At 73.2% G+C, this 108,579-nt stretch carries 109 protein-coding genes, 2 tRNA genes, 1 other RNA gene and 1 riboswitch (2 of these 113 only partly in view); of the genes, 37 read left to right on the forward strand and 75 right to left on the reverse strand.

Going from position 1 to position 108,579, the window contains the following annotated elements; all coding sequences use genetic code 11:
* Positions 1-811, reverse strand: the 5' portion of a protein-coding gene (locus tag ACZ5GH_RS13520; protein WP_464334371.1) for a zinc-binding dehydrogenase. The gene continues 122 nt to the left of window position 1, outside the view; 811 of the gene's 933 nt are visible here — the first part of the coding sequence; the start codon lies at positions 809-811; its stop codon lies beyond the left edge, outside the window.
* Positions 812-891: 80 nt separating this feature from the next.
* On the opposite strand from ACZ5GH_RS13520, the gene ACZ5GH_RS13525 reads away from it, so the two are divergent.
* Positions 892-1,599, forward strand: a complete 708-nt coding sequence (locus ACZ5GH_RS13525; protein WP_464334372.1) for a TetR/AcrR family transcriptional regulator — start codon at positions 892-894, stop codon at positions 1,597-1,599.
* Positions 1,600-1,696: 97 nt separating this feature from the next.
* On the opposite strand, the gene ACZ5GH_RS13530 is transcribed toward ACZ5GH_RS13525, so the two are convergent.
* Together ACZ5GH_RS13530 and ACZ5GH_RS13535 are read right to left on the reverse strand one after the other, a co-directional pair.
* On the reverse strand, positions 1,697-2,017 hold the full coding sequence (locus ACZ5GH_RS13530; protein WP_387756960.1) for a DMT family transporter: 321 nt from the start codon (positions 2,015-2,017) through the stop codon (positions 1,697-1,699).
* A 7-nt stretch (positions 2,018-2,024) separates the two neighbouring features.
* The gene (locus ACZ5GH_RS13535) at positions 2,025-2,756 is read right to left on the reverse strand and encodes an FMN-dependent NADH-azoreductase (RefSeq protein WP_464334373.1); all 732 of its coding nucleotides are present in this window, start codon (positions 2,754-2,756) and stop codon (positions 2,025-2,027) included.
* Positions 2,757-2,859: 103 nt separating this feature from the next.
* On the opposite strand from ACZ5GH_RS13535, the gene ACZ5GH_RS13540 reads away from it, so the two are divergent.
* Complete coding sequence (locus tag ACZ5GH_RS13540) at positions 2,860-3,426, forward strand: TetR/AcrR family transcriptional regulator (protein WP_464334374.1); 567 nt, start codon at positions 2,860-2,862, stop codon at positions 3,424-3,426.
* Between the two features lie 79 nt (positions 3,427-3,505).
* Here ACZ5GH_RS13540 and ACZ5GH_RS13545 read toward each other — a convergent pair whose 3' ends face one another.
* Positions 3,506-4,096 carry a TetR/AcrR family transcriptional regulator gene (locus ACZ5GH_RS13545; RefSeq protein WP_464334375.1) on the reverse strand — a complete coding sequence of 197 codons (591 nt, stop codon included), beginning with the start codon at positions 4,094-4,096 and terminating at the stop codon, positions 3,506-3,508.
* Positions 4,097-4,181: 85 nt separating this feature from the next.
* On the opposite strand from ACZ5GH_RS13545, the gene ACZ5GH_RS13550 reads away from it, so the two are divergent.
* The gene (locus ACZ5GH_RS13550) at positions 4,182-5,027 is read left to right on the forward strand and encodes an SDR family oxidoreductase (protein ID WP_464334376.1); all 846 of its coding nucleotides are present in this window, start codon (positions 4,182-4,184) and stop codon (positions 5,025-5,027) included.
* 73 nt (positions 5,028-5,100) lie between these two features.
* Here ACZ5GH_RS13550 and ACZ5GH_RS13555 read toward each other — a convergent pair whose 3' ends face one another.
* Positions 5,101-6,594 (reverse strand): MFS transporter, encoded by a 1,494-nt coding sequence (locus tag ACZ5GH_RS13555; RefSeq protein WP_464336824.1) that lies wholly within the window; start codon positions 6,592-6,594, stop codon positions 5,101-5,103.
* Positions 6,595-6,783: 189 nt separating this feature from the next.
* On the opposite strand from ACZ5GH_RS13555, the gene ACZ5GH_RS13560 reads away from it, so the two are divergent.
* Both ACZ5GH_RS13560 and ACZ5GH_RS13565 read left to right on the forward strand, forming a co-directional pair.
* Complete coding sequence (locus tag ACZ5GH_RS13560; protein ID WP_464334377.1) at positions 6,784-7,242, forward strand: MarR family winged helix-turn-helix transcriptional regulator; 459 nt, start codon at positions 6,784-6,786, stop codon at positions 7,240-7,242.
* Positions 7,243-7,316: 74 nt separating this feature from the next.
* Entirely contained in the window at positions 7,317-7,838 is a 522-nt protein-coding gene (locus ACZ5GH_RS13565) for an SMI1/KNR4 family protein (protein WP_464334378.1), read from the forward strand.
* A gap of 228 nt (positions 7,839-8,066) precedes the next feature.
* Here the strand turns inward: ACZ5GH_RS13565 and ACZ5GH_RS13570 are convergent, their stop codons facing one another.
* A complete protein-coding gene (locus ACZ5GH_RS13570) occupies positions 8,067-9,101 on the reverse strand; it encodes a 2-dehydropantoate 2-reductase (RefSeq protein WP_464334379.1) in 1,035 nt (344 codons plus the stop codon).
* A gap of 82 nt (positions 9,102-9,183) precedes the next feature.
* Positions 9,184-10,005 (reverse strand): class II aldolase/adducin family protein, encoded by an 822-nt coding sequence (locus ACZ5GH_RS13575; RefSeq protein ID WP_464334380.1) that lies wholly within the window; start codon positions 10,003-10,005, stop codon positions 9,184-9,186.
* A 133-nt stretch (positions 10,006-10,138) separates the two neighbouring features.
* On the opposite strand from ACZ5GH_RS13575, the gene ACZ5GH_RS13580 reads away from it, so the two are divergent.
* The 3 genes from ACZ5GH_RS13580 to ACZ5GH_RS13590 all read left to right on the forward strand — a co-directional run bounded on the left by ACZ5GH_RS13580 (position 10,139) and on the right by ACZ5GH_RS13590 (position 12,758).
* On the forward strand, positions 10,139-10,423 hold the full coding sequence (locus ACZ5GH_RS13580; protein WP_464334381.1) for a hypothetical protein: 285 nt from the start codon (positions 10,139-10,141) through the stop codon (positions 10,421-10,423).
* Positions 10,420-11,559: a tryptophan dimethylallyltransferase family protein gene (locus ACZ5GH_RS13585; RefSeq protein WP_464334382.1), complete on the forward strand. Its 1,140-nt coding sequence runs from the start codon at positions 10,420-10,422 to the stop codon at positions 11,557-11,559. The genes ACZ5GH_RS13580 and ACZ5GH_RS13585 overlap by 4 nt, the downstream gene beginning before the upstream one ends.
* A gap of 188 nt (positions 11,560-11,747) precedes the next feature.
* Complete coding sequence (locus ACZ5GH_RS13590) at positions 11,748-12,758, forward strand: quinone oxidoreductase family protein (protein WP_464334383.1); 1,011 nt, start codon at positions 11,748-11,750, stop codon at positions 12,756-12,758.
* 156 nt (positions 12,759-12,914) lie between these two features.
* Here the strand turns inward: ACZ5GH_RS13590 and ACZ5GH_RS13595 are convergent, their stop codons facing one another.
* From ACZ5GH_RS13595 to ACZ5GH_RS13605, 3 genes are all read right to left on the reverse strand, one after another.
* Positions 12,915-13,679 carry a hypothetical protein gene (locus tag ACZ5GH_RS13595; protein WP_464334384.1) on the reverse strand — a complete coding sequence of 255 codons (765 nt, stop codon included), beginning with the start codon at positions 13,677-13,679 and terminating at the stop codon, positions 12,915-12,917.
* Between the two features lie 66 nt (positions 13,680-13,745).
* Complete coding sequence (locus ACZ5GH_RS13600) at positions 13,746-14,018, reverse strand: hypothetical protein (protein ID WP_401114780.1); 273 nt, start codon at positions 14,016-14,018, stop codon at positions 13,746-13,748.
* A complete protein-coding gene (locus ACZ5GH_RS13605) occupies positions 14,015-14,377 on the reverse strand; it encodes an ATP-binding protein (RefSeq protein ID WP_464334385.1) in 363 nt (120 codons plus the stop codon). Before ACZ5GH_RS13605 ends, ACZ5GH_RS13600 begins: the two co-directional genes overlap by 4 nt.
* Positions 14,378-14,602: 225 nt before the next feature.
* On the opposite strand from ACZ5GH_RS13605, the gene ACZ5GH_RS13610 reads away from it, so the two are divergent.
* From ACZ5GH_RS13610 to ACZ5GH_RS13620, 3 genes are all read left to right on the forward strand, one after another.
* Positions 14,603-15,448, forward strand: a complete 846-nt coding sequence (locus ACZ5GH_RS13610; RefSeq protein WP_464334386.1) for a helix-turn-helix domain-containing protein — start codon at positions 14,603-14,605, stop codon at positions 15,446-15,448.
* 7 nt (positions 15,449-15,455) lie between these two features.
* Positions 15,456-15,641, forward strand: coding sequence for a DUF397 domain-containing protein (locus ACZ5GH_RS13615; RefSeq protein ID WP_387756946.1), 186 nt, complete (start codon positions 15,456-15,458; stop codon positions 15,639-15,641).
* A gap of 421 nt (positions 15,642-16,062) precedes the next feature.
* Positions 16,063-16,545: a GNAT family N-acetyltransferase gene (locus ACZ5GH_RS13620; RefSeq protein ID WP_387756945.1), complete on the forward strand. Its 483-nt coding sequence runs from the start codon at positions 16,063-16,065 to the stop codon at positions 16,543-16,545.
* Between the two features lie 228 nt (positions 16,546-16,773).
* Here the strand turns inward: ACZ5GH_RS13620 and ACZ5GH_RS13625 are convergent, their stop codons facing one another.
* On the reverse strand, positions 16,774-17,373 hold the full coding sequence (locus ACZ5GH_RS13625) for a TetR/AcrR family transcriptional regulator (protein WP_464334387.1): 600 nt from the start codon (positions 17,371-17,373) through the stop codon (positions 16,774-16,776).
* A 100-nt stretch (positions 17,374-17,473) separates the two neighbouring features.
* On the opposite strand from ACZ5GH_RS13625, the gene ACZ5GH_RS13630 reads away from it, so the two are divergent.
* Positions 17,474-17,917 carry a nuclear transport factor 2 family protein gene (locus ACZ5GH_RS13630; protein ID WP_464334388.1) on the forward strand — a complete coding sequence of 148 codons (444 nt, stop codon included), beginning with the start codon at positions 17,474-17,476 and terminating at the stop codon, positions 17,915-17,917.
* Between the two features lie 70 nt (positions 17,918-17,987).
* Here ACZ5GH_RS13630 and ACZ5GH_RS13635 read toward each other — a convergent pair whose 3' ends face one another.
* Positions 17,988-18,287 carry a hypothetical protein gene (locus tag ACZ5GH_RS13635; protein ID WP_464334389.1) on the reverse strand — a complete coding sequence of 100 codons (300 nt, stop codon included), beginning with the start codon at positions 18,285-18,287 and terminating at the stop codon, positions 17,988-17,990.
* Positions 18,288-18,480: 193 nt separating this feature from the next.
* On the opposite strand from ACZ5GH_RS13635, the gene ACZ5GH_RS13640 reads away from it, so the two are divergent.
* A complete protein-coding gene (locus tag ACZ5GH_RS13640; RefSeq protein ID WP_387756941.1) occupies positions 18,481-18,873 on the forward strand; it encodes a hypothetical protein in 393 nt (130 codons plus the stop codon).
* A gap of 71 nt (positions 18,874-18,944) precedes the next feature.
* Here the strand turns inward: ACZ5GH_RS13640 and ACZ5GH_RS13645 are convergent, their stop codons facing one another.
* From ACZ5GH_RS13645 to ACZ5GH_RS13705, 13 genes are all read right to left on the reverse strand, one after another.
* A complete protein-coding gene (locus tag ACZ5GH_RS13645) occupies positions 18,945-19,508 on the reverse strand; it encodes a hypothetical protein (RefSeq protein ID WP_464334390.1) in 564 nt (187 codons plus the stop codon).
* Positions 19,509-19,599: 91 nt separating this feature from the next.
* Complete coding sequence (locus tag ACZ5GH_RS13650; RefSeq protein WP_387756939.1) at positions 19,600-20,199, reverse strand: hypothetical protein; 600 nt, start codon at positions 20,197-20,199, stop codon at positions 19,600-19,602.
* 111 nt (positions 20,200-20,310) lie between these two features.
* Entirely contained in the window at positions 20,311-21,090 is a 780-nt protein-coding gene (locus ACZ5GH_RS13655; protein WP_464334391.1) for an ABC transporter permease, read from the reverse strand.
* Positions 21,087-22,058, reverse strand: a complete 972-nt coding sequence (locus ACZ5GH_RS13660) for an ATP-binding cassette domain-containing protein (protein WP_387756937.1) — start codon at positions 22,056-22,058, stop codon at positions 21,087-21,089. The genes ACZ5GH_RS13655 and ACZ5GH_RS13660 overlap by 4 nt, the downstream gene beginning before the upstream one ends.
* The gene (locus ACZ5GH_RS13665; protein WP_387756936.1) at positions 22,058-22,897 is read right to left on the reverse strand and encodes a DUF4097 family beta strand repeat-containing protein; all 840 of its coding nucleotides are present in this window, start codon (positions 22,895-22,897) and stop codon (positions 22,058-22,060) included. The genes ACZ5GH_RS13660 and ACZ5GH_RS13665 overlap by 1 nt, the downstream gene beginning before the upstream one ends.
* 105 nt (positions 22,898-23,002) lie before the next feature.
* The gene (locus ACZ5GH_RS13670) at positions 23,003-23,584 is read right to left on the reverse strand and encodes a toxin-antitoxin system HicB family antitoxin (protein ID WP_387756935.1); all 582 of its coding nucleotides are present in this window, start codon (positions 23,582-23,584) and stop codon (positions 23,003-23,005) included.
* 195 nt (positions 23,585-23,779) lie between these two features.
* Entirely contained in the window at positions 23,780-24,847 is a 1,068-nt protein-coding gene (locus tag ACZ5GH_RS13675) for an adenosine deaminase (RefSeq protein WP_387756934.1), read from the reverse strand.
* A 140-nt stretch (positions 24,848-24,987) separates the two neighbouring features.
* Positions 24,988-26,283, reverse strand: coding sequence for a DUF445 domain-containing protein (locus tag ACZ5GH_RS13680; RefSeq protein ID WP_464334392.1), 1,296 nt, complete (start codon positions 26,281-26,283; stop codon positions 24,988-24,990).
* Between the two features lie 115 nt (positions 26,284-26,398).
* Positions 26,399-27,700, reverse strand: coding sequence for a nucleotide sugar dehydrogenase (locus ACZ5GH_RS13685; protein WP_464334393.1), 1,302 nt, complete (start codon positions 27,698-27,700; stop codon positions 26,399-26,401).
* Positions 27,697-28,995, reverse strand: coding sequence for a glycosyltransferase family 2 protein (locus tag ACZ5GH_RS13690; protein ID WP_464334394.1), 1,299 nt, complete (start codon positions 28,993-28,995; stop codon positions 27,697-27,699). Before ACZ5GH_RS13690 ends, ACZ5GH_RS13685 begins: the two co-directional genes overlap by 4 nt.
* A 170-nt stretch (positions 28,996-29,165) precedes the next feature.
* Complete coding sequence (locus ACZ5GH_RS13695) at positions 29,166-30,128, reverse strand: ABC transporter ATP-binding protein (RefSeq protein ID WP_464334395.1); 963 nt, start codon at positions 30,126-30,128, stop codon at positions 29,166-29,168.
* Between the two features lie 24 nt (positions 30,129-30,152).
* Positions 30,153-30,917: an ABC transporter permease gene (locus ACZ5GH_RS13700; protein WP_464336825.1), complete on the reverse strand. Its 765-nt coding sequence runs from the start codon at positions 30,915-30,917 to the stop codon at positions 30,153-30,155.
* A 133-nt stretch (positions 30,918-31,050) separates the two neighbouring features.
* Positions 31,051-31,950, reverse strand: a complete 900-nt coding sequence (locus tag ACZ5GH_RS13705; protein ID WP_464334396.1) for an ABC transporter permease — start codon at positions 31,948-31,950, stop codon at positions 31,051-31,053.
* 226 nt (positions 31,951-32,176) lie between these two features.
* Between ACZ5GH_RS13705 and ACZ5GH_RS13710 the strand changes: the two genes are divergently transcribed.
* Positions 32,177-34,519 (forward strand): transglycosylase domain-containing protein, encoded by a 2,343-nt coding sequence (locus ACZ5GH_RS13710; RefSeq protein ID WP_464334397.1) that lies wholly within the window; start codon positions 32,177-32,179, stop codon positions 34,517-34,519.
* 177 nt (positions 34,520-34,696) lie between these two features.
* Here ACZ5GH_RS13710 and ACZ5GH_RS13715 read toward each other — a convergent pair whose 3' ends face one another.
* From ACZ5GH_RS13715 to ACZ5GH_RS13725, 3 genes are all read right to left on the reverse strand, one after another.
* Positions 34,697-35,866: a winged helix DNA-binding domain-containing protein gene (locus ACZ5GH_RS13715; RefSeq protein WP_464334398.1), complete on the reverse strand. Its 1,170-nt coding sequence runs from the start codon at positions 35,864-35,866 to the stop codon at positions 34,697-34,699.
* A gap of 173 nt (positions 35,867-36,039) precedes the next feature.
* A complete protein-coding gene (locus ACZ5GH_RS13720) occupies positions 36,040-36,342 on the reverse strand; it encodes a GroES family chaperonin (protein WP_196952357.1) in 303 nt (100 codons plus the stop codon).
* Between the two features lie 186 nt (positions 36,343-36,528).
* Positions 36,529-36,870: a DUF3618 domain-containing protein gene (locus ACZ5GH_RS13725; protein ID WP_387756925.1), complete on the reverse strand. Its 342-nt coding sequence runs from the start codon at positions 36,868-36,870 to the stop codon at positions 36,529-36,531.
* Between the two features lie 165 nt (positions 36,871-37,035).
* Between ACZ5GH_RS13725 and bcp the strand changes: the two genes are divergently transcribed.
* Entirely contained in the window at positions 37,036-37,509 is a 474-nt protein-coding gene (bcp, locus tag ACZ5GH_RS13730; RefSeq protein WP_387756924.1) for a thioredoxin-dependent thiol peroxidase, read from the forward strand.
* A 129-nt stretch (positions 37,510-37,638) separates the two neighbouring features.
* Here the strand turns inward: bcp and ACZ5GH_RS13735 are convergent, their stop codons facing one another.
* A complete protein-coding gene (locus tag ACZ5GH_RS13735) occupies positions 37,639-39,972 on the reverse strand; it encodes a chitinase C-terminal domain-containing protein (protein WP_464336826.1) in 2,334 nt (777 codons plus the stop codon).
* 627 nt (positions 39,973-40,599) lie between these two features.
* Here ACZ5GH_RS13735 and ACZ5GH_RS13740 point away from each other — a divergent pair.
* Positions 40,600-40,683 (forward strand) — tRNA-Leu (locus tag ACZ5GH_RS13740).
* 67 nt (positions 40,684-40,750) lie between these two features.
* Here the strand turns inward: ACZ5GH_RS13740 and rdgB are convergent.
* From rdgB to ACZ5GH_RS13760, 4 genes are all read right to left on the reverse strand, one after another.
* On the reverse strand, positions 40,751-41,356 hold the full coding sequence (rdgB, locus tag ACZ5GH_RS13745; protein ID WP_387756923.1) for an RdgB/HAM1 family non-canonical purine NTP pyrophosphatase: 606 nt from the start codon (positions 41,354-41,356) through the stop codon (positions 40,751-40,753).
* Between the two features lie 31 nt (positions 41,357-41,387).
* Positions 41,388-41,777: a hypothetical protein gene (locus ACZ5GH_RS13750; protein ID WP_387756922.1), complete on the reverse strand. Its 390-nt coding sequence runs from the start codon at positions 41,775-41,777 to the stop codon at positions 41,388-41,390.
* Positions 41,778-42,099: 322 nt separating this feature from the next.
* Positions 42,100-42,825 (reverse strand): ribonuclease PH, encoded by a 726-nt coding sequence (gene rph / locus ACZ5GH_RS13755; protein WP_387756921.1) that lies wholly within the window; start codon positions 42,823-42,825, stop codon positions 42,100-42,102.
* A gap of 189 nt (positions 42,826-43,014) precedes the next feature.
* Entirely contained in the window at positions 43,015-43,248 is a 234-nt protein-coding gene (locus ACZ5GH_RS13760; protein ID WP_238862766.1) for a glucose PTS transporter subunit EIIB, read from the reverse strand.
* Between the two features lie 401 nt (positions 43,249-43,649).
* On the opposite strand from ACZ5GH_RS13760, the gene ACZ5GH_RS13765 reads away from it, so the two are divergent.
* The 4 genes from ACZ5GH_RS13765 (at position 43,650) to ACZ5GH_RS13780 (ending at position 49,379) form a co-directional block, all read left to right on the forward strand.
* The gene (locus ACZ5GH_RS13765; protein ID WP_387756920.1) at positions 43,650-44,951 is read left to right on the forward strand and encodes a PTS transporter subunit EIIC; all 1,302 of its coding nucleotides are present in this window, start codon (positions 43,650-43,652) and stop codon (positions 44,949-44,951) included.
* A 388-nt stretch (positions 44,952-45,339) separates the two neighbouring features.
* Complete coding sequence (locus ACZ5GH_RS13770; protein WP_387756919.1) at positions 45,340-46,617, forward strand: PTS transporter subunit EIIC; 1,278 nt, start codon at positions 45,340-45,342, stop codon at positions 46,615-46,617.
* A 423-nt stretch (positions 46,618-47,040) separates the two neighbouring features.
* Positions 47,041-48,096 carry an LLM class flavin-dependent oxidoreductase gene (locus ACZ5GH_RS13775; protein ID WP_387756918.1) on the forward strand — a complete coding sequence of 352 codons (1,056 nt, stop codon included), beginning with the start codon at positions 47,041-47,043 and terminating at the stop codon, positions 48,094-48,096.
* Entirely contained in the window at positions 48,093-49,379 is a 1,287-nt protein-coding gene (locus tag ACZ5GH_RS13780) for an LLM class flavin-dependent oxidoreductase (protein ID WP_387756917.1), read from the forward strand. Before ACZ5GH_RS13775 ends, ACZ5GH_RS13780 begins: the two co-directional genes overlap by 4 nt.
* 11 nt (positions 49,380-49,390) lie before the next feature.
* On the opposite strand, the gene ACZ5GH_RS13785 is transcribed toward ACZ5GH_RS13780, so the two are convergent.
* Positions 49,391-50,395 (reverse strand): helix-turn-helix transcriptional regulator, encoded by a 1,005-nt coding sequence (locus tag ACZ5GH_RS13785; RefSeq protein ID WP_464334399.1) that lies wholly within the window; start codon positions 50,393-50,395, stop codon positions 49,391-49,393.
* 187 nt (positions 50,396-50,582) lie between these two features.
* Here ACZ5GH_RS13785 and ACZ5GH_RS13790 point away from each other — a divergent pair, with 187 nt between their 5' ends.
* Positions 50,583-51,497: a branched-chain amino acid transaminase gene (locus ACZ5GH_RS13790; protein WP_464334400.1), complete on the forward strand. Its 915-nt coding sequence runs from the start codon at positions 50,583-50,585 to the stop codon at positions 51,495-51,497.
* Positions 51,498-51,548: 51 nt separating this feature from the next.
* On the opposite strand, the gene ACZ5GH_RS13795 is transcribed toward ACZ5GH_RS13790, so the two are convergent.
* The gene (locus ACZ5GH_RS13795; protein WP_464334401.1) at positions 51,549-52,295 is read right to left on the reverse strand and encodes an MBL fold metallo-hydrolase; all 747 of its coding nucleotides are present in this window, start codon (positions 52,293-52,295) and stop codon (positions 51,549-51,551) included.
* A 244-nt stretch (positions 52,296-52,539) separates the two neighbouring features.
* Complete coding sequence (locus ACZ5GH_RS13800; protein ID WP_387756913.1) at positions 52,540-52,731, reverse strand: MarR family transcriptional regulator; 192 nt, start codon at positions 52,729-52,731, stop codon at positions 52,540-52,542.
* Between the two features lie 97 nt (positions 52,732-52,828).
* Between ACZ5GH_RS13800 and ACZ5GH_RS13805 the strand changes: the two genes are divergently transcribed.
* Together ACZ5GH_RS13805 and ACZ5GH_RS13810 are read left to right on the forward strand one after the other, a co-directional pair.
* Positions 52,829-52,957 carry a hypothetical protein gene (locus tag ACZ5GH_RS13805; RefSeq protein WP_387756912.1) on the forward strand — a complete coding sequence of 43 codons (129 nt, stop codon included), beginning with the start codon at positions 52,829-52,831 and terminating at the stop codon, positions 52,955-52,957.
* A complete protein-coding gene (locus ACZ5GH_RS13810) occupies positions 52,954-53,415 on the forward strand; it encodes a type II toxin-antitoxin system PemK/MazF family toxin (protein WP_387756911.1) in 462 nt (153 codons plus the stop codon). The genes ACZ5GH_RS13805 and ACZ5GH_RS13810 overlap by 4 nt, the downstream gene beginning before the upstream one ends.
* Positions 53,416-53,456: 41 nt before the next feature.
* On the opposite strand, the gene ACZ5GH_RS13815 is transcribed toward ACZ5GH_RS13810, so the two are convergent.
* The 7 genes from ACZ5GH_RS13815 to clpS form a co-directional block, all read right to left on the reverse strand.
* Positions 53,457-54,425: a PLP-dependent cysteine synthase family protein gene (locus ACZ5GH_RS13815; RefSeq protein ID WP_387756910.1), complete on the reverse strand. Its 969-nt coding sequence runs from the start codon at positions 54,423-54,425 to the stop codon at positions 53,457-53,459.
* 77 nt (positions 54,426-54,502) lie between these two features.
* Positions 54,503-54,781 (reverse strand): MoaD/ThiS family protein, encoded by a 279-nt coding sequence (locus ACZ5GH_RS13820; RefSeq protein ID WP_464334402.1) that lies wholly within the window; start codon positions 54,779-54,781, stop codon positions 54,503-54,505.
* A 118-nt stretch (positions 54,782-54,899) separates the two neighbouring features.
* The gene (locus ACZ5GH_RS13825; protein ID WP_317621128.1) at positions 54,900-55,019 is read right to left on the reverse strand and encodes a putative leader peptide; all 120 of its coding nucleotides are present in this window, start codon (positions 55,017-55,019) and stop codon (positions 54,900-54,902) included.
* 139 nt (positions 55,020-55,158) lie between these two features.
* Positions 55,159-55,590 (reverse strand): M67 family metallopeptidase, encoded by a 432-nt coding sequence (locus ACZ5GH_RS13830; protein ID WP_464334403.1) that lies wholly within the window; start codon positions 55,588-55,590, stop codon positions 55,159-55,161.
* 55 nt (positions 55,591-55,645) lie between these two features.
* Positions 55,646-57,076 (reverse strand): amino acid permease, encoded by a 1,431-nt coding sequence (locus tag ACZ5GH_RS13835; RefSeq protein ID WP_464336827.1) that lies wholly within the window; start codon positions 57,074-57,076, stop codon positions 55,646-55,648.
* A 224-nt stretch (positions 57,077-57,300) separates the two neighbouring features.
* Positions 57,301-57,873, reverse strand: a complete 573-nt coding sequence (locus tag ACZ5GH_RS13840; RefSeq protein ID WP_387756907.1) for a DUF2017 domain-containing protein — start codon at positions 57,871-57,873, stop codon at positions 57,301-57,303.
* Positions 57,874-58,003: 130 nt separating this feature from the next.
* Positions 58,004-58,297 (reverse strand): ATP-dependent Clp protease adapter ClpS, encoded by a 294-nt coding sequence (clpS, locus tag ACZ5GH_RS13845; RefSeq protein WP_049654313.1) that lies wholly within the window; start codon positions 58,295-58,297, stop codon positions 58,004-58,006.
* A 139-nt stretch (positions 58,298-58,436) separates the two neighbouring features.
* Between clpS and ACZ5GH_RS13850 the strand changes: the two genes are divergently transcribed.
* Complete coding sequence (locus ACZ5GH_RS13850) at positions 58,437-59,771, forward strand: nicotinate phosphoribosyltransferase (protein WP_464334404.1); 1,335 nt, start codon at positions 58,437-58,439, stop codon at positions 59,769-59,771.
* A 265-nt stretch (positions 59,772-60,036) separates the two neighbouring features.
* On the forward strand, positions 60,037-60,627 hold the full coding sequence (locus tag ACZ5GH_RS13855; RefSeq protein WP_387756905.1) for an isochorismatase family protein: 591 nt from the start codon (positions 60,037-60,039) through the stop codon (positions 60,625-60,627).
* A gap of 45 nt (positions 60,628-60,672) precedes the next feature.
* Here the strand turns inward: ACZ5GH_RS13855 and ACZ5GH_RS13860 are convergent, their stop codons facing one another.
* Positions 60,673-61,677 (reverse strand): hypothetical protein, encoded by a 1,005-nt coding sequence (locus tag ACZ5GH_RS13860; RefSeq protein WP_387756904.1) that lies wholly within the window; start codon positions 61,675-61,677, stop codon positions 60,673-60,675.
* Between the two features lie 256 nt (positions 61,678-61,933).
* On the opposite strand from ACZ5GH_RS13860, the gene ACZ5GH_RS13865 reads away from it, so the two are divergent.
* A complete protein-coding gene (locus tag ACZ5GH_RS13865) occupies positions 61,934-62,614 on the forward strand; it encodes a hypothetical protein (RefSeq protein WP_387756903.1) in 681 nt (226 codons plus the stop codon).
* A 608-nt stretch (positions 62,615-63,222) separates the two neighbouring features.
* Positions 63,223-63,663, forward strand: coding sequence for an RNA polymerase sigma factor (locus tag ACZ5GH_RS13870; protein WP_387756902.1), 441 nt, complete (start codon positions 63,223-63,225; stop codon positions 63,661-63,663).
* 60 nt (positions 63,664-63,723) lie between these two features.
* On the opposite strand, the gene ACZ5GH_RS13875 is transcribed toward ACZ5GH_RS13870, so the two are convergent.
* Positions 63,724-64,302 (reverse strand): DinB family protein, encoded by a 579-nt coding sequence (locus tag ACZ5GH_RS13875; protein ID WP_464334405.1) that lies wholly within the window; start codon positions 64,300-64,302, stop codon positions 63,724-63,726.
* Between the two features lie 204 nt (positions 64,303-64,506).
* Between ACZ5GH_RS13875 and ACZ5GH_RS13880 the strand changes: the two genes are divergently transcribed.
* Positions 64,507-65,088, forward strand: a complete 582-nt coding sequence (locus ACZ5GH_RS13880; RefSeq protein WP_464334406.1) for a GNAT family N-acetyltransferase — start codon at positions 64,507-64,509, stop codon at positions 65,086-65,088.
* Here ACZ5GH_RS13880 and mycP read toward each other — a convergent pair.
* The 4 genes from mycP to ACZ5GH_RS13900 form a co-directional block, all read right to left on the reverse strand.
* Positions 65,082-66,203: a type VII secretion-associated serine protease mycosin gene (gene mycP / locus ACZ5GH_RS13885; protein ID WP_387756899.1), complete on the reverse strand. Its 1,122-nt coding sequence runs from the start codon at positions 66,201-66,203 to the stop codon at positions 65,082-65,084. The genes ACZ5GH_RS13880 and mycP overlap by 7 nt on opposite strands.
* Positions 66,204-66,407: 204 nt before the next feature.
* Positions 66,408-67,847 carry a WXG100 family type VII secretion target gene (locus ACZ5GH_RS13890; protein ID WP_464334407.1) on the reverse strand — a complete coding sequence of 480 codons (1,440 nt, stop codon included), beginning with the start codon at positions 67,845-67,847 and terminating at the stop codon, positions 66,408-66,410.
* A 37-nt stretch (positions 67,848-67,884) separates the two neighbouring features.
* Entirely contained in the window at positions 67,885-68,334 is a 450-nt protein-coding gene (locus tag ACZ5GH_RS13895) for a hypothetical protein (RefSeq protein WP_387756897.1), read from the reverse strand.
* Between the two features lie 98 nt (positions 68,335-68,432).
* On the reverse strand, positions 68,433-69,161 hold the full coding sequence (locus ACZ5GH_RS13900) for an endonuclease V (RefSeq protein ID WP_464334408.1): 729 nt from the start codon (positions 69,159-69,161) through the stop codon (positions 68,433-68,435).
* A 254-nt stretch (positions 69,162-69,415) separates the two neighbouring features.
* Here ACZ5GH_RS13900 and ACZ5GH_RS13905 point away from each other — a divergent pair, with 254 nt between their 5' ends.
* Entirely contained in the window at positions 69,416-69,697 is a 282-nt protein-coding gene (locus ACZ5GH_RS13905) for a hypothetical protein (RefSeq protein WP_387756895.1), read from the forward strand.
* A 36-nt stretch (positions 69,698-69,733) separates the two neighbouring features.
* Here the strand turns inward: ACZ5GH_RS13905 and ACZ5GH_RS13910 are convergent, their stop codons facing one another.
* Positions 69,734-70,480, reverse strand: a complete 747-nt coding sequence (locus ACZ5GH_RS13910) for an RDD family protein (RefSeq protein ID WP_387756894.1) — start codon at positions 70,478-70,480, stop codon at positions 69,734-69,736.
* Between the two features lie 74 nt (positions 70,481-70,554).
* Positions 70,555-72,183, reverse strand: coding sequence for an RDD family protein (locus ACZ5GH_RS13915; RefSeq protein ID WP_464334409.1), 1,629 nt, complete (start codon positions 72,181-72,183; stop codon positions 70,555-70,557).
* Between the two features lie 405 nt (positions 72,184-72,588).
* Between ACZ5GH_RS13915 and ACZ5GH_RS13920 the strand changes: the two genes are divergently transcribed.
* The gene (locus ACZ5GH_RS13920; RefSeq protein WP_097237712.1) at positions 72,589-73,005 is read left to right on the forward strand and encodes an SsgA family sporulation/cell division regulator; all 417 of its coding nucleotides are present in this window, start codon (positions 72,589-72,591) and stop codon (positions 73,003-73,005) included.
* A 212-nt stretch (positions 73,006-73,217) separates the two neighbouring features.
* On the opposite strand, the gene ACZ5GH_RS13925 is transcribed toward ACZ5GH_RS13920, so the two are convergent.
* The 3 genes from ACZ5GH_RS13925 to ACZ5GH_RS13935 form a co-directional block, all read right to left on the reverse strand.
* Positions 73,218-74,618 carry a glycosyltransferase 87 family protein gene (locus ACZ5GH_RS13925; RefSeq protein ID WP_464334410.1) on the reverse strand — a complete coding sequence of 467 codons (1,401 nt, stop codon included), beginning with the start codon at positions 74,616-74,618 and terminating at the stop codon, positions 73,218-73,220.
* Between the two features lie 195 nt (positions 74,619-74,813).
* Complete coding sequence (locus ACZ5GH_RS13930) at positions 74,814-76,301, reverse strand: sensor histidine kinase (RefSeq protein ID WP_464336828.1); 1,488 nt, start codon at positions 76,299-76,301, stop codon at positions 74,814-74,816.
* A gap of 17 nt (positions 76,302-76,318) precedes the next feature.
* A complete protein-coding gene (locus ACZ5GH_RS13935) occupies positions 76,319-77,023 on the reverse strand; it encodes a response regulator transcription factor (RefSeq protein WP_401114633.1) in 705 nt (234 codons plus the stop codon).
* Positions 77,024-77,157: 134 nt separating this feature from the next.
* Between ACZ5GH_RS13935 and ACZ5GH_RS13940 the strand changes: the two genes are divergently transcribed.
* The gene (locus ACZ5GH_RS13940) at positions 77,158-77,727 is read left to right on the forward strand and encodes a hypothetical protein (protein WP_464334411.1); all 570 of its coding nucleotides are present in this window, start codon (positions 77,158-77,160) and stop codon (positions 77,725-77,727) included.
* A 32-nt stretch (positions 77,728-77,759) separates the two neighbouring features.
* Here ACZ5GH_RS13940 and ACZ5GH_RS13945 read toward each other — a convergent pair whose 3' ends face one another.
* A complete protein-coding gene (locus ACZ5GH_RS13945) occupies positions 77,760-78,302 on the reverse strand; it encodes a VOC family protein (protein ID WP_464334412.1) in 543 nt (180 codons plus the stop codon).
* A 204-nt stretch (positions 78,303-78,506) separates the two neighbouring features.
* Between ACZ5GH_RS13945 and ACZ5GH_RS13950 the strand changes: the two genes are divergently transcribed.
* On the forward strand, positions 78,507-79,064 hold the full coding sequence (locus tag ACZ5GH_RS13950; RefSeq protein WP_464334413.1) for an Lrp/AsnC family transcriptional regulator: 558 nt from the start codon (positions 78,507-78,509) through the stop codon (positions 79,062-79,064).
* Positions 79,065-79,216: 152 nt separating this feature from the next.
* Positions 79,217-79,987, forward strand: a complete 771-nt coding sequence (locus ACZ5GH_RS13955; protein WP_464334414.1) for an IclR family transcriptional regulator — start codon at positions 79,217-79,219, stop codon at positions 79,985-79,987.
* 95 nt (positions 79,988-80,082) lie between these two features.
* On the opposite strand, the gene ACZ5GH_RS13960 is transcribed toward ACZ5GH_RS13955, so the two are convergent.
* From ACZ5GH_RS13960 to ACZ5GH_RS13970, 3 genes are all read right to left on the reverse strand, one after another.
* Positions 80,083-80,889, reverse strand: coding sequence for a S16 family serine protease (locus ACZ5GH_RS13960; protein WP_464334415.1), 807 nt, complete (start codon positions 80,887-80,889; stop codon positions 80,083-80,085).
* A gap of 38 nt (positions 80,890-80,927) precedes the next feature.
* Positions 80,928-81,578 carry an IclR family transcriptional regulator gene (locus tag ACZ5GH_RS13965; protein WP_387756885.1) on the reverse strand — a complete coding sequence of 217 codons (651 nt, stop codon included), beginning with the start codon at positions 81,576-81,578 and terminating at the stop codon, positions 80,928-80,930.
* Between the two features lie 413 nt (positions 81,579-81,991).
* On the reverse strand, positions 81,992-83,824 hold the full coding sequence (locus tag ACZ5GH_RS13970) for a DEAD/DEAH box helicase (RefSeq protein ID WP_387757054.1): 1,833 nt from the start codon (positions 83,822-83,824) through the stop codon (positions 81,992-81,994).
* Positions 83,825-84,133: 309 nt separating this feature from the next.
* Here ACZ5GH_RS13970 and ACZ5GH_RS13975 point away from each other — a divergent pair, with 309 nt between their 5' ends.
* Positions 84,134-84,559, forward strand: a complete 426-nt coding sequence (locus ACZ5GH_RS13975) for an SsgA family sporulation/cell division regulator (RefSeq protein WP_464334416.1) — start codon at positions 84,134-84,136, stop codon at positions 84,557-84,559.
* Positions 84,560-84,650: 91 nt separating this feature from the next.
* Here the strand turns inward: ACZ5GH_RS13975 and ACZ5GH_RS13980 are convergent, their stop codons facing one another.
* Genes ACZ5GH_RS13980 through ACZ5GH_RS13990 form a run of 3 tightly spaced genes read right to left on the reverse strand, consistent with a single transcriptional unit; the run spans position 84,651 to position 89,184 of the window.
* Positions 84,651-87,254: a rhomboid family intramembrane serine protease gene (locus ACZ5GH_RS13980; protein WP_387756883.1), complete on the reverse strand. Its 2,604-nt coding sequence runs from the start codon at positions 87,252-87,254 to the stop codon at positions 84,651-84,653.
* Positions 87,221-88,546, reverse strand: a complete 1,326-nt coding sequence (locus ACZ5GH_RS13985) for an alpha/beta hydrolase (protein ID WP_387756882.1) — start codon at positions 88,544-88,546, stop codon at positions 87,221-87,223. Before ACZ5GH_RS13985 ends, ACZ5GH_RS13980 begins: the two co-directional genes overlap by 34 nt.
* On the reverse strand, positions 88,543-89,184 hold the full coding sequence (locus ACZ5GH_RS13990) for a class F sortase (RefSeq protein ID WP_387756881.1): 642 nt from the start codon (positions 89,182-89,184) through the stop codon (positions 88,543-88,545). Before ACZ5GH_RS13990 ends, ACZ5GH_RS13985 begins: the two co-directional genes overlap by 4 nt.
* A gap of 402 nt (positions 89,185-89,586) precedes the next feature.
* Between ACZ5GH_RS13990 and ACZ5GH_RS13995 the strand changes: the two genes are divergently transcribed.
* Complete coding sequence (locus tag ACZ5GH_RS13995) at positions 89,587-90,882, forward strand: polysaccharide deacetylase family protein (RefSeq protein ID WP_387756880.1); 1,296 nt, start codon at positions 89,587-89,589, stop codon at positions 90,880-90,882.
* A gap of 3 nt (positions 90,883-90,885) precedes the next feature.
* Here ACZ5GH_RS13995 and ACZ5GH_RS14000 read toward each other — a convergent pair whose 3' ends face one another.
* Positions 90,886-92,328 carry an MFS transporter gene (locus tag ACZ5GH_RS14000; RefSeq protein WP_387756879.1) on the reverse strand — a complete coding sequence of 481 codons (1,443 nt, stop codon included), beginning with the start codon at positions 92,326-92,328 and terminating at the stop codon, positions 90,886-90,888.
* 104 nt (positions 92,329-92,432) lie between these two features.
* Entirely contained in the window at positions 92,433-92,747 is a 315-nt protein-coding gene (locus ACZ5GH_RS14005; RefSeq protein WP_387756878.1) for a DMT family transporter, read from the reverse strand.
* Between the two features lie 44 nt (positions 92,748-92,791).
* A riboswitch (guanidine-III (ykkC-III) riboswitch) is annotated at positions 92,792-92,858 on the reverse strand.
* 83 nt (positions 92,859-92,941) lie between these two features.
* Between ACZ5GH_RS14005 and ACZ5GH_RS14010 the strand changes: the two genes are divergently transcribed.
* Positions 92,942-93,013: transfer RNA gene (locus tag ACZ5GH_RS14010), tRNA-Cys, on the forward strand.
* Between the two features lie 87 nt (positions 93,014-93,100).
* Here ACZ5GH_RS14010 and ACZ5GH_RS14015 read toward each other — a convergent pair.
* The 6 genes from ACZ5GH_RS14015 to ACZ5GH_RS14040 form a co-directional block, all read right to left on the reverse strand.
* Positions 93,101-95,428, reverse strand: a complete 2,328-nt coding sequence (locus tag ACZ5GH_RS14015; RefSeq protein WP_387756877.1) for a xanthine dehydrogenase family protein molybdopterin-binding subunit — start codon at positions 95,426-95,428, stop codon at positions 93,101-93,103.
* Entirely contained in the window at positions 95,425-96,711 is a 1,287-nt protein-coding gene (locus ACZ5GH_RS14020) for a (2Fe-2S)-binding protein (protein ID WP_464334417.1), read from the reverse strand. The genes ACZ5GH_RS14015 and ACZ5GH_RS14020 overlap by 4 nt, the downstream gene beginning before the upstream one ends.
* Complete coding sequence (locus ACZ5GH_RS14025; RefSeq protein ID WP_387757053.1) at positions 96,708-97,574, reverse strand: FAD binding domain-containing protein; 867 nt, start codon at positions 97,572-97,574, stop codon at positions 96,708-96,710. The genes ACZ5GH_RS14020 and ACZ5GH_RS14025 overlap by 4 nt, the downstream gene beginning before the upstream one ends.
* 313 nt (positions 97,575-97,887) lie before the next feature.
* On the reverse strand, positions 97,888-99,498 hold the full coding sequence (locus tag ACZ5GH_RS14030) for a beta-N-acetylhexosaminidase (protein ID WP_464334418.1): 1,611 nt from the start codon (positions 99,496-99,498) through the stop codon (positions 97,888-97,890).
* Positions 99,499-99,607: 109 nt separating this feature from the next.
* Positions 99,608-99,886, reverse strand: a complete 279-nt coding sequence (locus ACZ5GH_RS14035; protein WP_224282582.1) for a DUF3039 domain-containing protein — start codon at positions 99,884-99,886, stop codon at positions 99,608-99,610.
* A gap of 63 nt (positions 99,887-99,949) precedes the next feature.
* A complete protein-coding gene (locus tag ACZ5GH_RS14040; protein ID WP_387756874.1) occupies positions 99,950-100,534 on the reverse strand; it encodes a YqgE/AlgH family protein in 585 nt (194 codons plus the stop codon).
* A gap of 307 nt (positions 100,535-100,841) precedes the next feature.
* Between ACZ5GH_RS14040 and murA the strand changes: the two genes are divergently transcribed.
* Positions 100,842-102,182 carry a UDP-N-acetylglucosamine 1-carboxyvinyltransferase gene (murA, locus tag ACZ5GH_RS14045; RefSeq protein ID WP_464334419.1) on the forward strand — a complete coding sequence of 447 codons (1,341 nt, stop codon included), beginning with the start codon at positions 100,842-100,844 and terminating at the stop codon, positions 102,180-102,182.
* Positions 102,183-102,254: 72 nt separating this feature from the next.
* Here the strand turns inward: murA and ACZ5GH_RS14050 are convergent, their stop codons facing one another.
* From ACZ5GH_RS14050 to ACZ5GH_RS14075, 6 genes are all read right to left on the reverse strand, one after another.
* On the reverse strand, positions 102,255-102,539 hold the full coding sequence (locus ACZ5GH_RS14050) for an HU family DNA-binding protein (protein ID WP_030242980.1): 285 nt from the start codon (positions 102,537-102,539) through the stop codon (positions 102,255-102,257).
* A gap of 508 nt (positions 102,540-103,047) precedes the next feature.
* Positions 103,048-104,520, reverse strand: coding sequence for an NAD-dependent malic enzyme (locus ACZ5GH_RS14055; RefSeq protein ID WP_387756872.1), 1,473 nt, complete (start codon positions 104,518-104,520; stop codon positions 103,048-103,050).
* Positions 104,521-104,869: 349 nt separating this feature from the next.
* Positions 104,870-107,173, reverse strand: coding sequence for a HelD family protein (locus tag ACZ5GH_RS14060; protein ID WP_464334420.1), 2,304 nt, complete (start codon positions 107,171-107,173; stop codon positions 104,870-104,872).
* A 150-nt stretch (positions 107,174-107,323) separates the two neighbouring features.
* Positions 107,324-107,705, reverse strand: a transfer-messenger RNA (tmRNA) gene (gene ssrA / locus ACZ5GH_RS14065).
* A gap of 86 nt (positions 107,706-107,791) precedes the next feature.
* Entirely contained in the window at positions 107,792-108,268 is a 477-nt protein-coding gene (gene smpB, locus ACZ5GH_RS14070) for an SsrA-binding protein SmpB (protein ID WP_045695776.1), read from the reverse strand.
* A gap of 44 nt (positions 108,269-108,312) precedes the next feature.
* Positions 108,313-108,579, reverse strand: the 3' end of a protein-coding gene (locus ACZ5GH_RS14075) for a S41 family peptidase (protein ID WP_387756870.1). The gene runs 870 nt beyond the window's last position; 267 of the gene's 1,137 nt are visible here — the last part of the coding sequence; the start codon falls outside the window, past its right edge; its stop codon occupies positions 108,313-108,315.

Genomic DNA, 108,579 nt, shown 5'->3' on the forward strand with positions numbered 1-108,579 from the left:
CCACCCGGTGGGCGAGCCAGCCGAGGTCGCGGCCGAGGCCGGTGCAGCCGAGGAGGTAGAAGGAGACCACCGAGCGGTCGTGCCGGTCCGCGTCGCCGAAGAGGGTGCCGAACGCGAAGTCCTCCCCCTGCCCGGAGCTGTGACCGGTGGCGACCAGGGTGCCGCCCGGCCCCAACGCCTGGTAGGCCTCGACCAGTTGGGGGCCGCCGACGACGTCGACCACGCCGTCGACCGGCCCGGCGGTCTCCTTCGGCGAGGCGACCACCTCGTGGGCGCCGAGCCGGTGCAGCAGCTCGCCGTTCCGGTCGGGCGAGCCGGTGGACGCCACGACGTGGGCGCCCGCCGCCCGGGCGAGCTGGACGGCGTAGCGACCGACGCCGCCGGTGGCGCCGGTGACCAGGACGCTGCGGCCGAGCAGCGGGCCGATACGGTGCAGCGCGCGCAGGGCGCTGGCGGCGGCGACCGGAATGGTGGCGAGGGCGGCCAGGTCGGCCCCGGCGGGCGCGGCGCCGATCAACCCGGTGTCCACCGCCCGCAGTTCGGCCCAGCCACCGGCGGGCATCAGGGTGACCACCGGGGTCCCCGCGGCGGGGCCCGAGCCGTCGGCGGCGGCGCGTTCCACGATTCCGGCGGCGTCCCAGCCGAGGACGGTGCCCTCGGGGGCCATGTCGAGGCCGAAGGCGACCTCGCCGTAGTTGAGCGAGGTCGCGGTGACCCGCACCAACGCCTGGTGGGGCGCCGGTTCGGGGTCCGGGGCCGTGCCGAGGCGCAGGCCGCCGGGGGCCGAGCGGTCTACCAGGAGTGCGCGCATGGAGGATCCTCCCCATAGATTCTGCCACTGAGTGGCATAAGCCTACAGGTGGCATGCCGAATCCCACTAGACTGACCGCGATGACTCCCGAGAAGGCCACCGCCACGGCACCGCAGCGGGGCGCCGAACAGGCCCCCGAGTCCGCGGACGCCAAGCTCCCGCTGCGCGAGCGCAAGAAGCTGCGCACCCGTCAGGCGCTGATCGACACCGCCCTGGAGCTGTTCGGCGAGCACGGCTTCGACGGGGTGACGCTGGACCGGCTCTGCGAGGCCGTCGAGGTCTCCAAGCGGACCTTCTTCCGCGCGTTCACCAGCAAGGAAGACGTCGCGATGGCGCCCACCCAGGACCTGTGGACGACGTTCCTGGAGGTGCTGGAGAGCCGCCCGCCGGACGACGGCCGGCTGATGACCGTCCTGGAGCGGACCCTCGCCGAGGCGATCGACCGGATGCCGGCCGACGGCTGGGCCGAACGTGCCCTGGCGAGCCGCCGGCTGGCCGCCCGGACGCCCTCGATGGACGCCCACGGGCTGGCCTTCTGCGAACGGACGACCCGGGAGGCGGTGTCGGCGGTCGACCGCCGGTTCGCCCTCGACGGCCCCGGATCGGGCGCCGCGCTGCGCACCCGGCTGGCGGTGGACATGCTGGTCGCCGCGTTCCACCAGGCGATGGACGGCTGGGTGGCGCAGCCGTCCGGGCACACCCGCGCGGACCTGGTACGGCGGCTCCGGGCGGCCTGCGCCGAACTGCCGGGCGCGCTCGCGGCGACGGTCGAACCGCGGCGGGGCTGAGCGCGACCCGGCAGGGCGGCGGGGGTTGAGCCCGGCCCGGCCGCAGGGCGGCGGGGTGAGCGGCCCGGCAGGGCAGCGGCGGGGCTCGGCGCGGTTCTCAGTCCGCGGCGGTGAGCCGGGCGAGGACGAGCCCGGCGACGATCAGCGCCAGCGCGGCCGCCCGGCCCGCGCCGAGCGACTCGTGCCGCAGCACGGTCCCGAGCGTGATCGCCCCGACCGTACCGATGCCGGTGAACATCGCGTAGGCGAGCCCGGCCGGGAGGTCGCGCATGGCCCGCGAGAGCAGGTAGACGGAGAGCGCGCCGAGCAGGACGCACAGTGCGGTGGGGCCGGGGCGGGTGAAGCCGTCGGTCGGCTTGATGCTCTGCGACCAGACGACCTCGACCAGCCCGGCGGCGAGCAGGACGAGCCAGGACACGGCCGCCTCACCCCCGCCCGCCGGCGCGCACCCCGCCCGCCCCGGACGCCTCCCGGGCCCCGGACGCCTCGCCCGCTCCGGATGCCTCGCGCGCCAGCCGCCGCCCGGCCTCGGCGGCCCCGGCCAGGGCGGTGGCCAGCGACTCCTCGTGCAGCGGCAGCCGTTCGGCCAGCGCCGGGTCCACCGTCGCGTTCGCCAGTTCGGCGCCGATGACCAGGGTGTCCTCGACCGCGTAGTGCCCCTGGAAGAAGTCCACCAGGTAGCGCGTCTGGTGGTCGAAGGGCGCGCGCGGCATGCCCGGCCGGTAGGAGCCGCCCTGGGCGGAGGCGACCACGAAGCGCCGCGGCCGCAGGTTCATCTTCGGGAAGGTGACCTGGTCGATCCAGAGCTTGAGCTGGGCCGGGACGCCGAAGTTGTACATCGGCGAGCCGATCAGGACGACGTCGGCGGCGAGCAGTTCGGCGAGCAGCGGTTCGAGGACGGCCCAGGCCGCGCGCTCGGCGTCGGTGCGGACCGCCTCGTGGTAGCGGTCGGGTTCGACGATGCCCTCGCGGAGCATGGTGTCGCAGATCGTCGTCCAGGCCTCGCCGATCGGCGGCACCGGCTGGGCCGCGAGGTCGCGGTAGGTGTAGCCGCCCTGCGGCGCTTCGGCGCGCCAGGCCTCGGCGAAGGCCGCGCCGATCCGGCGGGAGAACGAGCCTCGGCGGGCGCTGGCGTCGAGGTGGAGGAGCTGTGGCATGACGGTACCCCCGGGAAAGCCATAAGCGGACACGGCGTCCACTTGACTGATGCCGATGCTAGCCGCAAAGTGGACGCAGCGTCCACTTGTTAGGATGGGGCCCATGCCACCCACCGAACGCGCCGATGCCGCCCGCAACCGCCTCAAGGTGCTCCGGGCGGCCGAGCAGCTGTTCACGACCCGCGACCCGTCCACGGTGACCATGGAGGACATCGCCCGGGCGGCGGGCGTCGGCCGCGGCACGCTCTACCGCCGCTATCCGGACCGCGCCTCGATCGCCCGTGCCCTGCTGGACGCCCACGAGCACGAGATCCAGGAGCAACTCCTGCGCGGGGAGGGCCCGTTGGGCCCGGAGTCGGCGGCCACCCCGGCCGAGCGGCTGAGCGCCTTCTACTCGGCGATGGTCCACCTGCTGGAGCGCCACTCCCACCTGCTACTCGGCGCCGAGACCGGCCCGGCCCGACTGGCCACCGGCGCCTACGGCTTCTGGCGCGCACACGTCCGGATGCTGGCCGCGGCGGCCCGGGCCGAGGACCCGGACGTGCTCGCCGACCAGCTGCTGGCACCGCTCGCCCCGGAGCTGTACCGCCACCACCGCGACCGGGGCGTCTCGCCCGAACGCATCGAGGCGGGGCTCCGCCTGCTCGCCCACCGGATGCTCGGCGACTGAGGCCCGGGCCCGCCCGTCAGCCCGCCGGCCAGCCCGCCGCGCCGCCGCCCCGCCAGCCCGCCGCCTCCGGACGAGACGCCTACGCGGCCCGCAGGGAGTCGAGCCAGCGCAGCAGCCGGGCCCCTTCGCGGGTCACGACCTCCGGGTCGCGCAGCGCGTTGGCCAGGAGGGACATGCCCTGGTAGCCGGACACCAGGGTGAGGGCCATTCCGTCCGGATCGGGCTGCCCCAGCTCGCGGAACTGGCCCGCGACCCAGTCGAGCAGCCGCCGCACCACCACACCGACCTCCACGTCGAGGTCCCCGTCGGCCCGCTTGTCGAGCTCGACGGCCAGGGTGCCGGTCGGGCAGCCGTACCGGGCGGCGTCGTCGCGCAGGTCGATCCAGGCCTCGACCAGCGCCCTGAGCCGGTCGACCGGGTCGGGCAACCGCTCCAGCCGGTCGGTGAGTTCGCCCAGGCGCGCGCTGTGCTCGGAGAGCGCGGCGCGGACCAGGTCGTCCTTGGTCTTGAAGTAGTAGTAGACGTTCCCGACCGGGACGTCCGCCTCGCGCGCGATGTCGGCGAGGGTGGTGCGCTCGACGCCCTGCACGTACAGGACCCGGACCGCCGCCGCGGTGAGCCGCCGGCGCTTCTGCGACGCCGCCGCGCGCCGGTTCACTGAGTCAGCCACCCGACTGACTATAGACAGCCGCCCGCCCGGACGGCTACGGTCCTTCTCAGTCAGCCAACTAACTCACTCAACCTCAGGGGCGGAAATGATCACGGTGACGGGCGCGACCGGAAACATCGGGCGGACGCTGGTGGACCTGCTGGCCGGGGCGGGCGAGCAGGTGGTGGCCGTGTCCCGGCAGCCGCAGCCCGCCCACCCGGCGGCCGGGGTCCGCTGGGCCCGGGGCGGGCTCGACGACGTCGCGAGCCTGCGCCCCGCACTCGAAGGGGCCCGCGCGCTGTTCGTCGTCCTGGGCGGCGAGCTCAACAGCCACGGCGAGGGCCCGGACGCCCTGCTCTCGGCGGTCGCGGAGGCCGGGGTGGGCCGGATCGTGCTGGTCTCCTCGCAGGCCAACACCACCCGGCCGGACCTGCCCTCGCACGTCCGGCTGCGCGAGTTCGACGCCGCCGTCCGAGCCTCCGGACGGGAGTTCACCGTCCTGCGCCCCGGCGCCTTCGCCTCCAACGCCTTCGCCTGGGCCGGGACGGTCCGCACGGAGCGGACGGTCTACGCGCCGTTCGGCGGCGTGGGGCTGCCCGTCGTCGACCCGGCGGACATCGCGGCGGTGGCCGCGGCCGCCCTGCTCGAGGACGGGCACGGCGGCCGCACGTACGACCTGACCGGGCCCGAGGCGATCGGGCCGCGCCGGCAGGCCGAGGTCATCGCCGAGGCCCTGGGCGAGGAGGTGGCCTTCGTGGAGCTGTCCCGCGAGCAGGCCCACGCGCACCTGGCGCGGTTCATGCCCGAGCAGGTGATCCCCGGGACGCTGGACGTCCTCGGCGCCCCGCTCCCGGCCGAGCAGGCGGTCAGCCCCGACGTGGCGACCGTGCTGCGCCGCCCGGCCGCGCCCTTCCGGGCCTGGGTCGAGCGCAACCTGCCGGCGTTCCGGTAGTGCCGGCCGGCACCCCGGGCGCGCGCCAGGCGCACGCAGCGCGGCGCACGCCCGGGGCGGGGCTCGGCAGGACTCAGCCGGTGGTGGGCTTCGCCACCTCCGCGCCCGCCGTCCCGGTTTCCGCCGCCTCCGCGCCCGCCGGGGCGGGGACGGCCCGCAGCCGGGGAGCCGGCGGCACGGGGATGACGGCGGCGACGGCGGCCGCGATCAGCGCGACGACGCAGCCGATCACCAGGCCGACCCGGAAGCCGCCCTCCGACGGCAGGGCGTGCCCGCCCAGGGAGATGGTCATCTGCGACAGCACCACACCCATCACGGCGGCGGACACCGAGGTGCCCAGCGAGCGCATCAGGGTGTTGAAGCTGTTCGCCGAGGCCGTGGCGGACAGCGGCACCGCGCTCATGATCAGTGCGGGCATCGCGCCGTAGGCCAGGCCCACACCGCTGTTGCAGACGATCGTCACGATCAGCACGCCCCAGGTGGAGCCCATCAGCGGCAGCGCCAGCCCGTACCCGACGGCGATCGTCAGCGCCCCGGCGACCAGGGTGAACTTCGGTCCCCGCGCGGTCGACAGCTTGCCGCCCAGCGGGGAGACCACCATCATCATCAGCCCGCCGGGCGCCATCCACAGGCCCATCGCCAGCATGGACTGCCCCAGCCCGTAGCCGGTGGCCTCCGGCAGCTGGAGCAGCTGCGGCACGATCAGGGCCTGGGCGTACATGCCGAAGCCGACCAGGACGGAGGCGGCGTTGGTCAGCAGCACCCGCGGGCGCGCGGTGACCCGCAGGTCCACCAGCGGGTCGCCGACCCGCAGCTCCCAGCGGGCCCAGAGCATCAGGATCGCGGCGGAGGCGGTGAACAGGCCGAGGGTCCGGGTGCTGCCCCAGCCCCAGTCGCCGCCCTTGGAGACGGGCAGCAGCAGGCAGACCAGCCCGACGCTCAGACCGAGCGCGCCGACGAAGTCGAACCGGCCGCCGGTGGGGCGGTGGCCGGTGGCGGCGGGAGCCGGGACGACGCTCCAGAGCATGCCGATGATGACGACGGCCAGCACGGCGGTACCCCAGAACAGCACCCGCCAGCTGGCGTAGTCGGCGACGCCGGCCGCGATCGGCAGGCCGAGGCCGCCGCCGATTCCCATGGAGGCGCTGACCAGCGCGATCGCCGAGCCGAGCCGCTCGGGCGGCAGCACGTCGCGCAGCAGGCTGATGCCGATCGGCACCAGGCCCATGCCCATCCCCTGCAGCGCCCGGCCGGCGATCATCGGCACCACCGAGTCGGCCACCGCGCACAGCACCGAGCCGAGCAGCAGCGGGACGCAGGAGGCGATGAGCATCGTCCGCTTGCCCAGGAGGTCGCCGAGGCGGCCGCTGATCGGAACGAAGACGGCGGCGGAGAGCAGGGTCGCGGTGATGACCCAGGAGGCGTTGGACGCGGTGGTGTGCAGGAGTTGCGGGAGTTCGCTGATCAGCGGGGTGACCAGGGTCTGCATGATCGCGGCGACGGTGCCGGTGAAGGCGAGCGTCGCCACGATCGGACCGGTGCGGGCGGTGGGGGCGGGGCCGTTGATGACGGGCCTCCTCGGGCGGTCGGGGGGAGCAGGAGTGTGCACTTCGCACATCATGTGCAGACAGCACAGGCTTATCAGGCTACACATGATGTGCGTCATGCACATCGTGTGGGTTGCGCACATGTCTGGCATACTGGACGTGATCGACGAAGAACCCGCAGGTCAACGCGGTGATGAAGGGACTTCGACATGGCCAGCCCCACGCACGAGGTCGCCCTCGAATTCCTGGTGTTCGCCCGGCACCGCGACCTCAACCAGGTCGACGACCGCCGCCCCGAGGGCAGCCAGCTCGAACGCGGCGCCTACATCCTGCTCAGCCGGGTCGAGGCCCAGGGGCCCATGTCGATCGGCCAGCTCAGCGACGCCTTCGGCCTGGACGTCTCCACCCTCAACCGCCAGACGGCGGCGCTGAAGAGCGCGGGCCTCCTCGAACGCATCCCGGACCCGGACGGCGGCATCGCCCGCAAGTTCCGCCTGACCGAGGAGGGCCGGCGCCGTCTGGACAGCGAACGGGAGGCGCACGTCCGGGCGTTGAACCTGGTGATGGCCGACTGGCCGGTGGAGGACATCGCCGGCTTCGCGGAGTACCTGCGCCGCTTCAACACCGGCATCGAACGCCTCGACGGCCGTCCCTGGCCCCGGAGTTGAGAGGGGCGACCGGCCCCGGGGATGTAGGAGACGGCCCGTACCCTTCGCTCGGACCCACAGAGAGGGAGAGCGGAATGGCGACACTCGACGAGATCAGGGCGCTGCTGGGAGAGCCCGGCTTCCACTGGTCCGACCCGGCCCCATGGGCGCGGCTGGAGCGGGAGCTCGGGGTCTCCCTGCCCGCCGACTTCCGGGAGTTCACCGACGCCTACGGCCCGGTGGAGATCAACGAGCAGCTGTACCTGGACCACCCCGGCCACCCGGTCCGGGACCTGGGCGAGAAGATCGCGGGCTGGATCGAGCACTGGAGCGACGAGGACGACGCGGAGTTCCTCCCCGCCCCGGCCGGCTCGGGCCCCGGCGAGCTGCTGCCGGTCGCCACCGCCACCACCGGGGAGTTCGTCTTCCTGCGGGTGCCGGACGAACCGTCGGCGCCGTGGAGCGTGGGCGTGCTGGAGACGGACACCCTGGAGTACGTCCCCTACGACGAACTGGCCTTCGGCGACTGGCTGCTGGCGTACCTCCGGGGCGAGGACGTCACTGTGCACTCCCACAACTTCGCCCCGGACGGCCCCTTCTACCGCCCGCTGACCTGATGTGACCTGAGGTGAACCGGCCTGGTCGTGGCCTGGCGGGGCCTCCGGTACGGGCAGGCCCGACATGCCCCGCACGACGCGGCCGGGCACCCGCCTGACAAGCGGCTGCCGATCCGCGCGAAGGAAGTCGGCCGGGCCGACTTCCTTCGCAGCGGGTGGGAGCGCGGCTCTGCCGAACTCCCCCGGCCGAGCACGATCGGCCACCCTGCGAGCGGCGCCGGCGCCGCGCTAGCCGGCCGGGGCGAGTTCGGCGAGGAGGGCGGGGCCGGACCACTGCGGGGCGGTGCCCGGGGCGGCGGCCTCGGCCTCGCGGACGAGGGCGATCAGCCGGGAGTTGGCGGGGGCGGTGAGGCCATGGCGCTCCGCCAGGGCGACGATCTCGCCCTGGAGCGAGTCGATCTCGGTGGGGCGGCCCCGCTGGAAGTCCTCCCACATCGAGGAGCGGGCGGTGGCGTCGATCTGCAGGCTGGCCCCGGCCAGCTCGTGGAACCGCGCGTCCGGCAGTTCGAGCACCTGCGGCATCACCTCCGGCGGCACCGGCCCGAGCTGGGCCGGCACCACCCCGGCGGCCCGGAACACCGCAAGCGCCTCCAGCTGGCAGCGCGCCACGCACTGCCGGTACGCCAGCTGCCCGACCTGGTCGCGCAGCGGCAGGCCGGAGAGCGCGTTGACCGCGTTGTTCAGGTTCATCAGCAGCTTCGCCGCCTGGACGGCCGGCATGTCCGCCCGCAGCTCCAGCTGCAGACCGCTCGCCCGGGCCGCCTCGGCGAGCGCGTTCGCCCCGTCCTCGTCGGCCAGCATCAGCGACCCGGCACTGCCCTGGTGGAAGGCGGCGGCGCCGGTCCGCACCACGTTGTACGGCACCATGCCGGCCAGCACCCGATGGGACGGCAGCGCGGCCGCGAGCGCGTCCGCGTTGCGCAGGCCGTTCTGGAAGCTCACCACCACCGTGTCGGGGCCGAGGTGCGGGGCCAGCTCCCGGGCGGCGGTCGCGGTGTCGGCCGACTTCACCGTCACCAGGACGTAGTCGGCGCCGGACGCGGCCCGGGGGTCGGTGGCGACGGTCAGCTCCCGCACCTCGCGTCGGGCCTCGCCCGGGCCGGTGAGGGTCAGCCCCTCCGCGTCGATCGCCGCCATCGCCGCCGGGCGGCCGATCAGGGCGACCTCGGCGGTCGAGGCGAGCATGCCGCCGAGGTGGCAGCCGATGGAACCGGCACCGAACACGGCGATCCGGAGCCTGCGCTGGGCGGGGGCGGTGGACACGGGGCTGCTCCAGGGCTGGGCGAGGACGGCGGCGTGGTCGGGGCGGGGCTCGGAAGGGCGGGGACGGGACCGGGGAAGCCGGTCAGTCGAAGAGGTCGGGGTCGGAGAGGGTGATCTGGTCCCACAGCGGCCGGGCCTGGAACCAGCCGGCCAGCGAGGTCCCGATCTGGTCGCGGGTGATCAGCGCGGTCTCGCGGTCGATCAGCTTGGGGGTGCCGGCCGCCATCGCGAGCAGCTGCGCCTGGCAGGAGCGCTCCATGGTGACGAACCACCAGACCGCCTCGGCCACCGACTGCCCGACCGTGAGCAGGCCGTGGTTCTGCAGGATCACCGCCTTGTGGCTCGCCAGCGCGGCGGCCACCCGCTTGCCCTCCTCGGTCTCGGTGACGACGCCCCGGTAGTCGCTGTACAGGCCGTGGTCCTCGAAGAAGACGCAGGCGTCCTGGGTGATCGGGTCGAGCGGGATGCCGAGGCTGGAGAAGGCCTTGCCGTAGAGGGAGTGCGAGTGCGCGGCGGCGACGGCGTCCGGGCGGGCGGCGTGCACCTGGGAGTGGATCGCGAACGCGGCCCGGTTCACCGGCCGGTTGCCGTGCAGCAGGGTGCCCTCGTGGTCGACCAGGATCAGGTCGGAGGCCTTGATCTGGTTGAAGCTCATGCCGAACGGGTTCACCCAGAACCAGCTCGGGTTCTCCGGGTCGCGGACGGTGATGTGCCCGGCGACGCCCTCCGAGAAGCCGAACCGGCCGAACAGCCGGAACCCGGCCGCCAGTTGCTCCTTGCGGTACTGGCGCTCCTCCTCCACCGAGTCGAAGACCGGCGGCAGCGGCAGGGTCACCCCCTCCGGGGCCGGGCCGACGACGCCGGTCGCCGCGTACGGGTCGGTGGACTGCTGTGGTGCGGACATGGCGACTCCCGGGGCTGCGGCGACGAGTGGGCAGAGGCGGACTGAACCAGAGATGCGTTCGAAAGATTCATACCTTTGGAACCAGCCCTATGGCTATGATCAATCTGATCATCGATCAGGGGGAGGAGCAACGATGCGCAAGGTATTGGCAACGCTGGCAGTTGGAGTCGTGACGGGTGCCGCCGTGCTCGGCGGCATGTCGGCCACCGCCGTCGCCGGCCAGCTCAACGAACCGAACCAGGGCGACGTGGTGCAGCTCAACGAGCCCAACCAGACAGTCATCGGCCAGCGCAACGAGCCCAACCAGACAGTCATCGGCCAGCGCAACGAGCCCAACCAGACAGTCATCGGCCAGCGCAACGAGCCCAACCAGGGTGTGGCCCCGCAGCTGAACGAGCCTGTCCCGTCGGGCCGGTGACCGCCCCGCAGCTGCGCTACGCCCCACCCGCCCTGGCCCCCTTCCAGGCCCCGGACAAGAGCTTCGGGCAGTTCCTGGAAGAGCAGTGGACAGCCGTCTGCCGGGGCCTGGGGACGGGCGAGCCGGAGACCACCCGCGTACTGCGGGACCTGCGGGACGTGCTCAGCCCGTGGGGCGCCCAGCCCATCGGGACGCAGTGCACTCCGCCCTCGTTCGTGTCCTCCGACGGCTTCCCCGCCGAGCTCTCCGTCAGCTGGAAGGCGGGCCGGCCGGAGGTCCGCATCCTGTTCGAGTCGCTGAGCGCCGACCGCACGCCGCTCGGATGCCAGGAGGCCGGGCGGCAGTTGACGCGCCGGCTCGCCGATCGGCCGGGAGCGAGCATCGCGCGGTACCTCGACGTCGAGGACCTGTTCGTCACGCCCGATCCCGACCGCAACCGGCCCACCGTCTGGCACTCCCTGGCCTGGCAGCCCGGCGAACGTCCGCACTACAAGGTCTACCTCAACCCGCAGGCGCACGGCCTGGCCCGCACCCACGAGGTGATGGCGGAGGCCATGCACCGACTGGGACTGGCTGCGGCCTGGGAACCGGTGGGACGGCGCTGCGACGAACTCGCCCGGCGGGGGCACGAGGTGGAGTTCTTCGCCCTCGACCTGGACGGCGGAAGCGCCTCGCGGGTGAAGGTCTACTTCCGCCATCTCCCCATGTCGATGGACGAGTTGGACACGGTGGCCGCCCTGGCGCACCGCCACGACTCGGTGCGGGCGGCCCGCGCACGGGCCGTGATCTACGGGCGGGACGGCGGGATCGACGGCGGGATCGTGGACAACGAGCCGATGACCTGCCTGGCGTTCCGCGAGGGCGCGGTCGGCCCCGAGGAGGCCAACGTCTACCTGCGGCTGCCCGGCAACGCCCGCAGCGACGCCGAGGCCGCCGCGCGCGTCGCGGAGCTGATGCGGATCGAGGGAGTCGACCCGCGCCCGCACGCCGAGGTCCTCAGCCGCCTGACGGCCGGGCTGCCGGAGGGCGACACCGGCGTGCAGGAGCTGTGCAGCTACCGGACCATCGCACCGGGTGTTCCGGCACACATCGGGCTGTACCTGCGCTTCAACGCCTACACGCAGGCCGAGGGCTGACCCGACATCGGCGCATGACCACAGTGGGCCTCGCGTCCCCCGGCCCCGCGCCAGCGCCGGTGACCACGCCTGCCTGACGGATGGCGCACATCATCGCCTCCCGCCCCGGCCCGGGTGTATTGCCCCTTGTCGGGAATCGGATCGCCGTCAACGGGGTTGGTGGGGCACGAGCCGTTATTGGAGGGGTCATGCGAGCGATTCAGGTGTACGAAGTGGGCGGTCCCGAGGTGCTGCAGGAGGCCGAGGTGGACCAGCCGCGGCCCGGTCCGGGCGAGGCGGTCGTGGAGGTCGCCGCATCCGGGGTCAACTTCCTCGATGTCTACCACCGCGAGGGCAGGTACAGCCTCCCGCTGCCCTTCACCCCGGGCGCCGAGGGCGCCGGCACGGTCGTCGAAGTCGGCCCCGGCGTCGCGGACGTCGCAGTGGGGGACCGGGTCGGTTGGGTGGAGACTCCCGGCACGTATGCCGAGCGGGCCGTCGTGGACTCCTCCCGGCTGGTGCCGCTGCCCGACGACATCGGCTTCGAGACAGCCGCCGCCGTGCTCCTCCAAGGCATGACCGCGCACTATCTCGTCAAGGACGCCTACCCGGTCCAGGAAGGCGACACGGTGCTCGTGCATGCGGCTGCCGGTGGCATGGGGCTGCTTCTGACCCAGCTCATCACCCATCTCGGCGGCAGGGTGATCGGCACGACGTCGACTGCGGCGAAGGCCGGCCTGGCGAAGCGCGCCGGGGCCGCCGAGGTGATCCTCTCGTCCGCGGTCGACGACCTCGCAGCCGAGGTGAGGCGGCTCAACGGCGGCCAGGGACTGCCGGTGGTCTTCGACGGCGTCGGCGCGCACACCTTCGATGCGAGCCTCGCCAGCCTGCGAACCCGTGGTCATCTCGTGCTCTTCGGCGCGGCAAGTGGTGCCGTGCCGCCGTTCGACCCGATTCGGCTCGCCCACGGCGGTTCGCTGACCCTGATCCGGCCCAGCCTCGGGGACTACATCGCCGATCGGTCCGAACTGCTCCGACGGGCCGCCGATGTGTTCGAGTGGGTGCGCTCCAAGGCACTTGAGGTCACCGTGACGGGCCGCTACGCATTGTCCGAGGCCGCCCAGGCCCACAGTGATCTGGAGGCTCGGCGTACCACCGGCAAGCTGCTCGTCATACCCGATGCGGCCGCTCTGGGACGCCGCGAGGAGACGCAGAGCTGATCGCGGGTGACGAAGTCGGGGATCTCGGGGGGCTCGGATGCCGAGGGCATGGCCGACCGTCATCGCCGAGATCCCCGACCGCGTCGGGCGCTCAGCAGGTCACCTGACTCGCCAGTCCACAAGCTCCCGGGACGGGACAGCCAGGGAGCTGATCCATCACGGCGCCGGGATCTCCCGGTCGGACTTCCCGTCCTCCTCGGTAGCCCACTCCGGCGGCGTGGAGGGAGCGTCGCGCTCCGGCCACGAGGTCGGAGCTGGGCCGAAAGCGCGGCGGCAGGCCCGCACCGTCAGAGCGGCGAGGCCCGCGTTGGCGCCGCCGCCGATCACGGCGCCGATGCCGAACGGCGCCACCCGGCCGAGAACGATGATGCCCTGCTTGGTCCCGTACTTCGTGACGAAGTGCCTCCCGAGGATCTTGTTGATCCGACGCAGTGTCTCCATGGGCACTTTGGCGACGACCTGGCGGCCCCAGTGCTGCCCGGTACGCTCGGCGACCTTCGTGATGGTGCCGGCGCCGCTCCCGCCGAGCATGACGCCCATGACGATCGTCCGGCGGCGTTCGAGTTCGTCGATGGGGACGCCGTGGACCTCGGCCACCGAGAGCGCGAAGAGGGCGCTCAGCTCGAAGGAGGAGAGGAACTCGCCCGCTGACAGGGCCAGCGCCACTCCCGTGCCGACACGGGGAGCGGCGGCGACTCCGCCGACCGCGGCTCCCGTCCCGGCCAGGGCACTGACGTACATGCGTTCCAGGTTGCGGATCACCTGCTCCGGGGTCGCCTCCGGGTTCCGCTGCCGGGCGCGGGCGATGTTCTTGCGCACCAGCGGGGTCTGGAGCTCGATGGCCTTGTCCAGGAGATCGAGAATTCGTCGGCCGGGTATGGACGTTGCCGACTCCGGCTCGTCGGTGGCACCGGTTGCCATGCCGTGGGGCTCCTTGGGTCGTCGTGACCCAGGGAGTCTCCCACCCGACCGGGCGGCGGAGCATCCCTAAGGACCCTCGAAGCGGCAGTGGCACACGTCCCGGCTACGCCTGAACTCGCGGATGAGCGCGAGGAGGTTGATCAGGGTGCTGGCCGGGATGTTGCCGACGTCGACCAGGCGATGACCCCGGAGGTTGATGTCACCGGGGATCGCGGACGGCCAGAGGAGGCCGAACTCGCGGCCTTCGGTGCGGAGTTCGACGATCAGCTCGGCGACCTGGCGCGAGGTGAGGTGGAGCAGGGCCGGGTCGGCGGGGTGGATGGGGTGGTGGGCGCTCACGCGACACCGTCCAGCTCGAACCAGACGGTCTTGCCGAGGTGTTGGGGGTCGACACCCCAGCGGTGGGTGAGGCCGGCGACGAGCTGGAGGCCCCGGCCGGTCTCGGAGAGGAGGGCGAGGGGGCCCACCTCCGGGGGGAGCGGACTGCGGTCGGAGACCGCGACGCGCAGGGTGTTGGCGCGGTGGTGGATCAGGATGACGGGCGAGGCCGTCTCGCCGTGGCGCCAGGCGTTGACGATGAGTTCGACCATGGCGAGTTCGGCGTCCGCGATGAGGGAGGGCGGCCAACCGGCACTGGTCATACCGTCGCGCAGGGCGCCGCGGGAGAGGGTGAGGGAGGGGGAGTTGAGGTCACGCACAGCGTCTCCCGGAGGGGAAGGGTGAGACCGGCGGATGCGTCGCCGTGAACGAACCCACTGGACATGGGTGTTCTTCGGTGCCCGAGCAGCGTTACTGACGCTCCGCTCGGTGATCGGTGCATCACAGACTGTAGAGCATCGGATAGCAAATTTGCTAGCGTGCTCAGGAAGTTGTGCCTATCTGCTCGCTGGACTCATCCCGCACGCGCGGTGGATGCTGGGCAGATGCCACCTACCCCAACCGCCCGTCGGAAGCGCGTCGGCATCGAGCTGCGGAAGATGCGAGAGGCCGCCGGACGCACGGCCGGAGATGCTGCTTCCGTCCTTGGGCTGGACCGCAGCAAGGTCACGCTGATCGAGCAGGGCACCTACCCGATCAGCGCCGAGCGGGTCCTCGCGCTCGCCGCCGAGTACGAGGAAGCCGACTCCGAGTACGTCGACGCCGTCGCCGCGATGGCCGCCGACCGCGTCAAGGGGTGGTGGGAGGAGCACAGAGGCTTGGTCCCTGCCGGGATCCTTGAGATTTCCGAGGTCGAGCACTACGCCAGCGCACTGGTGACCTACCAGATCTGTCACACGCCTGGGCTCATGCAGACCGAGGAGACAGCGCGGGCGATCTTTCGCGAGGTCTACCCTCCGCTGCGGCCACTGAACATCGAAGCACGAGTCGAGAACCGGATGCGCCGAGCCGAGTTGCTAACGCGAAGTGACCCCCTCAACTACGAAGCGATCGTGCACGAGGCCGCGCTTCGCATGGAGTTCGGAGGAACAGCTGTCGCCAGATCACAGCTGAAGCACTTGCTTGCACTCTCCGAGGCTCCCAACGTGACCTTGCGACTGCTTGAGTTCAAGGCCGGCGGTTTCAAGGGAGCGGGTCAAGCCGTGCTGTACGCGAGTGGGCCCGTACCTCGCCTCGATACGGTGCAACTGGACTCCGTAGGATCGCCAGCGTTTCTGACCGAGATGAACCAGCTGGAGAACTACCGGAGCATCCTCGGGGCGATGCGTGACCGTGCGCTCAATCCATCGGCCTCCCGCGACGCGATCTCCAGCATCATGAATAGCCTGTGAGGCCCTTATGGAAGAACTCGCTTGGCACAGGCCCCGTGCCTGCGGCGATGGCAACAATTGTCCTGAGGTTGCCATAGGCCCCGATGCCGTCTATGTCCGCAGCAGCCTTCGGCCGGACGCCATCGCCCAACTTGATGTCAGCGAGTGGCGCGACCTCGTCTCTGCCATCCGCGCCGGCGAGTTCGACGCCTGACTCCACCGATTCGGCACACGGGCTCTGACCTGCTACTGTTCCTGACGTCGCGAGAGAGATGATCTCTCGTCAGGCGTCAGCGGTACTACCAGAGCACGTCCTACTTTCAGTAGGAAGAGTCCGTGCAACCCGGGCCTGGCGCTCCACAGTCGGAAGGGTCCGGCATCCACCAGGGTGCCGGACCCTTCCGCGTTCGTGACCCCCGGGCCGCGATTCGAAGCACGCGCGCTGAACTGCTAATATTCCTGACGTCGCGAGGGAGACGATCCCTCGTCAGGCGTCAGCGGTGCTACCAGAGCACGTCCTACTTTCAGTAGGAAGAGTCCGTGCAACCCGGGCCTGGCGCTCCACAGTCGGAAGGGTCCGGCATCCACCAGGGTGCCGGACCCTTCCGCGTTCACGGCTCGGGACAGGAGCAACCATGCAGATCGCGGCGGACGACCTCTCCGGTCCCGAGATCGCCGACTTCCTCGCCGACCACGTCCGGCAGATGCGGGCCACCTCCCCGCCGGAGAGCACCCACGCCCTCGATCTCGACGCCCTCCGCGGGCCCGGGATCACGTTCTGGTCGGTGCGGGACGGCGGCGTCCTGGTCGGCTGCGGCGCGATCAAGCGCCTGGACGCCCACCACGCCGAACTCAAGTCGATGCGCACCGCGCCCCTGCGCAAGCGGAGCGGCGTCGCCTCCCTGCTGCTGGAGCACATCATCACCGAGGCCACCCGCATGGGCTTCACCAGGCTGAGCCTGGAGACCGGCTCGACCGACTTCTTCCTGCCGGCCAGGAAGCTGTACGAAAAGTTCGGGTTCGTCCCCTGCGAACCCTTCGCGGACTACCGACCCGACCCGAACAGCACCTTCATGACGAGAGCGCTCCACGGCCCCGATTCGTCGCACCGGCGCTGAGCTGCTAATATTCCTGATGTCGCGAGGGAGATGATTCCTCGTCAGGCGTCAGCGGTGCTACCAGAGCACGTCCTACTTTCAGTAGGAAGAGTCCGTGCAACCCGGGCCTGGCGCTCCACAGTCGGAAGGGTCCGGCATCCACCAGGATGCCGGACCCTTCCGCGTTCCCCGCCCCCAGCGCGTCCTCACCGGGAGTGGAAAGTCGGGGAGTCCGACTTTCCACTCCACTCACGCCCCCGCCCCCGCCTTCAGGCCGTCGCGGACGACCGCGCGGGCGCGTCCGGCGGCCTCCGGGTGGCCATCCAGGTGCTCCAGCATGCGGCAGGTGCCGACCAGGATCGCCGTCAGCTCCGGCACCTCCAGGTCCCGCCGCACCGCGCCGGCCCGCTGGGCGTCGTCGAGCAGTGCGGTGAGCACCTCGCGCAGGGCGCGACCGGCCTCCGACGTCGCCGCCCTGACGTCGACCCCGGCATCCGCGAGGGCCGCGGCGAAGGCGTTCTTGGCCGGCGACTGGTCCAGCACCAGGTCGAAGAAGGCGAAGAGGGCATCCCCCGGCCCGGCCTCCTCCGCCAGGCGCCGCCCCTCCTCCCCCAGCCGCTCCAGCCGCCGGACGAGCACCGCCTCCAGCAGCGCTTCCTTCGTCGGGAAGTGCCGGAACACGGTGGCGATGCCGACCTTCGCCTCGCGGGCGATCTCCTCCGTGGACGCGCCGGTGCCCCGCTCGGTGAAGACCGCCTCGGCGACCTCCAGCAGTCGCGCACGGTTGCGCCTCGCGTCGGCGCGCAGGGGCTTCGCGTCGCCACTGGACGGAGTCTGATCGGACGTCATGAGGACCTCACCATCCCTGGACAAACGGAGTGGCGTATCCGTATCGTCGGAAACGGAGTCGCCTATCCGATTGTAGGCGGCGAGATCCCGGAGGTCAGCCATGTCCGCACCAGCCACGCCCCGCGAGGTCCACGCACAGCTGTTGGACCTCATCTCGGCGGGCAGGTGGAGTGAACTCCCCGCCCTCTACGCCGAGGACGCCGTGGTGGAGATCGTCTTCTCGCCCACTCCCCCGCGCCGTATCCAGGGCCGGGACGAACTCCGTCAGCGCTTCGCCGCCCTGGCGGCCGCCGACGCCATCCGGCTGCGCGCGGAGAACATCCACGTCCACGGGACCGACGACCCCGAGGTGGTGATCGCCGAGTTCGACTACGAGGCCCTGCACCCCGCCACCGGCCGCACCTTCCGAACCCCCAACATCCAGGTCCTGCGCGTCCGGGACGGCCTGATCGTCGAGACCCGCGACTACCACGACCACCTCGCCTTCGCCGTGGCGGACGGACGCGCGGGTCAGCTGCTCGCCGCGCTGGACCAGTCGGCCTGACCCGCACCCGACGGCGCAGCCCCGCCCCGCCGCTCTCCCGCCCCGCCGCCCCCTCGCCCCGCCGGGCACCTCACCCGCCGAGCCGAGTCGGGCCGCCACCGGACTCGTGGACGCCGCGACGGCGCCTCAACTCGGCGAGCCACTCCCGCACCTGCCCCTCGTCGTGCAGGTACGGGCCGCCGGGGCCGGCCCGCAGATCGATGCCGTGCAGCAGATCCAGGGCCCACAGCGACACCTCGTCCCACCGCAGGTCGTCGTCGAGGAACCACCGCGCCGCCCAGCGGTCGGCCTCGTCCCGGCTCGCCCGGCCGTCCGCGACGGCCTCGAACCACCGCTCGATGTCGCCGGGACCGGGCTGATCGGTCTCCATCTCGTCACTCCATCAGTGCTATGGAAGAAAAATCGTGAAAAGGCCTGATCTCATCGTCGGCGAACTTCCCGAGCGGAAGCCGGTTTTCCGACACCGGAGCCCCGGGTAGGGCCGAGACGTTCGCATCCCGACTGTTCCGGTGCTCACGGACGGGGGCGAATCCCCGACGACTTCCCATCGGAAGGACACCCTCATGCACAGGACCCTTCGGAACGCCCTCGCGACCGTCCTCGTGACGGGTGCGCTCACCGCCGCTCCCGCCGCCGTGGCCGCCGAGCAGGCACCGTCGACGGCCGAGGCCCAGGCGGAAGTCCGCAACCCGAAGACGATCAAGGTCGCCGACTACAACCAGGCGCGCGGCACCCTGATCAACGCCGGCAGCAAGACGGCCGCCAAGTCGCACCCGGCGCACGGCACCAAGGACGTCCCGGTCTCCCACGGCACCAGCCTGCTCGCGGAGGCCCGCGACGAGTTCCGCGCCGCCGACCGCAACCTGCCGGTCAACCAGAAGAAGTCCGACATGTCGATCCCGCACTACAACGCCGTCCACAGCGCGGCCGCCACCATGGGCATCGACCGCTGGTGACGCCTTACCGCCGGGGCCGGCGGCCGGGCCCTCCCCCCGGCAACGCGAGGAGGGCCGGCCCCGGCGAAGCCTCAACGAGGCATGAACGGGCCTTGGGGTCGGGGTGCTTCCCGAGGAGCGCTCAGGCTCCCGTCCGGGCGGACGTCGAAGACCGTGACCTTCGCGTCCCTGGTGATCGTGATCCGGTCCGGCCCGGACCAGTCGACGCGGACGAAGTCGGTCCGCTCGGTGTCCCAGATACCCATGCTCCAGTGGCGGGCGGACCATCCGGTGCCGGACACCAGCTCCACCCGGTAGACCGGGTCGATCGAGAACGCGATGTCGGTGACGGTGAGTACCCGGTCAGGGTGGCCCGGGGCGGCCGTCCGCTCGGTCCAGCCGTCACGGCTCAGGACGATGGCCAGGAACGCGATCGGCACCCCGCCGAAGATCAGCGCCACCAGGCCGACGGCACAGCCGACCTGCGACAGCCAGGTGCGGAACTCCAACTCGATGACCAGCGAGACCACGATCAGCAGGACCGCCGACCCGACCAGCAGGACCGAACGGTTCAGCCAGCGCTCGACCACCACCAGCCCGCCCGACCGGGACGCGTGCCGACCCGCCGCGTACGCCAGCAGCGCCGCGACCACCACGCCTCTGAGCCCCCATGCGATCCGTCTGCGGCGTGCCGCTGTCATCCCCGCCCCCCCGGCGTTGCTCGACCGACCTTCGGCGCGGACCCTACTACAGGGACCGCCGGGGCCTGGGCGTCACCGAAGGCTCGCCCAGCGTCCCGCCCTTGGCGACGGTGAAGACCCTGGTCTCGTGCTCCAGCGTCACCGTGATCTCGCCCGGGCCGGACCAGTCGGCCCGGAGGAAGCCCTCCTCCTCGCCCCAGGTGCCGAGGCTCCAGTGGCGGGCCGACCAGCCGGTGCCGGACACCAGCTCCACCCGGTAGACCGGGTCGATCGAGAAGGCGATGTCGGTGATGCTCAGCACGTGGTCGGAGCGGTCCGGGGCGGGCTTGCGGTCGACCAGTCGGCCGTCGCCCCCGAAGAAGTACGCCAGGGCCCCGACCGCCGCGCCGACGACGAGGAGCGGTGACAGGACGGCCGCGCAGCCGATCTGCGCCCATCGGGTGCGGAACTCGAACTGGGCCACCGCCGAGGCCATGGCCAGCGCGACCGCCGTCCCGAGCAGCAGCACGGGGTGGTTCAGCCAGCGCTCGACCTCGACCAACCCGCCCTGACGGGAGGAGAAGTAGCCCGGCAGGTACACCAGGAAGGCCACCAGCGCCGCGCCTCTGAGCCACCACACGACCTGCGTGCGGCGCGTGCCTGTCATTTGCTCCCCCCGGAGTCGTCCTTTGCCGGGACTTTACTACGGGGACACCTGACGGCCCGGACGACGGGTGCTCCGTCGTCCGGGCCGCTCCGGCTACCGGCCGTACCCCCGTCACCGCCGGTAGAAGACGCTCCTCGACCAGAAGAAGCCGATCAGCGTCAGCACGGTGCACCAGGCCAGGGCGCTCCAGCCGCTGGTGCCGATCCCGGTGCCGAGCAGCAGCCCGCGCAGGGTCTCGATCATGGGCGTGAAGGGCTGGTACTCGGCGAACCAGCGCAGTGCCGTCGGCATGGAGTCGGTCGGCACGATGGCACTGCCGATGAAGGGCAGGAACTGCAGCGGCATCGGCATGTTGCTGGCGCTCTCAACCGTCTTGGCCACCAGGCCGATGCCGGCCGATATCCAGGTCAGGGCGACGGTGAGGAAGAGCAGCAGGCCCGTCGCGGCCAGCCACTCCACCGGCCCGGCGTTCGGCCGGAAGCCCATCGCCAGGGCCGCGCCGATCACCAGCACCAGCCCGATCATGGTCTGGATGACGCTGCCGACGACGTGCCCCGCCAGGAAGGCGGACCGCGATATGGCCATCGTGCGGAAGCGGTTGACGATGCCCTCGGTCATGTCGGTGCAGATGCCGATCGCGGTGACCAGCGACCCGGAGGTGGCCGCCATCAGCACGATGCCGGGCGTCACGTAGTCGATGTAGTCGCCGCCGCCGATGCCGGCGCCCAGCGTGCTGCCGTAGGCGTAGTTGAAGAGCAGCAGCATCATGACCGGCATCACCACGACCGCGAAGGTCAGGGACGGGTACCGCAGCGCGTGCTTGAGGTTGCGGCGCAGCATGGTCAGCGAGTCGCTGAGCACGTAGCCGGCCGTCCCCGTGGCCGTACTCATCGCACACCCTCCCCGGTGAGCTGCAGGAACACGTCGTCCAGGTCGGCCGTCTCCACGACCAGCGACTCGGCCGGTACGGACGCGTTGTCGAGCGCGTCCAGCACGGCCTTCACGGTGAGGACGGAGTTGTCCCCCGGGATCTCCAGCCGCAGCGCCTCGGCGTCGGCCCTGGCGTACTCGAACAGCGCGGCCGCGGCGGTCAGTCGGGCGGCGTCCGCGAACTGGAGCCGGATCCGCCCGCCGGGGGCGAGCCGCTTCAGCTCCTCGGCCGTGCCCTCGGCGACGATCCGGCCGCCGTCCAGGACGGCTATCCGGTCGGCGAGTTGGTCGGCCTCGTCCAGGTACTGGGTGGTGAGGAAGATCGTCACCCCGTGGTCGGCGACCAGGCCCCGGATGATCTCCCACATGGTGCGCCGGCTGCGCGGGTCGAGCCCGGTGGTCGGCTCGTCCAGGAAGATCACCTTCGGGTCCCCGACCAGGGTCATCGCCAGGTCGAGCTTGCGCCGCATGCCGCCGGAGAAGGTGGCGACGGGTTTGCGGGAGGCCTCGGTGAGGTCGAAGCGCCGCAGCAGGTCCTCCGTCCGCCTCCGCCCCTCCCGACGGCGGAGGTGGTTGAGGTCGGCCATCAGCATGAGGTTCTCCTCGGCGGTGAGCAGGTTGTCCACCGCCGAGAACTGGCCCGTCACCCCGATCGCCCGGCGCACCCCGTCGGCCCCGTGCTCCACGTCGTGCCCGGCCACCCGGGCCGAGCCGCCGTCGGCGGGGATCAGGGTGGAGAGGATCTCCACGGTGGTGGTCTTGCCCGCGCCGTTGGGCCCGAGCAGCGCGAACACGCTGCCCGCCGGGATCTCCAGGTCGACGCCCTTCAGGACCGCCTTGTCCCCGTAGGACTTGGTGAGCCCGACGGCCGAGATCGCCGGGCCGGCCGGGACCACCGGCCTCACCGGGACTGCCGAGACGGCCGCCATCAGGCCCTCCGGACGACGACGTTGCCGACCTGGGTGCGGCCGCGGACCTCGACCGTCTCCATCGCGTCGCCCGGGCCCTGGGTGGGGCCGAGGTCGTTGCGGACGCCGCCGACCTTGCTGTGCACGTCCAGCCAGGCCGCGGTGCCCTCCGCGATGCCGACCTCCACGTCCCCCAGGCTGGTCTGCAGGGTGACCTGGCCGCGGACCACCCGGCCGACCCGGATGTGGCCGTGCGCCGACTTGGCGTCCACGTTCCCCTCGGCCACGCCGATGTGGATGCGGCCGTTGGAGGCGTTGGCGTGCAGCTCGCCGTGCACCTCGTCGATCTCGGTGTCGCCGATGCTGTTCTTGACCGTCAGCCGGCCCCCGACGGAGCCGATCTCGATCCGGCCGGCGCCGGACACCTCGGCGTCCCCGGTCGTCGCCCCGAGCCGGACGTCCCCGAAGCCGCTGTCCAGCCGGGCGTTCTCGGCGCTCTCGACCTGGATCCGGCCGAGCGAGGTCTTCAGGCGGCAGTCGCCGAGCGGCCCCTCGGTGACGAACTCGGCCATCGGCGACTCGCTGTGGACGTCGGAGCCGGCCGGCAGCTCGACCAGGATCTCGATCCCGCCCTTCTTGCTGGTGAACACGGAGCGCTGCTTGGGGGCCTTGATCCCGAGCCGGCCGCCGGAGAAGTCGACCTGGGTCTGCTCGGCGGCCTTGACGTCCGCCTCCTTGGCCGGGTTGGCCGGCCGGACCTCGACCACGGCGTCGGTGCGCTTGCCCGCCTTGATCCAGACCGAGCCGATGTCGAACTCGAGGATGGCGGAAATCGGACCGTCGATCTCGTACGTAGGCATGGTTGTCCCGTCCTCTTGACTCGTGTGGGTGTTCCCGCTGGTGGGAGCGGGGGTGACGTCGAAGGTGCAGAAGGTGGTGCAGACGTTCCTGGTACTACGGAGGTACTAGTGGACCCAGCCGGTGAAGCCCTGGCCGCCGACGCTGCGAGCGACCCGGCCGGGCGGGTCGACCACCGGACGGCGGGCCGGCTCGCCGCCTTCCAGCGCGCCGGCCAGGGCCCGGACCAGCCAGGCGTTGAGCGAGAGGCCGGCCTCGGCGGCGGCCTCCTCCGCCCGGGCCTTCAGGTGGGCGGGCAGGCGGAGGTTGATCCGGGCGGTGCCCGTCTCGTCCGGCTCCGCCGCCCCCGAGGGCACCACCGGCGGCGCCACCGGCACGACGGGTGGCACCACCGGTGCCACCGGCGGCACCACCGGCGGCAGATCGCCGTGGAAGGCGTCCGACCCGGGCGGCGCCGTCACCACGAACTCCGGGTCGAGGCCACGCAGACGCACGTCCACCGAGCCGGGGGCGAGGTCACGGGTGACTTCGCCCATGGCGGCCGAGAGCGCGTTGAGCAGGGTGAGCCGCACGGCCGACTCCAGCGGGAGCGTCAGCCGCTCGGCCAGCGCGCGGGCTTCGTCCCCGCCGGTGGCGGCGGCCACCGCGAGCTCGTTCCGGAGGTTTTCCACATACGGCGTGAGGTCCATGTCCGATAGCTTGGCACAGCCGTGGCGCCATGTCGAGTCATTGGTGGCACCACTTTGGCACCATCACCCGAACGGCCCTGGCGCCGACAACGGAACCGCCTCGCCGACCGGGGTCGACGGGGCGGTTCACCAGGGGAAACGCGAGGGAACGCAGGGGAACGCGGTGCACCGTGGTGCAACGCGGGGAGCCGGGGGCTACGGCTGCAGCCAGCCCGCCAGGTAGGCGTCGATCTCCCCGGCCAGCCGGGTCTTGCCCGCCCGGTCCAGGAAGGAGGCCTCGACGGCGTTGCGGGCCAGCCCCGCCACCCCGGCCTCGTCCAGGTCCAGCAGCCGCGCCGCCACCGCGTACTCGGTGTTGAGGTCGGTGCCGAACATCGGCGGGTCGTCGCTGTTGACCGTCACCAGCAGCCCGGCGTCCACCATCCGCTTGATCGGGTGGTCCTCGATCCGCTCCACGGCCCGGGTCGCGATGTTGGAGGTCGGGCAGACCTCCAGCGGGATCCGGTGCTCGCCCAGGTGGTCGATCAGCGCGGGGTCCTTCACCGCCTGGGTGCCGTGCCCGATGCGCTCGGCGCCGAGCACCCGGATCGCGTCCCAGACCGTCTCCGGCCCGGTGGTCTCGCCCGCGTGCGGGACGCTGCGCAGGCCGGCCGCCCGGGCCCGGTCGAAGTACGGCTTGAACTGGGGGCGCGGCACGCCGATCTCCGGGCCGCCCAGGCCGAAGCTGACCAGGCCCTCGGGGGCCCGCTCGGTGGCCAGCCGGGCGGTCACCTCGGCCGACTCCAGCCCCGCCTCGCCCGGGATGTCGAAGCACCAGCGCAGCACCACGCCGAGTTCCTTCTCGGCGCGCAGCCGGGCGTCCTCGATCGCCTCCATGAAGGCGACCTCGGGGATGCCCCGGCGGACCGAGGAGTACGGGGTGATGGTCAGCTCGGCGTACCGGATGTTCTGCCGGGCCATGTCCTCGGCCACGCCGTAGGTGAGCGCGCGGACGTCCTCGGCGTCCCGGACCAGGTCCACGACGCTCAGGTAGACCTCGACGAAGTGCGCGAAGTCGGTGAAGGTGAAGTACTCGGCGAGCGCCGCCGGGTCGGTCGGCACCTTGGAGTTGCCGGCGTGGCGCGCGGCCAGCTCGGCGACGACGCGCGGCGAGGCCGAGCCGACGTGGTGGACGTGCAGCTCCGCCTTGGGCATCCCGGCGATGAACGCCTCGATGCTCCGCTCTGTGGGGTTCCCGATCCGACTTCCGTCCGGCTGGACCACGGTCGTTCCCTTCTTCCTTCTTCACGTTTCTTCACGCGCGACGTCACGCGTCACGCGCACCGACGACAGTGCCGCCAAGGATAGGCCGTGCCCGGAACCGCCAACGGGTGATCATCCCGATCGCGACCGCCGCCGGGCGATCACCCCCCGAGCGCGACCGCCACGGTGTGGATCAGCAGCCCGGCCAGGGCGCCGACCACGGTGCCGTTGATCCGGATGAACTGGAGGTCGCGGCCGACGTTGGCCTCGATCTTGCGGGAGGCGTCGTCGGCGTCCCAGCCCGCCACCGTCTCGGAGATCAGCGAGGTGATCTCGGTGCGGTAGGTGTCGACCAGGTACTGGGCGGCGTCCTGGAGCCAGCCGTCCGCCTTGGCCTGGAGCTTGGAGTCGGTGGCCAGGCGCTCGCCGAAGCGGCGCACGCCGTCGCGGATGCGCCGGCGCAGTTCGCTGTCCTCGTCCTCGGCGGCGCCCATCACCAGGGTGCGCACGGCCGCCCAGGTGGAATTGATCAGGTCCTGCACCTCGGGGCGAGTCAGCAGCTCGCCCTTGGCCCGCTCGACCCGGGCGATGGTCTCCGGGTCGGTCTGCAGCTCGGTCGCGAAGTCGGCGAGGAACTTGTCGACCGCGCCGCGGGCCGGGTGGTCGGGGTCGTCCCGGATGTCGGTGACGAAGCGCAGCAGCTCCTTGTAGACCCGCTCGCCAACCTGGTGGTCGATGAACCGGGGCGTCCAGCCCGGAGTCTTCTGGGTGACCTTCTGGACCACCTCCTCGTGGTTGGCGGTCAGCCAGCCGTGAGCCCGGACCGCGACCAGGTCCACCACTCCGTGGTGCCCGCCGTCGGCGACCACCTTGCCGAGCATCCGGCCCATCGGCTCGGCCACCGAGGTGGCGGCGGCCCGCCTGGTCACCGCCTCGGCGACCACCGCCCGCACGTCGTCGTCGCGGAGCACCGCGAGCAGGCCGCGCAGCGCCGCCGAGGCCTCCTTGGTGACCCGCTCGGCGCTGCCCGGCGCGGCCAGCCACTCCCCCAGCCGGCGGCCGATGCCGAGCGCCGCCAGGCGGCCGCGCACCACGTGCCCGGAGAGGAAGTTCTCGCCGACGAAGTCGCCGAGCGAACGGCCGAAGGCGTCCTTCTTGGTCGGGATGATCGCGGTGTGCGGGATCGGCAGGCCGAACGGCCTGCGGAACAGCGCGGTCACCGCGAACCAGTCGGCCAGCGCGCCGACCATGCCCGCCTCGGCGGCGGCCGCCACGTACCCCGCCCAGGGTCCGGCGCCGGCCGCCTCTGCCCAGGTGGCCAGGGCGAAGACCAGGGTCGCGAAGGCCAGCAGGCCGGTCGCGATGGTCTTCATCCGGCGGACGCCGCGTCTCTTCTCCTCGTCGGCCGCGGTGAACCGGACTCCGGGGCCGGTCCCGCTGAAGGCATCGTCACTCACCCCGCCAGTCTGCCCGGTGCCCGGCGCGGACGGGGGCGCGCCTCGCGATCACGCGCCCCGGGCAGGCACCGCGCACCGGACCGACGGGGGTTCAGGCCCGGCACCGGACGGGGACTCACCCCCCGCCCAGCACCATCCGCCGCACGTCCGTGCCCGCCCAGCGCTTCGGGTCCGTGCACCGCCGCCCGTCCAGCAGCACCCGCACCCCCGGCAGGTCCACCGGCGTCAAGTCCCGGTACTCCGGGTGGTCCGCCTGCAGCACCGCCGCCACCACCGGCTCCCCGACGTGCGGCGGCAGCCCCAGCGCCGCCAACTCCTCCGCCTCGTACAGCGGATCGCTGACGTACGGCCGCGCGCCCGCCGAGCGCACCGCCTCGACCAGCGGGAACACCCCGGAGTACGCCGTCTCCTTGACCCCGCCCCGGTAGGAGGCGCCGAGCACCAGCACGCCCTGCCCGGCGATCCCGCCCGGCACCGCCCCCGCGAGCATGCCCACCGCGTACTCCGGCACCGCCAGGTTGGCCTCGCGCGCCGCCCGGACCACCGTCGCGCCCGGGTCGTTCCACAGGTACAGCCGCGGGTAGACCGGGATGCAGCGCCCGCCGACCGCGATGCCCGGCCGGTGCAGGTGGCTGTACGGCTGGGAGTTGCAGGCGTCGACGACCTCCGCGAAGTCCACCCCGACCTCGTCCGCGTACCGGGCGAACTGGTTGGCCAGCGCGATGTTGACGTCCCGGTACGTGGTCTCCGCGAGCTTGCTGAACTCGGCCGCCTCCACCGAGGCCAGCTCCCAGACGCCGTTGGGCCGGGGCAGGTCCGGGCGCGGGTCGAAGTCCAGCACCGCCCGGTAGAACTCGCCGCCGCGCCGGGTGGAGGACGCGTCCAGGCCGCCGACCAGCTTGGGGTAGCGCCGCAGGTCGGCGAGGACCCGTCCGATGCGGACCCGTTCCGGGCTGAACACCAGCGCGAAGTCCGTCCCGGCCGCGAGCCCCGACCCGGCCGCCAGCCGGGGCGCCCAGCGCTCCCGGGTGGTGCCGACCGGCAGGGTGGTCTCGTAGCTGACCAGGGCGCCCCGGCGCAGCCCGGCCGCGACGGCGTCGGTGGCCGCGTCGAGCGGGGCGAAGTCCGGGGTGCCGTCGGCGGCGGTGACCAGCGGGACGACCAGCACCACGACCTCGGCCCCGGCCGCCGCGGCCGTGGTGTCGGTGGTGGCCCGCAGCCGGCCCTCGGCGACGACCCGCTTGAGCGCCTGGTCCAGGCCCGCCTCCCGGGGGAACGGCGGCACGCCCCGGTTGACGCCGTCCACCACGCCGGGCGCGATGTCCGCGCCGGTCACCCGGTGGCCCTTCAGCGCGAACTGCACCGCCAGCGGCAGGCCCAGCCGGCCCAGCCCGACCACGCAGACGTCCTGGCTCATCCCCGTCCTCCGTTCACCGAGTCGGCCGGCCGGCGCCACGCCGGGTGGCGCCGCAGCCCGCGCCGCACCTGCGCCGGGACGAGCCCGCGCCACAGCCGGCGCGCGAGGTCGAGCGGCGGGGCGTCCTCCCCGACCGCCGCCCCGACCCACTCCCCGGCCGACCCGTTGACCGACTTCTCGGCCGACTTCTCGACCGCCCCCTCGGCCGCTTCCTCCTGCAGCAGGAACAGCTCGTCCGGCAGGCAGAGCCGGTCGTCCCGGAACGCCGGGTAGCCCGCGTACCGCCGCCGCCCGTCCGCCACCACCGGCGGATCGCCGTGCGCCGCCTCGAAGCGGATCTGGTTGCGCAGCGCCTGGGGCCGTACGGTGCAGGCGAGTTCGAGCCGCACCCGGTCGGCGACCGGCAGCCGGTGGTACACCTCGCGGGCGCCGAACCGCTCGACCAGCCGGGTGACCTCGACGCACACCCGCTCCTGGACGTCCGCGGCCAGCAGCAGGAAGCCGTCCTGCAGCAGCCGCGGCACGTCCCGGCCGAAGCCGCGCACCCGGATGGCGTCCAGCTCCGCGCCCGGCCCGGCCAGGTCGGCGCCCACCTGCTGGAGCGCGGCGATCCCGCGCAGCCGGTCCAGCACCCCGGCCCGCCCGGTGGCGTCGCCCCCGGCCCCGCGCGGCCCCGGGAAGCAGCAGTCGTAGGAGGCGAGGACGGACACCCGGGCCGCCCGCAGGCACGGCTCCAGGGTGAACAGTTGCTCCGAGAAGGCCTTCAACCGCTCGTCACGGCGCAGCCCGTGGTGCCGCAGGAGGTCGCGCCGGAACAGCTTGGTGCCGCCCAGCGCCCAGGCCAGCGCGGAGTCGGCGAAGCCCACGGACGCGGCGTCGGTGTGGAAGGCCCCCGGCGGCACCGGCCGCCCGTCCACCCCAGCCTGCTTGGGCACCACGACGTCCGAGCCCCAGGCGTCGGCGGCCGCGACCAGCCGCTCCAGTGCCTCCTCGCCGAGCCGGTCGTCGGCATCGAGGAACAGCACGTAGCGGCCGCGGGCCAGCTCCAGGCCGCGGTTGGCGGGGCCCGCCGGGCCGCCCGAGCGGGGCCGGCGCACCACCGTGAACAGCCCGGGGTGGCGGGCGGCGTACCCGTCCAGCAGCTCCCCGCCGCCGTCCGCGGAGCCGTCGTCCACGGCCACCACCTCCAGCCGCCCCGGCGCCAGGGACTGCCCGACCAGTGAGTCCAGGCAGGCGGTGAGGTAGGGCGCGGTGTCGTGGACCGCGACCACCGCGGTCACGTCGGGAACGGCCATCGGACGGAGGGCCTCCGGTTCCGGCATCGGCGAGTGTTGCCGGGTCAACTCGTGCCGGGGGTCCGGGGTCACGATGATCATCCGCACGGGCGACGGGAACGGAACACACTCCCGGCCACCGCACGTACGCGCGGTGGCCGGGAGTCCGGAGGCGAGCCCCGGCCGTCCCGTCAGCCGATCGCGGCCTCCGCGTACATCCGGGCGATCACGTCCTCGATGGCCGGCTCGCGCACCGACAGGTCCACCAGCGGGTAGCGCGCGGCGACCGCCGCCACGATCGGCGCGGCGCTCTCCTGGGCCGGGAAGGCCAGCCACTGGCGCGGCCCCTCGACCCTGGTGACCCGCGCCCCGGGCACCTCGACCGGGTGCGCGAGCTCCTGTGCGAGGTCCACCACCAGCGTCCGCTCGCTGCGGCCGGTGGCGTGCAGGCCCTCCAGCCCGCCGTCGTACACCACCCGGCCGTGGTCGATCACCATCACCCGGCCGCAGAGCTGCTCGATGTCGGTCAGGTCGTGGGTGGTGAGCAGCACCGTGGTGCCCCGGTCCCGGTTGACCTCGCGCAGGAACTCGCGCACCCGGCCCTTGCTGACCACGTCCAGGCCGATGGTCGGCTCGTCCAGGTAGAGCACCCGGGGGTCGTGCAGCAGCGCCGCCGCGAGGTCGCCGCGCATCCGCTGGCCGAGCGAGAGCTGGCGCACCGGGGTGTCCAGCAGGCCGCCGAGGTCGAGCAGTTCGACGCAGCGGTCGAGGTTCTCGCGGAACCGGGCGTCGGGGACGCGGTAGATCCGGCGGGCGAGTTCGAAGGAGTCGCGCAGCGGCAGGTCCCACCAGAGGGTGGTGCGCTGGCCGAAGACGACCCCGATCCGGCGGGCCAGCGCGACGCGTTCGCGGGCCGGGTCGACGCCGGCCACCCGCAGCCGCCCGGAGCTGGGGACCAGGATGCCGGTGAGCATCTTGACGGTGGTGGACTTGCCGGACCCGTTGGGCCCGATGTAGCCGACGCACTCGCCGGCCTCGACGGTGAAGTCGAGCCCGTCCACCGCCCGGACCTCGCGCCTGGCCCGGCCGAACCGGCCGGTGCGGGTCCGTACGGTGAAACTGCGGCGGACGTCGTGGAGTTCGATCAGTGCCATGGTCGCTCCTTCAGGGGTGGGGGTTCAGCTGCCGGTGCCGCGGTAGGCGCGCAGCCCGGCCCGCCAGGCGAGCCCGGCGGCGAGGACGCAGAGCGCGGCGACGGCCGGGGAGGCGAACTGGAAGGCGGTGGGCAGGCCGAGCGGGTCGGGCCGGCCGAGGACGTACAGGGCGGGCAGCCAGTTGACGAAGGCCAGCGGGACGCCGAAGACCACCCCGGCGACCAGTTCCTTGGCGAAGACGGTCGGCGGGTACTGCAGCATGACGCCGCCGCCATAGGTGAAGGAGTTCTGGAGCTCCTCGGCCTCGCCCCACCAGAACTGCAGGCAGGCGAAGCCGATCCAGACCGCGCAGAAGATGGTCGTGCCGCTGAGCAGCAGGACGGCCACCAGCAGCACCCGGTCCCAGGTCCAGGCCACGTCCAGGACGGCGAGCGACCAGGCCAGCACCGCCCCCGACTGGACCGGACGGCCGATCCGGCGCAGCGAGAAGCGCTCGGCGCAGACCTGGGCGAGGGCCGGCGCGGGCCGGATCAGCATCACGTCCAGGGTGCCGGTCCGGATCCGCTCGCCGAGCGCGTCGCTGCTGCCGACCAGCAGGTTGGCCATGCCGAGCGCGAAGCCGGAGGTGCCGTAGAGGAAGCCGAGTTCGGGCAGGGTCCAGCCACCGAGCGTGGCGGTGTGCCGGAACATCAGGATGATCACGGCGAAGTCGAGGAAGGTGATCACCGCGTTGGCGGTGAGCATCATCGCGAACGAGGCCCGGTAGGACATGATCGAGCGGGTCCACATGGCGGCGCACAGCCACCAGGAGCGCACGGCCCAGCGGGTACGGGCGAGGAGCCGGTCGGCCGGGAGGTCGAAGCCGGCGTCGAAGCCCGCGGCAGGGGCGTCGGAGCCGAGGCTACGGGCGTCGGAGCCGGTCTCAGCCACCCTGGACCACCACCTTGCGGGTCGCGAGCGCCTGCACGCCGCGCCCGGCGGCCAGCAGCACGGCGGCCCAGCCGAGTTGGAGGCCGAGCGGCCCGAGCACGGCGGCGCCGGTCGTGTGCTCCAGGAACAGGTCGGCGGGCACCTGCGCCAGCGTCGCCCACGGGAGTACCCGGGCGAGGTCGGCGAGCCCGCCGGGGAAGAGCGTGAGCGGCAGCAGCATGCCGGAGAGGAACATCGTCACCACCAGCGTCACCGAGCGCACCCCCTCGGAGTCGTGCAGCCAGAAGCCGGTGAGCGCGACCAGGAACCGCAGCCCGAAGCTGACCAGCTCGGCGAGCAGCGCGGAGAGCAGGAAGACCAGCCAGGTCAGCGGCCGCTCGGGCAGCCTGAAGTGGAAGAGCAGCGAGCCGATCAGCAGCGGCGCACCGCCGCGGACCAGCAGGTGGTAGCCGGCCCGGCCGAGGTCGCTCGCCAGCCACCAGCCCAGGAAGTCCACCGGCCGGTACAGGTCGACGGCGATGTCCCCGTTGCGGAACCGCGTCTGGAGGTCGTCCTCGAATCCGCCGCCGAAGATCGCGGTGGTGGGCATCAGGCCCTGGCAGACCCAGATGAAGGTGACGGCCTGGCTCACGTCGTAGCCGCCGAGGCCGGGGCGGGCCTGCCAGAGCGCGACGAAGGTGTAGGCGAGGATGCAGCCGAAGACGGTGTTGGTGAAGACACCGGCGAGGGTGGCGGCCCGGTAGGTCGAGTGGCGGCGGAAGGCGCCGCGGGCGACGGCGGCGTAGAGCCCGAGGGAGGCGTGGAACCGGAGGAGGGCGTGGCGCCCGGGGGAGGCGGCCTGGGCCGCCGGGGGTTCAGGGGGACGCGCTCCGGCGGGGACGGTGTTCAGCATATTGTCTCCTTGTCGACAAATGCGGGCAGACGGATGCCCGCGGGCACCCGGCGCGCACGCCCCAGCGGCCCCGACCGGCCGTACCCGGGGGGTGCCGGGCCTGGCGGGCGGAGCTGCTGAAGTGGGTGCGCTATGCGGTTTTCACCTTTCACCGTACCTCCGGCCCACACCACTCGCACCCGGTTTTTCCAGCCTGATCCGGCGTCAAATAGCAGATAATCCCGGCATGACCTTGAGCACCCGCCGCCAGGCCAAACGGGCCGCCCGCCGCGAGGCCCGTCGCGCCCTCCCGCTCTGGCGCCGGCTCCTGCCCACCTGGCGGGTCACCCTCGGCACCCTCACCGCACTGCTCCTGCTCGCCGTCGGCGGCTTCGCCGTGCTCTACGTCATCGTCCCGGTGCCCGACCCCAACGCCCACGCCGTCGCCCAGAACAACATCTACCTCTACGCCGACGGCACCACCGAGATCGCCCGCACCGGCGCCGTCAACCGCACCGACGTCACCATCGACCAGATCCCGCTCCAGACCCAGCAGGCCGTCGTCTCCGCCGAGGACCGCACCTTCTACCAGAACCGCGGCATCGACCTGAAGGGCATGCTCCGGGCCGGCTGGAACACCCTGACCGGCAAGGGCATGCAGGGCGGCTCCACCATCACCCAGCAGTACGTCAAGAACTACTACCTCACCCAGGACCGCACCATCGAGCGCAAGGGCCGCGAACTGCTCATCGCCCTCAAGGTCGACCAGCAGCGCGACAAGCGCGAGATCCTCGCCGGCTACCTCAACAGCAGCTACTTCGGCCGCGGCGCCTACGGCATCCAGAGCGCCGCCCACGCCTACTACGGCGTCGACGTCTCCCGGCTCACCCTCGGCCAGGGCGCCTACCTCGCCTCCCTGCTCCAGGCCCCCAGCCGCTACGACGTCAGGACCGCCACCCCCGCCAACCGTGAGAAGGCCGTCGCCCGCTGGAACTACGCCCTCGACGGCATGGTCCAACTCGGCTTCGTCACCCCCGCCGACCGCGCCGCCACCGCCTTCCCCGAACCCGTCGACCCCCAGCCCGCCACCGGCCTCGCCGGCCAGGCCGGCTACCTGGTCGGCGTCGCCGACGACTACCTCGTCTCCTCCGGCACCCTCGACGCCGCCACCCTCAAGGCCGGCGGCTGGCGCATCACCACCACCTTCGACAAACCCCGGCAGGACGCCTTCGTCAAGGCCGTCCAGGAACAGCTCACCGGCGAACTCGACCCCAGGGCCCGCCCCGACACCGACACCGACGTCCGGGTCGCCGGCGCCTCCGTCGAACCCGCCACCGGCCGGGTCGTCGCCGTCTACGGCGGCCCCGACTACGCCAAACAGCCCTACAACGACGCCCTGCGCCAGGACAACCAGATCGGCTCCACCTTCAAACCGATCGACCTCGCCGCCGGCCTCGTCGCCCAACACGCCCCCGACGGCCGCCCGATCACCACCGAATCCCGCTACGACGGCACCAGCGAACGCCCCGTCACCGGCGGCCCCACCCCGTACGCCCCGCCCAACGAGGACGACATCGACTACGGCGACATCACCCTGCGCTACGCCATGGTGAAATCCGTCAACTCCGTCTACGCCCAGGAGGGCGTGGACGCCGGACTCGCCCGCGTCCGCGAGACCGCCGTCAGACTGGGCATCCCCGACGACGTCCGCGGCATGGACCCGGCCAACACCTCGATGACCCTCGGCACCGCCACCCCCAGCGCCCTCGACCTGGCCGGCGCCTACGCCGCCCTCGCCGACCACGGCCGGGCACACACCCCCTGGTCCGTCCTCGAACTCGAACGCGTCAACCCCGGCGGCTCCGTCGACGTCCCCAAGATGCCCGAACACAACCCCACCGAGGCACTCGACCGGGAGATCGCCGACTCCGTCACCGACGTGCTGCGCGACGTCATCAGCCCGCGCGGCACCGGCGCCGCCGCCCTCGACCTCGGCCGCCCGGCCGCCGGCAAGACCGGCACCACCGACTCCAACCTCTCCGCCTGGTTCGCCGGCTACACCCCCGAACTCGCCACCACCGTCGGCCTGTTCCGCGAGAACCCGAAGACCCACGCCAAGGAACCGCTGGCCGGCACCGCCGGGCTCACCCGGATCAACGGCGGCGCCTTCCCCACCCGGATCTGGACCGCCTACACGGCCGCCGCCCTCGACGGCACCCCCACCCAGGACTTCGACCTCCGGACCGGACGCGGCACCCCCGACGCCACCCCCTGGCCCACGGCCACCGCCGCCGCCGGGACCACCCCCAGCGCCACCACCACCCCGACCGGCGGCGGACCCGCCAGCGCCGACCCGGCCCCCGGCACACCCCCCGGCCACGCCCCCAGCACCCCCGCCACCACCCCCCGGCCCACCGCCACCACCGGCACCACCCCCAGCCCGCAGGCCCCCAGGCCCACGGCGGACCCGGAACAGCCCACCCCGGCCCCGATACCCACCCAGTCGCAGCCCACCAGGCCCACCGCCCTGCCCAGCGCCACCGGCGGCCCCGCCACCAACCTGGCGACACCGCCCGGCGCGGCGCCCTAGAACCCGCTGCTTCCTATAGGGCGTGTCTGACAATTCCCGCCGGGTTCGCGACGCCGGGGCACGCACCTCGCCGCGTTGTCGTCGGTCGCCAATGCTCCGCAGTGGCTCCCTCCTCCGCCTTGCGATGCACGCACCCCAACGCCGCGCCCTGATCCGACGCGCATTGTCAGACACGCCCTAGCCCCTCAGCTCCTTCTCCAACGAGGTACGGAACCGCGGCGTCACCCGCACGTCCCCCAGCCAGCCCGCCAACCGCTCCGCCTCCGCCGCCACGGCCCGCTCCGCCTCCGCGCCGACGCCACGGAACAACCGCCACACCACCTCGCCGTCGGCACGCTGCGCCCAGCCGCCCACCACCTCGCCGCACCACCACACCGTCGGCCCGGCGTTGCCCGCCCGGTCGAACAGCGCCGGCACGTCCTCCGGCCGCAGGTACCAGTCCCGCCCGCGCCAGCCCATCACCGCCGGGTCCAGCGCGGGCAGCAGCGCCGCCCACGGCACCGGCTCCGCCGCCGGCCCCTCGTCCCCCGGCAGCACCACCGCGGGCACCCCGCCGGCCAGCGCCACGTCCAGCACCCCGAGGTCCGCCAGCGCCCTGCGGACGTCCCCCAGCGTCCAGCCCGTCCACCACTTCACGTCCTCGACCGTCGCCGGCCCGTACGCCGCCAGCCAGCGCCGCACCACCTCGGCCTTCGCCTCCCGCACCGGCACCTCCGGCCACTGCGGCACCGGCGCCCACGGGTAGCTGCTGCTCAGCCACGAACCGCGCGGACGGCACCGGCGCACGTGCCCGTCCGAGGCCAGCAGCCGCAACAGCCGACTGCCCACGCTCTGCCGCGCCTCGTACGCCTTGCCCGCCGACATCAGCATCGTCTCGCGCAACTGCGGCACGTCCTCGGCCAGTTCCCCGGTCGTCGCCTGGCCGCGCCCGGCCAGCGCGGCCAGCACCTCGCGCTCCGTCTCCGCCAACCGGGCCTCGTCCCAGCCCTCGGCGTGGTCCCGCAGGTGCTTCAGCAGCGTCGCCCGCTCCTTCGCCGCGATCGCCCGCGCCGCCGCCGAGCTCACGTACGGGGCGAAGTCCTCCGTCACCGCGAAGATCGTCCGCCGCATCGACAGCAGCTTCACCAGCGAGACGTCCTCGTACAGCGCCCGGTCCACCTCCGCGGCCGAGGGCTCCGCCAGCCGCGCACAGGCCGACAGGTACACCGTCGCCGCGTCCGTCGCGTGCAGCCCGACCACCGCGTCGGCCACGTCCTCCACCCGCGCCGCCCGCACCGACGGCGCCAGCAACTGCCGCCGCCCCAACCGGGCCCGACGCTCCGCATCAACGATCACCGGCACACTCATGCCGGGACCCTAGCGCGCACCACCGACAACCCCTCCGGCCCACGACGGGCACCCCGGCGGAAAGCCGGCGGACGCGCGGCGGAAGGCCCGCGGAAGGCCGACGGGAACGCACGGCGGAAGCACGGTGCCCCCGACGCGGGTCGGGGGCACCGTGGGGGGCAGGTGTCAGGCCGTCACAGGTAGAGCCCGGTCGAGCCCTCCGTGTCGCCGAAGCGGGTCGCCGCGACGGCGTGCAGGTCGCGCTCGCGCAGCAGCACGTAGGTGGCGCCGCGGACCTCGACCTCCAGCTTGTCCTCCGGGTCGTACAGCACCCGGTCGCCGGGCTCCACCGAGCGCACGCTCTGGCCCACCGCGACGGCCTCCGCCCAGGTGCAGCGCTTGGACAGCTCCGCCGTGGCCGGGATCAGGATGCCGCCGGTCGAGCGGCGCTCGCCCTCACTGCCCTCGGTGCGCACCAGCACGCGGTCGTGCAGCATCCGGATCGGCAGCTTCTCGCCGAGCCGGTCGTGGCGGGCGGGCTCCTGCGCGTCGTCGGAACGGATCGGTTCGTCGTTGGTACTCACGGTCCCGAAGGTACCTCCCCCGGGCGCGGCGCGTGACGCTGCCCCGGCATGCGGAAGGCCGGGCGCCCGATGCCGCCCGGCCCCGCCGTCCCGTCGCGCTCAGCCCTTGCGGCGCTTGCGGGCCGAGGCGATCAGCAGCACCAGGCCCACGCCGACCAGCGCGGCCGGCACGACCCGCTCGCGGCGCGGCTGCCCCTGCTCGTCCACGAACTGCGCCTTGACCTTCTCCACCATGCCGCTGGCGGCCACGTACGCCCGGGCGGTCTTCTCCTCGACCGCGGCCACCGCCTTCGCCTTCACCTGGGCGGAGACGGTGCTCGGGTGGACACGGACGGCCAGCTCGTCGAGGGTCCCCGCCAGCCGGTCACGCGTCCGCTCGATGTCCGCCTCGATCTGGGCGGTCGTCCGCGCCGACTTGTCCTGCGTCCTCGCCTCGCCCACTCGGGCCACCCCATTCACTCGCCGATGTCGTTCCGCCGATCCGTGCGATCGGTGTGACTGACCCAGTGTGTCAGCTGCCGCACACGGTCGCGCGGCCCCACCCACCATCGGAGGTAAGTTTGCCGTGGTACGACCGTCCGTCCCAGCCTCCAGGAGAGTACGACCGTGACTGAGCGCCTCCAGCCCGGCGACACCGCGCCCGCCTTCAGCCTGTCCGACGCCGACGGCAACCAGGTCTCCCTCGCCGACCACGCCGGCCGCAAGGTCATCGTCTACTTCTACCCCGCCGCGCTGACCCCCGGCTGCACCAAGCAGGCCTGCGACTTCACCGACAACCTGGAGGTCCTCGCGGACGCCGGCTACGACGTCATCGGCATCTCCCCGGACAAGCCGGAGAAGCTCGGCAAGTTCCGCGAGGCCGAGAACCTCAAGGTCACCCTGCTGTCCGACCCGGACAAGACCGCGCTGGAGGCGTACGGCGCCTTCGGCGAGAAGCAGAACTACGGCCGCACCTACCTCGGCGTGATCCGCTCCACGATCGTCGTGGACGAGCAGGGCAAGGTCGAGCACGCCTTCTACAACGTGCGGGCCACCGGCCACGTCGCCAAGCTGCTGCGCGACCTCAAGGTCGGGGCCTGAGCCCTTCGGCGCCCTGAGCCCGCCGGGGCCCGCGTGCCGGGGAAGCGAAGAAGCGGTGGCGGCACACCCCCCGACCGGGTGCACCGCCACCGCCGTCCGTCACCTCGACGGGCCGGGCCGATCAGCTGATCAGCAGGCCCCGAGGTCGCTCCAGACGCCCCACGCACCGCTGGTCGCGGGGTCGTCGCCCTTGGTCCACCACTTGTTCTGGTAGTAGTGGCCCTTCCACGAGACCTTGGTGGGGGTCGCGTAGGTGGTGCCCGCGTCCCAGCTCGGGGCCGCCGTGCAGGCGCCCGAGGTCGGGGTCGCGGTCGGCGTCGCGGTTGGGGTCGGCGTGGCCGTGCCCGTGGGGGTCGGCGTCGGGGTGGCCGTCTGCGACGGGGTCGGGGTCGGCGTGCCGCCGTCCACCGCACCGCGGGTCAGGTCGCCCTTGATCCCGTACAGCGTGCCGCCCACGTTGACCGTCCAGTTCGACGGCGTGGACACCGGCAGGTAGTAGACGAAGTCCATGTCGATCGAGGCCCCCGGCGCCAGCGACTGCCAGCCCGGCAGCTTCACCGACACCCGGTTGTAGTTGCCCTTCAGACCGCCCACGTTGCCCGGGCCCGGGTTGTCCTGCTTGATGACCTGGAGGCCGAAGCCGGACTGGTCCTTGGCGTTGCCCGGGGCCGAGTTGCCGTAGTCGAACTGGAACTCGGTGCCGCCCGGCAGGGTCAGCGTCGAGTTGTTGACGATGTGCAGCTTCGGGTTGATCGGATAGTTCGAGTCGCCCAGCGCGAAGTTGGTGAACGACACGTCGACCGGCAGGGTCTGCTGCGGCAGCGTGGTCGTCGAGCGGATCGCGCCGTACGGGCTCGCCGACTTGAACTTGTCGTACATCAGCGTGGTCAGCGTGTTGCCGGGCACGTACTGGCCCTTGCCGCCGTTGGCGGTGGCGTCCCACCGGTAGTCGCCCGCGAGCTCCCAGATCATCGCGCCGCCGGCGCCCTGGTTGACGATGTAGTCCGCCTTGGCGCCCACCGACTGCTCGTCCTCGGTGGAGAGGAACACCTTCTTGGTGTCGTTCCACAGCCACGGCGCCACCAGGGCGGAGCTGTAGTTGCGGGTGTAGGTGCCCTGCAGCGCGGTGTCGGAGACGCCGTACTTGGCCAGGTAGTCGGGCAGGATGCCCTTCTCCAGGTTCTTGGCGTGCCACATCGGGTTCGACCCGGCCGGGGACTCCTTGCCCGCGTCGTCCTTGTCGTTCCAGATGTTGTCGATGCCGACCGCGCCGTCACCGCAGGCCGTCAGGCCGGAGCCCGCCGGACAGGTGGTCGCCGGGGCGGTGCCCCAGAGGCCGTTGGTGCCGCCCTGGACGTTCTTGAAGCCCCGGGTGTAGTACGGCAGGCCGACGTTGATCCGGCCGCCGGGCATCGAGCCGCGGAAGTAGTGGTACGACCAGTCGGCGTTCAGGTAGCCGATGCCGCCGTACTGCGCGGTGCCGTAGACGTTGGCGGCGGCCAGCTCGCCGTCCTTTCCGTCGTCGAACAGCGAGGCGTTCGGGCCGACGTACTTGTTCCAGGCGCCGTGCAGGTCGTACGACATGATGTTGACGTAGTCCAGGTACTTGGCCACCTGGAAGGTCTCCATGCCGCGCAGCAGGTAGCCGGAGGACGGGGCCGCGACCGACAGCAGGTAGTGCTTGCCGTCGGCGGCGCCGGCCTTGTCCAGGCTCTCGCGCAGGGTCTTCATCAGCGCCGCGTAGCCCTTGGCCAGCGAACCGCGCTTGCCGTTGGCGAGCTGCCAGTCCAGCGGGTTGCCGGCGTCCTTCATCGAGGTCGGGTACTCGTAGTCGATGTCGACGCCGTTGAAGCCGTACTTGCGGATGAAGTCGACCGAGGAGGCGGCGAAGGTGTCGATGCCGGCCTGGTTGACGCTGCCGTCCGCGTTGACGGTCATCGAGTAGAAGCCGCCGGAGTTGACGCGCTTGCCGTCGTCCCCGAAGTAGCCGCCGGTCTCGGTCCAACCGCCCACCGAGATCAGGGTCTTGACGTTCGGGTACTGCTTCTTGTACTTCGTCAGCAGGTTGAAGTGGCCCTTGTACGGCAGGCTCGGGTCCAACTCGGCACCGGGGACGCCGGGGAAGGAGATCCCGGTGGCCTCGTTGGTCGGACCGTCGGTGCCGACCGAGAGCTTGTTGTCGCCGCCGACGTGGCCGAAGGCGTAGTTGAGGTGGGTGACCTTGTCCCAGGGGACGTCGCTCACCAGGTACGGCGCGTCGCCGTTCTTGCCGGTGCGCCAGCCGGTGAAGTAGCCGATGATGCGGCGCTGGTGGTCCGCGCCCATCTTCTCGCGCCCGCCGGTGTCGTAGACGGAGCAGTACGGGACGTCCACCCCGGCCGTCTGGTACAGCCCGTCCGGCCGGCAGGCCGCGTTGTCGACCGCCGCCGACGCCTGCGAGGGCGCCGCACCCAGCGTCGCCATCAGCAGCCCGGCCAACGAGGCCGCGGCCAGCGAGGCCACACCGGCCCGCGCCGCCGGGCTCTTCCGGCGGTGCGCGGCGGTGGGACGCCGCTCCGCCGTGTTTCGGATCAACACTCGGTCCTCCAGGAGAGAGTGTCGGCACGTGCCTGTGGGGGAGCACGCACGTGGGGGATTGCGATTGGCGCAGAAGCTATGTGGTCTGAACCACATAGGTCAATAGGTCTGTACCAATTGGTAATCAACAGCCAAACATCCACCAGCCGCAACCGATCGAAACGCCCTTCGTTGGCCTTCCGAGGGAAGGGGATCTCACCGGCCCCCACGGCGCGCCTCGGACTGCCAACAGACCTTTCTGGCTCGCGAATCCGCAGCGCGCCGGCAGAGCTCGGCCGACCCGAGCAGCGCGAGGACTGCGGCACCGACCCCCAGTGGGCGCGGACAGCCGATGACCTTGGAAGTCGACCACATCAACGGCGACCGGTCGGACAATCGTCCGGACACTTTCGGGCGGCTCTGCCCGACTGCCACTCCGTCACTCCGACCTCCTGCAGGAGGAAGAAGGCGTCCGTGCCGCCGCGTTGAATCGCGCTGTCCCCGCCTCGGCCAAAGCCCTAGACTGAAGCCCATGCGGCCTTGGCGTAACAGGCAGCCGCGCGGGTTTTAGGTGCCCGTGGGAGAAATCCCGTGAGGGTTCGAGTCCCTCAGGCCGCACTAGCCTAAGAATCGAAGGCCCGCCCCGAGTGATCCCGGGGCGGGCCTTCGGCGTTCCGGCGGGGCGTCAGCTCAGGAGGGCCTTGACCACCGGGGCGAGGGCCCTGAACGCCTGGCCGCGGTGGCTGATGGCGTTCTTCTCGTCGGCGGTGAGCTCGGCGCAGGTGCGGGTCTCGCCGAGGGGCTGGAGGATCGGGTCGTAGCCGAAGCCGCCGTCGCCGGCCGGGGCGGTGCGCAGCGTGCCGAGGAGGCGGCCCTCGACGACGCGCTCGGTGCCGTCGGGGAGGGCGAGGGCGGCGGCGCAGAAGAAGTGGGCGCCGCGGTGCGGTTCGGCGATGTCGGAGAGCTGGGCGAGCAGCAGGTCGAGGTTGGCGCGGTCGTCGCCGTGCCTGCCGGACCAGCGGGCGGAGAAGATGCCGGGCGCGCCGTTCAGCACGTCCACGCAGAGGCCGGAGTCGTCGGCGACGGCGGGCAGGCCGGTGGCGCGGGCCAGGGCGTGCGCCTTGAGCAGGGCGTTCTCGGCGAAGGTGACACCGGTCTCGGGGACGTCCGGGATCTCCGGGTAGGCGTCGGCGCCGACGAGTTCGACGTCCAGGCCGGCGTCCGCCAGGATGGCGCGGAGCTCGGTGACCTTGTGCTGGTTGCGGGTGGCGAGGATCAGGCGGGTGGACATATCGCCCACCCTACCGAGAGTCCGGGAACGGTCAGCCGGTGCAGACCGAGGTGAGGTTGCCGGCCGCGTCGCCGAGCGGCTTGAGGTCCGGGACCTCGTTCCGGTCCGCGGCCCGCTGCACGTTCTCGACCTGCTTCTGCAGGTCGGTCACGGCCTTGGCGACGTCGGTGTTCTTGGAGTTCTTCCCGACCTGGTCGAGGTCGTTCTTGAGCTTCTGCAGGGCCCGGCCGGCGGCGGCCGAGTCGTTGCTCGCGTTGTCGTAGGCCTTGGTGACGTCGGCGAGGTCGCCGGTGATCTTCACCGCGGTGTTGCCGCAGTCGAGCGCCTTCTGGGCGGCGGAGCAGCTCACCATGCTGAGCGGAAGGATCGCGATGAGTCCGGCCACGGCGAGGGCGGCGGGGCGGGCGATGCTCGACGGCATCCGATCCTCCTGGGGGGCGCGGGTTCCGTGGGGTGGGACGCGCGCCGGGGGGTGCGCGGTTCCCGCAGCGGGAGTGCTGCGGGAACCGTACGGTCTCCGGGCCCGGCCTGTACAGCAGGCCGACCGTTCGGCGGGCCGTTCGTCCGTGGCCGGCACGGGTGTCCGTGCCGCGGCCGAACGGCCGTCCGCGCGGGTGGGCTGACCGTGCGTCTGCTCCGGTCCACGGCTGCGGGGCCCGCGCGGGTTCAACCCGCGCCGGTACAGCCTGCCCCGGCACAGCCCGTCCCCGGTTCAATCCACCCCGGTACAGCCCGTCCCCGGTTCAACCCTGCAGGGCCTTGCGCTGGATCTCGTCCAGCTCCGCGCAGCCGAGGCTGCCGAGGTCGAGCAGCCGGTCGAGCAGGTCGCGGTCGAACGGGGCGCCCTCGGCGGTGCCCTGGACCTCGACGAAGCGGCCGTCGGAGGTGCAGACGATGTTCATGTCGGTCTCGGCGCGCACGTCCTCCTCGTACTGGAGGTCGAGCATCGGGACGCCGTCGATGATGCCGACGCTGACGGCGCTGACGCCGCCGGTGATCGGCTGGCCCTTGGCGCGCAGCAGCTTCTTGTCGCGGGCCCAGGCGACGGCGTCGACCAGGGCGACGTAGGCGCCGGTGATGGCGGCGGTGCGGGTGCCGCCGTCGGCCTGGAGGACGTCGCAGTCGAGGACGATGGTGTTCTCGGCGAGCGCGCGGTGGTCGACCACGGCGCGCAGCGAGCGGCCGATGAGCCGGCTGATCTCGTGGGTGCGGCCGCCGATGCGGCCCTTGACGGCTTCGCGGTCGCCGCGGGTGTTGGTGGCGCGCGGGAGCATGGAGTACTCGGCGGTGACCCAGCCCTCGCCGCTGCCCTTGCGCCAGCGGGGCACGCCCTCGGTGACGCTGGCGGTGCACAGCACCTTGGTGTCGCCGTAGGAGATGAGGACGGAGCCTTCGGCGTGCTTGCTCCAGCCCCGTTCGATGGTGATCGGGCGGAGCTGTTCGGGGGTGCGGCCGTCGATGCGTGACATAGGCACTGAGCGTAGTCGGTCCGGGGTCCGCTTCCCGAAGCGTCGGTGCCGCGCCGCGGGCCCGCTCCCGGCCGCCGGTTCCCCGCTCCCTGCTCCCGATGTCACAGCGCCCGGCTCCGGATGCGCCGCGGCCCGCCGTCCCCCTGAGCGGGTCGGCGGGCCGGGCGGCCTGAGCCCTGGTGGCTCAGCTCACATCATGTCCTCGATGTCGGCGGCGATCGGGTCGGCGTCGGTGCCGATGACGACCTGGATCGCGGTGCCCATCTTCACGACGCCGTGGGCGCCGGCGGCCTTGAGGGCGGCCTCGTCGACCAGGCTGGCGTCCTTGACCTCGGTGCGCAGGCGGGTGATGCAGCCCTCGACCTCTTCGATGTTCTCGATGCCGCCCAGACCGGCGACGATCTTCTCAGCCTTGCTGGCCATCTGGTTTCTCCCTCTGTCTCGGCCCTTCGGCGGCTCTGCCGGGTGCCGTCCTGCGCTGGTGCTGGGGTGTCCCTCGACCGTCTGGCGGTGAGGTCCGTGCCGGTGGCTGACGCGGGTTCGGCTGCGGTCGGGCCGGCGAACAGCGCGACCAGCATCACCCGCGCCGGTCCGGTCCGCCACGTTAGTCCACTTTCGGCCCATTCCGGCGGGCAGGCTCCCGATCGTCGTCCGAGGATGACGATCAGCGGGGCTCGCGCCTCCGGAGTGGGGCCTGCGTCCAAGTGGTCTACACCAATATATGTGTACTCCGAGGAACGCAGGAACGGCCCCGGGTGTTCCCGAGCCCTGCCCGAGGGTCCCGCAGGGGCCTCCGGCCGGCAACTGCTCTCGGAGGGCGAAGGATGAGTTCGGCAGGCGCCGCGGCCCCGCGGACCACGAGGTGGCACACCTTCTACGGCGGCCTCCAGAAGATGGGCCGTTCCCTGCAGCTGCCGGTCGCGGTGCTCCCCGCCGCAGGCATCCTCAACCGCCTCGGCCAGCCGGACGTGTTCGGCAAGGACGGCCTCGGCTGGAACGACGTCGCCAAGGTCTTCGCCTCCGCGGGCGGGGCGCTGCTCGACTCCTCCTTCGGCCTGCCGCTGCTGTTCTGCATCGGCGTCGCGATCGGCATGGCCAAGAAGGCCGACGGCTCGACGGCGCTGGCCGCCGTGGTCGGCTTCCTGGTCTACTACAAGGTCCTGCACGCCTTCCCGGAGAGCTGCCCGGCGGGGACGGCCCTGGTGCCGGACGCCTGGACCGGCCAGTGCGTGAGCTACTCGTCGGCGAAGGCGGCGGCCGCGACGTACCAGAACCCGGGCGTGCTGGGCGGCATCCTGATCGGCCTGCTGTCGGCCTGGCTGTGGGTCCGGTTCCACCGCACCCGGCTGGTGGACTGGCTCGGCTTCTTCAACGGCCGCCGCCTGGTGCCGATGATCACCGCCCTGGTGGGCCTGGTCGTCGCCGTGCTGGCGCTCTGGGTCTGGCCGCCGATCGGGCGCGGGCTGAACGACTTCTCGCAGAACCTCTCCGACCTCGGCGCGGGCGGCGCCGGCATCTTCGGCGTCTTCAACCGCGCGCTGCTGCTGATCGGCATGCACCAGCTGCTGAACACCTTCGTCTGGTTCCAGTTCGGTGAGTTCGTCAAGCCGGACGGCACGATCGTGCACGGCGACATCCCGCGCTTCCTGGCCGGCGACCCGACGGCCGGCCAGTTCCAGTCCGGTTTCTTCCCGATCATGATGTTCGCGCTGCCGGCCGCCGCGCTGGCGATCGCGCACTCGGCGAAGCCGCACCGCCGCAAGGAGATCTACGGCCTGATGCTCTCGGTCGGCCTGACCTCCTTCGTCACGGGCGTCACCGAGCCGATCGAGTACTCCTTCGCCTACATCGCCCCGGCCCTGTACGCCGTGCACGCGCTGCTGACCGGCGCCTCGATGGCGGTGACCTGGGGGCTCGGGGTGCACGACGGGTTCAGCTTCTCGGCCGGCCTGATCGACTACGTCATCAACTGGGGGCTCGCCACCAAGCCGTGGCTGATCATCCCGATCGGCCTCGGCTTCGCCGCCGTGTACTACGCGCTCTTCCGGTTCATCATCGTCAAATTCAACCTGAAAACACCCGGCCGGGAGGACGAGGCCGAGGTCGAGGACGTCACCAAGGCCTGAAACCGGGCCGCCCCGGCGTTATCCCCGCATTGGCCCCCGGACCCGCCCCGGTCCGGGGGCCTTCGGCATTTCGGAAAGCCCGGCCGCCCCGGTCCGACGCGCCCAACGCCGCTGGCAGGGCACCGTGTGCTTTTGTTGCGCGATTAGCCAAAATCGATTTTGTTGCGCAATCGGCCAAAGTCCCAATCGCGGCCGACTACCATGATCGCCATTCGGTAAGTAGGTTTCGATTTCATAGCGCTTCCCGGTGACAGCGCTTTCCGGGGTTCCTCGACTTCTCCACCCGTGCTACAAAACTGGTCTACACCACGTGTGGTGTAGACCAGTTCGCGGTTGGCCCCCTGTGCCTCCCCCCGACCGACCGCCATGCCGTTAGGAACCCACCCCCATGAGTCAGTCTGCGCAGGCACCGGCGCCCGCCACGGCTCCGGCTTCGCCAAGCCCCGCCAAGAAGTTCGGCCAGAACCTCCTCCAGGGTCTGCAGAAGATCGGCCGCAGCCTCCAGCTGCCCATCGCGGTGCTCCCCGCCGCCGGTCTGCTGATGCGTCTCGGCCAGGACGACGTGTTCGGCAAGGACGGCCTCGGCTGGAACAAGGTCGCCTCGGTCTTCGCCACCGCCGGTGACGGCGTCTTCGCCAACCTGCCGCTGCTCTTCGCGGTGGGCATCGCGATCGGCTTCGCCAAGAAGGCGGACGGCTCCACCGCCCTGGCCGCGCTGGTCGGCTTCCTGGTCTACAAGAACGTCCTCACCGCGTTCCCGGTCTCCGAGGGCCACGTCGACGGCACCAAGTGGGTCAAGCCCGTCTACCAGGACCCGGGCGTGCTCGGCGGCATCGTGATCGGCCTGCTGGCCGCGGTGCTGTGGCAGAAGTACCACCGCACCAAGCTGGTCGACTGGCTCGGCTTCTTCAACGGCCGCCGCCTGGTCCCGATCATGATGGCCTTCGTCGGCACCGGCGTCGGCGTCTTCTTCGGTCTGGCCTGGGGCCCGATCGGTGACGCCGTCAAGAGCCTGAACGACTCCCTGATCGGCGCCGGCGCGTTCGGCGCGGGTGCGTTCGGCCTGGTCAACCGCGGTCTGCTGCCGGTCGGCATGCACCAGTTCGTGAACTCCTTCGCCTGGTTCCAGACCGGCGACTTCACCAAGCCCGACGGCACCGTCGTGCACGGCGACCTGACCCGCTTCTTCGCGGGCGACCCGACCGCCGGGCAGTTCATGTCGGGCTTCTACCCGATCATGATGTTCGCGCTGCCCGCCGCCGCGCTGGCCATCGCCCACGCCGCCAAGCCGCACCGCCGCAAGGCCGTCACCGGCATGATGGTGTCGCTGGCCCTGACCTCCTTCGTCACCGGTGTCACCGAGCCGATCGAGTTCGCCTTCGTCTTCATCGCCCCGGTCCTGTACGTCATCCACGCGCTGCTCACCGCCGTCTCGATGACCGTCACCTGGGCGCTCGGCGTGCACGACGGCTTCACCTTCTCCGGCGGCCTGATCGACTACGCGCTGGCCTGGAACAAGGCCACCGACCCGTGGATGATCATCCCGCTCGGCCTGGTCTTCGCCGCGGTCTACTACTTCCTGTTCCGCTTCGCGATCACCAAGTTCAACCTCAAGACCCCCGGTCGCGAGGACGACGACGAGATCGAGGACGTCACCAAGGCCTGACGCCCGCGTCACCGCCCGCCTCGAAGACCTCGCTCCGAAGGCCCCGCCCCGCCGCTCCCCCAGCGGCGGCGCGGGGCCTTCGGCGTACCCCGGGCCCGTGCCACGCGTGGGAACGGCGGTTGACGAACCGACGGACGCCCTGGTCAACTGAAGCGGTGAACGCCTCGTGCCCGCTGGTCACCCGCAGCCACATCGACTTCGGTCGCGTGTGGTCCGCGGCATGTCGCGGCTGAGCTGACCGTTCCCCCACCGCCGCCCGGCTGACGTCCCGCCCGGCGCCGGTCCTTCCCCTCCCCGCCCGTACGGGCTCCGCCCGCGGGCCGCCACCGCGCTCCGGCGCGTCCCGCGCGCACCCGCGCCCCCGTGTCCCCGCACGGCCGCGCCGGTGCCCGCACGCGTCCGCACGAGGAAGTCAGGCTCACCATGCCCCGCCAGTTGCACCTGTCCGCCGCCCTCGACAGCCCCGGCCGCTTCGACGCCGGGCACTACGCCTACCTCGCCCGCCTCGCCGAGCGGGCCACCCTGGACTTCGTCACCCTCGACGACTCCTTCGCCGCCGCGCCGAGCCGTCCCGACGCGCTCGCCGCCCTCGCCCGGATCGCCCCGCTGACCGACCGGGTGGGGCTGGTGCCGACCGTCACCACCACCCACACCGAGCCCTTCCACACCTCGATCTCGGTCAACACCCTGGACTGGGCGAGCGAGGGCCGGGCCGGCTGGCTGGTCGGCGTCTCCACGACCGAGGCCGAGGCGCGGGCCTTCGGCCGCCGGCCGGTCGCCACCGGGGACGAGCTGTGGGCCGAGGCCGCCGACGCCGTCGAGGTGGCCGCCCGGCTCTGGGACAGCTGGGAGGACGACGCGGAGATCCGCGACACCGCCACCGGCCGGTTCGTCGACCGCGGCAAGCTGCACCACATCGACTTCGCGGGCCCGCGGTTCTCGGTCCGCGGCCCGTCCATCACCCCGCGCCCGCCGCAGGGCCGCCCGGTGGTCGCGGTGCCGGTCGACGCCGCCGACCTCGCGCCGGACGCCTCCCCGGGCGGCCGCGCCCGGGTCGCCGCCGCGATCCGGCACGCCGACGTGGTGCTGCTCGACGCCCCCGACCGCGCCACCCGGTTGGGCGCCGCCACCGAACTGCGGCTGCGGGCCGGCGAGGGCCTGCGCATCCTCGCCCGGCTCGGCACCGCCGTGTCCGCCCTGCCCGACCGGGCCGCCGACGAACGGCTGCTCGCCGAACTCACCGCGACCGGCACCGGCGTCGACGGATTCCACCTCTCCCCCGCCGACCCGCCGCGCGACCTGGCCGCGCTGGCCGACCGGATCGCCCCCGCACTGCGCTCCGCCGGACTGCTGCGCGCCGGGTACACCGGCCGCACCCTGCGCGACCACCTCGGCCTGGCCCGCCCGGCCAGCCGCTACGCCGCCCGTCCCGCCGACGCCTCCACCGCGTCCCCCGCCCTCGCCGAGGTGACCCGATGACGGACCGACCGCTCAAGCGGATCCACCTCGCCGCGCACTTCCCCGGCGTCAACAACACCACGGTGTGGAGCGACCCGGCGGCCGGCAGCCACATCGAGTTCTCCTCCTTCCGCCACCTCGCGCAGACCGCCGAGCGCGGCAGGTTCGACTTCCTCTTCCTCGCCGAGGGCCTGCGGCTGCGCGAGACCAAGGGCCTCATCCACGACCTCGACGTGGTCGGCCGCCCCGAGTCGATCACCGTGCTGAACGCGCTGGCCGCCGTCACCGAGCGGCTCGGCCTGGCCGCCACCGTCAACGCGACCTTCAACGAGCCGTACGAACTGGCCCGCCGCTTCGCCTCGCTGGACCACCTCTCCGGCGGCCGCGCGGCCTGGAACGTGGTCACCTCCTCGGACGCCTTCACCGGGGAGAACTTCCGCCGCGGCGGCTACCTGGACCGCGCCGACCGTTACACCCGGGCCGCCGAATTCGTCCAGCTGGCACGGGAGTTCTGGGACGCCGGGGAGGAGCCCGTCCGGCACTCGGGGCCGCAGTTCGAGGTCGAGGGCCGGCTCTCGCTGCCCCGGCCGCCGCAGGGCCACCCGGTGGTGATCCAGGCCGGGGACTCCGACGAGGGGCGCGAGTTCGCCGCCGCCACCGCCGACGTGGTCTTCTCCCGGCACTCCACCCTCGCCGACGGCCAGGCCTTCCACGCCGACGTCAAGCGCCGGCTCGCCGCGTACGGGCGCAAGCCGGACGAGCTGAAGATCATGCCCGGGGCCACCTTCGTCCTCGGCGACACCGACGCCGAGGCGGCCGAGCGGGCTCGGGAGGTCCGCCGGGCCCAGGTGAGCCCGCAGACCGCGATCGCCTTCCTGGAGCAGGTCTGGGGCGTCGACCTCTCCGACCACGACCCGGACGGACCGCTGCCGGCCGTCGACCCCGACCCGGACAGCGCCCTGGTCCAGGGCCGGGTGCGGCACGCCGACCCGGTCGCCGTCGCCGAACGGTGGCGGGCGGTGGCCGCGGAGAAGAAGCTGACCAGCCGCGAACTGGTGATCGAGGTGACCGGGCGGCAGTCCTTCATCGGCTCGCCCGCCACCGTCGCCGCGCGGATCGACCACTTCGTGCAGAACGACGCGGCCGACGGCTTCATCCTCGTCCCGCACCTCACCCCGGGCGGCTTGGACGAGTTCGTCGACCGGGTGGTGCCGCTGCTCCAGGAGCGCGGGGTGTTCCGCACCGACTACACCGGCCCCACCCTGCGGGACCACCTCGGGCTGCCCGTCCCCGGGCGGCGCTGAGCGGGCGGGCCTCAGATCCAGCCGCGCCGAGCGGCGTGCACGCCGGCCTGGAAGCGGCTCTCCGCGCCCAGGCCGGCGGTCAGTTCGGCGACCAGCCGGCGCACCGTACGCTCCGACACCTCCAGCTTGCGGGCGATCGCCGCGTCCGTCAGACCGGCCGCCAGCAGGCGCAGCACGGCGAGTTGACGATCCGTCATCTCCGTTTCGCCCGGCCCCAGTTCGGGCGGCGTCCAGGCGGCGGACCAGAAGTACTCGAACAGCTCCGCGACCAGCGCCACCAGGGCCGGTTCGCGGACCACCACCGCCGCCCCGGCACCCTGGGGGCAGCCGTCCGGCCCGGCGCCGGGCGCGGGCAGGATCGCCAGCCGGGCGTCCACCACGATCAGCCAGAGCGGCAGCGAGTGCGCCGCCCTGATCCGGGCACCGGCCCCGGTCAGCTCCCGGACGTGCGCCAGCACGGCGGGGCGGCGCAGCGCGGCGGCCGGGTAGATGGTGCGCAGGGCGGCGCCGTGGGCGAGGGCGAGGCGTTCGCGGGCGAGTTTGCCGGCCAGGGCGGGGCCGGAGAGGTCCTGGCCGGGGCGCAGCGAGAGGGCTTCGGTGCGGGCGCCGCGGGCGGCGTCCTCCAGCAGGGCGGCGATCCGGTCGGCGCCGCGGACGAGTTCGAGGCCGGTGTCGGCGCGGTGGCGCTGCTGGAGGGGCAGGTAGCCGGTGTGCAGCCGGTCGACGGAGTCGCGGGCCCGGCGCAGTGCGCCGACCAGGTCGGTGACCCGGGCGTCGGCGTCGAGCAGGAGTTGGCGTACGGCGGTGTCCACGGAGACCGCGGTGTCCGCCGGGGCGTCGTCCGCGCCCCCGGGGCCGGCGGCCGGCTGGAGCAGGCCGAGCGCGCGCAGTTCGGCGGTGGCGGCGGCCAGCCGTGGGGCGGCCCAGTCGGGGCGGAGGGACTCGGGCGCCCGGCCGGGTTCGGCGAGCAGCCGGGCGTAGAGCTGGGTGGCGTCGGTGCCGGTGGGGCTCTCCATCGGCGCAGCCTAGTGAGGACGGGGCGGGGGCGGTCGGGGGTTTCCGCTCCGCGAGACGGCGGCGGGCCGGGCCGTGGCGGGGGGTGAAGTCCGTGTCGCGGTACGGCGTTTCCGCTCCCGGTCATGACCGGTTCCGGTCGGCTCCGACGGGCTGACCCGCGGGCCGGCTGCGCGCAGGATGTCCGGCATGGCTATCCCCGAAGCTTCGACGATCTGGTGGAACGGCGCCCTGGTGCCCTGGCAGGAGGCCCGGGTGCACGTCCTCGCCCACGGCCTGCACTACGGCACGGGAGTGCTGGAGGGCACCCGGGTGTTCGCCACGGCGGACGGCCCGGCGGTGTTCCGGCTGCCCGAGCACCTGCGCCGGCTGCACCGCAGCGCCCGGATGATCCGGATGGACCTCCCGTACGGCGTCGCCGACCTGACCAGGGCGACGGTGGAGCTGGTGCGCGCCAACGGCCACCAGGACTGCTACCTGCGGCACTTCGCCTTCCTCGGCTACGGCACGATGGGCATCGACATGCGCCACTCGCCGGTCGACGTGTCGATCGCGAGCTGGGAGTGGCGGGGCCAACTCCCGCAGGGGGAGGGCGGGATCACGCTGAAGACGAGCAGCTGGCGGCGGAACGACCCGAACGCGGTGCCGCCCGCCGCGAAGGCCACCGGCCCGTACCTGAACTCGGTGCTCGCCCGCCGGGAGGCCAACGACGCGGGCTACGACGAGGCGTTGCTGCTCGGGCCGGACGGCGCGGTGAGCGAGTGCACCGGGGAGAACGTGTTCGCCGTCCGGGACGGGGTGCTGCGCACTCCCCCGTCGAGCGCGGGCGCCCTGGAGGGCATCACCCAGGACACCCTGCTCACCCTGGCCCGTGACCTGGGTGTCGAGGTGCGGGTGGAGGGCCTGCTGCGCTCGGACCTCTACGCGGCGGACGAGCTGTTCGTCTGCGGTACGGCGGCCGGTGTCATCCCGGTCCGCGCGCTGGACGACCGTGCCCTGCCCGAATCGCCCGGCCCGGTGACCGGGCGGCTGCGGGAGGCCTACCGGGCGGCCGTGTCCGGCGTCGATCCGCGCTACCGGCACTGGCTGACGCCGGTGGGGTGACCGGTGCGCGATCCGCCCGGTCGCACCGGCGCCCGGGCCCCGCGGGGGTGCTCAGATCTCGTACACCGCGCCGGCCCGGGCGATCTCGACCGGCCCGGGGTAGGCGGCTGCGGCGTCCCGGCGGTTGTGCTCGGCGTCGGTCCACGGGGGGATGTGGGTGAGGACGAGGCGGCGGGCGCCGGCCGCGGCGGCGTGCTCGCCCGCCTCGCGGCCGTTGAGGTGGACGGCCCGGTAGGTGTCGCGGCCGTCGATGTAGGCAGCCTCGCAGAGGAAGAGGTCGGTGTCGCGGGCGAGTTCGACGAGTTCGGCGCTCTCGCCGGTGTCCCCGCTGTAGACCAGCGAGCGGCCGTCGTGCTCCAGCCGGAAGGCGAAGGCGTCGACGGGGTGGTTGACCTGGGCGACGCCGACCCGGAACGGGCCGAGCTCGAAGCTGCCGGGGGTGAGGGCGCGGAACTCGAACACCTCCTTCATCCCGGGGTTCTCCGGCATGTCGTAGGCGCGGGCGAGCCGCTCGGCGGTGCCGGCCGGGCCGTACACGGGCAGCAGTTCGGGGCAGCCCTCGGCGCGGTAGTTGCGGGCCACCCAGTAGGCGCACAGGTCGACGCAGTGGTCGGCGTGCAGGTGGCTGAGCAGGACGGCGTCGACGTCGTAGAGGCCGGTGTAGTTCTGGAGGGCGCCGAGGGCTCCGTTGCCGAGGTCGAGGACGACGCGGTAGCCGTCGGCCTCGACCAGGTAGCTGGAGCAGGGCGAGTCGGCGGACGGGAAGCTCCCCGAGCACCCCACCACGGTCAGTTTCATCCGAGCCCCTCCGCCCCGACACATCCTGGCTGCTGCTGGAAAACGGCATCGCCGTCCTCCACCGGCACCGGTGGAAAACAGCATGGAAAACGGCAGGCCGGGCCCGGTGGACCGGCCGGTGGCACTGCGTTGGTGTGTCGAGGGTAAGGGCGGAGCGGCACTTTGCCCCCGTCCCCGTGCCGGGCTGTGGGCGGAATCACCAGAACGCCCGGGGCGGGGGCGCGGGCGGTTGACGGGCCGGGGATCAGCGGCGCCGGGGGCGGTTGCGGGCCCAGGTGCGGATGGTGAACGGGTACCAGCGCGGGTGTCCGCTGCCGTCGACGACGTCCGGGTCGGGCAGCAGCCGGTGCCTGCGGTAGCTGCGGACGGTCTCGCGCCGGACGTTGAGGTGGCGGGCGATCTCGGCGTAGGACCACAGCTCGGGGCCAGGGGTCACGGGGGCACCTCCGGGGGGACGGGGGCGGACGTTCGTGACGCAGCCTCGCCGGGAACGGCCGGGCCTCCGGGCGCGGAACGGGCGGTGTGGCAGTTCCGTGACGAACCGGGAGCAACGTGCGGACAAAGGACCGGCCGGCGCGGTCTGCGCGCTGGTGGCGTTCGCCTCCGGTCCGGTCGGCCCGCTGGTGGCCTTCGCCCCCGGCCCGGTACGGTTCGCCGCATGAACGGCATGACCGCCACCTGGCTCGTCCTGGCGCTGCTGGGCGTCGCGCTGCTGGCCGCCGCCGCGGCGGCGCTGGTCCGGCGCACCCGTCCGGCCCCGCGCCCGGCCCCGCGCCCGGCCGGGCCGACCGGTCCGCGGACCGGGGGCGCCCCGCAGCCGCGGGAGATCTGGTGGGCGGAGGTGCCGTTCGAGGACGGGCCCGGCTCCAAGGACCGCCCGTGCCTGGTGCTGCGGGTGCACGGCCGGACGGCCACCGTCGCGAAGATCACCAGCAGGCACCGCGCCGAGCGTCCTGGCGTGCTGCCGCTGCCGCCCGGGTCGGTGGGCGACCGGCAGGGCCGGACCAGCTGGCTGGAGACGGACGAGCTGCGCGAGGTGCCGCTGTCGGCGTTCCGCCGCCGGTCCGGCACGGTGGACGGGCAGGTCTGGGCCCGGGCCCGGCGGGCGATGCAGCGCTGACGGGCGTCAGCGCGGAGCCGTCCCCGCGGCGCTGACGGGCGTCACGCCCAGAGCTGGCCCTGCAGCGCCTCGACCGCGGCCTCGGTGGACTCGGCGGTGTAGATGCCGGTGGACAGGTACTTCCAGCCGCCGTCGGCGACCACGAAGACGATGTCCGCGCGCTCCCCCGCGGCCGCCGCCTTGCGGCCGACGCCGATCGCCGCGTGCAGGATGGCGCCGGTCGAGACGCCCGCGAAGATGCCCTCGTGCCGGAGGAGTTCGCGGGTGCGTCGGACGGCGTCCGCGGAGCCGACCGAGAAGCGGGTGGTGAGCACCTCGGCGTCGTACAGCTCGGGGACGAAGCCCTCGTCCAGGTTGCGCAGCCCGTACACCAGGTCGTCGTAGCGCGGTTCGGCGGCGACGATCTTCACGCCGGGGACCTTCTCGCGCAGGTAGCGGCCGACGCCCATCAGGGTGCCGGTGGTGCCGAGGCCGGCCACGAAGTGGGTGACGGTCGGCAGGTCGGCGAGGATCTCGGGGCCGGTGCCGGTGTAGTGGGCGCCCGCGTTGTCGGGGTTGCCGTACTGGTAGAGCATCACCCAGTCGGGGTGCTCGGCGGCGATCTCCTTGGCCATCCGGACGGCGGTGTTGGAGCCGCCGGCGGCCGGGGAGGGGATGATCTCGGCGCCCCACATGCGGAGCAGCTCGCGCCGCTCCTCGCTGGTGTTCTCGGGCATCACGCAGACCATCCGGTAGCCCTTGAGCTTGGCGGCCATGGCCAGCGAGATGCCGGTGTTGCCGCTGGTGGGCTCCAGGATGGTGCAGCCGGGGGTGAGCCGGCCGGCGGCCTCGGCGCGCTCGATCATGTGCAGGGCCGGGCGGTCCTTGATCGAGCCGGTGGGGTTGCGGTCCTCCAGCTTGGCCCAGAGGCTCACCAGGCCCTCGGCGTTGCCGGGGACGGCGGCGGACAGCCGCGGCAGGCGGACCAGCGGGGTGTTGCCGACGGCTTCGAGCGGGCTGTCGTAACGCAAGGGGGCCTCCGGCCGGGGCGGTGGGGGTGGAGGGGGCGGCTCCCCCCGCCGCTGCGGTGGCGGGGGGAGCCGGGAGGTCAGCGGGTGCCGCCGGCCACGGCGGGCAGGATGGTCACGCTGTCGCCGTCGGCCAGGGCGGTGGAGATGCCCTCCAGGAAGCGGACGTCCTCGTCGTTCAGGTAGACGTTCACGAAGCGGCGCAGCTCGCCGCCCTCGACCAGGCGGGCGGCGATGCCCGGGTGCCGGGCGTCGAGGTCGGTGAAGAGCTCCCCGAGGTTGCTGCCGTTGCCCTCGACGGCCTTGGCGCCGTCGGTGTAGGTGCGGAGGATGGTCGGGATGCGGACCTCGATGGCCATGAGTGCGCTCCTGTGCGAGTCGTGAAGTGGGTGGGCCGCAGCGGACGCGGCAGGGCGGGCGCCCCGGGGATCGGCGTCGCCGGGGGCGGCGGGCCCGGGTGAGGTGGTGACGCGGCTCTCAGCGCGAGCGCGCGGGCGTGCCGGGACAGATCGCGCCGGCGTGCCGGCACAGGTCGATGTGCAGGCGCGCCACGAGGCGGGTGCCCGGGGCCTGGTTGCTCACATCGACGGAACGCATGGACTCATCGTATAGATTCCCGGCCCCGCTTAGACATGCCCGTCTCGGGATCCGGATGTTCGTGTTTCCCGGGTTGAGACGACGGCGGCCCGCCGGCCCCTTGCAGGGGGTCGGCGGGCCGCTTCGGCGGGTGTGCCGGTCAGGCCGGGTAGGCCTCGACGACCTGCACGTCTTCCTCCGTGATCTCGCCGTCCACGATGCGGAACGAGCGGAACTGGTACGGGTCCTCCTCGCCGTTGCCGTCGGCGGTGGAGACCAGGACGTAGTGGGCGAACGGCTCGGAGGCGTAGCTCACGTCGGTGCGCGAGGGGTAGGCCTCGGTGGCGGTGTGCGAGTGGTAGACGATCACCGGCTCCTCGTCCCGGTCGTCCATCTCGCGGTAGAGCTTGAGCAGGTCGCCCGAGTCGAACTCGTAGAAGGTGGGCGAGCGGGCGGCGTTGAGCATCGGGATGAACCGCTCGGGCCGTCCGCTGCCGGCCGGTCCGGCGACCACGCCGCAGGCCTCGTCCGGGTGGTCGGCGCGGGCGTGGGCCACGATCCGGTCGCGGAGTTCTCGGGTGATGGTCAGCATGCGGGCCAGGATAGCCACGCCCCGGCGCGGGTCCGCCGGGGCGTCCGAGGCGCGGTCAGCGGGTGTCCACGTTCCCGTCGCCGGCGGGCACCGGGGCCACGGCGGCGCCGTGGACGGCCTGCGGGGCGCGGCGCTTGAGCACCTGGTAGCCGACCACCAGCAGCAGGGCCCAGCCCGGGAAGACGAACAGCGAGATCCGGTTGTCCCGGTCCAGGCCGATCAGCACCACGACCAGGGCGAGGAAGGCGAGCGCGGCCCAGCTGACCCAGGAGCCGCCGGGCGCCTTGAAGGTGGGCGCCGGCAGGCGGCCGGCCCGCCAGGCCCGGCGGTAGCGGATCTGGGAGATCAGGATCATCGCCCAGGTCCACAGGCCGCAGACCGTGGCGACCGAGGTGATGTACTCGAACGCCCGTGCCGGGACGAGGTAGTTGAGCACCACCCCGACGCCCATCAGCAGGCTGGAGACGGTGATCGCGAAGGCCGGGGTGCGGCGGGCGTTGAGCCGGGTGAGCCGGCCCGGGGCCTGGCCGCTCAGCGCGAGGTCGCGCAGCATGCGGCCGGTGGAGTACATCCCGGAGTTGCAGGAGGAGAGCGCCGCGGTGAGCACCACGAAGTTGATGATGCCGGCTGCCGCCGGGATGCCGATCTTGCCGAAGGCGGCGACGAACGGGCTGACGCCGGGCTGGAACTCGGTCCACGGCACGAGCGAGAGGATGACCACCAGGGCGCCGATGTAGAACAGCGCGATCCGCCAGGGCAGGGTGTTGATGGCGCGCGGCAGGGTCTTCTCGGGGTTCTCGCTCTCGCCCGCGGTGACGCCGACGAGTTCGACGCCCAGGTAGGCGAACATGACGATCTGAAGGGTCATCACGGTGGAGCCGATGCCCTGCGGGAAGAATCCGCCGTCCTGCCAGAGGTGGCCGAGCGACGCGGTGTCACCGGCCTTGCTGAAGCCGAGGGTCAGCACTCCGACGCCGATCAGGATCATGCCGATGATGGCGGTGACCTTGACCATGGAGAACCAGAACTCGATCTCGCCGAACAGCTTCACCGAGATCAGGTTGGCCGCGTAGAGCAGGACCAGGAAGGTCAGCGCGCTGATCCACTGCGGTATGTCGGGCGCCCAGAACCGCACGTAGACGGCGGCGGCGGTGGTCTCCGCCATGCCGGTGACGACCCAGAACAGCCAGTACGTCCAGCCGGTCACGTAACCGGCGAAGGGGCCGAGGAACTCCCGGGCGTACTCGGCGAAGCTGCCGGAGACCGCGCGGTAGGTGAGCAGTTCGCCGAGCGCCCGCATGATCACGAAGATCACCAGGCCGGCGACGGCGTAGGAGAGGATCAGGCTGGGGCCGGAGCGGGAGATCGCCGTGCCGGCGCCGAGGAACAGGCCGGTGCCGATCGCGCCGCCGATCGCGATCATCTGGATCTGGCGGCTGCCGAGCCCGCGCTCGTAGCCCTCCGCGTTCTCTGGGCTGTCGACCATTTCGTCGTACAACTTCTCGGCCAATGCGCACCGTCCTGGTCGGTCTCGGGGGTGGAGAAGTCGTACCACGCGAAGTTCGGATAGCGGTGTCCATCTGAGCGTTATTTGAGCATAACCTGGTATGGTTTGTCCGATTTTCATAAGAAATGCCCCGGCCAATCGTCCACATTCTGGACGAAACGGCCGGGGCTTGCCCGGAATCGGGCAGGATCACTCCCCCGAGGTCAGTCCGCCATCGCCTCCAGCAGCGACTCCTGCAGGGCGCCCAGCCACAGGTACGCCATCACCAGCGGCTTGCGCTCGTCGCCGTCCGGCAGGTCGTAGAGGCCGTCCTCGTCGTCCTCGGTGACCTCCAGCCGGACACCGACCGCCAGCCGCAGGTCGTTCAGCGCGCCCAGCCAGCGCCGGCAGTCGGGCGCCGCCAGCTTGAGCACCCCGCCGTCGCCGAGGCCGTCCAGCGCCCGGACGACGAACAGCGCGTCGTCCCGCTTGCGGGCCCTCAGGTCCAGCTCGGTGAAGCGGCGGAACTCGCCCGACGCGACCCTGGCCTCCTCGTCCTCCGGCTTCTCCGGGTCGCCGTAGGCGTCCGGGAAGAACCGGGCCAGCACCGGGTCGGCGGGTGCCTCGGTCGGGCCCTCGGCGAACAGCGCGGCCAGCGGGTCGTCGCCCTCCGCGCCGGGGCCGGGGCCGATCAGCTCCAGCAACTGCACTTCCAGCGAGCGCAGGATGGAGGCCTCCCACTCGTCCAGCGCGATCGCCGCGCCACCACCGCCGGTGCTCTCGAACAACCCAGCCATCTGTATCGGTCAGCCCGTCTTCGTCGTCGTCGGTCGTACGGCCGGAGGTCCGGCACCGGTCGCACCGGAGCCGGCCGCCACCGCACCGGTCGGGTCGGCTCCCGTCCCGCCGGCGCCGGTCGGCCCGGCGTCAGTCGTGCTGCAGCGTCGCCCAGAGGCCGTAGCCGTGCATCGCCTGGACGTCGCGCTCCATCTCCTCGCGGGAACCGCTGGAGACCACCGCCCGGCCCTTGGTGTGGACGTCCATCATCAGCTTCCGGGCCTTGTCCTTCGGGTAGCCGAAGTAGGCCTGGAAGACGTACTGGACGTAGCTCATCAGGTTGACCGGGTCGTTGTGCACGATGGTCACCCAGGGCGTGTCCGGCTCGGTCACCGGCACCCCCTCGACCTCCGGGCGCTCGATCTCCACGGGCGCGACGCTCACCCCGGTCCTCCTCGCTGCACAGTCGTCCGTAACCCCTCATGCCCCATGCTGCCATCCGGGGGACACCCGGGCGATTCCGACCCGGCGCGCTCGAGGAGAAATCGTCAATCTGACGCTAAGTGGTAGTAGCATCATCCGTATGGACGCCACTTCCGTGCGAGCGGCCGGCTCGACCGCGCTGCTCACCGACCGCTACGAGCTCACCATGCTGCAGGCCGCCCTGCGCAGCGGGGCCGCGCACCGCCGCTCCGTCTTCGAGGTGTTCACCCGCCGCCTGCCGAGCGGCCGCCGCTACGGCGTCATGGCCGGCACCGGCCGGGTGCTGGACGCCGTCGAGGACTTCCGCTTCAGCACCGCCCAGCTGGACTGGCTGGCCGACCAGGACGTCGTCGACGAGGACACCCTGCGGTTCCTCGCCGACTACCGCTTCCGCGGCGACATCCACGGCTACCCCGAGGGCGAGGTCTACTTCCCCGGCTCGCCGCTGCTCACCGTCGAGGGCAGCTTCGCCGAGGCGGTGATCCTGGAGACGGTGATCCTCTCGATCCTCAACCACGACTCGGCCATCGCGGCCGCCGCCTCCCGGATGACCGCCGCCGCCGGTGGCCGCCCGGTGATCGAGATGGGCGCCCGACGGGCCCACGAGCAGGCCGCCGTCGCCGCCGCCCGGGCGGCCTACGTGGCCGGCTTCGCCGCCACCTCCGACCTGGAGGCCGGCTTCACCCACGACATCCCGACCACCGGCACCGCCGCCCACGCCTTCACCCTGGTGCACGACAGCGAGCGGGACGCCTTCAAGGCGCAGATCGCCTCCATGGGGAAGGGCACCACGCTGCTGGTCGACACCTTCGACCTGCGCGAGGCCGTGCGCACCGCGGTCGAGGTGGCCGGCCCCGAACTGGGCGCGGTCCGGATCGACTCCGGCGACCTCACCCTGCTGGCCCACCGGGTCCGCCGCCAACTGGACGAGCTCGGCGCCGACCGGACCAGGATCATCGTCACCTCGGACCTGGACGAGTACGCGATCGCCGCCCTGGCCGCCGCCCCGGTGGACGGCTACGGCGTCGGGACCAGCCTGGTCACCGGCAGCGGGCACCCGACCTGCGCGATGGTCTACAAGCTCGTCGCCCGGGCCGAGACCGACGGCGGGCCGATGGTGCCGGTGGCCAAGCGCGCGGCCGGCGGCAAGACCAGCATCGGCGGCCGCAAGTGGGCGGCCCGCCGGCCCGACGCCGACGGCGTGGCCGAGGCCGAGGTGGTCGGCACCGGGCCCGTCCCGGACGAGCTGCGGCCGCACCTGGTGCAGGTGCCGCTGGTGCGGGGCGGCGAGACCGTCGGCCGGGAGCCGCTGAGCGCCGCCCGCGACCGGCACGTGCGCGCCCGCGCCGCGCTGCCGCTGTCGGCCACCCAGCTGTCCAAGGGCGACCCGGTGCTGCCGACCGAACTGGTCCTGCCCGCCGGGCCGGCCCTCTGACCGGAGCCTGGGGCCGGTCCGCCGGACCGGCCCCAGGGGCCCGTCTTCGCGCTCCCGTCGTTCGCCCCGCGGACGCGAGTCCGAAGACGGCCGCGGGGCTTCCGCCCCCGCGCACCACTCCCTAGAGTCAGCCGTAGAGTTCCCGAGTTCCCCCGGAGCTCCCCGAGAACCCCCCGCGCCCGGCACGGCCGGGCCGCGTACTCCCGAGGGCTCCCCCACCGGGGCGCCGCCTCCCGCGGGCCCCCGAGATCCGAGGATGCGAGCCATGCACCGGGCACTGATCGTCGTCGACGTGCAGAACGACTTCTGCGAGGGCGGCAGCCTGGCCGTCGCCGGCGGCGCCGAGGTGGCCGCCGCCATCACCGACCTGATCGCCGAGGCCACCCCCGGCTACCAGCACATCCTCGCCACCCGCGACCACCACATCGACCCGGGCGACCACTTCTCCGCCGAGCCGGACTACGTCGACAGCTGGCCGCCGCACTGCGTGGCCGGCACCGAGGGCGTGGGTTTCCACCCCAACTTCGCACCGGCCGTCATCTCCGGCGCGGTCGAGGCGGTCTTCGACAAGGGCGCCTACTCGGCGGCGTACAGCGGCTTCGAAGGGCTGGACGAGAACAACCGCGGTCCGGTGGAGTGGCTGAGCGAGCGGCAGGTCGACGAGGTCGACGTGGTCGGCATCGCCACCGACCACTGCGTCCGGGCGACCGCGCTGGACGCGGCCCGGGCCGGCTTCACCACCCGCGTGCTGCTGGACCTCACCGCCGGGGTCGCCCCGGAGACCACCGCCGCCGCGCTGGAGGAGCTGCGGGCGGCCGGGGTCGAGCTGGTCGGCACCCCGGTGGTCCGTTCGTAGCGGATGCCGGATGACGTGGGGTTCGGGTGGCCGCACGTCGGCCGCTCAGACCACCAGCAGTTGCACCACGTCCGTCCCGCCGACCCGGTACGCCTCGCGCAGTTCGCCGCCGACCGCGTCCGGGTCGGCCGCCAACCGGGCCCCGGAGACGTACACCACGCGGATGCCCAGGTACTCCATCCGGTGCTGGCCGCCGCGCACCCAGGCGGCCTCCCCCTCGCTCACGCAGCGCAGCTCCGAGTCCACCTCCACCGCGACGCCCCGCTCCGGCCAGTAGAGGTCCGGCACGGCGATGTACGTGCCGCCGCGCATCCGCAGCTCGGGGGCGTTCAGCGGGGTCGGCAGCAGCCACTCGGCCGCCAGGCGGCCGAGCCGCTCCAGCGCCAAGTCCCGCTCGGTGGCCAGGAGTTCGTCCAGCGCCGCGCGTACCCGGGGCTCGTCGGTCAGCCCGGCGTCGGCCAGCTCGACCACCAACTCCCGCGCCGTGCAGCCGTTCGCGGGCCGGGCGACGGCCTCCCGCAGCACCTCGCGCACCGGCGCCGAGTCGCCCGGCTCCGCGGTCCACTCCACCAGCGCGTCGGCCACCGCCCGGGCCACCGGCGCACAGGCCAGGCCGTGCACCGAGCGGGCCTCCAACTCCCGTTCGGTGCGCCGGATCCGCACCTCGCCGACGTCCTTCAGCCGGCGCTGCCGGGGCACCAGGACGTCCACCCCGGTCACCGCGGGCAGCCGGGGCGCGACGGCGAAGCCGTACAGCGCCAGCGCCGCCGCGCCGGTGATCACCGCGCCCTCCCGGCGGCCCTCCTCGCGGCCGTTCTGCGCGGCGTACAGCAGCGCGGCCCACATCCGCTGCTCCGGGGTGGGGCCGGCGGCCTGCAACAGGTAGACCCGGGGCAGCATCCGCTGCCAGGGGCCGCCCCGGCGGCAGTGCTCGGTGATGATCCGGGCCGGCACGCCCCGGGCGCGCAACTGGCTCGCGGTGACGACGTTCTGCTGACGCTTCGCCAGCTCCTCCAGGGACGGCGGCGGCGTCGGAATCCGGTAGCTCATGCCGACACCATCCCCAACCGTTCGGACTCGCGACCGGCCGCCTGACGCACTGTTACCCAACCGTCGCGAAACCGGGATCAGCTCGCACTAAAGTCCTCATACCCTCACTCATTTGGAGTAATTGACGCTCATCAGGTTGTCATATGTGATCGAAAACGATCGCCGACCTGGTCGTCTGACCCAGCGTGACCAAGGGCATACGGCGAGGGACCCCCGAGGCGTCAATCCCGCCCCGGGGATTGCCTAGGCTTACGTCATGTCACGTGACGAGACCGCCGGCCTCCGCGCGGCCCAGCTCCGCCTCGGCCGTCTGCCCGGATACGTCCGCCGCCCGGACCCCGCCCGTCGCAGCGGCGAGAAGGGCCATACGTACAAGAAGGGCTGGGAGGTCCGCTTCACCGCCCGCAGTGAGGCCGAGATAGCAGAGATCCGCGACCTCGTGGTCGCCGCCGGGTTCGCCCCGGCCAGGCCCTTCTTCAAGGGCCACCAGCTCATCCAACCCGTCTACGGCATGGCCGCCGTACAGGCCTACCTGGCCGCTAGACAGGCCGCCGAGGACCACGCCGCCCGGGCCGCGCTCGGCCGCCGGCGACGCGACCCGGAACAGCCCGCCGGGGGGCACCCCGCCGGAGCCCTCGCGGGCGGGGCGCTCACCGGGGGCGGGCACGCCTCCGGCGCCCTTGCCGGTGGCGGGCCCTCCGGTGGCGGGCCCTCCGGCGGCGGGCAGGCCGCGGGCGCGGCGCACCGGTGCGACCACGAGGAGGCCGCCGCCGGAGCAGCCACGGCGGCTGCGGCCGCGGCTGCCGCTGCCGCTGCCGCTGCCGCCGCAGCCGCGCAGGCGGCCCGGCGACGGGCCGTCGAGGCCTTCCCGACCCAGATCGAGCGGGACACCGCCGCCGACCGGATCTCCCCCCGGGAGGCCCGGACGACCTCCTGAACGGGCGGCGGCCGCTCCGCCCGCCCTCCCGCCCCGGCCGGTCCCGTCCAGACCGCCGGGGCGCGGTCGACACACCACACCGACGGCACCTGCGGCGCGCTCCCTCGCGCACGCCTTCACGCACGCCCCTCCCGCGCGCCTTCCGGGCCCGCCTCCCCCGCCCGCCGACCGCCACGCGTACGGGCGTCATCGCGGTGACGACCGTGCCTCCGTCCGTGGTGATCTTCGCAATGATCGTGAGCGCGGTTGTGCGGGTGGTTGTGCGACCGCAGGTTCGCGCCCTGAGCGTGGACGCCAGCCGCCTCAGGGCCTACGGTGGCACATCAACTGCCTAGCAGTCACAGCCGTCCTACACCATCTGACCAGCTTCGACACGCTCGCACCTACGATCCCCACGCCACTGCGCAGTACTGCCCGGCCGGCCGTCGCCGGCCTCCAGCCCAGCCGTCCCGCCGCCACACCGCACCCGGTCGCCACCGGAACCGGCCTGGCGGCGGCGGGTTCCGGGCATTCCATCGGATTGGTCACCCAGCGCACCGAGGGCCTACCGTAGAGTGAGCACAGATGATCGACCGTCAGAAGTCCATCTCCCTTTTCGAGAAGCCGAGATGACCAACCGTCACGAGAGTTCCGCCGAACCTCCCCCGGGGCCCGGCGAGCCGGCGGACGTACCACTGGAGTTCACCGCGTTCTGCGAACTCCACCGCCCCCGGTACCTCAGCTACGCGCGCGTGTGGCTGACCGAGCACAGTGCCGCGGCCACCGCCGTCCAGCAGGCCTTCGCGGAAATCGCGGCCTGCTGGCGGGAGTTGATGGGCAGCTCCAACCCGACCGCGCACGCCTGGGAGATCCTGCGCGGCACCGTCGCGCACCACACCCGCCAGGCGACCCCCGACCCGGACCGGCACCCGGCCGACGACGACCTGGCGATCCTGCACTACGTCGTCGGCCTCGCCGCCCCCGAGATCGCCGACGTCATCGGCACCGACGCCGCCAGCGTGGCCGGACGGCTGCGCCGCACCATGCTGCGCGAGGCCTCCGGCTGGTGACCCCGCGCCCCCGCCGGGCCCGGCCCGGACGCCTCCGGACCGGACGTCCCCGGACCGGCCTCAGACCCGCTCGCCCGTCACGTCGAACAGATGGTGCACCGGGTCGTGGATCAGGTACCGGGAGAACGACTCGACCGTGAACCGCGCCCCGTCACTGCGGCTCCCGGTCCGCTCCCACTGCTCGCCGGCCACCCGCTCGAAGGCCGCCGCCAGCGTCTCCGCGGCCGCCGCCAACTCTCCGGCCACCACCCGCGGGTCCTGCTCCCCGTAGCGCTCGGCCACGGCCGTCCCGTCCTGGTCCCAGTTGGGGAACAGCGGACCGTCCTGGTCCAGCATCAGGTTCAGCCGGACGTCGAACAGCCGGAAGACGTCCCGGACGTGGCACGCGTACTCCAGGTCCGACCACACCCCCGGGGCCGGCCGCCGGCGCAGTCCGTCCACGTCCCCCGCCAGCACCGTCAGCCAGCCCTGCGCATTAGCCCGGACCATCCCGGCGACGTCCTCCCGGACCACCCGCGGGGTGTCCAACCCGCAGTCGGCGCAGGGGCGTTCCAGCACCCAGGTCCAGTCCTTGGTATCCGGGACGATCCCGTCGTCGGCGGCGTCCACGGCGATCGGCGTGCTCTCAGGAGTACTCATGCGCCCAGCATCCCCGCCACCGGTGTGCCTCCACCAGCGGCAATGACGCCAGCGGTCGCCGAAATGCTGCCACCCCCGGCGCACTCATCCGGCGCGTTCCCCCGCCGCCCGCCCCCTTCCCCCCGTGCGCTCCAGCCCGGTGCGCACCCGCCGCCCGGACAAAACACGTGGACGAACCGAACCCGACCGTCCATCCTGAGGACCATGACCGCCGACGCCGCCGATCCCGCCGATCTTGCCGCCCTCGCCGTGAAGCCCACCCTGCACGGCCCCACCGTCCGGCTCGTCCCCCTCGACGGACGCCACACCGACCCGATGTGGAAACTCTGCACCGACGAGGCGACCAACCGGCTCACCGGCACCCGCACCGCCTTCACCCGCGACCAGATCCACCGGTGGTGCACCACCCGCGCCGAGCAGCCCGACCGCCTCGACCTCGCCGTCGAGGACCCCGCCACCGGCCGCTTCCTCGGCGAGACCGCCCTCACCGACGTCGCCCCCGACAACTCCTCCGCCGGCTTCCGGATCGCCCTCACCCCGGACAGCACCGGCCGCGGCATCGGCACCGAGACCACCCTCCTGGTCCTGCGCCACGCCTTCGAGACCATCCGCCTCCACCGCGTCCACCTCGAAGTCTTCGAGTACAACGAACGCGCCGCCCACTCCTACCGCAAGTCCGGCTTCGCCCTCGAAGGCCGCTCCCGCCAGGCCCACCAGTGGGACGGCCGCTACTGGGACGTCCTCCAGATGGCCGCCCTACGCGACGAATGGCTCGCCACTCACTGATACGGCGCCCCGTACGGCGGCCGCCCGTCCCCCCGCCTCCGCCGCCCCCGCACCACGAGCCCCACGACGAGCCCGACCACCAGCACCACACCCCCGGCCGCCGCCCCGATGATGCCCCCCACCCCGTTCCCGCGGCTGCCGCCGCCCTCGGCCCCCGGGGCGACAGCCTCCTCCGACGCCCCGTCCGTCGGCCCGTCCACCGGCGGCGCCCCCTGCGACTCCTTCCGCCCCACCAACGGATTCTCCCGAGGCCCACCGTCCACGGCCGGATTCGCCTCCAACGCCTTCGCCGGCGCCAGAACCCCGTATCCGTACCGGTCACTGGGCACCGCAGACCCGTCAGCCGGAGGAGTGGCCGTCTTGATCATCCGATTGACCACCTGCCCGGCCGACAGGCTCGGGTACTTCGCCCTGATCAACGCCGCAGTGGCGGACACGTAGGCGGCGGAGTCCGAGGTGCCGTTGGCAACCCCGTACCCTGCCGAGGACTTCGCGCTCGCCCGGTAGACCTCCGCTCCGGGCGCTGTCAGCGTGGTCTCCGGTCCGTACGTCGACTTCTCCCACAGGTGTCCCTGCCGGTCCACCGCGCCGACCGCCACCACACCCGGGAACGCAGCCGGGTACTCCACCGGCACGGCCGGCTGTCCGCTGTTCCCGTTGGACGCGACGAGGACCACATCATGGTCGACGGCGTACTTGACGGCTGACCTGGTCTCCTGATCGGTCCCCGAGTAGCCGCCGATCGACATGTTGATCACTTTGGCACCGTGGTCCACTGCGAACTGGATCCCCTTCGCCAGGCCGCTCTGCGCCACGGTGTCCGCGGAGGTCCAACTCACCCGCACCGGAAGGATCTTCGCCTTGGGCGCCAGGCCCATGATCCCCGCGTTGCCACCGTGTCCGTGGCCTGCGATGAGGCTGGCCATCCCGGTTCCGTGGCCATCCTTGTCGACCGTGCCGTCGCTACCCTCGCCGGTGAAATCGGCGCCCGGCAGGATCTGGCCGACCAGGTCCTGATGGTCCTTCATCACTCCGCTGTCGATGACCGCGACGGTGACGCCGCTGCCCTGCGACACCGGCCACAGCGCGCTGTCGGCCTGGTAGCCGACCAGCACCCACTGCGCGTCACGGATACCGTCCGCAGAGACCGGCCCCGCCCCCAGCGCAGCGACCAGGCCGCCAACCGTCAGCGCAGCCGCCCCTCGCCGAAGCCGCCAGTGTCCCAAGGCTGGTCACCCCACTCAGCACAGCGGTAGCTCCTGTGGTCCACGAACCACGAGGGCCCCGATCGAATCACCCGGTCTCCAGAAGGACCAGGGTCATTTCACCACGTTCGAATTGGCGGACTCCCCCGACGCCCAGGTCTCCTCGTCCTCGACCAGATAATCCGGCCGCTTGCGAGCCTTCTCCTTGTCCTTGGTACGGCCGTGAGTCCCGCCGAACGGGACTGCCGTCCCCGAGGACGTTCCAGCGGCGCCGGACGCCTCCGCCCGAGGCCGGTTGCGCTGCCCCAGACCGGAACCGCCCTCCGTGAAGGGCCGCCTGCCGCCGGGGGTCGCTTCACCCGCAGGCGCCTTGCCGCCAGGTGCCGGTCGCCGACCGTCGCCCACCACGGTGCCGCCTGTTCGGCCCGCTCCTGGGCCGACCGGACCGGGGCTGCCTCCGTGGATACCCTCGGCACTCCGTGCAGGGCCGCCGCGAACTTCGCCCGGCCCTCCCCGCTGGTCATTCCGGCCAGTCGTCCCCCGCTCGACGAGTGCCTGCTTCTCCCGTCCGCCGGAGAACGGTCCGGGTGTCGGTTCTCCCTTGCCGGAGCCGAGCCACGAGGGCCCAGGACCGGTCTGCGGTCCAGGCGTGGTGGGAGCCGGAGTACCCGTGACACCGACAGGCGACGGCCCGGGCACCGTGGGCTTCGAAACAGTGTTCACGCCGTCGACTACGGTTCCCGCACCGCTGTTGGCCACCACCACGGGCTTTCCCGAGGCCTTGGCTGTTCCGCCCTTGATCCCGGGTTCGGACGGAATCGGTGCGCCTCCGGAGGCTGTCGACGACTTGGGAGCGACACCGCCGCTGCTCACGCTACGGCTCCGGGGCGTCGGCGGGGCATCTGCGGTCTTGCCGTAGGGACTCCCGGCCGATTGCAGGTTGCCGGCGCCCATTCCGGTCATCACTCCGCCCGCCGCGACGAACGCACTCTGATCACTGGCAGTCTGGTCGGAGAAGTCGTCCCGTCCCCCGGGGTTCACCGGCGGCTTCTTCGGGTCGTACGACGGCGGGGGCTTCAGGGCCGGGGTGGCGATGCGGTAGTGCATGGCGAGGGTTTGCATGATGGCGGCAGCTTCGGCCTTCTTGCGGTCGGCGAGGGGGATGTGTTCGTCCTCGTCACCGAAGAGGGCGTCGCCGACGGTGTCCTTGACCTTGTCCCAGTTGCCGGGTTCCTCGGGCATGTCGCGCTTGGCCTTGGCCATGGCCTCGGAGGTGTTGTGGAGGATGTTGGCCGCGTCGTTGGCGTAGGCGGCGGCGTTGTTGATGCTGGCGGCCAGGGTGAGCATGCGGGTGTGGAAGGCGTCGCTGGTGGTGCCTTCCCAGGAGGTGGCGGCTTCGGTGCTGGCCTTGGTGAGGGTCAGGCGGATCTGCTTGAGGGTGTCGGCGGCCCTGCGCCAGGGGTCGCCGGCGGCCATCACCGCGCCGGGGTCGAGGGCCTGGGCCATGGTGCGGAGCTGGGCGTGGCTGTACTTGGTGAAGTCGGTGTAGACCACGGGCGGTCGGCCTCCGTTCGGTCCGGGCGGGCGGCGGTCAGACGGTGGCGTTGCCGCGGGTGGACGGGGTGCGGTTCTGCTCGGCCGCGGCCCGGCTGCTCGCGGAGGGGTGCGCGACGGACCAACCGTCGTCGCCGAGCTTGAGCTTCGCGGCGGTGTGGTGGTCCTGCTCCTCGTAGTTGGTGGCGGTGAGGTCGGCCTTCCGCTGGGCCTCGTTCACGGCTTCCTGGAGCTGGTTGAGGACGTCGCGCAGCGCGTCCCGCATGGTGCCGTAGCGGCCGTGGATCTCGGTGGCCTCGGCGAAGGTCCCGAAGGCGTTCTTGCCGATGGCGCTGCGGCCGTGGGCGTCGGTGCCGTCGGCGTGCTTCTGGAAGTCGGCGAGCAGCAGCCGGACTTGGCCGGCGAAGGCGCGGAGCTGTTCGACCTCGACGCGGTAGCCCTGTCCGGCTCCGCCGGTAGAACCGGTACCGGTGGTTCCTGCTCCCATTTTCGGCGCCTCCCCCGTGCGTCCGTCCCTGGCGGTCGGGGCCGGGCCCCGGTGTCACATGTCTAACACACCGGGCCCGAATCCCGCCCGGGGCACGGTCAGTTCGCGCTCGTCCCGGTCCGCTGGGCGTCGGCGAGGGCGCGTCGGCAGAGCGAGTCGGCGTGCCGGGTGGTTTCGGGGAGGCGGTAGTGGCGGGCGAGGTCGAGGGTGGTGCGGACGGCGGTGTCGAGGCCGGTCCGGTGGCCGATGGAGACGAAGACGGGTTTCACGCCGGCCCTGGTGCGGACGGCGCGGCCGACCTCCTCGCCGGTGGCGGGGTCGGTGAGCGGGGTCCAGGAGCCGCGGGGCGCGCCGGGTTCGTGGTGGTCGAAGGTGAAGGGGGACTTGGCGACGCCGAGGGTGCGCAGGCCGGTGAGGACGCCGAGGTGGCTGGCGAGGCCGAGGCGGCGGGGGTGGGCGAGGCCGTAGCCGTCGCAGACGACGGTGTCGGGGGTGCGGGTGAGGGCGGCCAACGCGTCGAGGACGGCGGGGAGTTCGCGGAAGGCGAGCAGTCCGGGGACGTAGGGGAAGGCGATCCGGCCGACGGCGGTGGCCTGTTCCACGACTTCGAGGGTGTCCCGGTGGAGCAGGACGGCCGCGGCGGCGACGAGGTCGCGGTCGTCGTCGTAGGCGACGTCGACGCCGGCGACCAGTTCGCCGGGGCCCGTGTCGTCCCGGCCCGTGTCGTCACGGCCGGGGTCGTCGTGGGCCTGGACGAGCGGGCGCAGCCGCTTCCGTTCGGCGAGAGCCTCGGCCTCGGTGGTGGGCCAGTCGGCGGGGATGGGCATGGTCGGTTCCCCCGGGTGCGGTGGTGCGTGATGTGGAGTGCGGTGCGGTGCGGTGCGATAGACGGTGGTGCGCGGTCGACCGGTCGCGGTTCACCGTACCGATCGGTTCGGACGACCCCGGGGTGAGCCCGTGCGCCCCCCGTGCCCCCGGGCTCGGGGGCTAGCCTGGACGTACCCGTCTCCCCTGCGGGGTAGGACCCCGGGAACCGGCTCCGTTTCCGCCCGTTCCCCCCGACGTGCGAAGGACCTCCGCCATGCCGCGCCCCTCCGTCGCCCAGGCCTGCCTCGGCTCGTTCACCGTCGCCGCCACCACGGTGGCACTGCTGGCCGTTTCGGGCGCTTCGGGCGTCCTCGCGGTCTCGGTGCTGGTGGGGTTCGCGCTGGCGCTCGGCACCGTGGTGACGGTGCTCCGGATGTCCGTGGTCGCCGCCAGGGCCGCCACCGCGCCCGCGGGCCCCGCGGACCCGGCGGCGTCCCGCCCCGCTGCGGCCGCTGCCGCCGCCCCGGCCGGGCAGGCGTACGCCCGGCAGCGCTGATCCGCCGCCGGGCGCGGACGCGTCCCGCTCCGCCGCTCAGACCTCCGTGGTGACCACCACGGTCTTCGCGGCCTTGTCGTGCAGGCACTGCCGGTACGGCTTGTCGAAGACGCCGAAGGTCCCGTCGACGATCCACCAGAGCGCGGCGCAGCAGACCACGGCCGGGAGGATGAAGACGGCGGTGCGGGTCCAGGCGGCGGACGGGGTGGGCGTGCTCCCGTCGATCAGCATGGCGACGCGGATCCTCATCGCCTTCCTGCCGAGGGTCTGGCCGTCCCGGCTGAGCATCAGGGCCTCGTAGACGAGGTAGAGGGCGCAGCCGAGCCAGAACGCCTCGGTGGAGCCGTTGCGCGTGCTGAGGTCGCTGAAGGGCCCCACCACGATCACGCCGATGACCTGCATCAGGACGTAGTCGATCAGCCGGGCGAGGATCCGCTTGGGCCAGCTGCCGATCGGCGGCATGCCGGGGACGGGGCCGGCGCCGGGGGTGCCGTACGCGCCGGGGCCGTAGCCGGTGCCGTAGCCGGGGGGCGGCTGACCGTACGGGTCGTCGCCGTACGGGTTCTGACCGGGGGTCGGCTCGCCGTACGGGCTCCCGCCGTACGTGCCCTGGTAGGCGCCGGGGCCGCTGGACGGGCCGTGGGACGGGTCGGTCGACGGGGACGGGGTCGGGCCCGACGGCTCGCTTTCCGGCGTGCCGCCGCCCGGCTGCGGGGGCTGCTTGTCGAAGGAGGGCTTGCCGCCCCCCTCCGGCTGGGGGCCTGAGGGGTCGTGGGTGCTCATGTCCCCGAGTAGAACATCGCGGATTCTTGATGTTCGGTATATTTTGTCCGTTTTGCTCCGGGCCCCCGCTGGCCTCAGCCCCGCACCACCCGGGTACGGGCCGCGCGGTCCTGCCAGCCCCGCCGCGCCACCCGGTCGAACACCGGCCAGACCAGGCCGAGCAGCAGCACGGTGCCCAGTTGCCGCACGGCCCACCGGAGCAGCGAGCGGCCGAGCCCCAGTCTGGTCCGGGCGGCCGGGGCGGCGGCGTCCACCACCCGGATCCGGGCCAGTCGCTTGCCGAAGGTCTGGCCGGTGCGGGCGACCGGCAGCACCTCGTAGAGCAGGCTGACGAACAGCAGGATGCCGATCAGTACGGCGATCTTGCCCAGCACCACGTCGTCCACCAGCCAGACCTGGACCTGTCGGCGGGCGAGGGCGCTGGCCATCCGAGCCTGGTCGACCTTCAGCCGGAGGTGGTCGGTCACCGAGCGGGCGAGCGGGATCCCGGCGGCGACCGCGACCACCAGCAGGACGGCGGTGTCCACCGTCCGTGCCGCCAGTCGGCGGCCGAGGCCGGCCGGACGGACGACCCTGGTGGTCCGGGCGGCCCGGGGAGACGCGGGGGCGGTGGGGGTGGCGGCCGGCCGGGGCTGGACGGCGGTCTCGCGGACCGTCCGTACGGTGGGCAGCGGGGCGGCGGGAGCGACGGCGGTGGCGGCGGTCGCGGCCACGGTCTTCGTGGCGACCGCCACCGAGGCCGGGGCCGCGAGCGCCGCGTCGCCGACCACCGGCACCGGGCCCGACGCCAGGACGGCCGGCACCGGCGCCTCCCGCACCGCCTTCGCCCCGACGGGAGCGCCAGTGGGAGCGCCAGTGGGAGCGCCGACAGGAGCGCCGGCGGCGGCCAGTTCCACGGCAGCCGGAGCGCGCTCCTGCTCCGCGCGCCCCTCGTCCGCATCGGGCGCCTCCGAAAGCACCCCCCAGGAGACCCAGTGCTGTGCGCCGCCCGTCTCCATCAGGCCCCGCTGCGCCCGCGGATCGGCCTGCCAGCCGGACTCCCCGGCAACCGGGGCCGGGGACGGACCGGACGCCGGGACCGCCTCGGGCACCGCACCAACGCCGTCGGCCTCCTCCACGCCCCGCGGCCGTCCGGCACCGCCGGAGCCCGACGATGCCGGCTCCGACGACGCCGGCCCCGACGACGGCATCCCGGGCGGCGTCCCCGGCCCGTCGACCGTCCGGAACACCGGCCCGCCGATCACCTCCGCCAGCCGTGGCCCGAGCACGAAGGACGCCCCGCCGGACGTCTGGTCGAAGTACACCGGCCCGGTGTCGCCGCCGCCCGCCGGCGTCCCGACCTGCGCCGGCCCGCCCGGCTCCGGGACCAGCACGTCCGGAACCAGCGCGTCCGGGACCAGCCCCTCCGCAGCCACCTGCTGCGGAGCCGCCGCCCGCACGACCGCCACCTCGGGCGCGACCGCCTCCGGCACCACCGGCGGCGGCACCGCCCGCGCCGGCACCCCCTCCGGGGCGGGCCGCCGGGTCGCGTACCGGGGCGGGGCCAGCACCTCGCCGACGGCGGGAGCGGGCCGACTGGTGCCCGGCACCCAGGCCGAGCCGCCCCAGTACCGGACGAAGCCGGGGACGGAGGGGTCGGGGTAGTAGCCGGGCCCGGGCGCGACGGCCGGGTCGCCGGCGCCGGCGAAGGGGCGGTCCGTCATGGGCGTCTTCTTTCCTGGCAGGGCCTGACGAGGACGGTGCGGCCGACCGGGCCCGACCACCGCAGACGCGTCCACCCGCGCGCACGATCCGGCGCACGCCCGGCGCTCGGCGCGCGTGGGGGCACCACCGATGGGCGGACAGTCGCCGGGCAGTCACAAAGGGTAGTACCTCGGCGAAGCCAGGACGGGAAGTTCGCGATTCCCCGGACAGCGGGGGGTCGCTCAAGGTAGGGAACCCAGCGCACGACATTTGCTCGCGCGCCGCGCCACCCGCCGTTCACCACCCCTCACCGAACTTCCCGAAGAAATCCCGGAAACGTGTGTAAGAGCCGCTGCGGACCGCCCTCTCAAAGGTCACAGGGGCCCGGAACCGGGCACCGCCCGAAGGCAGAGAGGAAGACGATCATGGAGCGTCCCGTCAGCGTCGTCGAGCACGAGCTGGAGCTCAACCTGGTGCTCTCGCCCGAGCACAGCGTCCCGGTCCCGGCCCGACTGTCGTACGGCAGCCACGACCCGTACGCGGTGTACATCACCTTCCACCTGGACACCGGTTCCCCGGTGACCTGGGTGTTCGCCCGCGAGCTGCTGGTCGAGGGCACCTTCCGCCCGTGCGGCCAGGGCGACGTGCGGATCTGGCCGACCCGTTCGGGCCGCCGCAGCGTGCTCTGCCTGGCGCTCAGCTCGCCCGCCGGCGACGCGCTGCTGGAGGCCCCGCTGCCGGCCGTCGCGGCCTGGCTGGAGCGGGCGCACCGACTGGTCCCGCCGGGCAGCGAGCTGGCCGCGCTGGACATGGACGGCTCGCTCGCCGAACTGCTCGCCTAGGCATGCGCCGCAGCGTGCACTGGCACGTACAGCAGCACGAGTACGAGCACCCGCGGGATCCCGCGGACGAGCAGCGGGCTCGGCGGCGGAAGCGGAAGCAAGCGAACGAAGGGAAGGACCGGGACCGCGAGGACCACAAGGACCGGGAACGCGAGGACCGGAAGGACCGCAAGGCCCGGAAGCAGGGGCGCGGCAGCGGCACCCCCGCCGGTTCAGCGGGCTGCGGGGGCCTGCTGACGGCCGCGGGCGGCGTCCGGGCCGCCGACGTCCCGCTGCCCGGGCAGCCGGACCAGCGGCGCGCCGGCCGAACGCCGTCGGGCCCTTATCCGGACGGCGGCGGCGAGCAGGAAGCAGAGTCCGACCCACGGATAGACCGAGGTCGGCAGCTGGCGCCACGGTGACATGTCGAGGACGGCCAGGCCGACCGGCTTCGCGGCCCACATCGCGAAGGACAGGAAGGCGACCAGGGTGCCCCAGAAGACGGCCCGCCAGCGCAGCCGGCGGACACCGGCCGGACGGGCGTGCTCGACCGAGGCCTCGGCGGCGAGCAGGACGAGCACCGGCACGCACCAGACCCAGTGGTGGGTCCAGCTGATCGGCGAGATCAGCACGGCGGTGACGGCCGCGCAGCAGACGCCCCAGGCCTCGGCCCGGGGCAGCCAGCGGCCGCTGCGGGCGGCCCAGGCGGCGACGGCGAGGCCGGCCAGCGCGACCAGGCCCGCCCCGAGGGTGGCGACGGTGCCGGGGTCGGCGGCGTGCAGCAGGCGGGCGAAGGCGCCGCGCATCGACTGGTTGTCGACGATCCAGGTCTTGCCGACCCGGGAGGAGTCGTAGAGGTACTTGGTCCAGAAGCCCCAGGTGGCGTCGGGCAGGACCACGGCGCCCAGCAGGAAGGTGCCGAGGAAGGTGAGGCCCGCCACGAAGGCGGCCCGGACCCGGCCGGTGATCAGCAGGTAGACCGCGAACAGGCCGGGGGTGAGCTTGATGCCGGCGGCGATGCCGATCGCCATGCCCTTGCTCCGCCGCCCGTCCGCGCGGGTGAGGTCCCAGAGGACCAGGCAGGCCAGCGCGAGGTTGATCTGGCCGTAGCGGAGCGTGGTGAAGACCGGTTCGAGCCAGACCCCGAGGCCGGTCACCAGGACCACGCCGATCGGCCGCAGCTCGCGGCGCGGCCAGCCGGCCAGCTTGAAGGACAGGTGGGTCAGCAGGGCGAGCAGCCCGAGGTTGCCGAGAGTGATCGCCACCCGGAGGAAGGGGACCGGGAACCAGGTGGTCGGGACGAACAGCATCGCCGCGAACGGCGGATAGGTCGCGGGCAGGTTCCACTCGGTGACGCGCAGCTCGTACAGGTCGGTGCCGTTGGCCACGGCGGCGCCCTCGGCCCGGTAGACGATCATGTCCACCATCGAGGTGTGGACGAAGTGGCGGACCACCGCGTACACCAGCAGGGACAGCAGCGCCACGGCGGAGGCGGCCAGCAGCGGACGGCGGGGGGCCTCGCGCAGCGCCCGGACGGGGGCGCCGAGGGCCCGGCGCAGCCGGTCCGACAGGGGGGCGGGCGAGGGGTCGGGTGCGGTCCGCACCGGGCTGCGCTCGTCTTGCACCGCTGTCACTGTCCACTCCGTCCACGGCTCGGCCAACCAGCGACGATACCGGATGCCGCCCGGGTGGAATCGGACACGATCGACTACGAAGCGTGACAAAGCGGCTCTGACCGGCCCTCCTTCCTCGCGGGTGGAGCACGGCGCCGTCGAAGGAGTCCCGGAGGCCGCCGCCGGTCGCCCCCGGCGCGCCGCCCCGGGCGGCCGTCACTTCTGGAACAGCGCGCCCCGGGTCCGCCGCCGTCCGCCCCGGGCGGGCTCCGCCGCCGCCGGCCGGGTGCGCAGCCGCAGCCGGGTCTCGGCGCCGCCGAGCACCGCGGAGCGGCCGAGCGCGAGGTCCCCGCCGGTGGACTCGGCGAGCTTGCGGACGATGTCCAGGCCGAGGCCGGTGGAGCCCTCGCCGCCGTGGCCCTCGCCGCGTCTGAGGGCGGCGGCCGGGTCGCTGTACCCCGGTCCGGCGTCGCCGACCAGGACGATCACCGAGCTGTCGGTGGCCAGCACGTCCACCGAGAAGGCGGTGCCGACGGCGGTGTGCCGGAAGACGTTGCCGAGCAGCGCGTCGACGGCGGCCGCGAGGTCCCCGCGCTGGACGGGCACCGGCGCCGACCGCTCGGCTCCGGCCAGCTGCCACCGGCGCCCCTCGTCCTCGGCCAGCGCCGACCAGAAGCCGACCCGCTCCCGGATCACCTCGGCGGCGTCGCAGCCGACCGCGACGGCGGGCGCGTCCTCGGGGGCGCGGCGGGCCGAGCGGATGATCTGGTCGACCTCGCGCTCCAGTTGGGCGACCGCGTGCCGGGTGGCGTCGGCCGCGTCGCCCTCGCCGAGCGAGGCGGCGTTGAGCCGCAGCACGGTCAGCGGGGTGCGCAGCCGGTGCGACAGGTCGGCGGCCAGTTCCCTTTCGGCGGCGAGGAGTTGGACCACCCGGTCGGCCATGGTGTTGAACGCCTGCCCGGCCTCGCGCAGTTCCTCGGGGCTGCCCTCGACCTGCTTGCCCTCCACCGGGACCCGCACCGAGAGGTTCCCGGCGCCGAGCGAGCGGGCGGCGCCGGCGAGGCTGCGCGCGGAGGCGACGATGCGGCCGCCCATCCGGTCGGCGACCAGCACCGAGACGGCGACCAGGCCGAGCGCCACGGCGGAGAGCACCTGCCAGGCCGTGGCGACGCCGCCGGTGAGGTCGCTCTCGGCCACGAACACCTCGACCACCGCGGTCCGCCCGGTGTCCACCGCGACCGGCTGGAGCAGGGCGTACCCGCCGGGCACCTTCACGGTGAAGGAGCGGCCCTGCCCGCCGGCGGTGGCCACGTCGGCCGTGGTGGCGCGCCCCTCCCCCAGCACCGGGCCCCCGGGCTCGCCGCCCCCGCCACCGCGAACCGCCTCACCGACCCCCGGCCCGGCCGCACCCGCCTCGCCGCCCCCCACCCCGGCTGCCCCCGCCCCGGCGGGCTGCCCGGCCGCCGGAAGGTGCACCGCCATCCGCCCCTGACCGCCGGCGTCCGTACTGGCCAGCGCCCGGTTGACCGCGTCCTCGTCGGTGGTGATCGCCAGGGCCGGCCCGAGCGCCGCGGCCTGCCGCTCGGCGGCGGTGAAGGCCCGGTCCCGGGCGGTCTGCTGGACCATCATCCCGAGCGGGATCAGGAAGGCCAGCGCGACCATGGTCGTCCCGGCCACGGCGGCCTTGATCAGGGCCCAGCGCAGCGAGCGCCCGAACCGCCTCACGTCCGGTGCTCCGCGAGGCCCCCGGCGGCCTCCAGCCGGACCCCGACGCCCCGGACGGTGTGCAGGTAGCGGGGGTTGGAGGCGGTCTCGCCGAGCTTGCGGCGCAGCCAGGAGAGGTGGACGTCGATGGTCTGGTCGCCGCCGTAGGTCTGCTGCCAGACCTCGGCGAGGATCTCCTTGCGCGGCACCACCACGCCCGGCCGGGCGGCCAGGAAGGCCAGCAGGTCGAACTCACGGCGGGTCAGGTCGAGCGGCCGTCCGTCCAGCGCGGCCTCCCGCCGCTGGAGGTCGATGGCCAGTCCGCCGACCCGCAGCACCTGGGCGACGGGGGCCGCGCCTCCGCCGAACCGGCGCAGTACGGCGGTCATCCGGGCGCTGAGGTGCTCCCCGGAGAAAGGTTTCACCAAGTAGTCGTCGGCGCCGTCGTTGAGCAGTCGGATGATCTCGGCCTCGTCGTCCCGGGCGGTGGAGATGATCACCGGCACGTCGGTCAGGCCCCGGATCATCTTGAGCGCCTCGCTGCCGTCCAGGTCGGGCAGGCCCAGGTCGAGGATCACCAGGTCACAGCCGATCTGGGCGACCTCCCGCAGCGCCTCCAGAGCCGTGCCCACGCTGCGGACCGCGTGACCGGTGTCGGTCAGGTGGCGGATGAGGGCGGAACGTACGAAGGGGTCGTCCTCGACCACGAGCACTGTTGCCATGGCCCTGCACGGTACGCCATCGCCGGTCAGTGGTCTGTACCTCGGGTGCCGGTCCGGACATTGTGCAACTGCCCTGCTGAATACCGGGGGTGCCGGTCTCCATCCGTTTGGAAATACGGCAGGATGTGCGAACGATGCGGAACGGACTGGTACAACTCGGCGCCTGGGCGGCGGCCACCGGGGCGGCGGTGGCGCTCTCCTGGCTGGGCGTGCACGCGGTGCTGACCGGCGCCGCGTTCGAGCAGCCGACGGCGCTGCCGCTGCCCTCCCCGAAGGCCGGCGGCACGCCGCACTCCGCGCCCGCCACCCCGGACCAGCCGCGCTCCGCCGCCCAGTCCACGGCCCCTTCCCCGGCGGCCTCCCGGACCGCCACCACCGCCGCCACCACCGCGCCGCACGGCCCGGCCCCCGCCGCGACCGCCACCACTGCCACCGCCGCCGCGCCGCCCACCCGCAGGCCCGCCCCCGCCGCCACCGCGACATCCACGGTGAGGAGCTACCCGATCCCGGGCGGCAAGGTCGCGCTGGACCTGAAGCCGGACCGGGCCACCCTGGTCTCCGCCACCCCGGACCCGGGCTGGCAGATGCAGGTGTGGACCAACGGCCAGTGGCTGCGGGTCGACTTCACCCGGGGCGACGAGGCCAACTCGGTCTTCGCCTCCTGGAACGGCCACCCGCCGATCGTGGAGACCGCGATCCGCTAGGGCGGGTCCGACGATTCCCGCCGGGCGCTCCGTCAGAAGCCGTCGCACGGCACGTACCCCGGCAGGTACGGCCCCACGTAGCCCGCCCGGTCGACCAGCGTGTGCCTGGTCCCGCCCGGCACCCCGATGGTGGCCAGCAGCACCGCGCCGTAGTCGTCCCGCGCCTCGTACGGCTCGGCCAGCGACAGCGCGCCGCGGTCCACCGCGTAGTCGTAGGCGTAGGGGACGTCCGGCACGCTCACCGCGAGGTCCAGCACCCCGTCCCCGTACCGGTCCAGGTACGCGGCCAGCTCCCGGCCGCGCGGGCCGGTGGTCCGCACCGGCGAGGAGAGCACGATCCGCGTGCCCGGCGCGGTCAGCACGTACGAGAGCGTCTCCGGCTCGCCGGTCTCCGGCCCGGCGTACGCGGTGCAGCGCAGCCCGAGCGCGGCGCAGTAGCGGCGGGCCGCCCGCTCGGCGTCGGCGACCGCGAAGACCACCGCGTCGGCGCGGCCCGCCGGCAGCGGCCCCGCCTCCGCCGGGTCCGGTACGAGGCCCGCCCCGAACAGGGCGGGTTCGGCGGTGGTGTCGGTCATGACTGCCCTCCCGGTAGGCGTACGGACCATCCTGGCCGCCCCCGGCACCGGGGGGTGGGGCCCTGCGCACGGGGGTGTGGCTGGAGGGTGGCGCCGGGGCGACCTGCGCGCAACTGTTCCGTTTCCTCCTGGTCAAGCTGTGCCCCGGAGCGGGAGAATCGACCGCGCCGCTGTACAGAATGCCCACCACAGGACGGTGCCGCGATGCCCCCCGCCCACGCCCCGAGCTCGCCCGGCTCGCCCAACTCCGCCGCCCCGCACGGCGTTTCCGCCGCACCGGCGGCCAGCACGAACGACACCATCGACACCCTGGACGGCCGGCTGATCCGGCTGCTCGCCGAGGAGCCCCGGATCGGGGTGCTGGAGTGCTCGCGCCGGCTGCAGGTCGCCCGGGGCACCGTGCAGGCCCGGCTGGACCGGCTCCAGGCCAAGGGCGTGATCGGCGGCTTCGGCCCGGAGGTGGACCCGGCGGCGATCGGCTACCCGGTGACGGCCTTCGCCACCCTGGAGATCTCCCAGGGCCAGGGCGCGGACGTGCGGGCGCACCTGGCGAGCGTTCCGGAGGTGCTGGAGCTGCACACCATCACCGGGATCGGGGACATGCTGGTGCGGATCGTGGCCCGGTCCAACGCCGATCTGCAGCGGGTGATCGACCGGGTGCTGGGCTTCGACGGGATCGTCCGCTCGTCCACCGCGATAGTGCTGGAGAACCCGGTGCCGTACCGGATCCTGCCGCTGGTGGACCAGGCCGCCGCCGAGTAGGAGGGTCCGGGCGGCGCGACGCGCCGATCCGGCATAGGCAGGCGGCGCCGATGGCCCCAAGATTCACATATGAACGTTCTACTGTCCCTCGTGTCGCCCCGCGGCCCGCTGACACCCGCGGCAGCCGCGTCCCTGCCCGGGCCGGCCCCGGCATGACGAACGCCGTCGCGGCCGACGGTACCGCCCCCACCCTCATCGCCTCCGCCCAGCGCGCCCTGCGCCTGCTGGAGGCGGCCGCCCGCTACCCCAAGGGCGCCACCGCCAAACAGCTCGCCCGGGACACCGACCTCGCCCTGGGCACCGCCTACCACCTGCTCCGCACCCTGGTGCACGACCACTACCTGGAACGCCGCAGCGGCGTCTACCTGACCGGCCCCGCGGTCGCCGGGCTGATCCGGTACGACGGTCCGGCCACAGGGCGGGCCCGGCTCAGGGCGCTGCTGGGCATGCTCGCCGACGAGCTCTCCGCCGCCGTCTACTTCACCTGGTACCGGCACGGCGAGGTGGAGCTGGTCGAAGCCGCCGAGGCCCCCGGCGCGCCGCTGGTCGACCGGGCCTGCTTCCGGACGGGCGCGCACGCCACCGCGGCCGGCAAGACGGTGCTGGCCCTGATGACCGCCGACGAGCGCCGGGACCACCTGGCCCGCCACCCGATGGTGGCGTTCACCCCGTACACCCTGCGGGACCCGGCCTGCCTGCCGCTGCTGCCGCGCCAGGGCCCGCGGCGGGTCGTCCCGATCACCCAGTTCCAGGAGTACGCGATCGACGTGGCGGGTGCGGCCGTACCGATCGTCGCGGGCAACGGCATCGGCGCGATCTCGGTCTCCCTGCCGATGGCCCAGGCCCACCGGCTGGCCGGGATCGCCGCCCGGCTGCACACCCGGCTGGGCGACGACTTCGCCGCGGTGGCCTTCGGGATCTGAGCCCGAGCCCTCCCGGACGGAGCCCGAGCCCTCCCGGACGGGGCCCGAGCCCTCCGGGACCGGGCCGACCCACGTGCGGGCGGGGCGACGCCCGGTCAGCAGGAGGGGACGGTGCCGCCGCTCCTCAGCGCCTGGAGCGCGGAGACCGCCTCGTCGAGGGTGCCGACCGGCACCAGGCGCAGCGACTTCGGGGTGTTCACCCTGGCGTCCGCGCACTCGTCCTTGGGCAGCAGGAACACCGTCGCGCCGTCCCGGGCGGCCGCCTGCGTCTTCAGGGGGACGCCGCCGACCGGGCCGACGGTGCCGTCCTTGTCGATGGTGCCGGTGCCGGCGATGGTGAGCCCGCCGGTGAGGTCGCCGCCCCTGCCGTCGCCGGCCAGCTTGTCGACGATGCCCAGCGCCAGCATCTGGCCGGCGCTCGGGCCGCCGACCGCGCCCAGGTCGATCTTGACCTTCACCTGGTCCGGCGACAGGTGGAGGTGGTTCAGCGCGGCCGCGGTGGCCGCGTCCTGCGACTCGGCCATCTGCTGGGCGGTCGCCTCGTCGGCCTTCACCGGGTCGGTCTCCGGGTAGACCGTCTCGGTCGGGCGGACCGCCTCCCGCGGGTCGAACCAGGCCTGCATCGAGCGCCAGAAGGTGTTGCGCTGCCCGGCGTTGGTCGCGGTGATGGTGACCATCCGCAGCTCGCCCTCGGTGGTGCGCAGCGGCGCCCCGGTGATGGTGAGCACCGGCCTGTCCTGGTACGAGCCCAGGGTGTCCGCGGTCAGGCCCGGCCAGGTGATGGTGTACGGCAGCGGGACGAAGGCGGCCACGCCGAACAGCGCGGCGACCAGCACCCCGCACAGCGTGAGCGCGCGGGTCCGCGGGGAGGTGAGGGCCTTGGAGAGCTTGGTGTCGGACACAAGGGGAATCCAAACACACCCGACCCGGTGCGCGGGCGCTACCTCAGGGCGTCGGCCACCTCGGTCGCCGCCTCCACCACCCGGGGGCCGACCCGCTCGGGCACCAGGCCGTTCAGCATCACCACGCCGACGCTGCCCTCGATGCCGCTCAGGCCGACCAGCGCGGCGGCCGCCCCGCTCGCGCCGGACTGCTCCTCCGCGCGGGTGATGACGAAGCCCTGTTCGGGCCGGCGCTGGCTGGGGAAGGTGCGCGCCTCCAGGATCGCCCGGCCGGCCGCGCTCTCGGTGAGCGGGTGGCGCAGGCCGGTCCGGTAGGCGACGTGGAAGTCGGTCCAGCTGGGTTCGACCACGGCGACGGCCAGCGCCTCGTTGCCGTCCACCAGGGTCAGGTGGGCGGTGGCGCCGAGGTCCTCGGCGAGGCTGCGCAGGGCCGGGAGGGCGGCCTCGCGCAGCAGCGGGTGGACCCGGTGCGCGAGGCGCAGCACGCCGAGGCCCACCCGGGCGCGTCCGCCGATGTCCCGGCGGACCAGGCCGTGCTGTTCCAGGGTGGCCAGCAGCCGGTAGACCACGGTCCGGTTGACGGCCAGCCGGGCGGCCAGCTCGGTCACGGTGAGCCCTCGTTCGGAGTCGGCGAGGAGCTTGAGGACCCGGACGCCGCGGTCCAGGGTCTGGGAGGTCTCGGCAGTCACGGCGGGCAATCCTTTCCGCGGCGCTCGCGGGGCGGCGGCGCCGTTCCAAGACCGGTGTCGCGCGCAGGTGGGGGTGGCCGCGCTCGGACCGCACGGCGTCGTCCTTGACGCGCACGGCCCCGCGGCGCCGTCCCGCGCGGGTTGCCCGGCGGAAGAGCGTGGGGGAAAGGTAGTGAAGGAAATGACGCGGCGGAAGTGGTTGTCCAAAATTCGGGCGTGATCAACTTCAACACCGCGTCGAAATCAGGACGAACCCCCGCGATTCGCCGGGTGCGTCGGGGTGCGGACGCGCCCCCGGTCCGATGTCCGGACGCGCCGGGGCGGACGGGGCGCCCGGCCCCGGCCGGGGCGCGCCGTCCGGCGGAGTCTTCGGTCCGCCCGCCGAACCGTTCCTCCGCCCGCCTCCGGCTCCGCTACTTGGCCCACTCCCGGATCTTCGCGATCCGCGCCCTGAGCTGGTTCGCGGTGGCCTGCGCGGTGAGCGGCCCGCCGCACTGGCGGCGCAGCTCGTTGTGGATGGTGCCGTGCGGCTGGCTGGTGCGGTGGTGCCAGGCGGCCACCAGCGCGTTCAGCTCCTTGCGCAGCTCCCGCAGCTCCTGGTGGGTGACCACCGGCCGCTGCTCGGCCGGAAGCTCCAGCAGGTCGGCCTCCTCGGCGGGCTTGGTCCTGCTGCGCTGGATCTGCCGGTGCTGGCGCTTCTGCAGCAGCATCTGCACCTGGTCCGGCTCCAGCAGGCCCGGGATGCCGAGGTAGTCCTCCTCCTCCTCGCTCCCCGGGTGGGCCTGCATGCCGAACTCCATGGCGTTGTACAGCACCCGGTCGAAGACCGCGTCGGAGCCCAGCGCCTCGTAGGAGAACTCCTCGCCGCCCGCGCCGTCCGGCCCGTCGTTGGCCCGCTCCGCCTCGGCGAGCAGCCGGTCCTCCTCGTCGAAGAGGCCCTCGCCCTCCTTCTTCGGGCGGTCCAGCACGTGGTCGCGCTGGAGCTCCATCTCGTTGGCGAAGCCCAGCAGCAGCGGGATGGTCGGCAGGAACACCGAGGCGGTCTCGCCGCGCTTGCGGGCGCGCACGAAGCGGCCGACGGCCTGGGCGAAGAACAGCGGGGTGGAGATCGAGGTCGCGTACACGCCGACGCAGAGCCGGGGGACGTCGACGCCCTCGGACACCATGCGGACCGCGACCATCCAGCGCGAGGTGCCCTCCGCGTAGTCGGAGATCCGCTTGGACGCCTCGGCCTCGTCCGAGAGCACCAGGGTGACCTTCTCGCCGCTGATCTCGCGCAGCATCTTGGCGTAGGCGCGGGCCACGTTCTGGTCGGTGGCGATGACCAGGCCCCCGGCGTCCGGGATGGCCTTGCGGACCTCGGTGAGGCGCCGGTCGGCGGCCTGGAGGACGGCCGGGATCCACTCGCCCTGCGGGGACAGCGCGGTGCGCCAGGCCTGGGCGATCAGGTCCTTGGTCATCGGCTCGCCGAGCCGTGCCTCCAGCTCGTCGCCGGACTTGGTGCGCCAGCGCATGTTGCCGCTGTAGCTGAGGAAGATCACCGGGCGGACGACGTGGTCGGCCAGGGCGTGCCCGTAGCCGTAGGTGTAGTCGGCGACGGACTTGCGGATGCCGTCGCCGCCGGCCTCGTACGCCACGAAGGGGATCGGGTTGGTGTCGGAGCGGAACGGCGTACCGGTCAGCGCCAGCCGGCGGGTGGCCGGCTCGAAGGCCTCGAAGCAGGCCTCGCCCCAGGACTTGGAGTCACCGGCGTGGTGGATCTCGTCCATGATCACGAGGGTCTTGCGGGCCTCGGTCCGGTTGCGGTGCAGCATCGGGTTCACGCCGACGCCCGCGTAGGTGACCACGATGCCGTGGTACTCCCGGGACAGCGGCCCGGAGGAGTACGCCGGGTCGAGCTTGATGCCTATCCGCGCGGCGGCCTCGGCCCACTGCTTCTTCAGGTGCTCGGTCGGCGCGACCACGGTCACCTGCTGCACCAGGTGGTTGTGCAGCAGGTACGAGGCCAGGGTGAGCGCGAAGGTGGTCTTGCCCGCGCCCGGGGTCGCGACCGCGAGGAAGTCGCGCGGCTGCGTCTCGATGTACTTGTCCAGCGCACCCTGCTGCCAGGCCCGCAGCTTGCCCGCGGTGCCCCAGGGGGCGCGGCCGGGGAAGGCCGGCGAGAGGTGGTGCGAACCGGCGGGCGCGGCATGGCCGACGGGCCGGGGGGGCGCCTGCGCCTCCGGTACGTCGGAGAACAGCGGCATCGAGGAGGCGGCGGCAGTACTCACGGTCTCCGAGGGGGATCATCGCAGGTCAGAGGCGGTTTTGCGGCCTCGCCCCGCGGTCGGGAGGCAATCGGACAACCCGCCCAGCGTACCGGCCCGGCGCCGTTCGGGCCTCCAGGCGAGGCTCCGCGCCGGGCCCGGGCGGCCGGAAATCGATGTGACCCGGATCACGTCGAATACCTCGTGGAACCGGGTAAGCACCACGGGTCCCGGGACTCTCACCAGGGTGAGGCCGCACCAACCCCACTGCCCTAGCGCGGCCCCGCACCCGACCGAAGGGACCCGTCCGTGCGCACCGTCGAAGAGACCGTCCAGGCCCGCCTGATCCTGTCCACCCACCGGTCCGTCCGGCTGCGGGTGGTGCTCGCCTACCGGCCCGAGGACCCGCTGGCCGTGCGGATGGCCTTCCCCTCCGAGTTCTCCCTGGACGACCCCGCCGAGCGCCGGGACAGCGCCGACATCGTCTGGATCTTCGCCCGCCAGCTGCTCTCGGCCGGCGTCGAGGTGCCCGCCGGCGTCGGCGACGTGCACGTCCGGCCCGCGGCCGGCCGGCGCACCATGGTCGAGCTGCGGGCCCCCGAGGGCACCGCGCTGCTCCGGTTCGACACCGCCGACCTGCGCCGCTTCCTGTGGCGCAGCCGGCTGGTCGTCCCCGAGGGCGAGGAGCACCTGCACCTGGACGCCGACCGCGCGCTCGCCCAGCTGTTCGGCTGACGGGCCCCGGCGCCGGGGAACGCGACGTCCGCCGCCGGCAACCCGGGTCCGGGGCCCGGGAAGCCCGTACGGCCGTCCGCCCCCGGGCGGATCAGCCCGACAGCCTGCGCATCAGCCGGACGCCCTGGGCCGCCGTCAGGTGCGGCAGGTACGCCTTGCCGATCGCCCTGGTGATGCCGGGCAGCGCGGCCGGGTCGGGGTACGCCATGTACATCGGCCGGTACTCCGGCTGGAACTTCGCCTTGAACGCCAGCAGCGAGCGGAAGCCGTACACCGGCTCCAGCACCTTGCCCATCCAGTCCAGCATCCGCTGCAGCCCGGTGGGCTCCTCGTCCTGCCCGGTGCGGGCCAGCGGCGCGCCCGACAGCGACAGGAAGCGCGCGCCCTCCTCCTTGAAGCCGAGCGCGGCCGAGGCGATCAGGAACTCGCTGACGCCGCGGAAGCCGTCCGAGCGCCGGCGCATGAAGTCCAGCGTCCAGCCGACCGGCACGCCGTCCTCGTAGACCGGCATCCAGCTGGTCAGCCCGTGCACCACCCGCTGCTCGTCCACCGCGATCAGCACCCGCACGTCCGGGTCGTCCAGTTCCTCCAGCCCGCCGAGCGTGAAGCCCATCTCCGGCAGGCCCTTCTCGGAGACCCACTCCTCGGAGATCGCCCGGATCTGCTCGCGCAGCGCGAGCGGCGCCTCGTGGTACGCCCACCACTCCGCGGAGATGCCCTGCTTGCCGGCCTTGTTGAGGGCGGTGCGGATGTCCTGCCACTTGCGGCCGGTGAAGGCCAGTTCGGGCAGCGGAACCACGGTGTCCTCGGCGACCTGCACCGAGCGCCAGCCGAGCCGCGCGGCGGCGGCCCTGGTCTCGCCGCAGACGCTGTAGAAGCACGGCGTCCAGCCGCGCGCGTCGCAGTACCGGGCGAAGCCGGCCACCGCCCGGGCCCGGTCCTCCGGCGCGCCGAACGGGTCGCCGGTGGTCAGCGCGACGGTGCCCACCACCCGGTAGGCGACGGCCGCCCGGCCGCCCTCGTCGAACCAGTAGTGGTTGCCGTCCCAGGTGGCGATGAACGAGAGCGTCCCGCCGCCGTGCTCGGTCAGCAGCGCCCGCGCCCGGGCGGCCGCCGCCGCGTCGGTGTGCAGCACCGGGCGGCGGAAGACGGACAGCAGCACGGCCAGCGCGACCACCCAGAACACCAGCCCGCAGTACGTCTCCAGCAGGCGCGCCACCGGCCCGACCGCGACCGGGTAGTCCGGCAGCAGGTCGTTGTACGCGGGCGGCAGGAACTGCGCCGGCAGCCCGGCCACCAGTCGGCGGGCGGTCGCCCCCGGCTCGAACTCCCCGGCCACCAGCCGCCCGACCCCCACGTAGACGGCCGCGGAGGCCAGCGCCGCACCGCCGAGCACCAGGGCCAGCCGGCGCATCGAGCGGCCGGACAGCCGCAGCGGGAACCGCTTGCGGGTGGCCAGCAGCAGGACGGTGGTCAGCAGCGGCAGCAGCAGCGCCTCGACGAAGTACTGCACCACGTCCCGGCCGACCGGCCCGGCCTCCAGGTACAGCCAGCACAGCAGCGCCGCCCAGAGCAGCTCGGTGGCCACGGTGACCAGCCAGGCGAACCGCAGCCCCCGGCGCAGCCCCTCGGCCAGCACCAGCAGCAGCGCCGGGAACAGCGCGGCCATCAGCCGGCCCGGGGTGTCGAAGATCCGGACGACGGCGTGCGCCCGGGCGCAGTCGTGCGCCGACACCGCGCAGAAGTCGGCCACCTCCTCCGGGCTGAGCCGGTGCGAGAGGTACAGCTCGGAGAAGGTGTTGAACGGCCCGCTGGCGTTGTCGTACAGCGAGGCGAGCAGCGGCCCGAAGGCGGCGGCGACCAGGCAGAGCGCGACCAGCACCCGGGTCTCGGAGTGCGAGGAGCGGTGCGTGCGCAGGTGCGGGCGGCCCCCGCTGAGCAGCGCGCCCAGGCCGAGCCCGGCCAGCGCGGCGGCGCAGCGCTGGACGCTCTGCAGGTGGCCCACGTACAGCGTCATCACCAGCGGGACGAGCAGCACCAGCAGGTGCAGCCGGCGGCGCCAGAGCACGGTGAGCCGGTACCCGAGCACCCCGGCCAGCGCGAACACGCCGACGCCGGGTCCGACCGCGATCTGGTCGGCCACCGAGACGGTCCACGGCTCCCCCACCCTGGAGCCGAACGCGACCAGCGCGGTGCCCAGCAGGGTGCCGACCACCTGCCCGCCGACCAGCACCGCGAGGGTGCGCGGCCGCCCGAGCCGGTGCTCGGCGGCCGGGCCGACCAGGAGCAGCAGCAGGCTGGTGAACACGTACGAGCCGCTGCCCGAGCACCAGAACATCGAGGTGACCGGCGTCCACCAGTGGCCCTCGGCCAGCGTGGACGGGCCGACCCCGGCCCGTTCCAGCAGCCGGTCGGACGGGCCGTGGCCCAGGCTGCCGGTGGCCGCGCCGAGCAGCCAGAGCCCGGCCAGCAGGGCCAGCGTCAGCGGCGCCGAGCGCAGCCGGGAGCCGAGCACCCGGGCCGCCCGCCGGACCCGCTGCGGGCGCGGCTCCGCGGTGCGGGTGACCGGGGCCCGGTCGGCGCCGCGCTCGGCCGCGCGCTCCGCGTCCGGCCCGGGCCCGCGCCGCTCCCCGACGGTGGCCAGCGCGGTCCCCGCGCCGGTCACCGGGTCAGCCCGGTCTGCTGGGCGAGCCACGGGAGCTGCTCGGCTATGCCGGGGCGGAAGACGACCCAGCCGTGGCCGCCCGGCATCAGGTCGAACTTGGCCTTCATTCCGGCCGCCTGCGCGGCCTGGTAGACCTTCTCCATCTGCGGTCTGAACTCCTCGTCGGTCTCGCCGACGACCAACGCGACGTTGGTGTCCGGGAACTTCTTGCGGGCCATCACCTGCAGCGGATCGACCGCGTCGAACTTCTTCTCGTCGCCGCCGAACGCGGCCTTGACGGTCTGTTCCCGGCTGCCCAGGGTCGGTTCCTCCTGCCCGGACATGTCGAGGACGGTGCCGTACACCTCGGGAGCGTTGACGCCGAGCTGGAGCGCGCAGGTTCCACCCATCGAGGCGCCGCCGATCGCCCAGGCGTTCCGGCCGGTCGCGGCCTGGAGGTTCTGGTGGACCCAGTCGGGGACGTCCGCGGCCAGGTAGGTCTGGGTCTTGGCGATCCGGGAGTCGAGGCAGAGCGTGTTGGCCCAGGTGGAGCCGAGCTGATCGGGCATCACCACGATCGGCGCGAGGCCGTTGTGCTCCGCGGCGTAGGCGTCGAGGGCCTCGTTGATCTGCGCGGAGAGCACCCAGTCCCCCGGGATGCCGGGCTGACCGGTGATCATCACCACCACCGGCAGCAGCGGCCGCGGGGTGGCCTGGTAGGCGGGCGGCAGGTAGACGTACGCGTCGCGGGCCTTGAAGCCCGACTTGGTGCCGGGTATCGGCACCACCGAGACGGTGCCCTTCTCGGGCAGGTCCGCCGGGGGCTTCCAGACCTCCTCCAGCGACTTGCCCGGCGGGGCGGCCACGACCTGGCCGGCCTTGGTGGCGACCAGCCCGTCGGTCTTGGTCAGCCACGGCGCCAGCATCACCCGCCCGCTGGGGAACTGGCCGAAGCCGATGTTGACCTCGGAGGAGGCCATCAGCACCACCAGGCCGGTCAGGCCCAGTGCGATCCCCCGCCGCCGCCAGGTGAGCCGGCGCATCCGGTAGCCCGCCAGGCAGAAGCCCAGCAGGGCGATGGTTATCCACCGGGTGACGTACCGGGGCGTGCCCTCCGGGAAGGGGTGCCACCACCCGTCGACCACGGCGTCCAGCAGCCAGCTGAGCGCCGCCGCCGTCAGCAGGGCGGCGGGCAGGCGGACCCGCCACCAGCTCCGGCCGCGGCCGACGGCGAGGGCGAACAGCGCCGCCCAGCCGGCCGCGAGCACGGCGTGCGGGATCAGGCCCTCGGTGAGCGGCCAGTCGATCGGGTTCCAGCGGGTGGCAAGGGTCAGCGTGCTCATGCGGCTTTGCCCGGCGGGGTGGTGTCGGCCAGGAAGCCGTAGGCGACGACGTTGCCGTCGTAGCCGTGTTCCGCGCTGTACGAACCGCCGCAGGTGATCACCCGCAGCTGTGCGTCAGCGGCCTGGCGGTAGACCCGGTCGTCCGGGAAGTCCTTTCGGTCGTGCACTTCGATGGCGTAGAGCTGGTAGACGGCGGTGGCGCCGTCCGCCCGGGCGATCTCGATCCGATCCCCCCGACGGAGCGCGCCCAGATGATAGAAGACCGCGGGGCCGGCCTTGTTGTCGACGTGCCCCGCGAGGATCGCGGTGCCGCGCTGACCGGGGCTCGCCCCGCCGCGGTACCAGCCCGCGAGGTTGCGGTCCGCCTCCGGCGGGGTCTGGAGACGGCCGTCGGCGTCGAGCCCCAGCGCGGTCACCGGGGCGTCCAGCCGCACCGCCGGGATGCGGATCCGGGTCGGCGCGGACGGACCCAGCGGCGGGACCACCGAGACCGGCGCGATCCCGGCCTGGGCCTGGCCGGCCTGCGGGGCGGGCGGCAGCGACCGGCCCCCGTCGTGCAGCAGCCAGGCGCCGAGCACCAGCGCGGCTCCGGCCGCCAGGGTGCCCGGCCACGGACCCCTGCCCTGCTGGACGCCCACGGGCGCTCCCCTCTGCCGACGGAATCCCGCTTCCTGGGAGTTTCCTGGGAACAATTCAACCGGAACGGACTGTAGGGCACGTCCACACGACGGTCGTACCGGCACCCGCCGATCGGCAGGGCTGATGGCCTCTTCCCTGCACGCCGTGGGCGTCCGGTCGCTGAGCGCGACGGCGGCCTCCCGCATACGATCGCCGCGGGTGCACACCCGACACGACCTACCGACGGTTCAACGGACCCGATCGGTTGCGTCGTTCGAGCGATCACTCCCGACCGCGCGCTGTGCCTCTCCGACCGGCTCCGCCTCCGTGCCATGCTGACCCGGTTACGGGTTCCGTCATCCCCGCGCCCGACCGGACTCCGCACTCCCGCACGCCGCCACCGCCCCACGAACGGAGTGACCATGGAAGCCCTCTCCCGCCGAACCCTGCTGACGGCCGGCGCCGCCACCGCCGCCGCCCTGGCGGCCGGCTGCGGCAGCAACCACGCCACCGGCGGGGAGCGGGCGACGGGCACCGCCGTCCCGGCCACGGGCACGGTCGACGAGCAGCTCGCCACCCCCACCCCGGCCCCGGCGCCCAAGCCGCAGGCCGTGCTGATCGGCGACGGCTCCACCTCGGACACCGGCGCCCAGCCGCACCAGCCCGTCCCCGAGAGGCTGGAGCCCGGTCGGCGCCCGCCGCAGTTCGTGGTCTTCTCCTGGGACGGCGCCGGGGAGCTCGACAACGGCCTGTTCGCGCGCTTCCGCCGGCTGGCCCAGGAGCACGACGCGAAGATGACCTTCTTCCTCAGCGGCCTCTACCTGCTGCCCGAGTCCAGGAAGGACCTCTACCGCCCGCCGCAGCACAAGGTCGGCGCCTCCGACATCGGCTACCTCAGCGACCAGCACATCCGCGACACCCTGGAGAACGTGCACGCGGCCTGGCTGGAGGGCCACGAGATCGGGACCCACTTCAACGGCCACTTCTGCGGCTCCACCGGCGTCGGCAAGTGGTCCCCGGAGGAGTGGGACAGCGAGATCCAGCAGGCGATGGACTTCGTCACGAACTGGCGCACCAACACCGGCTTCACCGACCTGCCGGCACTGCCCTTCGACTACCGCAAGGAGCTGATCGGCAGCCGCACCCCCTGCCTGGAGGGCCAGCGCAACCTGCTGCCCACCGCGGTGAAGCGCGGCTGGCGCTACGACAGCAGCGGCAACGGCACCCAGGTGTGGCCGCAGAAGATCCAGGGCGGCGCGCTGTGGGACCTCCCGCTGCAGTCCATCCCGTTCCCCGGGCACACCTTCCAGGTGCTCTCGATGGACTACAACATCATGTACAACCAGTGCGGCCCCAACACCAAGGCCGACCCGGCGCTCCACCCCGGCTTCCAGGCCCAGGCCCGCGACGCCTACCTGATGGGCTTCGACCGCGCCTACAACGGCAACCGGGCGCCGTACGTGATCGGCAACCACTTCGAGGAGTGGAACGGCGGCATCTACATGAACGCCGTCGAGGACGCCCTCAAGGCCATCGCGGGCAGGCCGGAGGTCCGGCTGGTCTCCTTCCGGCAGCTGGTCGACTGGCTGGACGCCCAGGACCCGGCGGTGCTGCGCAAGCTCCAGACCCTCGCCCCGGGCCAGTCCCCGGCCGGCGGCTGGGAGGCCTTCCTCGGCGCCCCGGCGGGGGCGGCGGCCCCCGCCGGGGCCGTCGGCTGACCGTCAGGTCCGGGGGCGCACCCGGCCGGCGAGCAGCGCTCCCAGCAGCGACACCCCGGCCATCACCAGCAGGATCACCGCGAAGGCGCCGGGCGAACCGGCGCCTTCGGCCGCTCCGTGGCCGGCCGCTGCCGGGGAGCCGCCGCCCAGGGCCGCGAACAGCACCCCGGCCAGTCCCGTGAGCAGCACGTTGCCCAGCGCGTCGCTCATCTGCAGCGCGGCCGAGTTGGCCCCGGCGTCCTCCGGCGCGGAGAGCTTCATCATCAGCACGCTGACGCTCGCGATGGACAGCCCCATCCCGACGCCGCCGAACCCCCAGGCCACCGAGGCCGCCCAGGCCGGCACCGCCGGAACCAGCACCAGCGCGGCGCCCGCGATCGCCAGCGCGGTCAGCAGGAAGCCGCCCCGGATCATGGCCGCGCGGTAGCGCTCCGCCCCCGGCCGGCCCTGCAGCCAGGAACCCAGGGCCCACGAGAGCCCGCCGCTGGTCAGGGTGAGCCCGGCCAGCGTCGGCGACAGGCCGCGCTGGGTGGTCATCATCAGCGGGATGAAGGCCTCGGCCGCGAAGAACGCCCCGGCCGCGACGCCGCGCAGCAGGATCACCGTCGGCAGCCCGCGCCCGGCCCGCAGGGTCCGCTTCGGCAGCAGCCCGAGGACGGCCGGCACCAGCAGCGCCGCCCCGGCGATCCCGGGGAGCAGGCCGGGCAGGTCGAGGCGCTGGCCCGCGTACTGCAGCAGGCCGGCGCCGAGCGCCGCCATCGCGGCCAGCAGGGTGCGCCGGCGGTCGAAGGCGGCGCCCTTGGGCAGCGGGTGCTCGCGCTCGGAGCGGGCCAGCGCCGGGCCCATCACGGCCAGCGGCAGCAGGATCAGCGCCGGTACCGCCAGGAACACCCAGCGCCAGCCCAGGTGCTGGGTGACGGCCCCGGCGACCAGCGGGCCGACGATCGAGGGCAGCACCCAGGCCGAGGAGAAGGCCGCGAACACCGACGGCCGCAGCCGCTCCGGATAGGCCCGTCCGACCACCACGTACAGCGCGACGATCACCAGCCCGCCGCCGAGGCCCTGGATCGACCGCCCGGCCACGAACACCCACATCCCGGGCGCCGTCCCGGCCACCACCAGGCCGACGCCGAACACCGCGATGCCGGTGAACAGCGGCTGCAGCGGGCCGCGCCGGTCGCACCACTGGCCGGAGACGACCAGGGCGAACAGCGTGCTGGTGAAGTAGCCGGAGAAGGCGAAGGCGTACAGCCCGAGGCCGTCCAGCTGGCGGGCCGCGGTCGGCATCGCGGTGTTGACGGCCGTCGCCTCGAAGGCGATCACCAGGACCACCGAGACGATCCCCAGCGTCAGGGCGCGGTAGCGGCCGCCGAGCACCCCGCCACCGGGGTCGTCGTCGAGGGGTATCGGTACGGAGTCGACCGTGGTGGAGGAGGCTGTGGTCATACGTAACATCGTAAGAGCCGTCCGCCTCGGTGACCCCTGACCCCGGTCGCTGATCGACTGGGTCCGTGGACGTAGGACCAGGGGTCCCGGACGCCCCTCGGGGCTCAGTGCAGCACCTTGAGACCCACCACTCCGGAGACGATCAGCAGCAGGCAGGCGACCCGGGCCGCAGTCACCGCGTCCCCCAGGACGGCCATCCCGTAGACCGCGGTGCCGACCGCGCCGATACCCACCCAGACGGCGTAGCCGGTGCCGATCGGAATGGTGCGCATCGCGTACGCCAGACCGCCCATGCTGAACAGCAGTGCGACGCCGAAGACGAGGCTGGGAACGAGCCGGGTGAAGCCCTTGGACGATTCCAGGGCGACCGCCCACACGGTCTCCAGGAAACCCGAGACGATCAGAACGAGCCAGGCCATGACGGTGCTACCTCCGCAGTCCGCAGCGGCCGGATTGCCGCTGAACTGCGCCGTCTTGTCGTCACCGGGTACGACGCGCTCGTCCGGGGTGGCGGAAAAGCACGCCACCTGTCTCCGACGGTAGCACACTGCCACGCAGAATTTACAAAGGAGCATTGACCCCGCTCCCCCGGACCGGCCACTATGAATTCACTGGCCGTGTGCCCGAGTGGCTTAGGGAACCGTCTGCAAAGCGGTACACGCGGGTTCGATTCCCGCCATGGCCTCCCCGGAAAGGGAATTGCCGGTCGACTCCGAGAAGTCGGCCGGCAATTCCCTTTCGCTTTTCCGGATTCTCCCGGGAGATCATCCGGTCAGGCCGTGACGGCGTCCTCCGCCCGGATGGGCAGCCGGCCGACCGGCAGGCCGGTGGCGGCGCGCACCGCCGCGGCGACGGCCGCCGGGGCGACCACCGCGGGGACGGCGCCGACCGCCTTGGCACCGAACGGGGCCACCACGTCGCGCTCCTCCAGCAGCGCGGCGATCCGCACCTCCGGGGTGTCCAGCGCGGTGGGCAGCCGGTAGCCGGTGAGCGACGGGTTCTGCAGCACCCCGCCCTCCGTCCGCAGGTCCTCCAGCAGGGCCAGGCCCACGCCCTGGGCCACCCCCGCCTCGATCCGGTCCTCGATCTGGCGCGGGTTCAGCGCCCGGCCGACGTCCTGGGCGACCGTCATCTCGACCACCCGCACCGAGCCCAGCTCGATGTCCACGTCCACCACCGCGCGCATGGCGCAGAACGAGATGGAGACGAAGGCGTCGCCCTGACCGGCGTCGTCCAGCGGCTCCGTGGGGTGCGGGCGGCACTGCGCGGTGGCCCACAGCTCCTTGCCCTCCAGCGCCTCGGCGACCGGCATGCCGAGCACCCCGTCGTACGAGGTGATCTTGCCGTCGGAGATCTGGAGCAGCTCCGCCGACATCCCGAAGTTCGCCGCGATCGGCTGCAGCAGCTGGTGGCGGACCATCAGCGCGGCCCGCTCGACGGCGCCGCCGGAGACCCAGGTGTGCCGGCCGCGGGCGGACGGCCCGGCGATCGACTGGTCGCTGTCGGCCGGCGCGATGTAGACCTCGCTGACGCCCAGCACGGTCTGCACGATCTGCCGGGCCAGCGTGGCGAAGCCCTGCCCGGCGTCGACCGCCGCGCAGATCACCGTGGCGTGGTCGCCGCTGACCCGCACGGTCGCGGTGGAGACCTCGTCCTCGCCCTCGGCGCCCAGCATGTGCACCATGCCGACGGCGTAGCCGATGCCGCGCCGCACCGCCGCCGGGTCGCCCGCGCCGCCGGGCCCGCCGGGCAGCAGCCACTCGGCGTCCGGGTCGTCCACCGGCAGGGCCGGCAGCGGCTCCGCGGCGACCGCGTCCAGCAGGGCGCGCACCGGCGCCGGGCAGGTGACGGCCTGTCCGGTGGGCAGCGGGTCGCCGGTGGACATCGCGTTGCGGCGCCGGATCTCCACCGGGTCCACGCCGATCCGGGCGGCCAGCTGGTCCAGCTGCGACTCGTAGGCGAAGCAGGCCTGCAGGGCGCCCTCGCCGCGCATCCGGCCGGCCGGCGGGTTGTTGGTGCGCACCGCCCAGGCGTCCACGAAGACGTTCGGGCAGACGTACGGGCCGGCCGAGAAGGCCGTCGCGGCGGCCAGCGCCTCGGCGGAGACGTCCGCGTAGGCGCCGCCGTCCAGCAGGATCTGTGCCTCGACCTTCACCAGGGTGCCCTCGGCGTCCGCGTGGTGGCGGTAGCGCAGGAGCGCGGGGTGGCGCGAGGTGTGGGTGTGGAAGGACTCCTCGCGGGTGAGCGTCATCTTCACCGGGCGGCCGGTGCGCAGCGCCAGCAGGGCCAGGGTGACCTGGAACGAGATGTCCTCGCGGTCGGTGGTCGCGCCGGGCACGCCGGTGACCACCAGCCGGACCCGGTCCGGCTCCAGGCCGAGGCAGGCGGCGGTGCGGTCGCGGTCCCCGTGCGGGTCGGTGGAGGACAGGTGCAGCTCGACGCCGCCGTCCGGGCGCGGCACGGCCAGCCCGGCCTCGGCGCCGAGCGGGGCCGGGTCCTGCCGGCCGACCTGGTAGAGGCCCTCGACGACGACCTCGCCGACCGCGTCCGGGTCCCCGGTGCGCAGCGGCAGGTGGCGGAACAGGTTGCCGTCCGGGTGCAGCGGCGGCGCGGTGAAGGCCTGCTCGGGGTCGGTGACGGCCTCCAGCGGCTCGTAGTCGACCGTGATCAGACCGACCGCCAGCCGGGCGGTGTCCGGGTGGTCGGCGGCGACCGCGGCGATCGGCTCGCCGTGGTGGCGCACCACGCCGGAGGCCAGCACCGGCCGGTCGGCGACGATCGGCCCGGCCGGGGCGCCGTCGGCGGTGCCGTCCGGGCCGGGCGGCAGGTCCGCGGCGGTGACCACGGCGTGCACCCCGGGCAGCGCCAGCGCGGCCGAGGTGTCGATGCCGAGGATCCGGGCGTGCGGGTGCGGCGAGCGCAGCACGGCGCCCCACAGCAGGCCCTCGGCCCACAGGTCGGCCGCGTACGGGTAGATGCCGAGCGCCTTGGGCAGCGCGTCGCTGCGCAGCGGGGAGCTGCCCAGGCCGATCGGCTCCGGTGCGCCGCCCTCGCCGCCGTCCTGCTGGAGTGCTGCGCCGATGTCGGTAGGCGACGTCATGATGCGTGGTCGTCCTCGGGGAGCCGGATGCCGTGGGCGGGGGTGGCGCCGTACGGGACACCGGCCGGGGCGCCGCCCTCGGCCGGGGCACCGTGCGGGTGCGGGGCGGCGTACGGGGTGCCGTGCGGCGGCGTGCCGTCGTAGGCGGCGCCGGGCAGCGGGGTTCCGTGCGCGGGGGTCGGTTCGTAGACCGGGGCGTCGTACCCGGTGTCGTAGCCGTTCTGCTGCGGGTGGCCGTCCGGGTAGGGCACGTAGGTGCCGTGCGCGGGGGTGGCCTGGTACGGCTGCTCGGGCGTGGCCTGGTACGGCTGCTCGGGGTAGCCCTGGGGCGGGTAGTACACCTGGTCGTCGGCGGCCTGCGCGGGGACGGCGTCCCGGATCGGGGCCAGCACGGTGGTGTCGTACACGCCGCTGTCGTAGCCGTGGGGGTCGCCGTACGGCAGCCCGGCCGGGGCCTGCTCGACGCCCGACGGCCCGGCGGCGTGCCGCTGCTCCGCGGGGTTGTCGAGCGGGTGGGGCGCCGGGTGGGCCGCCGGGTGGGGCTGGACGGGCTGCTGCGGGACGTGCTCGATCCAGGCCTCGGCGTCGGTGTAGACCGGCGGCTCGACGGCCTGCCCGGGCTCCACGGGCGGCTCCCCGGGCGCCTCGGCCGCCCGCCCGGGCTCCGCGGGCGCCTCCGCCGGAGGCTCGGCGGCGGCCTCGGCGGGCACCGCCGCCTCCTCCGCCTCCTCGGCCTCCAGCGCGCGGGCGTCCGCGACGGTCTGGACGGCGGCCAGCACGCCCCGGTAGCCGGTGCAGCGGCAGAGGTTGCCGCACAGGGCCTGACGGGCCTCCACCTCGGTGGGCCGGTGGTTGCGCTGGAGCAGGTCGTGCACGGCCATCGCCATGCCGGGGGTGCAGTAGCCGCACTGGACGGCGCCGGAGGCGGCCAGCGCCTGCTGGACGTCGCTCGCGCCGCCGGCGGCCGACAGGCCCTCGACGGTGTTGATCTCGCTGTCGGCGGCCAGCGCGGCCGGGACCAGGCAGCCGGCCACCAGCTGGCCGTCCACCTGCACCGAGCAGGCTCCGCACTCGCCCTGCTCGCAGCCGTCCTTGGCGCCGGCCAGGCCGAGCCGCTCGCGCAGCACGTAGAGCAGGCTCTCGCCGATCCAGGCGTCGGTGACGGGCCGTTCGAAACCGTTGACCCGCAACGTGTACGAGGCGCACGGGCGCAGCTCGCGGCTGACCTGCGGGGAGAGGCCGAGCGGGTCGGCGTCCAGGGTCTCGATGGGGTCTGTGGTCACTTCAGCGCCCTTCCCAGTGCCCGTCGGGCCAGCACCGATACGGTACGCCGCAACCGGACGGCGGCCGCGGTCGGCCCCTCGGTCACGGCCTCCCAGGCGCCCTCGGCGCCGTAGTCGTCGGGGACGCAGGCGGAGGCCACGTACTCGCCGAAGGCGGCAGTCGCGGCCGGGTCGATCTCCCGGCTGCCGTCCCAGTCGATGCAGCCGGCCACCCAGGCCTCGGCCTCCAGCGGGCGCAGCGGGACCGGCGCGACGGCTCCGACGGCGCAGCGCACCGAGCGCCGGGCCGGGTCGAGGACGAGGGCGACGGAGGCGGTGGCGCGGGCCGGGCCGCTGCGGCCGGTGGCCTTGAGGAAGACCTGCGGGGCGTGCAGCAGCGGGACGCGCACCCAGGTGAGCAGTTCGCCGGGGCGCACCGGGTCGAGCCCGGTGAGCAGGTGACTGACCGGCACCTCGCGGGTGCCCCCCGCCCGGGCCAGGGTGACGCTGGCCTCCAGCGCGGTGAGCACCGGGAGGGTGTCGCCGGCCGGGGCGGCGGTGACGATGTTCCCGCCGAGGGTGCCGACGTTGCGGACCTGCGGCGGGCCGGCGGTGCGGGCCGCGTCGGCGAGCGCGGGGATGAGCGCGGCGAAGTCGGGGCGGTCCATCCGGGCGTGGGTGAGTCCGGCGCCGAGCACGGCGGTGCCGCCGTCCTCGTAGCGCCAGCCGCGCAGTTCGGTGATCCGGCCGAGGCCGACCAGGGCGGCGGGGCGCAGTCGGCCGGCGTTGACGGCCTCCATCAGGTCGGTGGCTCCGGCCACCGGTACCGCGGCCGGGGCGGCGGCCAGCGCGTCGACGGCCTCGTCGAGGGAGGCCGGCAGCATGATCGTCCGGTTCACCTGGGTCCCACCGTGCTCCACTTGCTCATCGATCGCCTGCCGCCCGCCGGCCTTCGGCCGTGCTGTCCTGCGTCAGCAGCCCGGCCTGGCCCGTAGGGTACGGGCGATCGGGCCGGGTTGGGCAACTCTGGCACACAATGCTCGATGATCACTTCTGGGCCGGTGAACGGGGCTGCCCGATTGGGACTGATACCGGGCGGTATCTGCCCCGACCCGCTCCGGGTCAGGGCAGATGTTCATCAGTTCTTGACGTCGGACGACCGTTCAGAAGTTCCCGGTGAGGAGCACCGGGGCGTGTCTAGCGCACCGGCGGCGGGCCCTCGATCGGCCGGCCGGCCACCCCGGGCCGGCGCTGCCACGGGTGCGGCCCGTCGGCCGGGCGGTACTCGACGCCGAGCGCGTCCAGCGCCCGCAGGTGCGTCGTGAGCCGCCGCTCGAAGCCGGCGAAGTCCCGCTCGGCCGGCTCGGCGGGCAGTTCGGACCAGGCGACCTCGGCGAAGGCGACCAATCGGGGGAAGGCCCGGTAGTCGAGGTCCCGGGCGCTGTCCATGAACTCGCTCCACAGGTTGGCCTGGGTGCCGATCACGCGCCGGGCGGCGGCCTCGTCCAGCTGCTTCGGGACCGGCTCGAACCGGTAGACGTCCTCCAGCGTGCGCACGAAGCCGACCGGGATCGGCTCGTCCGGCCCGTCCGCCTGCCGGTGGTCGAAGTAGACGTGCTGCTCGGGGCACATCACCACGTCGTGCCCGGCCTTCGCGGCGGCGATCCCGCCGCCGAAGCCGCGCCAGGAGGAGACCGCGGCGCCCGGGGCGAGCCCGCCCTCCAGGATCTCGTCCCAGCCGATCAGCCGGCGCCCGCGCTCGGCCAGCCAGCGGTCGAAGTGCCGGATGAGGTGGCTCTGCAGCTCGTCCTCGTTGGCCAGGCCCAGTTCGCGGATCCGGGCCTGGGCGGCGGCGCTGTCCTTCCACTGCTCCTTGGGGCACTCGTCGCCGCCGAGGTGGATGAACTCGGACGGGAAGAGCTCCAGGACCTCCTCCAGCACGCCCTCGAAGAAGCGCAGGGTCTCCTCGGAGGCGTTGAGCACGTTGTGGCTCACCCCCCAGTCGGTCCAGACCCCGAGCGCACCGGTGTCCACCACGTCGGTGTTGCCCAGCTCGGGGTAGGCGGCGACGGCGGCCTGGGTGTGGCCGGGCAGGTCGACCTCCGGGACGACGGTGACCCCGCGGGCGGCCGCGTAGGCGACGATCTCGCGCAGGTCGTCCTGGGTGTAGTAGCCGCCGTGCGGGCGGTCGTCGCGGCGCTGACCGGCCCGGTAGCCGACCATCGAGCGCTCCCGCCAGGCGCCGCGCTCGGTCAGCCTCGGGTAGCGCTTGATCTCGACCCGCCAGCCCTGGTCGTCGGTCAGGTGCAGGTGCAGCACGTTCAGCTTGTGCGCGGCCAGCAGGTCGACGAAGCGCAGCACGTCCGACTTGGGCAGGAAGTGCCGGGCTACGTCGAGCAGCGCGCCGCGCCAGCCGAACCGGGGGGCGTCCGCGATGTCGGCGCCGGGCAGCACCCAGCCCTCGCGGCGCAGCGGCGAGCGGCGGTAGGCGTCCGGTCCGAGCAGCTGCCGCAGGGTCTGCGCGCCCCACAGCGCGCCGGCCGGGCCGCCCGCGGCGACCAGCGCGTGGCCGGGGCGCACCGTGATCCGGTACGCCTCGGCGGCGAGCGTCCCGTCCTGGACCAGTTCGATGCCCGCACCCGGCCGGCCCGGGCCGAGTGGCAGCCCGGTGGCGGCGGACAGGGTGGCCCGCAGCCAGCGCTCGGCGTCGGCCAGCGCGGGGGGTGCGGTCAGCGTGGTGGCGGCGTCGAGCGGATAGTCCTCGTCCGGGTGGCGGGCGGCACTCGAAGGTGCGGGAATGAGGTCCATTCCGACATCCTGCCCACGCCCCGGATGATTGGCATAGACCACCCGGGAAACCGGGTGCTATGCAAAACGGCGTCGTGCGGAACGCCCCGGACCCCCGGCGGACACCCGGCTACTTGTTGTCGCCGTCGCCGCCCTGCGGCTTGCCGATGCCGTCGTAGATCTCCTTGCACATCGGGCAGACCGGGTACTTCTTCGGGTCGCGCCCGGGCACCCACACCTTGCCGCAGAGCGCCACCACGGGGGACCCGGAGAGCGCGCTCTCCATGATCTTGTCCTTCTGGACGTAGTGCGCGAAGCGCTCGTGGTCGCCGTCCCCGTTGGACACCTGCGGGACGGGCTCGACCAGGGTGCCGGTGCCGAGGCCGCGCTCGGGCTCAAGAGTGCTCATGGGTGCCAAGTCTATGGGGGCCTGCGGAAACCGGGCCAGTGTCGCGGCGCCCGGCCGGTCGGCTCAGTTCATCGTCGGGTCGTCCGGGTAGGTCGCCAGCAGGGCGACCGGCCCGCGCTGGCGGCGCAGCACCGCGCGCCACAGCCGCTCCGGCTCGGGGCTGGAGACGTCCCCGGGCTCGCAGTCCACCAGGTACCAGGCGCCGGTCTCCAGCTCCGCCTCCAGCTGCCCCGGCGACCAGCCGGCGTACCCGGCGAAGATCCGCAAGCTGCCCAGCTCGCCGGCCATCACCTCGGGCGGCGCCTCCAGGTCCACCAGGCCGATCGCGCCGTGCACCCGCCGCCAGCCGAGCGGCTCCCCGGTGCCCGGCTCCCCCGGCGCCACCGCGAGGCCGAGCGCCGAGTCCAGCGCCACCGGGCCGCCCTGGAACACCACGGCCGGCTGTCCGACGAGTCTGTTCCAGCCGTCCAGCACACTGCCCACCTCGACCGGCGTCGGCCGGTTGAGGACCACGCCGAGCGCCCCCTCGGCGTCGTGGTCGAGGAGCAGCACCACCGCCCGCGCGAAGTTCGGGTCGGTGAGCAGGGGCGTCGCGACGAGCAGACGGCCGGTCTGGGACCGGCCTCCGTGCGAATGGGCCGCCGTCATGCCCACATGATCCCGCAGAACGGCCCCGCTCGGACACCGCAACATGCCGAAACCCGCCACGCCGGACGAACACCCGTACGGCCGCACCGGAGGGCGGGCGCGGGCCCGGAGAGAGCACCATCACGGGAGAGGCTCACGGGAACCATCGGCACGCCCACTACCATCTACGTCTGGTGGACGCCTTCGTACGGTGCCGGCTCGGTTTCGCCGGGGGCCCGAACGCGCCCGTAGACGACCGGTCCACCACCGGCTCTCTCCCGGAGCCCCCTTCCCCCCGACTCCTCTGGCACCCCGGATTGCGAGAACGATGACCGACGACGTCCTGCTGGTCCACGGCGGAAACCCGCTCGAAGGCGAGATCCGCGTCCGCGGAGCGAAGAACCTGGTGCCCAAGGCCATGGTCGCCGCCCTCCTCGGGCAGGGCCCCAGCAGACTGCGCAACGTCCCGGACATCCGCGACGTCAAGGTGGTCCGCGGCCTGCTGCAGCTGCACGGCGTGACCGTGCGCACCGGTGACGAGGACGGCGAGCTGATCCTCGACCCCTCGCACGTCGAGAGCGCCAACGTCGCCGACATCGACGCGCACGCCGGCTCCTCGCGGATCCCGATCCTGTTCTGCGGCCCGCTGCTGCACCGCCTCGGCCACGCCTTCATCCCCGGCCTCGGCGGCTGCGACATCGGCGGCCGCCCGGTCGACTTCCACTTCGAGGTGCTGCGCCAGTTCGGCGCCACCATCGAGAAGCACCCGCAGGGCACCTACCTGGTCGCCCCGCAGCGGCTGCGCGGCACCAAGATCGAGCTGCCGTACCCCTCGGTCGGCGCGACCGAGCAGGTGCTGCTCACCGCCGTCCTCGCCGAGGGCGTCACCGAGCTGCGCAACGCGGCCATCGAGCCGGAGATCGTCGACCTGATCTGCGTGCTGCAGAAGATGGGCGCGATCATCACCCTGGGCACCGACCGGACGATCCTGATCACCGGCGTGGACGAGCTGAACGGCTACAACCACCGCGCGATCCCGGACCGGCTGGAGGCCGCCTCCTGGGCCTGCGCGGCGCTGGCCACCAAGGGCGACATCTACGTCCGCGGCGCCCGCCAGCTGGAGATGATGACCTTCCTGAACACCTTCCGGAAGGTCGGCGGCGCCTTCGAGGTGGACGACGAGGGCATCCGCTTCTGGCACCCGGGCGGCGAGCTCAAGGCGATCGCCCTGGAGACCGACGTGCACCCGGGCTTCCAGACCGACTGGCAGCAGCCGCTGGTGGTCGCGCTGACCCAGGCCACCGGCCTGTCCATCGTCCACGAGACGGTGTACGAGTCGCGGCTCGGCTTCACCGGCGCGCTGAACCAGATGGGCGCGCACATCCAGCTCTACCGCGAGTGCCTGGGCGGCACCCCGTGCCGCTTCGGCGCCCGCAACTTCCTGCACTCCGCGGTCGTCTCCGGCCCGTCCAAGCTGATCGGCTCCGAGCTGGTCATCCCGGACCTGCGCGGCGGCTTCTCGTACCTGATCGCGGCGCTGGCGGCCGAGGGCACCTCGACCGTGCACGGCATCGACCTGATCAACCGCGGCTACGAGAACTTCATGGACAAGCTGCGCGACCTCGGCGCCCACGTCGAGCTGCCGGAGGAGCAGCTCGTCGACGCCTGACGGACCGGCACGACGGCGAGAGGCCGGGCTCCCCAGCGGGGAGCCCGGCCTCTCGGGCGTTCAAGGGGTGGCTCAGGCAGCGCCCTTGGCGGCTTCCTTCAGCTTGGAGCCGGCGCTCACCTTGGCGCTGTAGCCCGCGGCGATCTGGATCGGCTCGCCGGTCTGCGGGTTGCGGGCGGTGCGGGCAGCGCGGTGGGTGCGCTCGAAGGTCAGGAAACCGGGGATGGTGACCTTCTCGTCGCCCTTGGCGACGACCTCGCCGACGATCTCGGCGAAGGCGGCCAGAACGGCGTCGGCGTCCTTGCGGGTCACCTCGGCGCGCTCGGACAGCGCGGCCACCAGCTCACTGCGGTTCATGTGTACTCCTGTGGTCTGTTCGCTTGCGGTGCGCGGGGGCCCATCGGTGCTCCCACCGGGGGGCACCCGGATAGGCCGCAGGTCCGCACACTGTGCTCATGCAGGCAATGCGTGGTCGCGGGCCGGGTCCGTACCCGATGCCGCGCGCCCGGGCCGTCGAAGGCCCACCCGCCCGCCTGGATACGAATCCTGCCCCGACCGGCCCCGAGAAAGCCAATCGGGCCCCGGCTGAGCCACCCGAACATCGCCCGCCCGTCGGAGGTGTGACGCCCCGTCGGCTCCGGCGGACCGGGAGCGGGCGGCGGTCGGGACGACACGCCGGAAGACCAGGGGGACGTTCCGTACTTGTCGGACACGCCTGCCCCGTGCAGAGCTACGGTACGCCCTAGGACTGACAAGCCCAAACACGCCCCTCGCCCTTGTGTCGCAAGGGTTCGGGGCGGACTTGGAGGGTATGACCACTATTCGCACATTTGAGCGATCTGCGACACGTCGCCCGATCCGGCCGTCAGAGCTTGACGGTGGGGAACGCGGCGGTGTCGAGGGTGCCGACGATGCCCGGGGTCGGACGGGACGGCGCGCGGTCGTCCTGCGCGCCCGCCAGGGCCGCCTCGCGCACCGCGGAGGCGACGGTCTTGGCGACGTCCTTGTGGAACACGCTCGGGATGATGTAGTTCGCGTTCAGCTCGTCGTCGGCCACGGTGGTGGCCAGCGCCCGGGCGGCGGCGATCATCATCTCGGTGTTGACGGTGCGGCTCTGGGCGTCCAGCAGACCGCGGAAGACGCCCGGGAAGACCAGCACGTTGTTGATCTGGTTCGGGAAGTCGCTGCGGCCGGTGGCGACCACGGCGGCGGTCTGCCGGGCGATGGCCGGGTCGACCTCCGGGTCCGGGTTGGCCAGCGCGAAGACGATCGAGTCCTCGGCCATGGTGGCCAGGTCGTCGCCGTCCAGGACGTTCGGGGCCGAGACGCCGATGAAGACGTCGGCGCCCGCCACGGCCTCCTTGAGGGTGCCGGTGCGGCCCGAGCGGTTGGTGTGCTCGGCGATCCAGCGCAGGCTGTCGTTGAGGTCCTCGCGGCCCAGGTGGACCACGCCGCGGACGTCCGCCACGGTGGCGTGCTCGACACCGGCCGCCATCAGCAGCTTGAGGATCGCGGTGCCGGCGGCGCCGGCGCCCGACATCACCACGCGGATGTCGCCGATCCGCTTGCCGACCACCTTCAGCGCGTTGGTGAGGGCGGCCAGCACCACGATCGCGGTGCCGTGCTGGTCGTCGTGGAAGACCGGGATGTCCAGGGCCTCGCGCAGCCGGGCCTCGATCTCGAAGCAGCGCGGCGCGGAGATGTCCTCCAGGTTGATCCCGGCGAAGCCCGGGGCGATCGCCTTGACGATGGCGACGATCTCGTCGGTGTCCTGGGTGTCCAGGCAGATCGGCCAGGCGTCGATCCCGGCGAAGCGCTTGAACAGGGCGGCCTTGCCCTCCATGACCGGCAGCGCGGCCTCCGGGCCGATGTTGCCCAGGCCCAGCACCGCCGAGCCGTCGGTGACCACGGCGACGCTGTTGCGCTTGATGGTCAGGCGGCGGGCGTCCTCGGGGTTCTCCGCGATCGCCATGCAGACCCGGGCGACACCCGGGGTGTAGATCATGCTGAGGTCGTCACGGTTGCGGATCGGCAGCTTGGACGACATCTCGATCTTGCCGCCGAGGTGCATCAGGAAGGTGCGGTCCGAGACCTTGCCGATCGACACGCCGTCGATCGCGCGCAGCTTCTCGACGATCTCCTCGCCGTGCGCGACCGAGGAGGCCGCCACCGTGACGTCGATCCGCAGGGCCTCCAGGCCGGAGGCGGTGACGTCGAGGCCGGTCACCGACCCGCCGGAGGACTCCACGGCCGTGGTGATCGCACTGACGGCGTTGCTTTGGGCCGGGACCTCCAGCCGCACCGTGATCGAGTTGGAGACACTGGGCACCGTCGCCATCGACGCTTCCTTCTTCCGTCTGTCCCGCAGGCTCAACATTTTGTTGAAGGCATCGCCTGCGCATGCTAGACCTCGATCGTCGCACCTTCCAAGGGCAAGCCAGAAATAACGTTCATTGAGTGTGCGGACCCGACAAACCCGCCCGACGGCACCGGTCCCCGACGCTCACTCCTTGCCTCTCCCGGCCGATGCGTTACATTGGACGGGACACCGGCTCGATCCAAGCCCCCGGGCCCAACCTTCGTCCCTTCGAGGGACCACTTGCCGCGAGGCGAGCATGGCGGGTCGGTGTCGTCAACGTCTGAAGGCCCCTCACCATCCGGTGGGGGGCCTTCTTCCGTACGGACCGTCAGCCGTGCAGCAGCGCGGGCACGCCGTCCGCGTCCGGCAGGTCGTCCGGGCCGGAGAGCACCGTCAGCCGCTGGGTCGCGCGGGTCAGCGCCACGTACAGCACCCGCAGGCCCGCCTCCGACTCGCCGGCGATGCCGGTCGGGTCGGCGACCACGGTCGCGTCGTACTCCAGGCCCTTGGCCTCCAGGCTGCCCAGCGCCACCACGCGCTCGCCCAGGCCCTCGGCCCAGCCGGCCGCCTCGTCCCGGCGGTCCATCGGCACCACGATCGCCACGGTGCCGTCCACCTCGGCCAGCAGCCGCTCCAGCTCGGCCCGGGCGGCCTTGCCGAAGGCCTCCGGCGAGGGGTCGGCGGTGGCCGCGAAGCGCGGCTCCACACCGACGTGGCGCACCGCGCTCGGCGACGGGGTACCCGGCGCGGCCAGCGCCAGCACCTTGGCCGCGACCTCGGCGATCTCGGCCGGGTTGCGGTAGTTCACGGTCAGCGTGAAGCGGCGGCGCGGCTTGCCGGAGAGCACCTCGTCCATCGCAGCCTGGGCCTCCAGCGGGAACGGCCAGGAGGACTGCGCCGGGTCCCCGACGATCGTCCAGGTGGCCGTCCGGGACCGGCGGCCGATCATCCGCCACTGCATCGGGGTGAGGTCCTGCGCTTCGTCCACGATGACGTGGGCGTACTCCGTGCGCTCCACCGGCCGGCGGTCGCGCTGGCGGGCGCTGCGGTCGGCGAAGGTGGTGACCTCGTCCAGGCCGCTCAGCAGGTCCACCGCGTCCACCTCGCGGACCTTCGGGCGGGCCGGCTCGCCGAGCAGCACCTGGAGCTCGTCGATCAGCGCGACGTCGTGCGCGGACAGCGCGCCCTCGCCCTCCGCCGACAGGTGGCGCCAGGAGGCGGCCAGCAGCCTGGCCTCGTCCGGGGTGACGGCGCGGCGGGCGATCCGGTTGGTGTGCCGGTGCTGGCGCAGCGTGGCGAGCACCCGGCGCGGGGTCAGCGCCGGCCACCAGGCGTCCAGGAAGTCCAGGAAGGACGCCTCGTCCGAGACGTACTCGTCGAAGGACTCCTTCTCCTCCTGGCGCTGCTCGCGGGCGTAGTGGTCGGCGGGCTTCGGCAGGTCCCTGGTGGCCTGCTGCCACAGGGCGTCCAGCAGCAGCCGGCGGGCGCGCGGGCGCAGCAGGTTCAGCGGGGTGCCGCCGGAGCCCACCACGTTGCCGCGCACGGCCTTCAGCCGGGAGGCGTCCAGCTTCAGCACCTCGCCGCGGGCGACCACCTTCAGCTCCTGCGGCGCGCCCAGCTCCAGGGCCGCGCGGGCGGCCCGGCGCAGCAGCTGCACCATCCGGGCCGAGCCCTTGACCCGGGCCGCCTCGGGGGTGTCGTAGGTGTCCGCCTCGATGCCGTCCACCAGCGAGCCGATCGCCCGGATGGCGACCTGGCCCTCCTCCCCCAGCGCGGGCAGCACGCCCTCGGTGTAGGAGACCAGCAGCGGGGTCGGCGAGACCACCAGGATGCCCCCGGCGTAGCGGCGGCGGTCCTGGTAGAGCAGGTAGGCGGCGCGGTGCAGGGCGACGGCGGTCTTGCCGGTGCCGGGGCCGCCGGTGACCAGGGTGGCGCCCGCGGCGGCGGCGCGGATCACCTCGTCCTGCTCCCGCTGGATGGAGGAGACGATGTCGCGCATCGAGTGGCTGCGGGCGCGGCCCAGCGAGGCCATCAGCGCGCCGTCGCCGACCACCGCCAGCTCCTCGCCGTCCAGGGTCGGGGTGAGGTCCGGGCGCAGCAGGTCGTCCTCGACGCCGATCACCTTGCGGCCCTTGGACCGGATGACGCGGCGGCGGATCACCCGGCCCGGCTCGACCGGGGTGGCGCGGTAGAACGGGGCGGCGGCGGGCGCGCGCCAGTCGATCACCAGCGGGCCGTACTCGGCGTCCAGCACGCCCAGCCGGCCGATGTGGAGGGTCTCGGCGACGGCCGGGTCGGCCGGGTCGAGCGGGGTGTTCGACGGGATCCCGTGCTCCTCCGGGGCGTCCGCCCGCTGGAGGTCGATCCGGCCGAACAGGAAGTCCTCGAACTCGCTGTTCAGACGCTGGAGGTGGGCGCCGGCCCGGTAGACCTGCGCGTCGCGTTCGGCGAGCGCGCCGGGAGTGCCGACCTGGACCCGCTTGGCGGCGTCCTCCAGGATGTACTCGGCCTCGGCGAGCTTCTCCTCCAACCGGTGGTAGACGGTGTCGAGGTGCTGCTGCTCACCGGCGATCTCGCGCGTGCGGACGGTCTCGTGGTCGGTGGCGGGGGTGGTGGGCGTGTTGCTCTGCATGGCCTCGGTGGTAGCGACGGAATCCGGCTCCGGAAAACGAGCGGACGGATGATCCTACGCCGCGACCCCCCGGCCGCGCTGCTCCGGAACGCACAAAAATCGAAGGCCGCCCTCCGCGGAGCGGAGGACGGCCTTCGAGTCAACATGGGGTGGTGGAGATGCCGGGAATCGAACCCGGGTCCAGTGGAGTCAATTCAGGGCTTCTCCGAGCGCAGTCCGCTGTGCTTTTCTCGGCCCTGGCGGTCACGCGGACAAGCCGCCAACAGGCCCAGCTGCTGTTTGGTTTCCCATCCGCCCTCGCAGCCCGGGCGGACGGTTGAGTTCCCTAGATTATGCCAGGGTCCGGGTCGGGAACTCCCCGGTCTGACACCCAAGCGCTATCGGTGCTTATTAGGCAGCGAGAGCGAACTGCTGGGAATCGCGCTTAGAGTTGGCGATTATTTTTTTGCGACACGTGGTTTACGAGATCATTGCCGCGTTCCTCGGCTCGCTTCCCCTGTTTCAACATCCCCTGTCGAAACCGATCATCCCCATGTTTTGTTGAGAAACAGCTCGGACGGTCATCGTCCGTGTTGCTTGCGCCATAGTACGCGAGGCGACGGGCGAGGGTCCAGCGGATTAGCCCTGGCGTCGGCGGGCCGCCGCCACCGCGCGGGCCGTCTCGCGGGTGTCCTGCTTCTCGCGCAGCGTCTGGCGCTTGTCGTACAGCTTCTTGCCGACGGCCAGCGCCAGTTCGAGCTTCACCCGGCCGTCCTTGAAGTACAGCGAGAGCGGGACCAGGGTGTGGCCCGCGTCGCGGACCTTGGTCTCGATCTTGCGGATCTCCAGCTTGTGTAGCAGCAGCTTGCGCTTGCGCCGGGCCGCGTGGTTGGTCCACGTCCCCTGGGTGTACTCGGGGATGAAGACGTTGTCGATCCACGCCTCGTGGTTCTGGATGTACGCGTAGCCGTCGACCAGGTTGGCCCTCCCCTCGCGCAGCGACTTGACCTCGGTGCCGGTGAGTACGAGGCCGCACTCGTAGGTGTCGAGGATCGTGTACTCGTGTCGCGCCTTCTTGTTCTGCGCGATCAGCTTCTGTCCGGTTTCCTTTGCCATAGCCCGGTCATTCTCGCACTTCGACGCCCGGCGGGGCAGCTGCTTTAGGCGCGGGTGCCGAGCCCCGCGAGGACCCGCAGGGCGAGCTCGTCGGCCTCCTCGCCCGAGCCGGCCTGGACGTCGGGGGCCAGGCCGGTGCCGTCGGGGGAGCGTCCGGCCGGGGTGTAGTAGCGGCCGACGGTCAGTTCCAGCACGGCGCCGTCGGCGAGCCGGCTGGGCTGCTGGACGGTGCCCTTGCCGAAGGTCCGCGAACCCACCACCACGGCGCGGCTGCGGTCCTGGAGGGCTCCGGCGAGCAGTTCGGCGGCGCT

It is taken from the genome of Kitasatospora sp. Xyl93 (genome assembly GCF_055383135.1).

Excerpts from the sequence above, each read along its gene's own strand:
- ACZ5GH_RS13525 (WP_464334372.1), top strand. The coding sequence starts at position 892 with ATGACTCCCGAGAAGGCCACCGCCACGGCACCGCAGCGGGGCGCCGAA.
- ACZ5GH_RS13535 (WP_464334373.1), bottom strand. The coding sequence starts at position 2,756 with ATGCCACAGCTCCTCCACCTCGACGCCAGCGCCCGCCGAGGCTCGTTC.
- ACZ5GH_RS13540 (WP_464334374.1), top strand. The coding sequence starts at position 2,860 with ATGCCACCCACCGAACGCGCCGATGCCGCCCGCAACCGCCTCAAGGTG.
- ACZ5GH_RS13550 (WP_464334376.1), top strand. The coding sequence starts at position 4,182 with ATGATCACGGTGACGGGCGCGACCGGAAACATCGGGCGGACGCTGGTG.
- ACZ5GH_RS13560 (WP_464334377.1), top strand. The coding sequence starts at position 6,784 with ATGGCCAGCCCCACGCACGAGGTCGCCCTCGAATTCCTGGTGTTCGCC.
- ACZ5GH_RS13565 (WP_464334378.1), top strand. The coding sequence starts at position 7,317 with ATGGCGACACTCGACGAGATCAGGGCGCTGCTGGGAGAGCCCGGCTTC.
- ACZ5GH_RS13575 (WP_464334380.1), bottom strand. The coding sequence starts at position 10,005 with ATGTCCGCACCACAGCAGTCCACCGACCCGTACGCGGCGACCGGCGTC.
- ACZ5GH_RS13580 (WP_464334381.1), top strand. The coding sequence starts at position 10,139 with ATGCGCAAGGTATTGGCAACGCTGGCAGTTGGAGTCGTGACGGGTGCC.
- ACZ5GH_RS13590 (WP_464334383.1), top strand. The coding sequence starts at position 11,748 with ATGCGAGCGATTCAGGTGTACGAAGTGGGCGGTCCCGAGGTGCTGCAG.
- ACZ5GH_RS13595 (WP_464334384.1), bottom strand. The coding sequence starts at position 13,679 with ATGGCAACCGGTGCCACCGACGAGCCGGAGTCGGCAACGTCCATACCC.
- ACZ5GH_RS13610 (WP_464334386.1), top strand. The coding sequence starts at position 14,603 with ATGCCACCTACCCCAACCGCCCGTCGGAAGCGCGTCGGCATCGAGCTG.
- ACZ5GH_RS13615 (WP_387756946.1), top strand. The coding sequence starts at position 15,456 with ATGGAAGAACTCGCTTGGCACAGGCCCCGTGCCTGCGGCGATGGCAAC.
- ACZ5GH_RS13620 (WP_387756945.1), top strand. The coding sequence starts at position 16,063 with ATGCAGATCGCGGCGGACGACCTCTCCGGTCCCGAGATCGCCGACTTC.
- ACZ5GH_RS13625 (WP_464334387.1), bottom strand. The coding sequence starts at position 17,373 with ATGACGTCCGATCAGACTCCGTCCAGTGGCGACGCGAAGCCCCTGCGC.
- ACZ5GH_RS13630 (WP_464334388.1), top strand. The coding sequence starts at position 17,474 with ATGTCCGCACCAGCCACGCCCCGCGAGGTCCACGCACAGCTGTTGGAC.
- ACZ5GH_RS13635 (WP_464334389.1), bottom strand. The coding sequence starts at position 18,287 with ATGGAGACCGATCAGCCCGGTCCCGGCGACATCGAGCGGTGGTTCGAG.
- ACZ5GH_RS13640 (WP_387756941.1), top strand. The coding sequence starts at position 18,481 with ATGCACAGGACCCTTCGGAACGCCCTCGCGACCGTCCTCGTGACGGGT.
- ACZ5GH_RS13650 (WP_387756939.1), bottom strand. The coding sequence starts at position 20,199 with ATGACAGGCACGCGCCGCACGCAGGTCGTGTGGTGGCTCAGAGGCGCG.
- ACZ5GH_RS13655 (WP_464334391.1), bottom strand. The coding sequence starts at position 21,090 with ATGAGTACGGCCACGGGGACGGCCGGCTACGTGCTCAGCGACTCGCTG.
- ACZ5GH_RS13660 (WP_387756937.1), bottom strand. The coding sequence starts at position 22,058 with ATGGCGGCCGTCTCGGCAGTCCCGGTGAGGCCGGTGGTCCCGGCCGGC.
- ACZ5GH_RS13665 (WP_387756936.1), bottom strand. The coding sequence starts at position 22,897 with ATGCCTACGTACGAGATCGACGGTCCGATTTCCGCCATCCTCGAGTTC.
- ACZ5GH_RS13670 (WP_387756935.1), bottom strand. The coding sequence starts at position 23,584 with ATGGACCTCACGCCGTATGTGGAAAACCTCCGGAACGAGCTCGCGGTG.
- ACZ5GH_RS13685 (WP_464334393.1), bottom strand. The coding sequence starts at position 27,700 with ATGAGCCAGGACGTCTGCGTGGTCGGGCTGGGCCGGCTGGGCCTGCCG.
- ACZ5GH_RS13690 (WP_464334394.1), bottom strand. The coding sequence starts at position 28,995 with ATGGCCGTTCCCGACGTGACCGCGGTGGTCGCGGTCCACGACACCGCG.
- ACZ5GH_RS13695 (WP_464334395.1), bottom strand. The coding sequence starts at position 30,128 with ATGGCACTGATCGAACTCCACGACGTCCGCCGCAGTTTCACCGTACGG.
- ACZ5GH_RS13700 (WP_464336825.1), bottom strand. The coding sequence starts at position 30,917 with ATGTGGACCCGCTCGATCATGTCCTACCGGGCCTCGTTCGCGATGATG.
- ACZ5GH_RS13705 (WP_464334396.1), bottom strand. The coding sequence starts at position 31,950 with ATGCTGAACACCGTCCCCGCCGGAGCGCGTCCCCCTGAACCCCCGGCG.
- ACZ5GH_RS13710 (WP_464334397.1), top strand. The coding sequence starts at position 32,177 with ATGACCTTGAGCACCCGCCGCCAGGCCAAACGGGCCGCCCGCCGCGAG.
- ACZ5GH_RS13715 (WP_464334398.1), bottom strand. The coding sequence starts at position 35,866 with ATGAGTGTGCCGGTGATCGTTGATGCGGAGCGTCGGGCCCGGTTGGGG.
- ACZ5GH_RS13720 (WP_196952357.1), bottom strand. The coding sequence starts at position 36,342 with ATGCTGCACGACCGCGTGCTGGTGCGCACCGAGGGCAGTGAGGGCGAG.
- ACZ5GH_RS13735 (WP_464336826.1), bottom strand. The coding sequence starts at position 39,972 with ATGGCGACGCTGGGTGCGGCGCCCTCGCAGGCGTCGGCGGCGGTCGAC.
- rdgB (WP_387756923.1), bottom strand. The coding sequence starts at position 41,356 with ATGTCCACCCGCCTGATCCTCGCCACCCGCAACCAGCACAAGGTCACC.
- ACZ5GH_RS13750 (WP_387756922.1), bottom strand. The coding sequence starts at position 41,777 with ATGCCGTCGAGCATCGCCCGCCCCGCCGCCCTCGCCGTGGCCGGACTC.
- rph (WP_387756921.1), bottom strand. The coding sequence starts at position 42,825 with ATGTCACGCATCGACGGCCGCACCCCCGAACAGCTCCGCCCGATCACC.
- ACZ5GH_RS13760 (WP_238862766.1), bottom strand. The coding sequence starts at position 43,248 with ATGGCCAGCAAGGCTGAGAAGATCGTCGCCGGTCTGGGCGGCATCGAG.
- ACZ5GH_RS13765 (WP_387756920.1), top strand. The coding sequence starts at position 43,650 with ATGAGTTCGGCAGGCGCCGCGGCCCCGCGGACCACGAGGTGGCACACC.
- ACZ5GH_RS13770 (WP_387756919.1), top strand. The coding sequence starts at position 45,340 with ATGAGTCAGTCTGCGCAGGCACCGGCGCCCGCCACGGCTCCGGCTTCG.
- ACZ5GH_RS13775 (WP_387756918.1), top strand. The coding sequence starts at position 47,041 with ATGCCCCGCCAGTTGCACCTGTCCGCCGCCCTCGACAGCCCCGGCCGC.
- ACZ5GH_RS13780 (WP_387756917.1), top strand. The coding sequence starts at position 48,093 with ATGACGGACCGACCGCTCAAGCGGATCCACCTCGCCGCGCACTTCCCC.
- ACZ5GH_RS13785 (WP_464334399.1), bottom strand. The coding sequence starts at position 50,395 with ATGGAGAGCCCCACCGGCACCGACGCCACCCAGCTCTACGCCCGGCTG.
- ACZ5GH_RS13790 (WP_464334400.1), top strand. The coding sequence starts at position 50,583 with ATGGCTATCCCCGAAGCTTCGACGATCTGGTGGAACGGCGCCCTGGTG.
- ACZ5GH_RS13795 (WP_464334401.1), bottom strand. The coding sequence starts at position 52,295 with ATGAAACTGACCGTGGTGGGGTGCTCGGGGAGCTTCCCGTCCGCCGAC.
- ACZ5GH_RS13810 (WP_387756911.1), top strand. The coding sequence starts at position 52,954 with ATGAACGGCATGACCGCCACCTGGCTCGTCCTGGCGCTGCTGGGCGTC.
- ACZ5GH_RS13820 (WP_464334402.1), bottom strand. The coding sequence starts at position 54,781 with ATGGCCATCGAGGTCCGCATCCCGACCATCCTCCGCACCTACACCGAC.
- ACZ5GH_RS13825 (WP_317621128.1), bottom strand. The coding sequence starts at position 55,019 with ATGCGTTCCGTCGATGTGAGCAACCAGGCCCCGGGCACCCGCCTCGTG.
- ACZ5GH_RS13830 (WP_464334403.1), bottom strand. The coding sequence starts at position 55,590 with ATGCTGACCATCACCCGAGAACTCCGCGACCGGATCGTGGCCCACGCC.
- ACZ5GH_RS13835 (WP_464336827.1), bottom strand. The coding sequence starts at position 57,076 with ATGGTCGACAGCCCAGAGAACGCGGAGGGCTACGAGCGCGGGCTCGGC.
- ACZ5GH_RS13840 (WP_387756907.1), bottom strand. The coding sequence starts at position 57,873 with ATGGCTGGGTTGTTCGAGAGCACCGGCGGTGGTGGCGCGGCGATCGCG.
- ACZ5GH_RS13850 (WP_464334404.1), top strand. The coding sequence starts at position 58,437 with ATGGACGCCACTTCCGTGCGAGCGGCCGGCTCGACCGCGCTGCTCACC.
- ACZ5GH_RS13855 (WP_387756905.1), top strand. The coding sequence starts at position 60,037 with ATGCACCGGGCACTGATCGTCGTCGACGTGCAGAACGACTTCTGCGAG.
- ACZ5GH_RS13860 (WP_387756904.1), bottom strand. The coding sequence starts at position 61,677 with ATGAGCTACCGGATTCCGACGCCGCCGCCGTCCCTGGAGGAGCTGGCG.
- ACZ5GH_RS13865 (WP_387756903.1), top strand. The coding sequence starts at position 61,934 with ATGTCACGTGACGAGACCGCCGGCCTCCGCGCGGCCCAGCTCCGCCTC.
- ACZ5GH_RS13870 (WP_387756902.1), top strand. The coding sequence starts at position 63,223 with ATGACCAACCGTCACGAGAGTTCCGCCGAACCTCCCCCGGGGCCCGGC.
- ACZ5GH_RS13875 (WP_464334405.1), bottom strand. The coding sequence starts at position 64,302 with ATGAGTACTCCTGAGAGCACGCCGATCGCCGTGGACGCCGCCGACGAC.
- ACZ5GH_RS13880 (WP_464334406.1), top strand. The coding sequence starts at position 64,507 with ATGACCGCCGACGCCGCCGATCCCGCCGATCTTGCCGCCCTCGCCGTG.
- ACZ5GH_RS13895 (WP_387756897.1), bottom strand. The coding sequence starts at position 68,334 with ATGGGAGCAGGAACCACCGGTACCGGTTCTACCGGCGGAGCCGGACAG.
- ACZ5GH_RS13900 (WP_464334408.1), bottom strand. The coding sequence starts at position 69,161 with ATGCCCATCCCCGCCGACTGGCCCACCACCGAGGCCGAGGCTCTCGCC.
- ACZ5GH_RS13905 (WP_387756895.1), top strand. The coding sequence starts at position 69,416 with ATGCCGCGCCCCTCCGTCGCCCAGGCCTGCCTCGGCTCGTTCACCGTC.
- ACZ5GH_RS13910 (WP_387756894.1), bottom strand. The coding sequence starts at position 70,480 with ATGAGCACCCACGACCCCTCAGGCCCCCAGCCGGAGGGGGGCGGCAAG.
- ACZ5GH_RS13915 (WP_464334409.1), bottom strand. The coding sequence starts at position 72,183 with ATGACGGACCGCCCCTTCGCCGGCGCCGGCGACCCGGCCGTCGCGCCC.
- ACZ5GH_RS13920 (WP_097237712.1), top strand. The coding sequence starts at position 72,589 with ATGGAGCGTCCCGTCAGCGTCGTCGAGCACGAGCTGGAGCTCAACCTG.
- ACZ5GH_RS13935 (WP_401114633.1), bottom strand. The coding sequence starts at position 77,023 with ATGGCAACAGTGCTCGTGGTCGAGGACGACCCCTTCGTACGTTCCGCC.
- ACZ5GH_RS13940 (WP_464334411.1), top strand. The coding sequence starts at position 77,158 with ATGCGGAACGGACTGGTACAACTCGGCGCCTGGGCGGCGGCCACCGGG.
- ACZ5GH_RS13945 (WP_464334412.1), bottom strand. The coding sequence starts at position 78,302 with ATGACCGACACCACCGCCGAACCCGCCCTGTTCGGGGCGGGCCTCGTA.
- ACZ5GH_RS13950 (WP_464334413.1), top strand. The coding sequence starts at position 78,507 with ATGCCCCCCGCCCACGCCCCGAGCTCGCCCGGCTCGCCCAACTCCGCC.
- ACZ5GH_RS13955 (WP_464334414.1), top strand. The coding sequence starts at position 79,217 with ATGACGAACGCCGTCGCGGCCGACGGTACCGCCCCCACCCTCATCGCC.
- ACZ5GH_RS13970 (WP_387757054.1), bottom strand. The coding sequence starts at position 83,824 with ATGCCGCTGTTCTCCGACGTACCGGAGGCGCAGGCGCCCCCCCGGCCC.
- ACZ5GH_RS13985 (WP_387756882.1), bottom strand. The coding sequence starts at position 88,546 with ATGAGCACGCTGACCCTTGCCACCCGCTGGAACCCGATCGACTGGCCG.
- ACZ5GH_RS13995 (WP_387756880.1), top strand. The coding sequence starts at position 89,587 with ATGGAAGCCCTCTCCCGCCGAACCCTGCTGACGGCCGGCGCCGCCACC.
- ACZ5GH_RS14000 (WP_387756879.1), bottom strand. The coding sequence starts at position 92,328 with ATGACCACAGCCTCCTCCACCACGGTCGACTCCGTACCGATACCCCTC.
- ACZ5GH_RS14005 (WP_387756878.1), bottom strand. The coding sequence starts at position 92,747 with ATGGCCTGGCTCGTTCTGATCGTCTCGGGTTTCCTGGAGACCGTGTGG.
- ACZ5GH_RS14015 (WP_387756877.1), bottom strand. The coding sequence starts at position 95,428 with ATGACGTCGCCTACCGACATCGGCGCAGCACTCCAGCAGGACGGCGGC.
- ACZ5GH_RS14025 (WP_387757053.1), bottom strand. The coding sequence starts at position 97,574 with ATGCTGCCGGCCTCCCTCGACGAGGCCGTCGACGCGCTGGCCGCCGCC.
- ACZ5GH_RS14030 (WP_464334418.1), bottom strand. The coding sequence starts at position 99,498 with ATGGACCTCATTCCCGCACCTTCGAGTGCCGCCCGCCACCCGGACGAG.
- ACZ5GH_RS14035 (WP_224282582.1), bottom strand. The coding sequence starts at position 99,886 with ATGAGCACTCTTGAGCCCGAGCGCGGCCTCGGCACCGGCACCCTGGTC.
- ACZ5GH_RS14040 (WP_387756874.1), bottom strand. The coding sequence starts at position 100,534 with ATGACGGCGGCCCATTCGCACGGAGGCCGGTCCCAGACCGGCCGTCTG.
- murA (WP_464334419.1), top strand. The coding sequence starts at position 100,842 with ATGACCGACGACGTCCTGCTGGTCCACGGCGGAAACCCGCTCGAAGGC.
- ACZ5GH_RS14050 (WP_030242980.1), bottom strand. The coding sequence starts at position 102,539 with ATGAACCGCAGTGAGCTGGTGGCCGCGCTGTCCGAGCGCGCCGAGGTG.
- ACZ5GH_RS14055 (WP_387756872.1), bottom strand. The coding sequence starts at position 104,520 with ATGGCGACGGTGCCCAGTGTCTCCAACTCGATCACGGTGCGGCTGGAG.
- ACZ5GH_RS14060 (WP_464334420.1), bottom strand. The coding sequence starts at position 107,173 with ATGCAGAGCAACACGCCCACCACCCCCGCCACCGACCACGAGACCGTC.
- smpB (WP_045695776.1), bottom strand. The coding sequence starts at position 108,268 with ATGGCAAAGGAAACCGGACAGAAGCTGATCGCGCAGAACAAGAAGGCG.